104 protein-coding genes (1 of these 104 running past the window's edge) are annotated in these 115,343 nt (G+C 35.6%); 65 read left to right on the top strand and 39 right to left on the bottom strand.

Features of this window, described 5'->3' with window-relative positions; translation table 11 throughout:
* Together MHI34_RS00520 and MHI34_RS00515 are read right to left on the bottom strand one after the other, a co-directional pair.
* A protein-coding gene (locus MHI34_RS00520; protein WP_036127272.1) for a YitT family protein crosses the window boundary here: on the bottom strand, nucleotides 1–319 show its beginning. It extends 542 nt beyond the left edge of the window; 319 of the gene's 861 nt are visible here — the first part of the coding sequence; it begins with the start codon at nucleotides 317–319; its stop codon lies beyond the left edge, outside the window.
* Between the two features lie 32 nt (nucleotides 320–351).
* The gene (locus MHI34_RS00515; protein ID WP_036127271.1) at nucleotides 352–891 is read right to left on the bottom strand and encodes a helix-turn-helix domain-containing protein; all 540 of its coding nucleotides are present in this window, start codon (nucleotides 889–891) and stop codon (nucleotides 352–354) included.
* Between the two features lie 268 nt (nucleotides 892–1,159).
* Here MHI34_RS00515 and MHI34_RS00510 point away from each other — a divergent pair, with 268 nt between their 5' ends.
* On the top strand, nucleotides 1,160–1,528 hold the full coding sequence (locus tag MHI34_RS00510) for a hypothetical protein (RefSeq protein WP_342504025.1): 369 nt from the start codon (nucleotides 1,160–1,162) through the stop codon (nucleotides 1,526–1,528).
* A 142-nt stretch (nucleotides 1,529–1,670) separates the two neighbouring features.
* On the opposite strand, the gene MHI34_RS00505 is transcribed toward MHI34_RS00510, so the two are convergent.
* The gene (locus MHI34_RS00505; RefSeq protein WP_089932118.1) at nucleotides 1,671–3,065 is read right to left on the bottom strand and encodes a hypothetical protein; all 1,395 of its coding nucleotides are present in this window, start codon (nucleotides 3,063–3,065) and stop codon (nucleotides 1,671–1,673) included.
* 505 nt (nucleotides 3,066–3,570) lie between these two features.
* Between MHI34_RS00505 and MHI34_RS00500 the strand changes: the two genes are divergently transcribed.
* Both MHI34_RS00500 and MHI34_RS00495 read left to right on the top strand, forming a co-directional pair.
* Nucleotides 3,571–4,209: a GntR family transcriptional regulator gene (locus MHI34_RS00500; RefSeq protein ID WP_036127231.1), complete on the top strand. Its 639-nt coding sequence runs from the start codon at nucleotides 3,571–3,573 to the stop codon at nucleotides 4,207–4,209.
* A 19-nt stretch (nucleotides 4,210–4,228) separates the two neighbouring features.
* Nucleotides 4,229–5,278 carry a 2,3-butanediol dehydrogenase gene (locus MHI34_RS00495; protein WP_058843317.1) on the top strand — a complete coding sequence of 350 codons (1,050 nt, stop codon included), beginning with the start codon at nucleotides 4,229–4,231 and terminating at the stop codon, nucleotides 5,276–5,278.
* A 250-nt stretch (nucleotides 5,279–5,528) separates the two neighbouring features.
* Here MHI34_RS00495 and yiaA read toward each other — a convergent pair whose 3' ends face one another.
* Nucleotides 5,529–5,999 (bottom strand): inner membrane protein YiaA, encoded by a 471-nt coding sequence (gene yiaA, locus MHI34_RS00490; RefSeq protein ID WP_036127227.1) that lies wholly within the window; start codon nucleotides 5,997–5,999, stop codon nucleotides 5,529–5,531.
* A 584-nt stretch (nucleotides 6,000–6,583) separates the two neighbouring features.
* Complete coding sequence (locus tag MHI34_RS00485) at nucleotides 6,584–8,002, bottom strand: PLP-dependent aminotransferase family protein (RefSeq protein WP_101966357.1); 1,419 nt, start codon at nucleotides 8,000–8,002, stop codon at nucleotides 6,584–6,586.
* Between the two features lie 113 nt (nucleotides 8,003–8,115).
* Between MHI34_RS00485 and MHI34_RS00480 the strand changes: the two genes are divergently transcribed.
* From MHI34_RS00480 to MHI34_RS00460, 5 genes are all read left to right on the top strand, one after another.
* On the top strand, nucleotides 8,116–9,039 hold the full coding sequence (locus MHI34_RS00480) for an EamA family transporter (RefSeq protein ID WP_089932122.1): 924 nt from the start codon (nucleotides 8,116–8,118) through the stop codon (nucleotides 9,037–9,039).
* 76 nt (nucleotides 9,040–9,115) lie between these two features.
* Nucleotides 9,116–9,775 carry an MBL fold metallo-hydrolase gene (locus MHI34_RS00475; RefSeq protein ID WP_271912655.1) on the top strand — a complete coding sequence of 220 codons (660 nt, stop codon included), beginning with the start codon at nucleotides 9,116–9,118 and terminating at the stop codon, nucleotides 9,773–9,775.
* Nucleotides 9,776–9,936: 161 nt separating this feature from the next.
* Complete coding sequence (locus MHI34_RS00470; protein WP_058843320.1) at nucleotides 9,937–10,146, top strand: hypothetical protein; 210 nt, start codon at nucleotides 9,937–9,939, stop codon at nucleotides 10,144–10,146.
* Nucleotides 10,147–10,579: 433 nt separating this feature from the next.
* Entirely contained in the window at nucleotides 10,580–11,515 is a 936-nt protein-coding gene (locus tag MHI34_RS00465) for a DMT family transporter (protein WP_271912657.1), read from the top strand.
* A gap of 292 nt (nucleotides 11,516–11,807) precedes the next feature.
* Complete coding sequence (locus tag MHI34_RS00460) at nucleotides 11,808–12,749, top strand: alpha/beta hydrolase (RefSeq protein WP_330493504.1); 942 nt, start codon at nucleotides 11,808–11,810, stop codon at nucleotides 12,747–12,749.
* 414 nt (nucleotides 12,750–13,163) lie between these two features.
* On the opposite strand, the gene MHI34_RS00455 is transcribed toward MHI34_RS00460, so the two are convergent.
* Complete coding sequence (locus tag MHI34_RS00455; RefSeq protein WP_089932129.1) at nucleotides 13,164–13,784, bottom strand: flavin reductase family protein; 621 nt, start codon at nucleotides 13,782–13,784, stop codon at nucleotides 13,164–13,166.
* 250 nt (nucleotides 13,785–14,034) lie between these two features.
* Here MHI34_RS00455 and MHI34_RS00450 point away from each other — a divergent pair, with 250 nt between their 5' ends.
* The 6 genes from MHI34_RS00450 to MHI34_RS00425 all read left to right on the top strand — a co-directional run bounded on the left by MHI34_RS00450 (nucleotide 14,035) and on the right by MHI34_RS00425 (nucleotide 20,878).
* Nucleotides 14,035–14,649 (top strand): TetR/AcrR family transcriptional regulator, encoded by a 615-nt coding sequence (locus tag MHI34_RS00450; RefSeq protein WP_257982862.1) that lies wholly within the window; start codon nucleotides 14,035–14,037, stop codon nucleotides 14,647–14,649.
* Nucleotides 14,650–14,664: 15 nt separating this feature from the next.
* A complete protein-coding gene (locus tag MHI34_RS00445; RefSeq protein ID WP_058843325.1) occupies nucleotides 14,665–15,354 on the top strand; it encodes an ABC transporter ATP-binding protein in 690 nt (229 codons plus the stop codon).
* Nucleotides 15,347–17,077 (top strand): ABC transporter permease, encoded by a 1,731-nt coding sequence (locus MHI34_RS00440; RefSeq protein ID WP_342504024.1) that lies wholly within the window; start codon nucleotides 15,347–15,349, stop codon nucleotides 17,075–17,077. The genes MHI34_RS00445 and MHI34_RS00440 overlap by 8 nt, the downstream gene beginning before the upstream one ends.
* A gap of 504 nt (nucleotides 17,078–17,581) precedes the next feature.
* Nucleotides 17,582–19,180: a sensor histidine kinase gene (locus MHI34_RS00435; RefSeq protein WP_036124914.1), complete on the top strand. Its 1,599-nt coding sequence runs from the start codon at nucleotides 17,582–17,584 to the stop codon at nucleotides 19,178–19,180.
* A 13-nt stretch (nucleotides 19,181–19,193) separates the two neighbouring features.
* Nucleotides 19,194–19,868: a response regulator gene (locus MHI34_RS00430; RefSeq protein WP_058843327.1), complete on the top strand. Its 675-nt coding sequence runs from the start codon at nucleotides 19,194–19,196 to the stop codon at nucleotides 19,866–19,868.
* Nucleotides 19,869–19,903: 35 nt separating this feature from the next.
* The gene (locus MHI34_RS00425; protein ID WP_036124911.1) at nucleotides 19,904–20,878 is read left to right on the top strand and encodes a tripartite tricarboxylate transporter substrate-binding protein; all 975 of its coding nucleotides are present in this window, start codon (nucleotides 19,904–19,906) and stop codon (nucleotides 20,876–20,878) included.
* Between the two features lie 48 nt (nucleotides 20,879–20,926).
* On the opposite strand, the gene MHI34_RS00420 is transcribed toward MHI34_RS00425, so the two are convergent.
* The 7 genes from MHI34_RS00420 to MHI34_RS00390 all read right to left on the bottom strand — a co-directional run bounded on the left by MHI34_RS00420 (nucleotide 20,927) and on the right by MHI34_RS00390 (nucleotide 28,802).
* On the bottom strand, nucleotides 20,927–21,715 hold the full coding sequence (locus MHI34_RS00420) for an ABC transporter ATP-binding protein (RefSeq protein ID WP_036124909.1): 789 nt from the start codon (nucleotides 21,713–21,715) through the stop codon (nucleotides 20,927–20,929).
* Between the two features lie 15 nt (nucleotides 21,716–21,730).
* Complete coding sequence (locus MHI34_RS00415) at nucleotides 21,731–22,744, bottom strand: iron ABC transporter permease (protein WP_058843329.1); 1,014 nt, start codon at nucleotides 22,742–22,744, stop codon at nucleotides 21,731–21,733.
* Complete coding sequence (locus MHI34_RS00410; protein ID WP_058843330.1) at nucleotides 22,741–23,745, bottom strand: iron ABC transporter permease; 1,005 nt, start codon at nucleotides 23,743–23,745, stop codon at nucleotides 22,741–22,743. Before MHI34_RS00410 ends, MHI34_RS00415 begins: the two co-directional genes overlap by 4 nt.
* A gap of 87 nt (nucleotides 23,746–23,832) precedes the next feature.
* A complete protein-coding gene (locus MHI34_RS00405) occupies nucleotides 23,833–24,810 on the bottom strand; it encodes a Fe(3+) dicitrate ABC transporter substrate-binding protein (RefSeq protein ID WP_058843331.1) in 978 nt (325 codons plus the stop codon).
* Nucleotides 24,811–25,187: 377 nt separating this feature from the next.
* Nucleotides 25,188–26,315, bottom strand: coding sequence for a Ger(x)C family spore germination protein (locus tag MHI34_RS00400; protein ID WP_089932132.1), 1,128 nt, complete (start codon nucleotides 26,313–26,315; stop codon nucleotides 25,188–25,190).
* Nucleotides 26,316–26,344: 29 nt separating this feature from the next.
* Complete coding sequence (locus MHI34_RS00395) at nucleotides 26,345–27,745, bottom strand: spore germination protein (protein ID WP_089932134.1); 1,401 nt, start codon at nucleotides 27,743–27,745, stop codon at nucleotides 26,345–26,347.
* A complete protein-coding gene (locus MHI34_RS00390; RefSeq protein WP_058843334.1) occupies nucleotides 27,738–28,802 on the bottom strand; it encodes a GerAB/ArcD/ProY family transporter in 1,065 nt (354 codons plus the stop codon). Before MHI34_RS00390 ends, MHI34_RS00395 begins: the two co-directional genes overlap by 8 nt.
* A gap of 376 nt (nucleotides 28,803–29,178) precedes the next feature.
* Here MHI34_RS00390 and MHI34_RS00385 point away from each other — a divergent pair, with 376 nt between their 5' ends.
* The 17 genes from MHI34_RS00385 (at nucleotide 29,179) to MHI34_RS00305 (ending at nucleotide 53,488) form a co-directional block, all read left to right on the top strand.
* Entirely contained in the window at nucleotides 29,179–29,868 is a 690-nt protein-coding gene (locus MHI34_RS00385) for a response regulator transcription factor (protein WP_157492958.1), read from the top strand.
* A 438-nt stretch (nucleotides 29,869–30,306) separates the two neighbouring features.
* Complete coding sequence (locus MHI34_RS00380; protein WP_058843336.1) at nucleotides 30,307–31,800, top strand: helix-turn-helix domain-containing protein; 1,494 nt, start codon at nucleotides 30,307–30,309, stop codon at nucleotides 31,798–31,800.
* A gap of 422 nt (nucleotides 31,801–32,222) precedes the next feature.
* Nucleotides 32,223–33,935, top strand: a complete 1,713-nt coding sequence (locus tag MHI34_RS00375) for a methyl-accepting chemotaxis protein (RefSeq protein ID WP_080717152.1) — start codon at nucleotides 32,223–32,225, stop codon at nucleotides 33,933–33,935.
* A 577-nt stretch (nucleotides 33,936–34,512) separates the two neighbouring features.
* Entirely contained in the window at nucleotides 34,513–35,307 is a 795-nt protein-coding gene (locus tag MHI34_RS00370) for a nicotianamine synthase family protein (protein ID WP_231744971.1), read from the top strand.
* A 23-nt stretch (nucleotides 35,308–35,330) separates the two neighbouring features.
* Nucleotides 35,331–36,662, top strand: coding sequence for an opine metallophore biosynthesis dehydrogenase (locus MHI34_RS00365; RefSeq protein WP_036127187.1), 1,332 nt, complete (start codon nucleotides 35,331–35,333; stop codon nucleotides 36,660–36,662).
* Between the two features lie 423 nt (nucleotides 36,663–37,085).
* Nucleotides 37,086–37,913, top strand: coding sequence for an AraC family transcriptional regulator (locus tag MHI34_RS00360; protein ID WP_342504023.1), 828 nt, complete (start codon nucleotides 37,086–37,088; stop codon nucleotides 37,911–37,913).
* A gap of 83 nt (nucleotides 37,914–37,996) precedes the next feature.
* Nucleotides 37,997–38,980 carry an iron-siderophore ABC transporter substrate-binding protein gene (locus MHI34_RS00355; protein ID WP_036127182.1) on the top strand — a complete coding sequence of 328 codons (984 nt, stop codon included), beginning with the start codon at nucleotides 37,997–37,999 and terminating at the stop codon, nucleotides 38,978–38,980.
* A gap of 67 nt (nucleotides 38,981–39,047) precedes the next feature.
* The gene (locus tag MHI34_RS00350; RefSeq protein WP_036127180.1) at nucleotides 39,048–39,386 is read left to right on the top strand and encodes a cupin domain-containing protein; all 339 of its coding nucleotides are present in this window, start codon (nucleotides 39,048–39,050) and stop codon (nucleotides 39,384–39,386) included.
* 478 nt (nucleotides 39,387–39,864) lie between these two features.
* Nucleotides 39,865–40,371 carry a tail fiber protein gene (locus tag MHI34_RS00345; RefSeq protein WP_036127178.1) on the top strand — a complete coding sequence of 169 codons (507 nt, stop codon included), beginning with the start codon at nucleotides 39,865–39,867 and terminating at the stop codon, nucleotides 40,369–40,371.
* Between the two features lie 17 nt (nucleotides 40,372–40,388).
* Nucleotides 40,389–40,889 carry a tail fiber protein gene (locus MHI34_RS00340; protein ID WP_058843341.1) on the top strand — a complete coding sequence of 167 codons (501 nt, stop codon included), beginning with the start codon at nucleotides 40,389–40,391 and terminating at the stop codon, nucleotides 40,887–40,889.
* A gap of 21 nt (nucleotides 40,890–40,910) precedes the next feature.
* Nucleotides 40,911–41,435: a tail fiber protein gene (locus MHI34_RS00335; protein ID WP_036127114.1), complete on the top strand. Its 525-nt coding sequence runs from the start codon at nucleotides 40,911–40,913 to the stop codon at nucleotides 41,433–41,435.
* 51 nt (nucleotides 41,436–41,486) lie between these two features.
* A complete protein-coding gene (locus tag MHI34_RS00330) occupies nucleotides 41,487–46,067 on the top strand; it encodes an S-layer homology domain-containing protein (protein ID WP_342504022.1) in 4,581 nt (1,526 codons plus the stop codon).
* Nucleotides 46,068–46,538: 471 nt separating this feature from the next.
* Nucleotides 46,539–47,231 carry a heme uptake protein IsdC gene (gene isdC, locus MHI34_RS00325; protein WP_080717150.1) on the top strand — a complete coding sequence of 231 codons (693 nt, stop codon included), beginning with the start codon at nucleotides 46,539–46,541 and terminating at the stop codon, nucleotides 47,229–47,231.
* 72 nt (nucleotides 47,232–47,303) lie between these two features.
* Nucleotides 47,304–48,227, top strand: a complete 924-nt coding sequence (gene isdE / locus MHI34_RS00320) for a heme ABC transporter substrate-binding protein IsdE (RefSeq protein ID WP_089932145.1) — start codon at nucleotides 47,304–47,306, stop codon at nucleotides 48,225–48,227.
* Nucleotides 48,228–48,248: 21 nt separating this feature from the next.
* Nucleotides 48,249–49,217, top strand: a complete 969-nt coding sequence (locus MHI34_RS00315; RefSeq protein ID WP_036127110.1) for an iron ABC transporter permease — start codon at nucleotides 48,249–48,251, stop codon at nucleotides 49,215–49,217.
* Between the two features lie 15 nt (nucleotides 49,218–49,232).
* Entirely contained in the window at nucleotides 49,233–50,003 is a 771-nt protein-coding gene (locus MHI34_RS00310) for an ABC transporter ATP-binding protein (protein WP_058843346.1), read from the top strand.
* A 380-nt stretch (nucleotides 50,004–50,383) separates the two neighbouring features.
* The gene (locus tag MHI34_RS00305; RefSeq protein ID WP_342504021.1) at nucleotides 50,384–53,488 is read left to right on the top strand and encodes an NEAT domain-containing protein; all 3,105 of its coding nucleotides are present in this window, start codon (nucleotides 50,384–50,386) and stop codon (nucleotides 53,486–53,488) included.
* Nucleotides 53,489–54,070: 582 nt separating this feature from the next.
* Here the strand turns inward: MHI34_RS00305 and MHI34_RS00300 are convergent.
* Nucleotides 54,071–54,397, bottom strand: a complete 327-nt coding sequence (locus MHI34_RS00300; RefSeq protein ID WP_036127104.1) for an antibiotic biosynthesis monooxygenase — start codon at nucleotides 54,395–54,397, stop codon at nucleotides 54,071–54,073.
* A 221-nt stretch (nucleotides 54,398–54,618) separates the two neighbouring features.
* Between MHI34_RS00300 and MHI34_RS00295 the strand changes: the two genes are divergently transcribed.
* The 5 genes from MHI34_RS00295 (at nucleotide 54,619) to MHI34_RS00275 (ending at nucleotide 61,913) form a co-directional block, all read left to right on the top strand.
* A complete protein-coding gene (locus MHI34_RS00295; RefSeq protein WP_342504020.1) occupies nucleotides 54,619–55,590 on the top strand; it encodes an ABC transporter substrate-binding protein in 972 nt (323 codons plus the stop codon).
* Nucleotides 55,591–55,611: 21 nt separating this feature from the next.
* Nucleotides 55,612–56,640, top strand: coding sequence for an iron ABC transporter permease (locus MHI34_RS00290; protein ID WP_036127100.1), 1,029 nt, complete (start codon nucleotides 55,612–55,614; stop codon nucleotides 56,638–56,640).
* 4 nt (nucleotides 56,641–56,644) lie between these two features.
* The gene (locus MHI34_RS00285; RefSeq protein ID WP_271913550.1) at nucleotides 56,645–57,415 is read left to right on the top strand and encodes an ABC transporter ATP-binding protein; all 771 of its coding nucleotides are present in this window, start codon (nucleotides 56,645–56,647) and stop codon (nucleotides 57,413–57,415) included.
* A gap of 118 nt (nucleotides 57,416–57,533) precedes the next feature.
* Nucleotides 57,534–58,442, top strand: a complete 909-nt coding sequence (locus tag MHI34_RS00280; protein ID WP_342504019.1) for a ferrochelatase — start codon at nucleotides 57,534–57,536, stop codon at nucleotides 58,440–58,442.
* Between the two features lie 984 nt (nucleotides 58,443–59,426).
* Nucleotides 59,427–61,913 (top strand): S-layer homology domain-containing protein, encoded by a 2,487-nt coding sequence (locus MHI34_RS00275; protein WP_342504018.1) that lies wholly within the window; start codon nucleotides 59,427–59,429, stop codon nucleotides 61,911–61,913.
* A 75-nt stretch (nucleotides 61,914–61,988) separates the two neighbouring features.
* Here MHI34_RS00275 and MHI34_RS00270 read toward each other — a convergent pair whose 3' ends face one another.
* Complete coding sequence (locus MHI34_RS00270) at nucleotides 61,989–63,116, bottom strand: acyltransferase (RefSeq protein WP_271912686.1); 1,128 nt, start codon at nucleotides 63,114–63,116, stop codon at nucleotides 61,989–61,991.
* 309 nt (nucleotides 63,117–63,425) lie between these two features.
* Nucleotides 63,426–64,418, bottom strand: a complete 993-nt coding sequence (locus MHI34_RS00265; protein WP_340810186.1) for an acryloyl-CoA reductase — start codon at nucleotides 64,416–64,418, stop codon at nucleotides 63,426–63,428.
* A 332-nt stretch (nucleotides 64,419–64,750) separates the two neighbouring features.
* On the opposite strand from MHI34_RS00265, the gene MHI34_RS00260 reads away from it, so the two are divergent.
* The 11 genes from MHI34_RS00260 to MHI34_RS00210 all read left to right on the top strand — a co-directional run bounded on the left by MHI34_RS00260 (nucleotide 64,751) and on the right by MHI34_RS00210 (nucleotide 76,498).
* Entirely contained in the window at nucleotides 64,751–65,338 is a 588-nt protein-coding gene (locus MHI34_RS00260) for a TetR/AcrR family transcriptional regulator (RefSeq protein WP_036127086.1), read from the top strand.
* A 374-nt stretch (nucleotides 65,339–65,712) separates the two neighbouring features.
* Nucleotides 65,713–66,618 carry an arginase gene (gene rocF, locus MHI34_RS00255; protein WP_089932148.1) on the top strand — a complete coding sequence of 302 codons (906 nt, stop codon included), beginning with the start codon at nucleotides 65,713–65,715 and terminating at the stop codon, nucleotides 66,616–66,618.
* Nucleotides 66,619–66,897: 279 nt separating this feature from the next.
* Nucleotides 66,898–68,325: an amino acid permease gene (locus tag MHI34_RS00250; RefSeq protein ID WP_271912692.1), complete on the top strand. Its 1,428-nt coding sequence runs from the start codon at nucleotides 66,898–66,900 to the stop codon at nucleotides 68,323–68,325.
* 200 nt (nucleotides 68,326–68,525) lie between these two features.
* On the top strand, nucleotides 68,526–69,299 hold the full coding sequence (locus MHI34_RS00245) for a DUF817 domain-containing protein (RefSeq protein WP_058843355.1): 774 nt from the start codon (nucleotides 68,526–68,528) through the stop codon (nucleotides 69,297–69,299).
* Nucleotides 69,300–69,429: 130 nt separating this feature from the next.
* Nucleotides 69,430–70,008 (top strand): pyridoxamine 5'-phosphate oxidase family protein, encoded by a 579-nt coding sequence (locus MHI34_RS00240; protein ID WP_089932150.1) that lies wholly within the window; start codon nucleotides 69,430–69,432, stop codon nucleotides 70,006–70,008.
* Nucleotides 70,009–70,200: 192 nt separating this feature from the next.
* Entirely contained in the window at nucleotides 70,201–70,893 is a 693-nt protein-coding gene (vanR, locus tag MHI34_RS00235) for a VanR-ABDEGLN family response regulator transcription factor (RefSeq protein WP_197412989.1), read from the top strand.
* A 22-nt stretch (nucleotides 70,894–70,915) separates the two neighbouring features.
* Nucleotides 70,916–72,010: a HAMP domain-containing sensor histidine kinase gene (locus MHI34_RS00230; protein WP_170829796.1), complete on the top strand. Its 1,095-nt coding sequence runs from the start codon at nucleotides 70,916–70,918 to the stop codon at nucleotides 72,008–72,010.
* Nucleotides 72,011–72,098: 88 nt separating this feature from the next.
* Nucleotides 72,099–73,016 (top strand): serine hydrolase, encoded by a 918-nt coding sequence (locus tag MHI34_RS00225; protein WP_058843359.1) that lies wholly within the window; start codon nucleotides 72,099–72,101, stop codon nucleotides 73,014–73,016.
* Between the two features lie 89 nt (nucleotides 73,017–73,105).
* Complete coding sequence (locus MHI34_RS00220; RefSeq protein ID WP_036127069.1) at nucleotides 73,106–73,501, top strand: VOC family protein; 396 nt, start codon at nucleotides 73,106–73,108, stop codon at nucleotides 73,499–73,501.
* Between the two features lie 365 nt (nucleotides 73,502–73,866).
* Nucleotides 73,867–75,000, top strand: coding sequence for a CamS family sex pheromone protein (locus MHI34_RS00215; protein WP_101966346.1), 1,134 nt, complete (start codon nucleotides 73,867–73,869; stop codon nucleotides 74,998–75,000).
* Nucleotides 75,001–75,241: 241 nt separating this feature from the next.
* Nucleotides 75,242–76,498, top strand: a complete 1,257-nt coding sequence (locus tag MHI34_RS00210; protein WP_231744974.1) for an NtaA/DmoA family FMN-dependent monooxygenase — start codon at nucleotides 75,242–75,244, stop codon at nucleotides 76,496–76,498.
* Nucleotides 76,499–76,925: 427 nt separating this feature from the next.
* Here MHI34_RS00210 and MHI34_RS00205 read toward each other — a convergent pair whose 3' ends face one another.
* The 3 genes from MHI34_RS00205 to MHI34_RS00195 form a co-directional block, all read right to left on the bottom strand.
* Nucleotides 76,926–77,852 (bottom strand): TIGR03943 family protein, encoded by a 927-nt coding sequence (locus tag MHI34_RS00205; protein WP_036127048.1) that lies wholly within the window; start codon nucleotides 77,850–77,852, stop codon nucleotides 76,926–76,928.
* An 11-nt stretch (nucleotides 77,853–77,863) separates the two neighbouring features.
* A complete protein-coding gene (locus MHI34_RS00200) occupies nucleotides 77,864–78,862 on the bottom strand; it encodes a permease (RefSeq protein WP_082673685.1) in 999 nt (332 codons plus the stop codon).
* A gap of 120 nt (nucleotides 78,863–78,982) precedes the next feature.
* Entirely contained in the window at nucleotides 78,983–80,182 is a 1,200-nt protein-coding gene (locus tag MHI34_RS00195) for a helix-turn-helix domain-containing protein (protein ID WP_036127045.1), read from the bottom strand.
* Nucleotides 80,183–80,347: 165 nt separating this feature from the next.
* Between MHI34_RS00195 and MHI34_RS00190 the strand changes: the two genes are divergently transcribed.
* Nucleotides 80,348–81,106 (top strand): glucose 1-dehydrogenase, encoded by a 759-nt coding sequence (locus MHI34_RS00190; RefSeq protein WP_342504017.1) that lies wholly within the window; start codon nucleotides 80,348–80,350, stop codon nucleotides 81,104–81,106.
* A 582-nt stretch (nucleotides 81,107–81,688) separates the two neighbouring features.
* On the opposite strand, the gene MHI34_RS00185 is transcribed toward MHI34_RS00190, so the two are convergent.
* The 8 genes from MHI34_RS00185 to MHI34_RS00150 form a co-directional block, all read right to left on the bottom strand.
* Nucleotides 81,689–83,350 carry a methyl-accepting chemotaxis protein gene (locus MHI34_RS00185; protein ID WP_036117349.1) on the bottom strand — a complete coding sequence of 554 codons (1,662 nt, stop codon included), beginning with the start codon at nucleotides 83,348–83,350 and terminating at the stop codon, nucleotides 81,689–81,691.
* Nucleotides 83,347–84,333 carry a BMP family ABC transporter substrate-binding protein gene (locus MHI34_RS00180; protein ID WP_141903991.1) on the bottom strand — a complete coding sequence of 329 codons (987 nt, stop codon included), beginning with the start codon at nucleotides 84,331–84,333 and terminating at the stop codon, nucleotides 83,347–83,349. Before MHI34_RS00180 ends, MHI34_RS00185 begins: the two co-directional genes overlap by 4 nt.
* Nucleotides 84,334–84,730: 397 nt before the next feature.
* On the bottom strand, nucleotides 84,731–85,585 hold the full coding sequence (locus MHI34_RS00175) for an IS3 family transposase (RefSeq protein ID WP_342504471.1): 855 nt from the start codon (nucleotides 85,583–85,585) through the stop codon (nucleotides 84,731–84,733).
* Nucleotides 85,570–86,076, bottom strand: a complete 507-nt coding sequence (locus MHI34_RS00170; RefSeq protein ID WP_342503613.1) for a helix-turn-helix domain-containing protein — start codon at nucleotides 86,074–86,076, stop codon at nucleotides 85,570–85,572. The genes MHI34_RS00175 and MHI34_RS00170 overlap by 16 nt, the downstream gene beginning before the upstream one ends.
* Before the next feature lie 471 nt (nucleotides 86,077–86,547).
* Nucleotides 86,548–87,816, bottom strand: coding sequence for a PTS ascorbate transporter subunit IIC (locus MHI34_RS00165; protein WP_036127027.1), 1,269 nt, complete (start codon nucleotides 87,814–87,816; stop codon nucleotides 86,548–86,550).
* A 33-nt stretch (nucleotides 87,817–87,849) separates the two neighbouring features.
* Nucleotides 87,850–88,113 carry a PTS sugar transporter subunit IIB gene (locus tag MHI34_RS00160; protein ID WP_342504016.1) on the bottom strand — a complete coding sequence of 88 codons (264 nt, stop codon included), beginning with the start codon at nucleotides 88,111–88,113 and terminating at the stop codon, nucleotides 87,850–87,852.
* The gene (locus tag MHI34_RS00155; protein WP_342504015.1) at nucleotides 88,110–88,568 is read right to left on the bottom strand and encodes a PTS sugar transporter subunit IIA; all 459 of its coding nucleotides are present in this window, start codon (nucleotides 88,566–88,568) and stop codon (nucleotides 88,110–88,112) included. Before MHI34_RS00155 ends, MHI34_RS00160 begins: the two co-directional genes overlap by 4 nt.
* A 490-nt stretch (nucleotides 88,569–89,058) precedes the next feature.
* A complete protein-coding gene (locus MHI34_RS00150; protein ID WP_231745049.1) occupies nucleotides 89,059–89,256 on the bottom strand; it encodes a hypothetical protein in 198 nt (65 codons plus the stop codon).
* Nucleotides 89,257–89,384: 128 nt separating this feature from the next.
* On the opposite strand from MHI34_RS00150, the gene MHI34_RS00145 reads away from it, so the two are divergent.
* The 6 genes from MHI34_RS00145 (at nucleotide 89,385) to MHI34_RS00120 (ending at nucleotide 94,432) form a co-directional block, all read left to right on the top strand.
* The gene (locus MHI34_RS00145; protein WP_342504014.1) at nucleotides 89,385–90,581 is read left to right on the top strand and encodes a hypothetical protein; all 1,197 of its coding nucleotides are present in this window, start codon (nucleotides 89,385–89,387) and stop codon (nucleotides 90,579–90,581) included.
* Between the two features lie 255 nt (nucleotides 90,582–90,836).
* Entirely contained in the window at nucleotides 90,837–90,974 is a 138-nt protein-coding gene (locus MHI34_RS00140; protein ID WP_271912702.1) for a hypothetical protein, read from the top strand.
* A gap of 191 nt (nucleotides 90,975–91,165) precedes the next feature.
* A complete protein-coding gene (locus MHI34_RS00135) occupies nucleotides 91,166–92,464 on the top strand; it encodes a M48 family metallopeptidase (protein WP_058844270.1) in 1,299 nt (432 codons plus the stop codon).
* An 87-nt stretch (nucleotides 92,465–92,551) separates the two neighbouring features.
* Nucleotides 92,552–93,367 carry a YitT family protein gene (locus MHI34_RS00130; protein ID WP_036127018.1) on the top strand — a complete coding sequence of 272 codons (816 nt, stop codon included), beginning with the start codon at nucleotides 92,552–92,554 and terminating at the stop codon, nucleotides 93,365–93,367.
* Between the two features lie 86 nt (nucleotides 93,368–93,453).
* Nucleotides 93,454–93,828, top strand: coding sequence for an MmcQ/YjbR family DNA-binding protein (locus MHI34_RS00125; protein WP_036127016.1), 375 nt, complete (start codon nucleotides 93,454–93,456; stop codon nucleotides 93,826–93,828).
* A 58-nt stretch (nucleotides 93,829–93,886) separates the two neighbouring features.
* Nucleotides 93,887–94,432, top strand: coding sequence for a hypothetical protein (locus tag MHI34_RS00120; protein WP_058844271.1), 546 nt, complete (start codon nucleotides 93,887–93,889; stop codon nucleotides 94,430–94,432).
* A gap of 65 nt (nucleotides 94,433–94,497) precedes the next feature.
* On the opposite strand, the gene MHI34_RS00115 is transcribed toward MHI34_RS00120, so the two are convergent.
* The 6 genes from MHI34_RS00115 to MHI34_RS00090 all read right to left on the bottom strand — a co-directional run bounded on the left by MHI34_RS00115 (nucleotide 94,498) and on the right by MHI34_RS00090 (nucleotide 98,406).
* Nucleotides 94,498–94,842: a GIY-YIG nuclease family protein gene (locus tag MHI34_RS00115; RefSeq protein ID WP_036127012.1), complete on the bottom strand. Its 345-nt coding sequence runs from the start codon at nucleotides 94,840–94,842 to the stop codon at nucleotides 94,498–94,500.
* A gap of 17 nt (nucleotides 94,843–94,859) precedes the next feature.
* The gene (locus MHI34_RS00110; RefSeq protein WP_036127011.1) at nucleotides 94,860–95,615 is read right to left on the bottom strand and encodes a DUF2087 domain-containing protein; all 756 of its coding nucleotides are present in this window, start codon (nucleotides 95,613–95,615) and stop codon (nucleotides 94,860–94,862) included.
* Between the two features lie 134 nt (nucleotides 95,616–95,749).
* Nucleotides 95,750–96,625: an ABC transporter permease gene (locus MHI34_RS00105; RefSeq protein WP_089933308.1), complete on the bottom strand. Its 876-nt coding sequence runs from the start codon at nucleotides 96,623–96,625 to the stop codon at nucleotides 95,750–95,752.
* Nucleotides 96,625–97,545, bottom strand: coding sequence for an ABC transporter ATP-binding protein (locus tag MHI34_RS00100; protein ID WP_089933307.1), 921 nt, complete (start codon nucleotides 97,543–97,545; stop codon nucleotides 96,625–96,627). Before MHI34_RS00100 ends, MHI34_RS00105 begins: the two co-directional genes overlap by 1 nt.
* Before the next feature lie 5 nt (nucleotides 97,546–97,550).
* Nucleotides 97,551–97,955: a DUF3021 domain-containing protein gene (locus tag MHI34_RS00095; protein ID WP_089933304.1), complete on the bottom strand. Its 405-nt coding sequence runs from the start codon at nucleotides 97,953–97,955 to the stop codon at nucleotides 97,551–97,553.
* Nucleotide 97,956: 1 nt separating this feature from the next.
* On the bottom strand, nucleotides 97,957–98,406 hold the full coding sequence (locus MHI34_RS00090; protein ID WP_036127005.1) for a LytTR family DNA-binding domain-containing protein: 450 nt from the start codon (nucleotides 98,404–98,406) through the stop codon (nucleotides 97,957–97,959).
* A 200-nt stretch (nucleotides 98,407–98,606) separates the two neighbouring features.
* On the opposite strand from MHI34_RS00090, the gene MHI34_RS00085 reads away from it, so the two are divergent.
* Nucleotides 98,607–99,635: an AbrB family transcriptional regulator gene (locus MHI34_RS00085; RefSeq protein ID WP_058844275.1), complete on the top strand. Its 1,029-nt coding sequence runs from the start codon at nucleotides 98,607–98,609 to the stop codon at nucleotides 99,633–99,635.
* A 40-nt stretch (nucleotides 99,636–99,675) separates the two neighbouring features.
* Here the strand turns inward: MHI34_RS00085 and MHI34_RS00080 are convergent, their stop codons facing one another.
* The gene (locus MHI34_RS00080) at nucleotides 99,676–100,602 is read right to left on the bottom strand and encodes a methyl-accepting chemotaxis protein (RefSeq protein ID WP_342504013.1); all 927 of its coding nucleotides are present in this window, start codon (nucleotides 100,600–100,602) and stop codon (nucleotides 99,676–99,678) included.
* Nucleotides 100,599–101,369, bottom strand: a complete 771-nt coding sequence (locus MHI34_RS00075) for a cache domain-containing protein (protein WP_342504012.1) — start codon at nucleotides 101,367–101,369, stop codon at nucleotides 100,599–100,601. The genes MHI34_RS00080 and MHI34_RS00075 overlap by 4 nt, the downstream gene beginning before the upstream one ends.
* Nucleotides 101,370–101,599: 230 nt before the next feature.
* Here MHI34_RS00075 and MHI34_RS00070 point away from each other — a divergent pair, with 230 nt between their 5' ends.
* From MHI34_RS00070 to MHI34_RS00060, 3 genes are all read left to right on the top strand, one after another.
* Entirely contained in the window at nucleotides 101,600–101,740 is a 141-nt protein-coding gene (locus MHI34_RS00070) for an RAxF-45 family protein (protein ID WP_342504011.1), read from the top strand.
* A gap of 104 nt (nucleotides 101,741–101,844) precedes the next feature.
* Nucleotides 101,845–103,644 (top strand): ABC-F type ribosomal protection protein, encoded by a 1,800-nt coding sequence (abc-f, locus tag MHI34_RS00065; RefSeq protein WP_342504010.1) that lies wholly within the window; start codon nucleotides 101,845–101,847, stop codon nucleotides 103,642–103,644.
* A complete protein-coding gene (locus MHI34_RS00060; RefSeq protein WP_342504009.1) occupies nucleotides 103,637–104,428 on the top strand; it encodes a GNAT family N-acetyltransferase in 792 nt (263 codons plus the stop codon). The genes abc-f and MHI34_RS00060 overlap by 8 nt, the downstream gene beginning before the upstream one ends.
* 61 nt (nucleotides 104,429–104,489) lie before the next feature.
* On the opposite strand, the gene MHI34_RS00055 is transcribed toward MHI34_RS00060, so the two are convergent.
* Complete coding sequence (locus MHI34_RS00055; RefSeq protein ID WP_342504008.1) at nucleotides 104,490–106,052, bottom strand: bifunctional UDP-sugar hydrolase/5'-nucleotidase; 1,563 nt, start codon at nucleotides 106,050–106,052, stop codon at nucleotides 104,490–104,492.
* Nucleotides 106,053–106,234: 182 nt separating this feature from the next.
* On the opposite strand from MHI34_RS00055, the gene MHI34_RS00050 reads away from it, so the two are divergent.
* The 5 genes from MHI34_RS00050 (at nucleotide 106,235) to MHI34_RS00030 (ending at nucleotide 110,714) form a co-directional block, all read left to right on the top strand.
* On the top strand, nucleotides 106,235–107,308 hold the full coding sequence (locus MHI34_RS00050) for a PhnD/SsuA/transferrin family substrate-binding protein (RefSeq protein ID WP_342504007.1): 1,074 nt from the start codon (nucleotides 106,235–106,237) through the stop codon (nucleotides 107,306–107,308).
* Nucleotides 107,309–107,414: 106 nt separating this feature from the next.
* A complete protein-coding gene (phnC, locus tag MHI34_RS00045; protein ID WP_340810308.1) occupies nucleotides 107,415–108,218 on the top strand; it encodes a phosphonate ABC transporter ATP-binding protein in 804 nt (267 codons plus the stop codon).
* Nucleotides 108,175–108,990: a phosphonate ABC transporter, permease protein PhnE gene (phnE, locus tag MHI34_RS00040; RefSeq protein WP_342504006.1), complete on the top strand. Its 816-nt coding sequence runs from the start codon at nucleotides 108,175–108,177 to the stop codon at nucleotides 108,988–108,990. Before phnC ends, phnE (MHI34_RS00040) begins: the two co-directional genes overlap by 44 nt.
* Before the next feature lie 10 nt (nucleotides 108,991–109,000).
* Nucleotides 109,001–109,807 carry a phosphonate ABC transporter, permease protein PhnE gene (gene phnE, locus MHI34_RS00035; protein ID WP_089933285.1) on the top strand — a complete coding sequence of 269 codons (807 nt, stop codon included), beginning with the start codon at nucleotides 109,001–109,003 and terminating at the stop codon, nucleotides 109,805–109,807.
* A 172-nt stretch (nucleotides 109,808–109,979) separates the two neighbouring features.
* Nucleotides 109,980–110,714, top strand: a complete 735-nt coding sequence (locus tag MHI34_RS00030; RefSeq protein WP_036126981.1) for a hypothetical protein — start codon at nucleotides 109,980–109,982, stop codon at nucleotides 110,712–110,714.
* A gap of 161 nt (nucleotides 110,715–110,875) precedes the next feature.
* On the opposite strand, the gene MHI34_RS00025 is transcribed toward MHI34_RS00030, so the two are convergent.
* Entirely contained in the window at nucleotides 110,876–111,247 is a 372-nt protein-coding gene (locus MHI34_RS00025) for a hypothetical protein (protein ID WP_036126979.1), read from the bottom strand.
* A gap of 109 nt (nucleotides 111,248–111,356) precedes the next feature.
* On the bottom strand, nucleotides 111,357–111,584 hold the full coding sequence (locus MHI34_RS00020; RefSeq protein ID WP_058844283.1) for a hypothetical protein: 228 nt from the start codon (nucleotides 111,582–111,584) through the stop codon (nucleotides 111,357–111,359).
* Nucleotides 111,585–111,795: 211 nt separating this feature from the next.
* Here MHI34_RS00020 and MHI34_RS00015 point away from each other — a divergent pair, with 211 nt between their 5' ends.
* Together MHI34_RS00015 and MHI34_RS00010 are read left to right on the top strand one after the other, a co-directional pair.
* Complete coding sequence (locus tag MHI34_RS00015) at nucleotides 111,796–112,326, top strand: hypothetical protein (RefSeq protein ID WP_082673732.1); 531 nt, start codon at nucleotides 111,796–111,798, stop codon at nucleotides 112,324–112,326.
* Between the two features lie 15 nt (nucleotides 112,327–112,341).
* Entirely contained in the window at nucleotides 112,342–113,895 is a 1,554-nt protein-coding gene (locus MHI34_RS00010) for a flotillin family protein (protein WP_058844285.1), read from the top strand.
* A gap of 501 nt (nucleotides 113,896–114,396) precedes the next feature.
* Here the strand turns inward: MHI34_RS00010 and MHI34_RS00005 are convergent.
* Nucleotides 114,397–115,278, bottom strand: coding sequence for a tyrosine-type recombinase/integrase (locus MHI34_RS00005; RefSeq protein WP_342504005.1), 882 nt, complete (start codon nucleotides 115,276–115,278; stop codon nucleotides 114,397–114,399).
* Nucleotides 115,279–115,343 lie beyond the last annotated feature (65 nt).

The raw sequence follows: 115,343 nt of genomic DNA, 5'->3' as shown, positions 1-115,343 counted from the left end.
TTGGGCCTAAAATGGTTTTAACATCATGTAAAAGCACCGTAGAAATGGATAATGCTGCGATACCAGCACTACTCATTAATGCAAAGGTTTTTCCAACTTGCTTATAACCGATATAAATGAACGGAATATTTAAGACAAAGAGCAGTATGCCTAACGGGATTCCGAAGAGGTGAGCCCCCATAATACTTAGACCCGTTACACCGCCGTCAATGACAGCATTTGGAATTAATACAGCTTCTAGTCCATAAGCGGCAATCACTGCTCCAATAATAATCATAATTAATTTTCGTATATTTTCTAGTGACTTTCCTTTTTTCATAAATCTTCTCCATTTCTTTACGTCAATAGTACTTAAGGTTTTGGAATAATATTTATCGCAATTGTTTTAGTCTCAGAACCTTTATTTGAGTCGGCCATATTATAGTATTTAGTGAGTAAATTGTTAAGATCATGTTCGAAGCTTACAAATTGATCAGTAGTTAAGGTTAAATCATGTAAAGAAAAAGTAGCTAAGTCGCTTTCACTTTCTTTTTCTTCAAGTGAGGATAAATAATGTTGATATTTAGACAGTAATGTTAATTGATAATAGGACATATACGTTAATTTTTGCTTCTTCGTTAGTTTTCGCCAATCCTCCTCGCTAAATTTTGCCGCATGTTCATTTAAGGCATAAAATTTTTCTGTAACTGAACGGATTTTTCGCTCTCTAACAATTTTGATGATGTTTTCGTCCATAAGGATTTGAATGTGGCGATATAAAGTAGCTTGTGGCACATCCTTAATGATTGTAATCATCTCTAAAGTACTTAAGCCTTCCTTTTTCATATGCAACAGAGCTTGTAAAATCTTCATTCTCACAGGATGTATTAAGACATCTGCTTTGCTGTGCATCAATTCTCCTCCTTCTAAAAATGAGATGGCTTTAAGGAAAGAAAGTAATATTATCAAAATGAGAACGTTATCAAATATAATATATTTTTTTTAAGATGTACAGTCATATGGCAAGTGAATTTGCCTCTTTTATAGAAGGAACAGGAAATAATTCATTGTATCACTCTTTACTAAGATGGTAGATTAAAAACATAGCAACTATCGTCCCCATCATTAATATCTTCAAAGTCATAGCCTAAATAAATACTTGTAAAAAGGGTGCAAAAGGATGAAGTATAAAGTTTTAACTATTTTACTTTGTGTGATGTTTGTATCTGGTTGTATGCCTAAAGTTTTGACTTTTGTAGGAGAAAATGAAAACTGGGAAGTGCAGTTTGAGGTAACTTCCGACAAAATGAAAAGTGATCAGTGTGGTGCAACGAGTGGCACTATTCGATATATTGGTGATCAACCTCTGCCTAAAGAAGTGAACTATACACTTAAACATGGTATAGAAACTTCTGGTTCAGATTCATTGGATAAAAACGGCGTAATTCTAATGGGGGAAGGCTGTTCCAATGCACTACAAGATACAGAGGTAGAGATAACGATCAAATGGGATGGCCAATCAGAAATGATTCCTTTAACAGTAAAATAAACACTATAAACTGTATTTCTGAATGAACTTTTAGAAAAATGTCAAAAAGAGAGAAATCGATGGTGTTCGATTTCTCTCTTTCTTTTCGCCTAGTTACGTCTCCTCTCATTAGGAGAATTCATTTCGAAGTAGTTTTATTTAATTAAATCAAAAACACCGCAACTATCGTCGTCGCAACAAGCCCAATGACCACAGGGATTAAGTTTCGTCTTGCTAGCTCAAATGGGCTCACATTACAAATGGCAGCGGCTGGAATTAATGCCCAAGGAATCAATGTTCCGCCACCAACCCAAATAGCTGTGATTTGTCCTAAAGCAGTTAATGTTGCGGTTCCTTCACCAATAGCATTGCCGAACAGACTTCCGACAGAGCCAGCTAGGGAAATTCCGGAAAAGCCTGAGCCATCTAACCCTGTAATAGCGCCAACCACTGCTAAAGTGACCACGGCAATTTCCTTTGTTAAAGGTACTACCGCAGCAAGACCAACACCAAGATCATTGACAATTCCATGTGAGGTAGCGGGTAAATGGTCACCGAGGATTTGTGTAAAGCCAGCATCTCCAAGATAGAAAAAGGCGGCAATAGGGATGACAGGTCCGAACACTTTAAAGCCGAATTGGAATCCTTGAATCAAATAGCTTGTCGTCTTTTCGAGCCCCTCAGCTTTGTGAGTAACAACACTAAGCAAAAGTAAGATGAAAACAGAGGTTCCTCCGATTAAAGCTGTTGCATCGCCACCTTGCAATTTAAAGACAGCCATTGCAATGACATCTAAGACGAAAGCAATGGGAATGAGTACAGCAAAAAATCGTCTTTGCCCGACAGACAGTAAATTTTCCACAATTTCATGTCTATCTTCACCAGCTTCACCGACAGTATTCAAAAGTAAGGTTCCTCGTTTCATATCTCGTCGTAAGAAAAAATAAGCAACAATTGTCGTTACAATCCCCATTGTAATGACGAGTGGAATACTAGCTGAAACGACATCACCAACAGGAATTCCAGCAGCATCAGCCGTTAGTTTTGGAGCCCCTTGTATGACAAAATCACTTGATAACGCAATACCGTGCCCAAATAAGTTCATCGCCATGGCAACGCCAAGTGCTGGGAGGCCAGCCCGAATCGCAACAGGTAAGAGCACCGCCCCTAACAGTGCGACTGCAGGGGATGGCCAGAAAAACCATGAGATAAACATCATTAATAGACCAATCGTCCAATAGGCGAGTGCTGGTGTTTTAATAATCTTCGTGAAAGGTGCAACCATAACCTCATTAATACCAGAAGTCATCATCACTCGACTCATGGCAACAATAATCGAAATAATAAGAATCGTTGATAGCAGCTCTGTAATAGCATAAATAAAGCTGTTAAACACACCACTTATGGACGAAGTGAAATCGCCAGTCGCAACAATCGCTAGCATAAAGATGCCTACTACACAAATGAGGGTGGTATCGCGACGTTTAACCATAAATCCGATGATGAGTACAATAAAAACAACATAAATCCAATGGAGAGCTGTGAATTCAATCCCCATACGTTTCCCCCTCAATATTCTGATTCTATAGAATATGAAGAGAAAAAAAGATGGTGATGATTTTGAAAAATTTTGACCTAGGTGAAATGTTATGTGAATTGATAATAGAAATAATTAACTAATAATGATGGAAAATTAAGTTATTAATGAAGTGCTCAAATTGTAAGGAGAACTTTAAGCAATCTAAACTATAGGATTTTCGAGTGTCGTTATCTGCATCTTTGCCAACTATCTCAATGAAATGCCTCTTATTATAAACAAGTAATCAACTTAACAACCACTTTCTTAGCAAATTAAAGGGCCTCTTAAAAGATGCTTGATGTTATACAATAGTGGCCGAAAACTACACCTCAAACAAGATAATTGAAAGAAATGGATTTTTATATTAAAATACTTTTATAGATTATCGATAATCTATAATCCATAATATATAACACCTATAGCGAATCACCCTATACACTAAACTATGTTAAAATAAAGGATATAAATTTAATGGAGTGGTTTGATGGGGTTTGATGAAAGTTCAATTTCAAAAAAAACAATTTCTGAACAAATAGCTGAACGATTATTATTTCGCATATTTTCTGGTTATTATGAACAAGGTCAGCGCTTAATCGAAGCGGAAATTGCAAAAGAGTTACAAGTAAGTCATGCACCTGTCCGTGAGGCTCTTTATCTTTTACAAAAAGATGGTGTAGTCGAAAAAGTACAACATAAAGGTGTAAGAGTTAAGACTATATCGGATCAGGAATTGAAGGATTATTTGGAAGCGCTTTATTACCTATTGGATTCTGCACTTACAAAGTGTGAACCTAAATGGAATGCCGATTTGCAAAATGAACTATTACTTCGTTTTGAAGCGATGAAACAAAGAAAGTCTGCTGAAAATATTTATGAATATGTTGTTTCGTTTGCGCACTTGTTACAATTGTTTTTTGATGTTACAGGAAATATTGCGATGCTACGATTCTTTAAAGAAACCATATTTGTTACAAATGTAGCTGCACAAACAAAATGGAAAATGGATCTAGTTGAATCCTACCATCTGTCCATCAACACGTTTATCAGGTGTATAGAAGTGTCGGATTTTAATCATGCACGAGTGGCTATTAAAGATGTTATTTTATGGTACCAATTTAAATAATTTTATGGGGGTAACATAAATGAAAGCTGCAGTTTGGCATAATGTGAAAGATATTAGAGTCGAAGAGGTTGAATTACGAGCTTTAAGAGAAGAAGAAGTGAAAGTAAAAGTAGCATGGGCTGGTATTTGTGGAAGTGATTTGCATGAATACGAAGAAGGTCCAGTTTTTGTACCAGTTGATGTAAAAGCTGAATTAACAGGTGAAGTTGCCCCGCTTACAATGGGTCATGAATTTGCTGGGATTATCGAAGAAGTTGGCTCTAAGGTTACAGACTTTAAGGCAGGAGACCGAGTTGTCATCAATCCTACATTAACTTATAGAAACAAACATGAAGATGTCGATCGATATGATGGATTTAACTTCATCGGACTACATGGAAACGGTGGATTTGCGGAATATGTCAATGTCCCTGTAACAAATGTACACCGTTTAGCAGATAACTTAACATTAAAAGATGGTGCACTAGTAGAACCAATGGCTGTTGCTGTACAAGCTGTCAAAGATGCTGGGGTTACATTAGGAGATTCTGTAGCCGTATTTGGGGCTGGACCAATTGGATTGTTAACAGTAATCGCTGCAAAAGCATCTGGTGCAAGTAAAGTTATCGTATTAGATTTATCCGATGATCGATTAGAAAAGGCAAAAGAATTAGGTGCAACCCATGCCATTAACTCTGGTAAAGAAAATCCTGTACAAGCCGTTCGATCGATTGTAGCAGGTGGGGTTGATGTATCCTTTGAAGTTGCGGGAGTAGCTCCTACCTTTAAACAAGCAATTGATGTTACAAAACCACGCGGTAACATGATGATCGTTTCGATTTTTGCAAGACCAATCGAATGGAATCCAATGCAGCTTACAAACACAGGTGTTAATGTACTGTCATCAATTGTTTATACACCGTCAATTTTCCAAAGAACAATTGATGCAATGAGCTCTGGTCAATTAAATCCACAGGGTATCATCACAAGTCAAATTGAATTAGATGACATTGTTGACAAAGGATTCAAAACGTTAACAAACGACAAATCACAATCTAAAATTTTAGTCGCGATAAGTGGAGAAAATTAATAACATGGATAGATTAAAATAAATCTATCCTAACAAAGGGAGTATGGCTTATTATAGTCATGCTCTTTTCTTATAGCCTGTTTGATGATTCAAAACTGTTTTTCAAAGGATTTGCTGAACTTCATTGAGGGGAAGAGGGGCGTTGCAGCTTAAGAAAGCGTTTATACTCGATATTTTTGAAATATAATAAGAGAAGAAAAATGACAAAAAGAATCGAGAATGAATTTCACGATTCTTTTTGTCATATAGTTTAATTTCTTTCTCTTGCCCTCTGTGTGTCTCTAATATTTTTTTGAACTGTTATGGAGGCAAATAAACTAAGGACAAATGACATACCATAGAATCCTTTTTCGCTTAAAACAATACTTCCAGCATTATATAAACCAATACCCATTAATAAAATAGATACAATAAGTGCAATCCAACTAATACCATAATAAATAGTAGTAACTGGTATTCCCTCATCTTTATCTCTTACTGATTTTTGTAAAGATACTGCTGAATAGAGCCCGAATACTAAAACAGCTAAGTAATATCCTTTTTCGTTTAGTTGCATCGTTGCGTTAAATAGGCCTATAAGATAAGCAGTAACACCTACGAACAGTGCTGCCCAGGAAGCACCCTTGAAAGCAGCAGTCGGTTCTCCCTCTTTCCTTTCTACTTTTATTTTCGGATCAGGCTGTTTTCCCTTATCTAATGATGTCTCATTTTGATTAGACAATATCTTTCTCCTCCTTCTATCTCTGTATCAAAACATTCTTATTCTACAGGGATGTGATGAGAACAGAAATTTCTCTAAAACTGGCTTTTCAGTAATAAAGCAACCCCCTTTGAAGGAAGCGGCTTTATACTTGACCGTTATTTTGCTGCACTATAGATAGTCAATGTGGCTTCATCGAATTTAAAGGGACGATTATTGTTTCTTGGTAAATTTGCGCTTTACCCCGAGACAATTTTTTCTGTCCTTTGTTGCAATTCCTTTTTAGGGGCAGGAATCTGTTGTACCGATAAGAACTAGGTGTATAACTTTTTTTCATTTTATTCAAATAGACAGCAGAATATGTTAGGTAGATGTGGCTGCCTATTGTTGCTTTGCCCACTGTTATTGACGAACAATGAACGAAATAATTTAAATGGTTGATAATAGCTAAGGCATAAATAAAGCTGTGTAAAACCTGACTTATGGTTGAAATTAAATTGGTCAGTTGCAACAATTGTATTTAAATGCTAATAAAAGGCTTTTAAAGAAAATTTAAAAGCCTAGGCCCATTTGAAAGTGAGTAGCTGGTTTCAAAAAAGTACCCCTCACGTAGAAAGAGATTGTGCCACTGCAACCAACCTTTTTACTCCTTCCCTTAGTTGTTTTTCATTTGCATAAGAATAGCTTAAACGTACCCAGGATGATAGTTGTTTTAATGGATCACAAATTTGACCCGGTACAAAGGATATAGATTGTTCAATACTTTTAGATAGTAATAATTCAGTTGGAACATTATCTGGGAGCTGCACCCATAAATTCAGACCACCTTTTGGGCTAGTCCATCGCCAACCTGTTACAGCTAGCTCTTCTTCCATGATTTCCTTTCGAATCTGTAGGGCGATCCTAATTTTCTCCAAATGCTGTTGCAATCTTAGGGATGAAAAGTAATGGAGAAAAATTTTTTGATTGAGAAGTGGTGAGCCATTATCAGCCAATGATTTTTCTATTAGGAGTGAGTTCATTAATGATGATTGACAAATCACAGTCGCAATTCTCAAGCCAGGAGAGATATATTTGCAAAAGCTTCGGATATAAATGACTGTTCCAGCACTATCGTACGTGTAAATGGGTGGTGGTGGGGCTTGATCAAAATAGATGTCGTGATAGGCATCGTCTTCAATTAATAGAAATCGATATTGTTCAGCTAGTTCTACTAATTTTTTGCGCTGCTCGACAGAAACAGTATAACCAGTCGGGTTATGGAATGTGGGGTTGAGATAAAATAGGCGCGGCTTGTATTGTTTAATATAGTATTCAACCTGTTCTAAATCGTAGCCCTCTGGATGGATATCAACCGTTACAATCTGTGCTCCTTGTGCTCTAAAAATATCAATCGCAGCACTGTAGCTTGGACGTTCAAATAAAACGACGTCTCTTGGTTTAATAAAAGCTTGAGCGATTAAGTGAATCGCTTGCTGTGAGCCAGAAGTGATTAACAGATTATCTGCACTCAAATGAGTTTTATACTGGTTGATAAAATAGTGAGTGAGTGTTTCACGCAGCTCTAGATCACCTTGTACAGTTGAGTAGGTGGCAAGTACTTTAGGATAAAGATCAAACACTTCCTTCACATAATCTGAAAAATAATGATTAGGCAAAAGATTTGGATCAATCAACGCCTGAGAAAAATGATAGGAAACAGAGGGTTGATGGATTTCGGATAAATGATTTTTTTTTACGTATGCAGAAACAATGGGATTGTCCTGATCTAGATATTCAAGATTTTTCGTTACAGTTGATTGGACATAATAGCCTGCTTTATCTTTTACATAAACTTTGTCATGCTGTTTTAGTAATTGATAAGCTTTTAATACCGTTAATCGATGAACATTCATTTCAGATGCTAATTGTCGGACGGAGGGAATCTTGTCATGTTCTTTCCATTCTTTACGTTCTATACGGTGCAGTACATAATCGTAAACTTTGTTAAAAAGATAATCTTCATTTTGATTTGCTTTGCCCATATTGATTCCTCCTTTTCAAAACGATTGTACCACGAACCTATCTAATCTGTTCTATCCCTTTTAATCTGTTCTATTGTCTTTCTTTTATGATAGAAAAAGAGGAGGAGGTTTATATGGTACTTATTAATTATTTTTTCATGTGTTTGATTTTTGGAACGACTTTTTTAGCGATTAAAATTGGTGTTGATGCAGGAATGCCTCCGTTTTTATCAGCTGGCCTCCGTTTTTTTATTGCCGGTTTACTGCTATTTAGTTTTATGGTTTGGAGAGAAAGAACGACAATACGGGTGTTATTTCGTAAAGAGATGTTTTTTACAGGAGTGGGCTTAACCTTTGGGACGTTTGCCACATTATATTGGGCAGAACAGTATGTGACATCAGGGATTGCAGCTGTCTTATCTGCTACAGGTCCAATGATGATCATTATTATACAGACATTCCTATTGAAGCAAAAAGGAAATCGAAAATCATTTATTGGTTGTGTTGTCGGAGTCATTGGTGTTACGTTCTTGATCTTACCTAGCCTTTCAATTGAGATTAGTCCCTTCTGGATGGTTGGTTGTTTTGCCATAATACTAGGGGAAGTTTTTTATGCATCTGGAACCATTTATACGAAACATGTCATCCGAAAATTTGAAACGACATCTCCAATTGCTTTAAATGCAGCGCAAATGATGCATGGTGGGATTTTATTAATCGTTTTGTCACTTTTTACTGAGAACATTCAGCTTCATTATCTTTTAAGCCCAGCTTCAATTGGCTCTCTTCTTTATTTAATTATTTTTGGTTCAATGATCGGCCATAGCATTTATTATTGGCTTGTTTCCCGAACGAATCCTGTTTTTCCTTCTACATGGCTGTATATCTCACCAGTCATTGCCGTTACATTAGGTGTGACCCTCTATCATGAATATATTTCTTGGCTAACAGGCATAGGTACTCTGACGATTATTGCTGGAACGGTTCTAGTCAATTTCGAAACATTGAGGGAGTTGCTTTGGCGCAATAGGACTATGCTTCAGGATGTGAAAAATTAATATAGCTTGAATAAGAGAGGTAAGAAATTCTATTATTCTACATTGATTAAATCAAATTTAAAAGGAGAATGAAGCTATGAAAATTTCTAAGGGAGTAGAGATTCTGGATCTTGAATTTAATGGGAACATCATTCATCCAACACTTTTATGGGATCAGGAAATGGCTGTTTTAATAGACACTGGGTTCCCAGGTCAAATGGAAGATTTGCGCGTAGCAATGGATAAGGTAGGCGTGTCGTTCGATAACCTAAAGGTTGTGATTTTGACACATCAGGATATAGATCATATAGGCAGCCTCCCGGAAATAGTGCGAAATTGTGGAAGTAATATAAAAGTCTATGCGCACGAACTAGATAAGCCTTATATCCAGGGGGATTTACCACTTTTGAAAGACGCGCACATAGCGAATCCACCCAAGGGGAAAGTGGATGTGGCCTTGAAAGACGGTCAAGAACTACCGTATTGTGGCGGAATTCGAGTGATCCATACTCCAGGGCACACGCCTGGCCATATCAGCTTATATTTAAAGCAAAATAAAACACTTGTTGCTGGAGATTCGATGTATAGTGTAAACGGTACACTGGGAGGAATTCATGTTCCAACTACTTTGGATATAAAGGTCGCTCGTCAATCTTTGAAGAAATATTTAGACTTAGACATTGAATCTGTAGTTTGTTACCATGGAGGATTATGTAACGTAAATATTAAAGAGCAGATTCAAAAATTTTACAAATAATGATCTCTTTTTTTTGAGGAACTATTGCTAAGTGTAAATGGAAGTCTGTTTTATTGTTAGCCAGCTCATGTTATAATGAAGAGCTTAAGATGATTAAGACCTTTTTATAACGGATGCCAAGAAAAGCCTCCGCAAAATGAAAAATATGGAGGTGTAAGAGAATGAATAAGCGTTGGACGATTAGTGAAATTCAAAAGTTTGTTGAGAATAATTCGGAAAGTAAGTTGCTAACGACTGAATATCATGGTTTTTCTCAAAAGTTATTATTTAAATGTGCATGTGGAAGTAACTTTGAAAAAACATTTACGAAATTTAAAAATAAACATCAACGAAAATGTGATGTATGCCAACCGCCAAAAGAGTCACGCTAAATGTATTGCCAATTTTTACTAAAGAGAAATAGACTTTTTCTATGTGACTGATAGAAGAAAATGTTGATTAAAATCACTTTACTCTTATAGGTAAGGTGATTTTTTTGCCTAGGATTACTACTGAAAAAGATGGTAAAGTAACATACTTAAGCAAATACAGAATAAAACATCACCAATTTAACCTTCTGTATTAATGAAATATCATGGATAGAAGCCAAACCCTTGATACATCTGGGTTTGGCTTTTTTAATATTTCCAAAATTTTTCTTTTTTCACTGAAAAACTCGGTTTGTAAACCATTATTGCCGAAAAAAAGATTGTAAAATAACAATCAGTGATTTATATTGGAGATTATGATTTTTTTTCAAAATCTCAAAATCATAATCGAAATTTAATTTATATACAAGTTTTAAGAGGGAAGTGAATTAGCAAAATGTATCTTTATCCCCTATTAGTCATTATTGCAGCTAGTAGTTTTGGAATCGTTTCAACTATCATAAAACTGGCAATGCGTAGTGGCTTTTCGGTATCCGAGGCAGTGACAAGTCAATTTTTTGTTGGCTTCTGTATAGCAGTATGTATCTGCTTAGTTACAAACAGGTCAAAATTTAGCTTTAAAGGTGTTAAAATCCTTTTATTTGCAGGTATCTTAACTGGGTTAACAAATATTTTATATGGTCATTCTTTGAACTTTTTGCCAGCTTCCTTGGCAGTAGTACTACTGTTTCAATTTACATGGATCGGTATGTTGATCTCTTGTATTACAAAACGGCAATTTCCAAGCAGAATTGAATTAATCTCTTTAATTATATTGGTAGCTGGAACCATACCAGCTGCTGGAATAATTGATGTTGATTTATCCCAAATACCTTTGCAGGGATGGTTATGGGGATTAGCAGCTGCTCTTTGTTACTCTTTATTTTTATATGTGAACGGTAAGGCAACTGCAAGTATGACAACCTCTAACCGTTTAGTATTGGTTTCTTTTTTTGCTTTTATGATTACGGCGGCTTTTCAGTCTCCAGAAATTATTTGGAATGGTACTTTGTTTAATGAGGGGCTTTGGATTTATGGATTGGCATTAGGGTTATTTGGCATGATTATCCCCGTTTTCTTATTCACTATTGCAGTTCCTAAAGTTGGATTAGGTATGTCCTCTATATTGAGTGCTGTTGAATTGCCAATCGCCGTGATGGTATCTGTTATCCTATTAAGCGAAACGGTTACCATTTTGCAAATAGCAGGTATCGTCACGATCGTTGTCGGTATAAGCTTACCAACATTGCTAGATAAAGATGGATTGTTAAGTAGCGTCAAAACTAAGTACAAAAAATCCAGCAAAGAAGTAGCGAAAGGGTCTTCGATTTGAAGATCCTTTTTTCATGACAATCAAGCAATGTGATAACAATTCGGTTTTCTGATACGAATTTAACGTCCTCCTTAGTAGATTCAATTACACCTTTTATGCAACGCTGTAAATTTTTTTGTTCATACTCCGTTCATATTGTTGTCATAAGCAGTACACCTTCGTTGTATAAGCTATCCTTAACGGTTTATGAAAGTAGCCGGAATCCACTTAGAGATAACGAAAGGGAGGTGTGGCACGAGAGCAATGGAGAAAACGGTGATCGCTTACCGTTCTATACTATCGTGCAAACATAATGAAAAAAATGATCCTCATTTTAAGTAAATTAATAGCAGTTTTTGCTGTAGCCATCATACTTTTTTTAGCGATTGTTTTCCTAGTGAATATTGTCTGCTCTAAAATAGAGCAAGGAAAAATAGAAACTTATGGGCAGTCTGTAGCAGTGGACGGGAAAACGATGAATGTCTTCATTCAAGGAGAAGGCGAAGAAACCGTTGTGCTTTTACCTGGTTATGGAACAGCGGCACCAGCACTTGATTTTAAATTTCTAGTAGATGAATTATCTCCATTTTACAAAGTGGTTGTCATCGAGCCTTTTGGTTATGGGTTAAGTGATCTAACTGAAAAAGAACGTAGCACAGAGAATATTGTTAGTGAAATACATGAAGCTTTACAGCGTCTTCATATTGAACGTTATATTTTGATGGGTCACTCCATTTCAGGCCTTTACGGATTGGATTATGTGAACAAATATCCAGAAGAGGTGAGTGCATTTGTCGGGCTTGATAGCAGTGTTCCAACGATAAGCGAGAAAAAGATTGATTCTTCTATAATAAGAACTATAAAACTACTTAAAAAATCGGGTTTAGCGAGATTGCAAGTAAAGCTAGGGGATGACCCATACGCCGTACTACCATATGATGATAAAACAAAAGAACAATTGAGAATTCTTAAACACAAAAACATGTACAACCCAAGCCAGTTAAATGAAGCTGAAATGATGTATGAAAATTTTAAAGCAGCTGAAAATAGATCCTTCCCAAAAAATCTCCCTGTGATTTTCTTTATACAAGAAAATCATCCAGTAACTGACAGATGGATACCAGAGCATAAAAAACAAATAGAAGATTCTATAAATGGGAAAGTGATGACATTTGAAGGGGATCATTATTTATATCGTACCAAAGCAAAAGAAATCGTTGAAGGCTTCAGAGAATTTATGAAGGAAGTACAGTGAAGGTACTGAGAAAGATCCTTTATTTTATCTTATATTGATGGTCAGTAAGCACCTATCTCGATTGGGGAAATAAGGATGAGCCAACTAAGTGCCTCCGACCAAGTGTAATATATTTGTTGTAGTTAATTATTTTGTGCGTATGAACAGCCAGTATCTATTTTGAAGCCAATTAAATAAAGTTCTTGAAACGAATAACCAGGCGCTCATATGAGTACCTGGCCTTTTTTATGCAGTATTAGAAGTGTTCAAAAAGGTTCTGAAAGGTGTAACGATAACGCTGAAACCATCATCAGGAGGCTCATGGCAAAAATCATGGGGAACAGCTCTGTAATGACATAAATAGCGCTAACCAACTACTTACTTAATAGAGTATGGGTTTACTTTTATACTGTATCTAGTACAACTTGATTATGTTTAGATCTCTGAACGGAAGTTGTTACCTAGCTTGCTTCCCAGACCAAAATAATGCCGAAAATTATAAATAAGTGGGCTCCATTTATTTGGATCAATATGATTTTCTTCAATAATAATTTCCTCATGAGCATGTACATGTATCGTTTGTGTCTCAACAATTGCAAAAGTAGGAGAATAATCTGGGATACGAATATGTTTTACCTTTGCCTCGATTTGAATGGGACACTCCATAATCCGAGTAGGAATGACCGTTGTAGAATTAATAGGTGTGAATCCACAAATATCAAATTTCTCTTTTCTATATGTAAAACCAATTTGTTTCTTAAAATCTGGAACTGTTTTTTTTCCTGTGTAAGGAGCTAACTGCTCCACATTTTCCCATAGAGAGGGGTCAGGAATATTAATGACACATTCAGGATGTCGTTCTAAATTTTCTATTGCTTTTCCACCAAGGCCAATACCTAAGACAATACAGTCTCCTAATGCCCAAGAAGATGACAAAGGGCTAATATTCACTGTTCCATCCTCATTTAATGTACTCAGTAAAATTACAGGAAATCCATAATATAAAATTTTAGGATTTATCATTTTTGTATTTGGTATTTGCTTTATTATTGTCATTTTAAGTTCCTCCTACTAAATATTTTCGCTGTCATAACTCATTGTAAAATATAAAGATTTCGATAAGCATCGAAGTGTTGATTACAAAATAATTACTTCAACAAAAGAATATGGAGGAAAGGTAAAGTTTAAAGTTCTTCATTTCGTCTCCTTGATATTTCTACATTTTTTATGCCAATTTCCTTGACTTCATAAGAAAAATATGGAAATATATAAATAAACCGTTGGTCGGTTTATTTATAGGAGGTTTATGATGGCAAGGACAAATAAAAACTATGAACATAAAAAAAACGACATTTTAATTCGAATTTGGGAGGTTCTTCTGCAATATGGTTATGAAAAAATGACACTTCCGATAATCATAAAGGAATTGGGCATATCAAGAGGAGCCTTTTATCATTATTTTCAGTCAAAAGAAGAATGTGTAGATGAAGCTGTTAAATTGTTTGTTGAAAATGCGGTAGTGGAAATAAAGACGATGGATAATAAGACATTATCCGCAGATGTAAGACTTAAAATGGCAGTTCAAAATAGTATTTCTCTTTTTCATCAAAATAAAGAGCAAGATCGAATGATGAATCAACCTGAAAATGCTGTATTCCATCAAAAACTGATGATAGGTCTAACTAAATATCTTGCTCCGTATTTTGCAGAAATCATTGAACAGGGAGTGGAGGAAAAAATTTTTTACACAAATTATCCCTTAGAAATAGCTGAAATGTTATTGACACTATCAAATTTTTATTTAGATAAAGATTTATTTCATTGGGATCCAGAAACCATTCCATATAAAATAACAGCCTATGAAGAATTGATCAATAAAGGTTTAGGAACAACTGATAATATTGGCTTTTTTACTAACTAAAAAGGAGATTGGTAAATGGAAGCTGTTTTAAAATTACAAAATATAAGCAAAAAATTTAATGATTTTGATACAGTTTTACAAGAAATTAACCTTTCATTTTTTGCCCATACGTTTAATGTGATACTCGGACAAAGTGGTTGTGGGAAATCAACACTCATCAATATCATGTCAGGACTAATGAAGCCAACAAGAGGAAATGTTTATTATAAAGATTTAGATATTTCTCATGCGGAACAAAAAGAGATGATTCAATTCAGACGCTATAATTTCAGTAATATTTTCCAAGACTATTTACTATTGTCGGAATTAACGGTACGGGAGAATATTGAATTAGGGAAAACAGGGAATGCTCAAGATTTAGAATTCCGTGAACTTATAGCAAGGCTAGGGATCGAAACATTAGCAGATCGATTTCCCAATGAATTATCTGGTGGTCAGCAACAACGAGTTTCTATCGCACGTGCAATGATTAAAAATCCTGAAATTTTGTTTTGTGATGAAGCAACAGGAGCATTGGATGAGCATAACAGCAAACAAGTTGTGGACTATTTAAAGGAATTAAATAAAACCTATGGTACACTCATTATTTTTTCTACACATAACCTCAAAATTTCCACAGTGGCAGACCGTATTATTGTCATGAAGGACGGTCTTATTGAGGACGATTATTTAAATACTTCTCCACGGAGATTCTATAATGAGTAGGGTGTTTAAACAAATTTTCAAGAGTTTACTATGTGAAAAAGCGACTATGTCTGTGTTATTTTTTCTGAGCTGTTTAGGCTCATTTATGTACTTTTTTGTTCAAGTATCTATAGATGGGAATCTAAAACATTTGGCTTACAATAAAGCAAATGGGATATTAATTAATAGCTCGCAAAAAGAGCTATTGATTGCATTGCATTCTAATCAAATTTTAGCAGCTACTTTTTTAATCATTTTTTCTGTAATTGCAGCCTTTGCATTTTATATGTTTTTTTTAAAATATTACCGTAATCATCTGAAAGAAATTGGTTGCTATAAGGCTTTCGGATGTTCAAATAAACAAATAATCGCAGTTATGTTTTTCATTAATAGTAGTCTTTCTTTTATTGCCTTTATAGTAGGCTTCATATTGGGATGGATTTGCTCAGATGTATTATTACAATTATATCGTTCATCTTTTGATATTGAATCACTTCAAAAGGGAATTTTCCCTTCAAATTTAGCAATAGGTTTCCTATTTATTGTTGTATTATCGGGAATCATGGCAATAGTGCCGTACTATAAGTTTTTAAAATTTGATATTTCCTCATTATTACGTAATTTCCCTGAAGAAAACCAAAATAAATGGATTGTTTTCATTAGCAATAAACTATCCAATGCAGTTCCAATCAAATATCGGCGCTCATTTCGCATAGCTTTACGTAAGCCATTTGCAGTGTCTTTACTATTCCTGTCAGTAGGCTGTTTTACAGTTTTATGGATTATGAGCATGTCACTTCATTTCAGCAGTCAATATATTTATGAAACCCAGACACTTGGTAGGTCCTATAAATATGATATTCAGTTTGAAAATTATCAGCCGTATCATCCACTAGAAGAAGATAGTACTTTCTATTTAAGAAGTAATGTGAAGATTTCATGGAAAGGAAATGAAATTAATCAACAAGCAATAGGATTTCATAAAAAACCAAATTTGTTTCAATTTTATACATTAGATCACAAGGAGCTTTTCTTACCTAAAGAAAAAGAGGTGTATATAAATGAAGCTTTATCTGAACTCTATGGAATACGACAAAATGATTATATTGAAGTAAATATTAAACATAAAATCTATAAACTAAAAGTTGCTGCTATTGTGGGAAATGCAGAGAATAAGACTATTTATCTTTCAGAACCGCAATTAGCAAGTATGTTATCCATAAAAGAGTCAAGCTATAACGGAATACTTTCAAACACTGTTCCTAAACAGTATGAGAATAAATCAATAATAACAGAAAAGGAACGTTTAGCTTATTTACAAAAAAATAATGTTTCAAATAAAATAAGTGCAGTGATAAATCAACTATTAGGATGTATGATTGGCTGTTTGCTTCTTTATCTTGTCATACTGCTAAATTTTCAAGATTGCACAAGAAATATTCTTATTTTAAATATGTTAGGGTATTCTGCAAAGTCCATTAACAAAATGTTAATCAGTATTTATAAACCTCTTTTAAATGTGGCATTTATCATTATGGTTTCATTAAGTGTTATAGTTTGTCAGTTCATACAAAAAAGCCTCTCGATAAAAACGGGTGATTATATACCGTTTCAAACGAATTTGTTTATAATTGGCGGTATATGGTTGTTGCTAAATCTACTTTATCATCTTATCCACTGTAGATTTAATAATAAAATTGAAAAAATTCAAAATGCAGAACAGACTAAAAAATACATCCTTTAACACCAACATAAGTAAAATGATGTGACTATTAAGGAGATAGCAAACGAAGATGTTTTGAATGTAAAGAAATGCACTTCAAGGAACAGTGCATGGTAGTTGAAGATGCTGTTTGTTTTATCTTTCGTACGAGGGAAACTAAGGAATACAACATTAATTTTATGAGCAGGGTAAATCATATTACTATATGAATAACTTCTTCTACTGGTAGAAATCTAAAGAGAATTCAATCCCCATTTAATTATGAACGGTGGGGATTATTTAATGCTTATACAGTAAGCGATTTCGAAAGAATGGATGACAGAAATGAGCGAACTAACTGTATCATCTTTGTTTAAATGTGAGCATTCACCATATCCTAAGGGGTGCTTGAAAAGATGTATAAAATAGTGGTTGTAAAGTACAATAAGATGGGATATTCATAAGCTAAATTTCATTATGAGAGTTATCTACTATTTTCTTCATTCAATATAATTCTGTCTCTCTAATTTAGAAGGGTTAAATACGATGTTTAAAAATAAAAGGATTACATTAAAAACGAAAATACTAGGGTTAATTAGTTCCCTTATACTTCTCATTATTACGCTGCTTGCAAGTGTCTTTGCTTATTTACAAGCAGTAGATACTAGAAATCAAGTAGAACAATTAGCATTACAAGCGGCAAAATCGATTTCACTTATGCCTGAATTAAGAGATGCAATTGAACAAGAGGACTTAGAAACTCAATTTCGTCCTATCGCTGAGCAAGTGATAGATCAGGTAAACGCAGCAAATATTATCATTGAAAATCGTGATAAGATCATTTATTCTCATGTAGAAAATGATATTGAGGAAAGTGGTTTAGATGATACCAATGATCTAGCACTGCTATTTGGAGGCTCAAATATTTTTGAAGTTGAGCGAAGCAGTGGCTCCGTTATTATTGGGAAAGTGCCAATAATGGCCGACTATGGTGATTTCCAGCGCATAATTGGAGTCGTTTCGGTAGAGTTTTTGGAAACAGACATTTATCGAAATATTATTAGTAGAATTAAGACCATTGTCATTGCCTCTATTGTGATACTAATGCTCGGTATCATAGGTGGTATTTTTCTAACAAAAAGTATTAGAAAGGATACCTTAGGTTTAGAACCACACGAGATTTCATCGCTATACCTAGAAAGAAGTGCAATTCTTTTGTCTATTAAAGAAGGAATTCTTGCGATTGATCAAAATGGATTGTTAACATTAATCAATCATTCGGCTAAGAAAATGATGAATCTTAATGAAGAAAGATTAATTGGTCAGCATATCAATGACGTTCTAAAGAATTCAAAAATTGAAGAGGTTTTGCAAACAGGAAAAATGATGCACAATGTTGAGATTCTCTTGAATGATATCGTTTTTATCTTTAACGTTATTCCTATTATAAAAAACAATCAAATTATGGGGGCTGTATCTAGTTTCCGTGATAAGACTGAATTAAAGAATTTAATCAATACTATATCAGAGGTTAGGGCTTATTCAGAAGGCTTACGAGCGCAAACCCACGAATACACCAATAAATTATATTTAATATCTGGTTTGCTCCAATTAGAACGATATAAGGATGCTTTTGATTTTATTCAAAAGGAGTCAATCACCTATCAACATAGAAATCAAATATTATTTAATCAAATTCATGATGCTAATGTGCAAGCAATTTTGTTAGGGAAACTAGGGAAAGCTTCTGAAAAGAAAATAACATTAGAAATTGATCCTGATAGTCATGTCGATCCTTTGCCAAGCAATATTGAGGTAACAGATATTATTACAATTATCGGAAATCTCATTGATAATGCCTTTGATGCGGTCGCTAATCAACAAAGTAAGAAGGTATTGTTTTCAATTACTGGCTTTGGTAATGACATCATAATAGAAGTAACAGACAACGGAAAAGGGCTGTCTGAGGAACAAATAGATACCATATTCACTTTGGGCTATTCTTCTAAAGGGGAGAATAGGGGGTATGGCTTATTCAATGTTAAACGAATTGTGGAGTCATTAAGGGGCACAATTGAAGTGCATAATGATAAGAGTGGAGGAGCCATTTTTACAGTATACCTGCCAAAAAGGGCTTTCATATGAGGAGAGAAGTAAAGTGATAAAAGTTGTGATTGCAGAGGATGACTTTCGAATTGCACAAATACAAGAGGGATTTTTGAAGAGAGTATCTGATGTAAGCTTGGTTGGGAAGGCGTTAAATGCTAAAGAAACATTGAACCTGCTTGAGCAAGAAGAAGTTGATTTACTTCTATTAGATATTTATATGCCCGATGAGCTTGGAACTGATTTACTTCAGAAAATAAGGGGAGACTATCCAAATGTAGATATTATTATGGTTACGGCAGCAACTGAAAAAGCTATGCTAGAAAAGGCTATGCGTTTTGGCGTTTTCCACTATCTTTTAAAGCCGGTAACAATGGAAAAGTTTATTGAAATCATCGAGGAATATAAAAGGAAAAAAGAGCTCTTTAATAGTAGGGATGAAATCGATCAGTCAATTATTGATAGTTTCTTTGGCACTTCTGTCCAAACTGTGATGAATCAAAAGGACCTTCCTTCAGGGGTGGATCGTTTAACCTTGCAAAAAGTCAAAGAAATAATGTTTGAGCTTAAAGGTGGCGTTTCAATTGAGGAAATGGGGGAAAAGATGGGGGCATCTAGAACAACGGCAAGAAGATACCTAGAGTATTTGGTTTCAATCAACGTCTGTACAGCTAAACATGATTATGGAATTGTCGGAAGACCTGAAAGGAAGTATTACCTAATATGACAAAACACTGTAAATTTATGATAAAGGTCTAACGAATGAAGAAGAAACAACTCATGTTATTCCTACTGTTCATGATAATTCTCTTTACTTGCTCTACAAATGAATTTAAAATCGAGGAACCAATCACAAAAGAGGTAACGATTATTGCACCTAGCTCAATTGGTGGGGGATGGGATGTAACAGCTAGGGCTATGCAAGATATATTGATAAGTGAAAATTTGATGAATCAGAATATTTCTGTTATTAATAAAGTCGGTGTTGGCGGGGAATTAGGCTGGAAATATACAAAGGATCAAACAGATTCAGTAATAGCCATTAATTCAAGTCTACTTATCACTAATTATTTATTGGGTCAAAGTAAATTAACGTATAAAGACTTTACACCAATTGCCACCTTAGCGACTGAATGGGAAGTTACCATTGTTTCAAAAGGTTCGAAAATATCCAGTGCTAAACAGTTAATGGACGATCTCAAGAAAGATCCGCATGCTTATAAAATCGGTGTTTCCCCAAGGCTTGGAAATGATGATCAACTTTCCTTTGTATTAGCTAGTCAACAGGTTGGGCTGAAAACGGAACAGCTCGACTTTTATGTTTATGAAAATAGTGAACAAGTGGTGGAGGCATTATTAAAAAAACAAATCGATGTTGCCACGATGTCTTTATCAGAGGCGAAAAAATATGCTGAATCAAATCAAATAAAATTACTAGTGATTTCTTCTGAAAAAAGATTAAAGGAGTTACCAGAGGTTCCGACATGGGCTGAGCAAGGAATTGATTTAGTTTTTGAACATTGGCGTGGAGTGATGGGGCCTCCGAACATGTCAAATGCTGAAATTGAATTTTGGGATGCAACAATCGAAAAAATGGTGAAGACTGAGAAATGGAAGAAAACGCTTCAAATGTATATGTGGAATGATTTTTATAAAAATAGAAGAGAAACGATTATTTTTCTAGAAAATCAAAGTAGGATGTATGAACAATTAATGGGTATTCATATGGATTCGTAAATAAAGGGGCCGCTACATCTTAAAAGTAGCGGTCCCTTGTACTTAGTACTAGCTTAATGATAAGCCGATAGGAATACACAGTGGTGTTTGATCAACAGGATTTTCAATAATACAGCAATCAAGTCCAAATGCTTCTCTAATCATGCTTTTGGTAAATACTTTTTCAGGCGGCCCCTCTTGAAAAATTTTTCCTTTAACAATGCTAATAAGGTGGTCAGCATATTGTGCTGCCTGATTTAAATCATGTAAAACCATAACAATTGTTCGACCATGAGTTACGTTTAAATTGCGTAACAATTCTAGTATTTCAATTTGATGAGCCAAATCTAAATAGGTTGTTGGTTCATCTAATAATAAAAGATCTGTGTCTTGTGCTAAAGCCATTGAAATCCAAGCCCTTTGCCTTTGCCCTCCAGATAGCTCATCCAATGTACGATCTACAAAATCGGTCATTTTGGTGGCCATTAACGCACGGTTTACAATCGCATCATCTTCCAGCGTTTGTCTAGACAATAAACCTTTATGTGGATGTCTACCATAATAACAAAGATCTTTAACAGTTATATCTTCCGGAGCTTCTGGACCTTGAGGTAAAATAGCCAATTTCTTTGCAATTTCTTTAGAAGATTGCTGATGAATGGCTTTTCCATCTAAATAGACTATTCCTTCTTGAGGTGTTAATAATCTAGCTAAGGAGCGCAAAATAGTTGATTTGCCGCAACCATTCGACCCAATAATAACACTAATCTTACCTTCAGGAATGACTAAATTTATATCATCAAGGATTTGAGTTGATCCATAGGACAGTGAAAGATGCTCGGCTGATAATGTTGTCATAAATGTTCACCTTTCTTATGCTTTTTTTCGTTCAGCACGTAATAAATATAAAAAATATGGTGCACCAATCACTGCTGTAATGATACCAGCAGGTATTTCTATTGGAGGAAATAGACCTCTACCTAGGCTATCAGCGACTAAGAGAAGGATAGCACCGAAGAGCGCAGAAGCAGGAAGTAAAACGTTAAATTTAGATCCTACAATTCTTCTGGCAATATGAGGAGCGATTAAACCAATAAATCCGATAGAACCTACTGTGGCAACACATACGCCAATTAAAATAACGGAAACGCTTAGTAAAATATATCGCAAAAATTTTGAGCGTTCTCCAAGACCTGTAGCTATATCATCACCAAGGCTCAAAATATCTAATTTAGCAGTTAATCCAAATAGTATTGGGATAAGAATGAGGCATGGCAGCAAAAGATACACTTGGTCCCATCCTCTTGCCCAAAGACTTCCAGTCAACCATAAAAGAGTCATGCTTACATCATCTGGAAACTTAATCATTAAATATTCTATCCCTGCTTGACATATTGCTCCTAAAGCTATTCCCACTAAAGCCAACGTATTTGGCTGAGCACCTTTTTTATAAACAAACAGCATTAGAATGGCAGCAATGATAGCTGCTCCAATAAAAGCTGAAAGGGGAAGAAAAATAATAGGTGACGTTGGGAATAGAACAATGATGATAACGGCTGCTAAACCAGCCCCTTTCGTAACGCCGATTACATCTGGAGAGGCTAATGGATTACGGAGAATTCCTTGCAAAATTGCTCCAGCTGTTGCTAGTCCAGCTCCTACGATGATAGCGATTATAATACGGGGAATACGATAATTGTTTAGTATAAATCTTTGACTTTGTGTTCCTTCCCCAATTAAATTGTGAATGATTTCTGATGGTGTAATGTAAATAGCTCCTAAACCTAGACTTACTATTGATAAAATGAAGATGATGATTAAAAGCACAGGGAGAATAAGCTTAGGATGAAAATATTGTTTTTGCCTAAACTGTTGTCTATTATTCATTGTTTAATATGCCTTCCTTTCCTTGCTAAATAAAGGAAGAATGGTGCCCCAATGATTGCTGTAACTATTCCAACTGGCGATTCAAAAGGGTAAGCGATAAATCGAGCGAGAATATCTGCGTAAACTAAAAGTATAGCCCCAAAAAGTGCAGAGAATGGAATGATTCTTTGATAATCTCCTCCTAGCACTCTCCTAACAATATGAGGAACAATTAATCCTACAAAGCCTATTGGACCTGCGACAGCTACAGAAGAGCCAGCCAAAATAATGACCAGTATGCCAGCTAGAATACGGATGCGATTTACTTGTTGTCCGAGACCTTGGGCAGTGCTTTCTCCTAGGACAAGTATAGAAATAGATCGAGAAAGTAATAAGGCAATGAATAGCCCAGAAATAGACCATGGAAGAATGATCATAATATGTGTCCATGATTTTCCATTAATTGACCCCACTAGCCAATACAGAACATCCTTTGCCTGCTCACTAAAAATAATGATTCCTTGAGTTAAAGAGGACAAAAGAAAATGTACGGCCATTCCGGCTAACGCCAGTTTTACATGAGTCATTCCCCCTCCGGAAGCAAAGGAATAGACTGTTATTCCTCCTATTGCTGCCCCGATAAAAGCAGAGAAAACAAGCGATGGGGAAGAGAGAGAAGGAAAGAGGGCGAAAGCAGTGACAATAAACAATGAAGCACCTGCATTCACACCAAATACTTGTGGGGAAGCTAATGAATTTCGAGTAATCGCCTGCATAAGAGCACCTGCTACGGCTAAATTAGCACCAACTAATGCTCCGATGATAGCTCGGGGCAATCGAAGGGTCTGAATAATTAATTGATCTTTTGATGGATTGGTTTCGAAGAAGGACTTCAAAACCATTAATAGATCGACATCTGCTACCCCTACAGAGACACTAATGATAATTCCTAAAATTAATAAAACGATTGCAGTTATTGCTGTACTATATATTTTTACTTTACCTTTAACTATAGATTCCATTAACTACAACACACTTTCTTACAAAAGATAAGACTTACTAGAAAGAGAAGTAAGTAGAATAGCTTACTTACTCCTCTTTTATTTATTTTATTTTTCATTCAGCTTTGTTAATGTGTCTTTAGCAATTGCTTCTGCTGAAATAATGCCTCGGAATCTTGTCCATAAATCTCTATCAACACTATAAATCTGTTCATTTTTTACTGCTTTTAAGTCTTTCCAAAGTGGATTTTCCTTCCATTCATCAGTAAGCAGTTTGCCTTCATTATTAGCTAAAAGTAGTACATCTGGATTGATTTCTACAAGTTGTTCCAGACTCATTTCAACATAAGGTTGTTCGTTCTGAATGGCCACCTTCAGACCTAATTGTTCAAGCAATTCTCCATCATAAGAAGAAGTAGTATGTGCTTGAAATGATGTATCTCGTACAACCGCAGGTAAAACAGTTAGATTCGAATCATGGCTTAGCTTTGAATTAATTTCGTTTATAATTTGTTTATGTTCATTTAATCTCTTTTCAGCAGCTTCCTTTTGATCTAATGTTTCTGCAATTGTTTTAAAAGAGTCCAAATTATCCTGGTATGTCGATTCACGACTTTTTAAGACAATTGTAGGAGCTATTTGCTGCAAGTCTTTGTAAATAGCACTGTGTCGCTCAGCATCTGCAATGATTAAATCTGGCTGTAAAGAGCTAATAACCTCTAAGTTAGGCTGTTCACGAGTCCCTACAGATGTATAATCTATGTCACGACCAACAAGCTTGGCAATCATATCCTTTTTATTATCATCCGCAATTCCTATAGGCTTGATTCCTAAAGTATTTAAAGAATCAACAAAAGATAGCTCTAGAGTAACTATCTTTTGAGGAGTGTTAGTAATAATAGTTTCTCCCATCTCGTGTTTAATTGTTCTACTATTAGATTCTTTTGCTTCCGTAGAAGTTTGTTCCTTTTTCTCTGTTTCTGTATTTTTTTGAGTAGCATTGCATCCAGTTAAAACCATCATGACTGTTAATAGGAGCAATAGCGTTATACCACTCAATTTCCCTAACTTAGTAAATCCTTGCATTAGTCTAATCATTCCTCTCTGGTAATATAAATGAAAATGATAATCATTAACAGGGATTATAATAGAATGTTCAATGCGGAGGGTCAATATAAAGAAAGTTATGTGACATAAAATTAATAGGAGTAAAAAGTTCATTTTGAACATTTTGTTCATAGCGGGTGACTAAGTTGAATATTCGCTTCGATAACATCGGGAAAGTGAGGGGAATAAACAGATATTTTATTTTCACCACCTACATACTTCCTTTAAATTCATACGAATAGATACGATTTTTTTGACATACAAAAATCCCCTTTAAGTTTCAACGTATTGTAGTTTTTTTACGTTCTAATGAAAGGGGATAATATCATGTCCTCAACAGGGTGAAGGTGATCTTTTTATTTTTTAGCTCCTTCATCCTTTATGAAAACATTTATATTAAATTTTTTAATTGAATTTTCAGTAATGGAGTTTAATTCATCTACAGTCCATGATTGGGGCTTGAAACGATAAGCTTTTTCTGAGAAATTGAAGACATCAGTGTTTATTTCCAGCCCTTTATTAAATGTACTTTGAAACTGTGATAAAATAATATTTTTAATATCATTTTCAATTGTTTCTTTTCCAATATTTTTTGGATTTTCTCTGATAGAAGCTTTTATTTCTAAATTAAGTATATATTTAGGAATCGAATTATCCACAATTTCTATATGATAATCTATATTATCAATAAACATCGAAACAGACTTATCCTTTATTGATAATTTCATGTTTTTAAAATCCTTATTAAACCAATCTAACCCTGATAGTTCTTCTTCCTTTATCCAGCCATTGAATTTTTGATGTGAAAGAAAATAGGCACCACTTATTTTTAATATATCTTTAGATGTATTATCCTCCATCCAATAATCTTCACTAATCTGTATGGAAGGAACCATTATTGATCCAACTGGTTCATAATATCTTTTAATCATGTCTTGTACAGTACTGGTGGAGATGAACGAATTAAAGAATAATTGTTCATTTGGATCATAAGGAAATGTTAAGATAGGTGGTTTATAAAAGAGACCATGTACATTCATTATCTCTTTAATATCATCATCTTCAAATCCATAGGCTAAAGTATTGTAACGTAAATAGTAATCCCTACTAAAAAAATCAAAAAATTCATCTAAATGTCCATCCAATATATTTTTGGAAATAAAGAAAGTTTGTATATGTCCATAATACAAAGGGTTAACCGAATTCTTTTCTATATCATCGATTGCTCCCTGTATTGTTTCACCTTCTCCATGTCCAACAACAATTGGAGCAGGCTCAGATGAAATGCCAGGATCTGAGCCCGCAACATTCGTAAATCCGAAAGCTTGAAAATATAAATGATACACATCATTAGAATAATCTATACCAAGAGCGGTAATATAAACTTCACTTTGTATTTCCTTCGTGCCTAAACAACCGCCTAGCATAAATAATAAAGGAAAAATGAATGTTATTTTGAATATGCAAGTATAGTAATGGGCCAATTATAATCTCCCTTCTGCTGAAAAAGCAGTCAGTCTTTTATTTTAATTCTAAATGGCATTTTTAAAAAACCTTTAATAAGATTGGGTATACTTACTTTGTAAAATGTAGAAAGGTAAGGATGCCCGAAACTTTCTAATGATGAGATATATGTTAAGAAAAATAAGACGCTTAAAACAAAGCCATACATTCCAAAAAAGGAGGCAATTACTAATGTAGCAACTCTTATTAAAAATACATTTCCTAGTATATTTTGATTAATTAATGTATAGCTAGATATAACAGTAAGTGCTCCAATTACTAATGTTGATGGTGATGTAAATCCTGCTCTTATGGCAGCATCACCAACTATTAAGCCTCCTAAAACTGCAACAGTTTGACCTACAGCTTTAGGTAAACGTATGCCCGCTTCTCGAAAGAGGTCAAAAAAAACGAGCATAATAAGAATTTCGAACGAAGAAGAGACGGGTAGTCCAATTTTAGATGCAGATATTGAAACTAGTAAGGGAAAGGGTAACTGGTTAAGTTGATGGACAGTTAATGCAATCCAAAACCCAGGTAAAAATATACTTGTTAATAAAGAGGTAATCCTTAAAATTCGTGAAAAACTCACAAATAAAAAATTAGTTTGATCATCTTCCGGGGCTTTCAAAATAAGTAGTAAATTTGCGGGTCCAATTAAACAGCTTGGACTTCCATCTACCAATATGACAAAACGGCCCTTATTGAGAGAACTTACTACAAAATCGGGTCTTCCTGAATAATCAAGGAGAGGGAAGAGGGTCAACTTATCATAAAGTAATTCTTCAATATGATAACTACTTGCAATATTATCTACTTTTATTTTATTTAGTTTGTTTTGTACATTCTTTAAAGTGGTCTGATCAATATTGTTCTCAATGTAGAGCAATAAAACTTTTGTTTTACTTATATCACCAATTGTAAACTGGTCACTTGATAAATTTTTACTTTTTAATCTCATTCTTATTAAAGAAAAATTGGTATCTATATTTTCAATAAACCCGTCTCTGGGTCCTCTTAATGAGACTTCCATATTTGATTCTTCAATGGATCGTTCAGGTAGTTTAGCTAAATTGGTTGAATATAAGCTGTTTGATGGAACATGAAAAAAATATAAAAAACCTGAGAAAATTTTGCTATTTATTTCATCTGTCTTCGTTCTGAACTCTTTTCTCTCCTGTACTTCTAAATAGCGATTTATAATTTCGACATCGTGTAAATGGCCTTGTTCAGCCAAAAATCTAATATTTGGTAATAATGAATTCAAAAAAAGTACACTATCAATTAAACTATGGCAATAGATAAATATAACTTCATGTTTTTCGTTATTAAACATATAGAATTTACTACTTACCGTTATATCTGATTGGTGACTTAATTCTTTATAAAAAAAATCCCTATTTTCAGTCAAGATTATGAACTCCCTTTTGCTTTTTTTCTAATACGTAGAAAACAGTCATAAATAAGAATAAAAATACAAAAATAGAAAGGAGATAAGTGCTTTTTATAAATGACAAAAAATCAGAAACAGACCAAGGAATTAATAATCCTATTGTTAAACATAGATAACAAATGAATAATATTAATTTTCGGTTTTTAAAAAAGGAAGATACAATATACATAAATAAGCATATGCGAATAAAAGCCACTGATAATATTTGGAGAACAGATAAAGAATCCAATCTTGTAAAGTACTTACCAAATGATAAAACCCTCCATTGCTCGTTTAGAGGAAAGAGCATTTTCTGGGTTATATAAATGCCGAATTCAGATATAGCAGTCGCAATGGAAATAAAAACCAAAATGACAAATACAATAGAAAAAACGAGTATTCCTTTTCTTTTCATTCTCTCTTTTACATAACCATTTAAAACAATTAAAATAAAACCCATTTCTAAAATACCAATACATATGTATAATATTCCCCATAAAATGGACGGAGTATTACTTGTATATACTGGTAACAATAGTTCATATTCATTGTTCATTGAGTTCCCTAAGTTGAGGAGTACAAACAAAAAAATGTAGAGTGAACAAATAATTATGGACTGGATAGCTATGGTTTTGATCCCTTTTAAGGAACCATAAAAGCATAATAATATAAATAAAATAACTGTTATAAAATATGGATAATCAGAGTTAAAACTTTCATCTGCCCAAATAATTGTAAACTTGAGTGAGACGAAAGTGGATGAAATAAAATAAACTATATATGAAGTAATGATGAATAAATAGAGTGGTCTGCTAGTCTGGACAGATGTTAATTCAAGAAATGAAGTATTATTTGTTGTAATTCTAGAAATAAACAAGGCAAAAAAGAATATTGGGATTACACTAGCTAATGCACTTATCCATGCTTCACGTTCGACCACTGTGAAAATTGTGGGAATTAAAACGAAATGTGCTAAAAAACTAACTGATAAGAATAACAAACAATATACATGTATTGGTTGTAAAACTTTGTTCATTTTATCTTAAACCCCCTCCTAACAATACTCCCCATGTTTGTTGTCATCTAATCTAAATAGACTTCTTTTTATTATTAACACACATGAACCCCGTTATAGCTCTAGCTCAAAATTTCACTCTCTTCATGGAAGTTAAAATGAGGCATTGCATAAATAATTAATCTAACAATGATGCTACTAATTATCAAAGCAAGTTAAAAAACTATCAAAAGTAGATTTTGATTTATTTTATATAACTGCTAAGATTTAACTAAATTAAAGCCTTTTTTAACAGTGCGAAACTGAGAAAAGGTTTATAAATTATAAAAAAATTACATAGATTATAAAATTTAATGAATATTTTTATGATTTAAATGAAAAGGGGGACTTTTTCAATTTGCTTAAGAAGAATATGATCATTTTAGAAAACAATCTTTATTTGAAAATGGGTTTAGTGAAAATACTGGAAAGTGATTACAATATTTATTCAGACATTGACTTATCAAAAAATCTTTATGATTTAATGAAACATTACAAGCCAGATATTATTGTCATTAATGATCTAAGTAAAAATAACCTAAAACATGTAAAACGGATTCGATCCGAATATCCTAATACATATGTTGTTATTCTTACTTCAATTATTTTAGAGGACGAGATTCATGAGGCTTTGTTAGCTGGCGTCTCAGGTTATGTTTTATATAATATAAAATCAAAAGAATTAAGAAAGGCAATAGATTTAATTTCCGAAGGTGAATACTACTTTAATAGTTCGACAATGACCATTTTTATAAAAAGTTATTTAAAACTTTTTGATTCGAAGGAAATCATATCTCATCTTTTTACAAAGCGTGAATATGTCATTTTGCTCATGCTTGCAGAAGGTAAAAATATACAAGAGATTAGTCAAACACTCAATATCTCGGAAAAATCGATTAATATAAATATTAATAAAATTTATAATAAATTATCAGTGAAGACTCGTATTCAAGCAATAGATAAAGCAGTTAAAAACAGGTGGATTCCTTATAATTTAGCTATATCTAATTTATATGTAAATTATAATAAAAAACGTACATTACTATAATGAAAGAAATCCGAATATTATTTATATTCGGATAATTTTGTTTTATTGGGGAATACTCCCTTTTAAGCAGCTAGCTCATTTTCTTTTAACTGATTTGTATCTACATAAAGCCTTTGACACCAAAATCGTTAATTGCCATAACGAAATTTCTTATATTACAAATACTTCTTTTTTCTTATATCTAATTATCAAATTATGCTTCATTTGAAACAAATGTTGATTTTGAAGACATGTGAATAGATGTTATGGTATTTGTTAATTAGAGATAAAGAGGTACCTAACATAGGTATTTTTGATTATTTCGAATGAATTTAATAGGGATTCTTTGCTCGATAGGTTTTAAAAAAAGTGCAATAAACCATAATGTAGTTACCAGTTCTATATATGCGTATTTTCGGCGTATTGATAGACAAATTAGTAAGAAATAGAGGTGAGAGTATGTACAATTTTTTAGATCGTTTCACTTTACAAAAGGTGCAATTATTAGATCATATCCATAATGAAAAACGTTTCTTTTCTAGTCAGGAGTTGGCTAAAAAAATGGATTTATCTGAAAGAACCATCTTAAAAATAGTAACAGAACTCTCAGGTGATTTACAAAAATTTGATGAAGCTACTTTTTTAAAAGAAATTAAACATAAGCAATTTAAATTAGATTGTAAAGATTATTTTTCAATTAAAGCAATAGAAAGATATTACTTACAAAATTCTTTAGCATATAAAATCTTTAATGATATTTTCTACAATAAATTAGTCGATTTTAATATGTTTATTATAGAGAATTTTACAAGTCAAGCTTCTATATATCGCCAAATTAATAAGATTAAACCTTTATTAAAAGAATTTCAATTAAAATATACATCTCAGGATTTTATTACACTTGAAGGATCTGAAAAACAATTTCGCTATTTCTATTATTTATTCTATTGGAATTCATGTTGGGGAGAAATTTGGCCTTTCACAGGAATATCTAGAGAAGAAATATTAGAAGTAATTAAGGGGTATAATCGAGAACTTCCAATATCTGTTTTATATTTGCTGGCGATTTGCTTAATACGAGCTAAAATGGGTTTTGTCATAGAAGAAGACGCAGCATATACAAGATACACAGAACATCATTATCAATATGAAAAGTTTTCACAAACATTTAGTTCTTTATTTAAAAAATTCACAGCCCTTAATGATGAAGCAATAGAAAAAGAGATAAAGTTTTCATTTTCATTTCTAGAATCTCAACATCGTTATGAGAAAAATGAAAGTACAATAAGTTTAATGATGAATTTTGCTCAATACCATAATCAAGAATTATTTGTGCAAGCTACTTTGTATTGGATGGAGAAATTCAGGGAGTTTTTTTCTATTACTTTAGATATAGAGGAATATGGCGTATTGTTTGTAAACTTACTTAACCTTCATTATTATACGTTGAATTTTTCTGGTCCTGCATTTCTATTTAAAGAGGATCTTTATAAAAAGAGATTTGATAGTCATGCCACTATACAAATTGAAATTATGAATCAATTTTATGATTATCTCTTAGAGAATGAAGCATTTTATAAGATTTTTGAACGTAGGGAGCTTTTAATTGGTAGATATCATCGATTACTAAAACAATCAATCGACGTACTTAAAAGAAGCACAATAAAGGTAAAAATATACTCTGTGATAAATGATGTTCCTTATTTATTTGATAAGGTCAAACGCGTTTTTTCGCATGTTGATTATTGCACAAAAGATGAAGAAGCCGAATTGATAATCACTGATCGCCTATACTTAAATATTGCTAAAGATAAAGAAGATATTTTTGTGTGGAATTCTATACCTGAAAGGGAGGATTTTTTCAGACTAGGTAAAAGACTTCAAAAAATTTATTTTACTAAAGAACAACAGCCAGACCAACTACTTTTAAAAACATTATTAAGTCAAGTATAGAGTGGGGGAATTTAATTGATCTTGAGAAAAGGATACTGGGATAAAAATTATTGGATTATTTGGAATATTGAATTTAAAAATGATAGAAGGAGAATATAAAACTAAGTTATACATGATGAAAAATATTATTGATATAAATTTATTATCATTGATTTTAAAATACATACTTTTTTGTTGGGTTTGATGTTTTCTTGAAAATTACTGAAGGAAAGGATACTAGACTCATAGATGATAAAAAGTTAGACAGAGCAGACTATACATCAGAGGTTAGAATGCTACCGTGCTATATAAAATAGTTTGGATAATAGAGACACGAACCAATGATAAAGTAAGACAAACTTATTACCTATTGTTATTAAATGAATAACCAGTAAAACAAACAAATTTTCGTTTACTACATTTTCAAATCAGAGGGGATAATTATGATGTTACGCAATCTTTCCACAATGAAAAAATTATTAATCTTAATGTTAATATCCATATCTACAGTTGGTATTATTCAAGTGGTTGGGTATAACACGATGAAATCTTTAAAAAATAATATAGAGGATATATTTAAGGACCGCTTAGAACCAGGGATTATATTGACTGATTACAGGCTAAATAATCGTATTATTTTAACAGATATGTATAGATCCTTCCTTTATACTGATGAAAAAACGATAGAATTAATCAATAATGAGGTGAACAAAGCTTTTGAAGATAATGAAATGAATCTTCAATTACTTAATGACACCAACTTGAAGTCAGATGAAGCAGAAATTATAAGTGAACTGGTGGAACAATATCCAATTTTTAAAGAGACTATGGAGCAAGTATTCCAACTGAGTCTTGCTAATAAGAATGAGGAAGCGTTAAACCTCTATTATTCTATAGGTGAGCCTGAGTATAATAGTATTTTATCAAAAGGTTTAAAGTTAACAGAACTGAATAGAGATTATGCAAGCTCTTTATATAAAGATAGTGTAGACCAAGTAGATAAAAATACTAGAAATACAATGATCATTTCAGTGGTATTAAGCATACTGTATGTTGTAATTGGGTTTATTGGTGTTCGAAAATATATAACTGCTCCAATAGAAAAAATAAAAACTGCTGTTCAACGAGCAGAAGCGGGAGAATTAAATTTTAGTGTAGATTATAATTCTAAGGATGAATTTGGGATATTATCTACCTCACTTAATCGTATGATTGCTCAATTACGAGATTTAATTGGTCAGGTAAAGCAATCGTCTGAACATATGGTAGCGTTTTCTACAGAACTCACGGCAAGTACAGAACAAACAAATTCAGCTAGCGAGCATATTGCGACTGTTACGTTAGATATTGCAAGCGGATCAGAGCATCAAGTTAGAACGATAATAGAAACAGAAGATATTGTTACACAAATGGTACAAGATGTCCAAACAATTGAAAGTAATTCAACTAGCGTATCAGAGGCAGCTATCCACGCAGAACAAATATCAGTGGATGGGAATGAAATCATTAAAAACGCTGTTCAACAAATGGACAAAATCCAAACTTCTATCGATAATCTAAATAATGTGATCTTTGGTTTAGGTGATCGCTCTTCAGAGATTGGACAAATCGTAGAAGTTATAACAAGTATTGCTGAACAGACTAACTTACTAGCATTAAATGCAGCGATTGAAGCGGCAAGAGCAGGGGAAAATGGTAAAGGTTTTGCTGTTGTTTCAGAAGAAGTTCGAAAATTAGCTGAAGAATCCTCTTTATCCGCACAGAGAATTTCTGTGTTAATTGATGGAATTCAAACGGAAACGAATAGAGCAGTAGAATCAATGCAGTTCACAACAAATGAAGTGGTTATAGGTATGAATAGTGTGAACACCGCAGGAGAAGCCTTCAAAAAAATTCAACATGCTACCAAACAAGTATCTGTTCAAGTTCAGGGGATTTCTACTTCGGTAGAACATATGGCTATAGAAATGAATAATATGACTGATTCGATGAAGCAAATCAATGGAATCGCCCAAAGTTCTGCAGAAGGAACACAAAATATTTCTGCAGCTACAGAGGAACAGCTAGCCTCAATGGAAGAAATTACAGCATCTACTTTTACACTTTCTAAAATGGCAGAAGAATTACAAAATAAAACAAATATGTTCAAAGTATGACGTGTATGATTTATTTGAAATTCTTAGGCAAAGATAAAATGGTTTGATAAACAGACATTATGAACTATAAGCCAATAAATTAGTATTAAATGTTACTATAGTATTTCACACGAAATGTATTTACATTTAACTATTTAACGCTCGACCAGGAACTCATATAACAAGTGAGTTTCTGGTCTTTTTTATGTGGAATCATAAGAATTAGACAGATTCCTCATCAATGATATAAATCCATATGTTTAAGATTTTATATGCATATGAAGATGCAAGCGTACCTCTTACAAAAAATATAACAGCTTTAGCACAAGTGTCTTCTAATATATACGGTTATGATTTTGCATTTGATCGACTATCAATCCATTAGTTGCTACAAGGATTTAAGATGGGGTAAACCTTTCATTGCTATTACTATTTACAACTTCGCGGCTTTCTATATTTGGGGGATACAATGAATCCCTCAATTTTTTACTAATTATTGAGGACGTTAAATTATTTACATAACCAAGGAAGTGTTGAAATAGTATTAAAAGTGTATGCATATATTGAACTTTAATCCTCAAATATAGGAGTGGGGCAAGTGAAGGATATAGAGTTGTTTTTAAAGAAATTACATTACTTTGATAATAAATTTAAGTTATTTATTTATCAAAACAAGGATCATCTACTAGTTGATTATTTAGAGTTGTGTGCGTTAATTGATGAGTATTCTTCTTTTATTATAAATCATGACAATGAAACACAATGGAATAATTTAGGGCGGTCAATTGAAATAGTATCATTAGTTCAAAATCTACGAAAGAACTCTTCTGTTTGTGTCCAAATCATGGAAAAATACCGGGCTTTATTATTAAGTCATGAAGAAAAGGAGATGACGGATTACTTTCGTAATATAGGAGACTGTATTGGCAAGGAATTCGGAGGTTTTCAAGTTACTAGTCAATCGAAGGTGCTTTTAATAGGATCTGGGTCTTTTCCTATAACATTATTAATGGTTGCGGAACAAACAGGAGCAGACGTTTTTGGAATTGATATTGATGATGAGGCGATTCAGTTGGGGAAACATGTAGTAAATAAATTAGGAAGTCATTTATCCATTCAAATTGACAAGAAGACAGTAGAAGAGCTCGCAGTTATGGAACAGATTAGTCATATTATATTTAGTTCAACTGTAAGCAGGAAATATGACATATTAGACCAATTATATGATGTAACAAATAAAGATGTGCTGATTGCTATGCGTTATGGAAATGGGTTAAAGTCTCTTTTTAATTATCCAATGCAGAAGGTAAACAAAAATAAATGGCATACAATAGAAGAAATTATCCACCCTCAACATGTCTTTGATGTTGTTTTATATCAAAAGGTACAATGATTTTAATAGGTGAGGAGAAGACTATGTCTTATTTTAATAAAGTATTACTGTTAGGAACAGGGCCTACAGTAATTCAATTAGCTGTGAATTTCAAAAATTATTGTAATAGTAAAGTAGCTATTGCAGGTCGAGAATCTTTACGCTCCAACATTTTCTTTGACACGATCGTTCAGCAACAACTTGCACTCAAAGTATTTATTCAAAATACACAACATCAGGCTGTTGCGGGAAAATGTACGATTGATGCGTTTTTTAAGGGTTATCATAAAATATCTGGAAATTGGGATACCGTAGTTCTTTGTGTTACTACAGACTCTTATCTTTCAGTATTAGCACAAATTGATACGAAAGTGTTGAAGCAGGCTAGCTGCTATATATTAATGTCACCTACATTTGGTTCTAGTCATTTAATAGCAAATTTCCTAAAGAATCTAACTCCTCAGGCAGAGATCATTAGTTTTTCAACATATTATGGGGATACTAGATGGATAGATGGAATACCATCAAATGAAGTATTGACAACAGGAGTGAAGAAAACAGTTTATGTAGGTTCAACTTACTCAAAATCACATAGACTAGATAAATTATCTGAATTATTTCATCATTTAGGGATTCATTTAAAAAAATTAGCTTCTCCCCTTGAGGCAGAAACAAGAAATATTTCTTTATACGTACATCCTCCCTTATTTATGAATGATTTTTCATTAAAGGCAATATTTGATGAGGATAGTATAACAAAGTATGTGTATAAGCTTTATCCTGAGGGTCCTATTACTTATACAATAATTCGGCATCTATTAAATTATTGGAAAGAAATGATGGAAATTGTGAAACACTTCGATATTCAACCTCTCAATCTATTAAAATTTATGGTAGACGATAATTATCCATTGCAGCCAGCAAGTATAGACGGACAAGAAATAGAGAATTTTAATAAACTCGAATCTATACATCAAGAATATCTGCTCTATATTCGTTATGCATCCTTATTAATTGATCCATTTTCTATACCAAATAAAGAAGGAAGATACTTTGATTTTTCTGCCGTTCCTTTTAGAGGTATTTATAAAAATCTTGATGGAGAATGGGATATTCCTAGAATGCCAAAAGAGGACTATTTCCGTATGAAAATCATTCAAGGGATTGCGCATGCCCTGAAATTGAAAAGCCCGACGCTTGATTATTTTGTACAAACCTATGAAGAAAAACTACAACAAGTTGTGGCTTCATCTAAGCATAAAATCTTTTCTGATGCCTTTCAAATAAAATCTTTTTCACAAGAAATAGAGATGATTTGTAAGGAGTTAATTTTGAGTAAGAAAACAAAAGAAGGAGAAGAAGAATATATAAAATGATAAAAAGCTATTAAGTTTACAATAAGGTTTAACAAAAAAGCCACTATAGCGGTGTGCGAAAACTAAGGGCAATTAGCGGACCTTTCAAAATTCTTTAGACATGGCTCAGTTTCCGAGTTTTTCATGCGTAGTGCAAGCCACCAATTAGTAGATGGGTGGTTCTATTTCAAATTGACAATGATAATCATTATCGATAAGGTGGGGATAGACGAAAGTCATCATGCCCACCTTTTCGCATTTCAGGGGCTAAACATGATCAGTAATTTGGCTGAGATGACTCAACCCGCCGATTGATTATGGAATCCTTAAAATCAGTTCTCGATGCCACTGAAACTTACTTTGAGCAGTAGCTTGTTGAGGGGTCCATGCTATTTGTTGTCAAAAGCCATTACTAGTAAACAATTTTGAAACGAGGTATGCAATTTGAAAATCGATGTGAATCAGTTAGCAGAACATTTAGCACATATTCCTTTCCAAGTAGAAGGAATATATCGATATACGAGTTATTTAGGTGTGCCGTACGCTGAATATACAGATTCCTTTCCTGGATTTATTTTTCCACTTACAGGGAAAATACAATTTCAATTTAATGGCACGCCTTATATCTTTTCACCAGGAAAAGTTGTGCATGGTGGTGCAAAAATGAAACTAGATCAAAAAAATTTTGATAATGCGAACTGGGAATATATTCTTGTTTTATACCGAATATGTAACTCAGAACTACAAGAGTCCAGTTTTTCTCATCAGCATTTTGAATTATCGACTGGACAATCTCCTCGTCTTATTGAATTACTTATGCGTCTTTGGCATGTGTATAATCAGCGCGGAGGTATTTCAATGTTTCAGACCGAAATGCTGTTTCGCGATGTACTGAATGAAGCCTTATTATGTGTTGCTAATAGGCAAAATAGCTGTGAATCACATACTTTATTCGAACGGGTATCTTCTTATATTCATGAATACTATCATCAAAGCCTTACAATCCCCTTGCTTGCAGAACAATATAACGTGAATCGAAATCGACTTTCTTATGTATTTAGAAAACATGCAGGTATGGGACCAGCAGAATATTTATTAAAATATCGTATCAACATGGCGCAAAAAATGCTTTTTACAAGTGATGCGCCTGTACAATATATTGCGCAAACTGTTGGAATTGCTGATCCCTTTTATTTTAGTAGAGTGTTTAAGAAACAATTTGGTCTTTCTCCTACTGAATATCGAGAGAAGTTCATCAATAATCCATGCTAATTTCAACAAGCATCCATTCAAATCCGAAAATTCCTTTACTATACTAATAGCGTATCAAAGATAATTTGTTGGAGGAATTTCGGATGCACAAGATCAAAGGACTATTATTCTCAACGCTATTATTAGCAGGCATACTAGCAGGTTGCAATGAAACATCAGTTGAAAAGAAAGGCGTAGCTACAGAAGACACTTCTACCTCTGCGGTTAATGCAGATGCAACTCATTGGCCAAGAACCATTAAGGATGCTTTGGGTAAAGAAATTGTTATCGAGAAAAAACCAGAAAAAATAGTTTCCCTATGGTATTTTTATCCTGAAATACTAGTTGCATTAGGTGAGCCGCCTACAGCTTCTACTGACAAAGAGTATCTATCTTCTTTATCTTATTTAAATGGAAAGCTAGATTCAACTGAAGAATTAGGAGATAAATTGTCTCCTAGTATTGAAAAAATTTTATCGACTGAGCCTGATTATATTTTAGCAACGGAACATCATGAAAAATTATATGAGTCACTAGAAAAAGTTGCGCCAGTCATTACGCTGAAATCTAAGGACATCTATGATGACTGGCAATATGGCCTTCGTACAGTAGCCGAGATTATTGGAAAGGAAGACGAAGCGGAAAAAGTAATTGATAAAATGATGCAAGAAATTACAATTGGTCGTGAAGCATTAAAGTCGATTCAAGGAGAGTCAGTAGCACTTGTGTTGTCTTGGGATGGAAAAACTTTTAATGTTCTAGGTGAAGAAAATCCTGTATATATTCTTGCGTTTGATAAAGAAAAGGGATTGGGGCTTACACCAGATATCACATTTAAAGGAAAAAATAATCAGTTTACTGCATTCGAAGGAATTTCAACAATTCAAGCAGACCATATTTTCCTTATAGGTGACATTACAAAAAAGGAAACATTAATGAGTGAATTACAACAAAGTAATGTATGGAATAATATGAACGCCGTAAAAAAAGGGAATATTCATTTAATGGATACTTCCGCTATTACTGGTGGTCCATTAGCTATTGAATACGCTTTGCAAAATATAACAAATGCCCTGCAAAAACAATAAAACGAAGAATTTAATTCGAGAAACAAACAGTGTTAAGAAGGTCAATAGATGATAAGGAGAGATGGTTATGCCCTACCAAGTTATAAATATAAAAGAAAATTTGTCTCAAATAAATGAGCTCTGGTCTCCGAAAGTTGTAGGTGAAATAAACGACTTTCAATTCAAACTAATTAAGATTGATGGAGATTTTATATGGCACGAGCATCAAGGTGCAGATAAGGTATTTATTGTGCTAGAAGGAGAAATGTTCATTGCTTTTCGTGATGGCCAGGTAAAAATTTCTAAGGGAGAGATGTTTATTGTTCCGGGAGGAGCAGAGCAAAAGCCTTTCGCTGAAAAGGAATGCCATATTATGTTGGTTGAGCCTAAAGTTGCTGTAAACACTGGCGGTATTGAGTCTAAATAAACGGCATCAAATGCTACAGAAGATCTAATGTTTGTCATTAGTCCGAATTCAATATTTGAGAAAAGGGTTCACGGCTAACTGAATGGGCAGTAAATGGATTAAATTGCTGTATCGCAAATCGTAGAATTAACCTCTAGATAAATAAGTAGGACAAGAGGCAACATACAATGAAGGAGACCGTTCGTGTTAATTAAACGGTCTCCTTTTGTTTTTCTTATATTTATACTTCACTTCATTACATGTGGTCTATCTTCTGGATTCTGATTACCTACCTTTGCTACAGCATATGCAATAGTAAAATGAGATTGTTTATTTGATTTCTTTCTATTGATTTTAATGAGTAGCTAAAATTGAAAAGATTGAAATTCATTCTAGGTAAAATATATTATTTTCATTTAATGCCATTTTTTTAACCTGATTTTAACCTTTCTACATTAATTTAGTGTAAGAGATACATCATTAAAGGAAGGTGTTTTAAATGGATCCATATGTTGGAGAAATTCGAATGTTTGCAGGTAATTATGCTCCAGATGGCTGGGCATTGTGCAATGGGCAACTCATATCCATTGCAGAAAATGAAGTACTTTATTCCTTAATTGGTACAACTTATGGCGGGAATGGACAAACGACATTCGCGTTACCAAATTTTCAAAGTAGAGTAGTTGTCCATCAAGGACAGAATCAAGCAACTGGTACGAACTATGTGATAGGTCAAATAGGAGGGGTGGAAACTGTCACTTTAAACACTTCACAGCTTCCAGCTCATACGCATCAAGTAAATGCTTTCTCACTTGAAGGTACAACACTGAGTCCTGAAAAAGCTGTTTGGGCAAAAAATATACAATATTCAACACAACCAGCAAATAGCACAATGAATGCAACAGTCGTTTCAAGTGTTGGAGGAAATACTCCTCATGACAATGTAATGCCGTTTCTGACAATTAGTTTTATTATCGCTCTTTACGGTATATACCCATCATTTTGATTAGGAGGAATGAAAAGATGAGTGAGCCATATGTAGGTGAAATCAGATTATTTAGCTTTGGAAGGGTCCCAAGAGGATGGGCATTATGCGATGGTCGAGTTTTGCCAATTAATACAAACCAAGCCCTATATTCCATATTAGGAACAACTTATGGTGGCGATGGCAGAACGACATTTGCATTGCCTGATTTAAGGGGGAGAGTTCCCGTTCATGTAGGTAACGGTGTCTCACTAGGACAAAAGGCGGGAGAAGAGACACATGTATTAACTATAAACGAAATGCCAGCTCATACACATGCAGTCAACGGTAGCTCGGACAGTGCTACGGTGAAAGCGGCTGCGGGTAATGTATGGGGGGCATCCACTAATAATATCTATTCTGATAATCAACTGAATACTTATATGAACACACAAGCATTATCAACATCAGGAAGTTCACTGCCCCATCAAAATATGCAGCCTTACAGTGTGGCAAATTATTGTATGGCTCTAGTTGGAATTTATCCATCAAGAAATTAAGAAAAAAGGAGATGCAGGAAAATGTCAGAAGCCTATATTGGAGAAATCAGAATATTTGGCGGTAATTTCGCACCAAAAGATTGGGCTTTATGTAATGGTCAGCTCTTATCAATTACTTCCAATACAGCATTATTTGCCATTTTAGGTGCAAATTATGGAGGAGATGGAAGGACCACCTTTGCTTTACCGAATCTAAATGGTAGGGCAGCGCTTCATCAAGGAACAGGAGCTGGATTAACACCGAGGAGTGTTGGAGCATCAGGGGGTGAAGCTACTGTTACGCTATTAACAACTCAAATGCCTAGTCATCATCATATAGCTGCTTGTAACAATGTTCAAACTTCAAATAATGACCCAACTGGAGCAATATGGACAGAGCAACAGGGAAGAGGCTCTGTCCCTGTCTATGCGACACAAGTAAATACACAAATGAGTTTATTGGCAATAGATGTAGTGGGTGGGAATCAACCACATAATAATATGCAACCATATCTTGGGTTGAACTTTATCATTTGCTTAGCTGGAGAATGGCCTCCAAGGAGTTAAGAATGAATGAAATGAAGGATGTGAAACAATTATAAAGGAGTAGTGTAGAGAATGGGGAAAAAGATAATAGCCATAACCTTGTGTTTTATGTTAGTAGTTTATAGTCAATTGACAGTCATATTGTTTGTTGCCCCTTTAAAAGCAGAGGCGGCTAATTGTGGAACGTCTAATTATCCAACTTGTGTTCAAGATTTAACACAAGCAAATTGGCTAAGTGATACAACGAACGGATTTGAAGTGTCTGGCATTGCAGGGAATGATGGTATTCATTTATTCACGTATAGTAATGATGCACAATTTCCAGCTGGCTATTATTTTAATGCAGATGAATATTCAACACCAAAATCGATTAGAATCTCTGCAGGTGAAAGTTTTTCAGGTGGTGTCTTTGATTTAAAAACGTTAAAGATTAATACTATCAATTCACATGCCGAAAATGATGCCTTGTCTCTGACGATTCAAGGGTATGATGAAGCAGGAAATCCAAAAGGGAATCCAGTTGTTTTTAAGACAATTGCAAGGCATGACCCTATTTATGATATACCTATTAATATTGAGGGTATTAACTCTTTTATCATTACTGCAAGTGTGCAATTTATCAATACTGTACAGGCGGGGTTGTGGGATTTAACGTTTACGGAATTTACGATAGATATACCAAATAATAATCCTCCCAATAACCCACCGACATCTAGTAATGGAATCGTAAATGTAAACGAGGGGCAAATGTATACATTTGATAGTACTTCCTTCATTTTTAATGATGCAGATGCTGGAGATACTTTGAAACAGATTCAAATCTCTACAATTCCTAATAGCGGACAACTCTTTCTCGATAACAATAATAATCAGCAATTTGAGGCAGGGGAAGCTATTGCAAATGGTGAGACAATAAGTAAAGCTGACTTAGATGTAGGTAAATTCAAATATATGACGGAAAATGGCTCTTCTGCATCTTTTACATTTAAGGTAAGTGACGGTATTGACTATAGCACTGTCTATACAATGAATCTAGTCGTCAATGCACGTCCTTCCGTGACCATTCCAACAACTATATCTAGCCCAACAAATAGCAATCCAATTTCTATAACGATTGTTTTCAGTGAGCCAGTGGCTGGTTTAGCGGCTGGAGATATAACTGTTACAAATGGAACTATTCTATCTATCACAGGAAGTGGTGCCACATATACTGCCCAAATATCACCAAGTGTGGATGGAGCAGTGAAAATTAAAATTCCTGAAAATGTAGTTGCTAATAGCAGTGGCGCATTGAATAAAGCATCTGCGGAATATCAAATAATCTATGATAGTACACCACCTACGAATATTGAACTCAGTAATACTACTATAGAAGAAAAGAAGCCCATTGGTACAACTGTTGGAAGAATGACGGCAACAGACTCAGGAAGTGCACAAACTTTTACGTATTCACTGCAATCTGGGGATATAAGCTTCTTTACAATTGATGGAAATGTATTAAAGACAAATGCCCCGTTTGCCTATGATACGAAAAATAGTTATAAGATTACGATAAGAGTAACAGATGCTGCTGGTAATACGTTTGATAAGGAATTTACAATTCAGATTACTAAAAATCATGCCCCAACAGGCACTATTATGATTAATGGTGGAGCAGGCTATACAAATACTACTAATGTTACTTTAACAATGACTGCAAGTGATTTAGAAGGAGAAGCGATAGAAATGCGCTTGTCAAATGATGGTACTACTTGGTCCGGTTGGGAGCCGCGTTTATCTTCAAGAAATTGGACATTGTCACCTGGTGAAGGTAGTAAAACCGTTTATATGCAACTAAGGGATACTGCTGGCAATATATCGAATACATTATCAAATACAATTGTGTTTGATACGACCCCTCCTACCATAACAGGAGTGACAAATAACGGTGTTTATAATACAGACGTAACAATTAGTTTCAGTGAAGGAACAGCGACATTAAATGGTGCTCTCTTTACAAGTGGAAGCATTGTAAGTACATCTGGAAATTATACTTTGGTAGCAACAGATAACGCAGGTAATACAACAACAGTTTCATTTGTGATTGATAAAACGATGCCACAAGCTGTAGAGGTGACGATTAAGTCGAATAATCATGATCCGACAAAGGCCAAGATAGGGGATACTATTACATTAACAATTAAGACAGATAAAAATATTCAAGCACCTACAGTTAAGATTGCAGGAAAAGCCGCAACTGTCAATGGAGCTGCAACAAACTGGCAAGCAACATATATGGTAACAAATGGAGATATGGAGGGGACAACACCCTTTACCATAAATTTCAAAGATTTACTAGGCACTCCAGCAACAGAGGTCACTGATGTAACTGATGGAAGCTATGTCATAGTTGATAGTAGGAAGCCAACTGTTCAGCAGGTGACAATGGCATCTAATAATGCCAATCCATTAGTCGCGAAGGTAGATGATATTATCACAATAGATTTTGTGACAAGTGAGGATATTCAATCACCCAATGTAACGATTCTCGGACAAACAGCCATCATAACCGATAAAGGTGATGGAGATGCTAAAACTTGGCAAGCAAGCTATACACTGAAATCTGGGGACACAGAGGGACCAATTAGCTTTGCAATTGATTATCGGGATTTAATGGGGCATGAAGGCATACAAGTAACGGAGGTTTCTTCAGGATCAATTGTGATATTTGATAAAAAATCTCCAGAAGTAACAGCTTATTTCCCAATACATCAAGCAATGGATGTACAGTTTACAGAAAATCTCGTATTAACATTTAATGAAAAGGTTTTACCTGTAACGAATAGAAATATTGTCATTCGTAATAGTTCAGACAATCAAGTTGTTGAAACAATTGAAGTTACGCAAGCAAAAGTCTCTATTATTAATGAATCCGTGACAATTAATCCTACATTAGAATTAACCCAAAATACAGCTTACAGTATTCAAATTGATGCAGGTGCCTTTACTGATTTAGCGGGTAATGTGTATGAAGGTATTACTGATAATACTACCTGGAATTTTACAACGGGCGCACTGCCAACATATACAGTTACGTATGACGGTAACGGAGCTGAAGGAGGTAAAGTGCCAATTGATTCGAAGCAGTATGTTGCTCACGAATTAATTAAAGTTATAGGCAATACAGGTAATTTAATGAAAGTCGGCTATACATTTATAGGATGGAATACAAGGTCTGATGGAAAAGGTGTTACTTACAAAGAGGGGCAAACCATTCAAATGGGGAAAGTGAATTTGATGTTGTATGCTGTATGGACAAAAAACATTGTACCGGGAGATGGAGGATCGTCCACTCCAAGTCCAGCACCTGAACCAGGTCTGCCAAGTAATCAAGTAAAGGTGAATGTTGTAGATCCGAATAAGCCAAACGAGGTTCTTCTTCAAACAGTGTTAACACGTCTATATATCAACGGTGAGATACAAGATACGGTAGCGTTTTCAATTGCCAATGCACAAGAGTTTCTTCGGAAATTAGTGAAGCTGGAAGAAAAACAATCTCGAATTGTCATACCAAATATGGAACCATCTGCAAGTGAAACAAAGGTGATACTTGCTAAAGAGGCAGCTAAACTATTAGTAGAAGGAAAATCTAGCTTTGGGATAGATATGAGGAATGTTAAAATCGAAATTCCATATAATTCAATGTCAGATTTCAACGAGGATATTTATTTCCGAATTGTACCGATTAAGAGTACAATCTCACAGGAAGATATTGAAGAGCGTGAAAGGGCATTGGGATTAACAAAAGGCACGAAAGTGAAAGTTATCAGCCAACCATTAACAATTGAAACGAACTTGCAAAATCGTCAAGTGTCATTGCTACTACCACTGCCAAAGAACCTGACATCCGTGCAAGAAAGAAATATAAGGGTTTATGTAGAACATAGTAATGGTACATCGGAATTATTGTCTGGAAGATTGGTAGAATTCAATAAAGGGCAGACAGGTATCATTTTTGATGTACAGCATTTCTCTACTTTTTCTTTAGTACATTTAGAACAAAAAGAGCTAGAGAGAACATCCGTCCCTTACATCCAAGGCTATGAAGATGGTACTTTCCGTCCGAATGAAAGTGTTACACGTTCACAAATGGCCGCAATGTTGGCAAGAAGTTTGAGTAATAATAATGTACCGGAAGTAACTGGAACTTTTTATAGAGATACAGCTCATTCATGGGCTAAACATGATATTGAGTATATCCGTACACAAGGAATCATGGAGGGACGACAAGATCATTCTTTTGGCCCCAATGATGAAATAACAAGAGCTCAAATGGCAGTTATTGCTATGCGTTGGCTTAATAAGCAATGCTCAGAGGAGACGACTGCTACTCCTTATTGCAATCTAAAGATAGGTGATAAGAAATACCATGATGTAGCTTCTACGCATTGGGCTGCCCAGGCAATAGAGGCTATTAGTGAAATGGAGATCATGGTAGGTTCTGGAAATGGACAATTTAGCCCAGATGAAAAGCTAACACGTGCCCAAGCAGTAAAGGTATTAAATCGAATTTTTAATCGTCCAATACCAACTTTAGATTCAGAACCAATCTTCAAGGATATACCAAAAGAACATTGGGCCTTCTTTGAAATTCAAGCAGCTACAATGAAATAAAAACATAATGAACTTTTTAACGGATTTGGAATTGCATAACTTCCAAATCCGTTTCTTTATTATTGATTTTTTATAACTGATAAAAGACTCCATATTCGATTCATCTAATTCTAGTAACACTGCACGAATTAAAAGCACATTCCTTAATCGAGCTACAGCAGGAGATGACCCGAAAAAACAAGAGATAATCAATTTTAAAATATGTCAATGGAAGTTTTATTTTGAGACACCACTTTTTTCATAAAAATAGAGATTTTTTTTTTATCAATCTGTTTTCATTGCTTCATAGACTTTTTGATTCTTACTTAACTTTTAAAATTGTTTAGGAAAAATAATCTATTTTGTATTAGTATTGACAAATTAATGTATACATAATATCATTCAATTAGTGATAATGATTATCATTATCATAATTAATATGTCGAACACGCAGAATAATAAAAAGGGATATTTTCTAATATCCCTTTTTATATGCATAGTGTTGATAATGATTATCAATTGAAAGGGGGTTTTACTATCAAAAGGTTAATTTCAGTAATGTTAGTCGCATTTTTAACAATTTTCGTTACACCTAATTTAAATGCTTCTGCTGCGCTTGCAGATGGGAAATATACAATCAATTACCAAGTGAATAAACCAGATTCTTCATCTGCTTCGATGGCAAATGATTACTTTTTGAAGCCTGCAACAATTATTGTTCAGAATGGTACTTCGGTTGTACAAATGAAGATGAAAAAAAGTGCGTGGATAACGAAATTTGAATCAAGTACAGGCGGTAATAAAGTCGTCAGCGAAAATAAGGCAGAGGATACACGTATCGTCCAATTTGCATTACCTGCTTATACATCGAAAACTGCTGTTACGATGAAGGTGGACATTGATGACTTAAATTATCATCATGAATATACAGTAGATTTTGTATGGGATGCGGCATCATTGAAAAACGAAGATGGTAGTGCAGTAGCAGCTACAACAGTACAAAATAACTCTAACACGACTAAAAAAACAGATAATACTGGTAAAACAGATATTTCGTCAGTTAAAGAAAAAGAAGTAAATCCACAAACAAGTGATGCTTTTCCAATAGGTATACTTTTATTGTTCTGTGTCAGTGGATTTATCCTATTTAATTTTAAAAAACGCATGAAGGAAGAAATCCATTGAAATATTTCGGAAGCACCCTCATCTACTTCACTCAGGTAGGAGTAGGGTGCTTTTTAAAAGGAGTGAATGGACATGATAAAAGAAACAAAAGTAAATAGTAGAAAGTTACATATGGTGGTGCTATGTATTATTTTTGTCGTTCTTTCAGCATGTACTAATTCAATTAAGGAAAATGAAAATAAGGTAAAAGAAAAAAAGGATGAAAATAAGACAACTGTTCAAGATGAAAATCGAATTATTCCAACGACAGTTGCAGTTGCTCATATTTTAGATGCACTAAATTTAGATGCCGTCGCTATTCCTACGACGGTATATGATTTACCTAAACGATATGAGGGTTTACCCGAGGTTGGTAGTCCGATGTCACCTGATATGGAAATTGTAAAATCCTTGAATCCAACAGAGGTTTTCTCAGTGACTACGTTGGAGGCAGATTTGAAAAAGACATTTGATGAAGTTGGTATTAATGCTTCATATGTGAATTTACAGAGTATTGATAGTATGAAAGCTGCTATTTTAGAAATTGGAGAAAAATATAAACGGACAGAAGAGGCCACGAAGCTAGTGACGGAGCTAGAAGGAAAGATTACAGCCATTTCGATGAAGGCAGAATTAAATGAATCACCAAAGGTGCTGATTTTATTAGGCATTCCAGGTAGCTATTTGGTGGCAACAGAAAATTCATATATTGGAGACTTAGTGAGATTGGCTGGAGGTCAAAATGTGATGAGCGGGCAAGAACCGGAATATTTACCGTCTAATACGGAATTTTTACAACAAAGCAATCCAGATATTATTATTCGTCTGGCACATGGTCTGCCTGAACAAGTTGTGGAAATGTTTAATGAGGAATTTACTACGAATGATATTTGGAAGCATTTTGACGCAGTAAAAAATGGACGTGTTTATGATTTAGATGAACCGTTATTTGGCACAACAGCAACGCTTGCAGTACCTCAAGCGCTAGAAGAATTAATTAACATTATGTATCCATAATGAGAAATGTAGAGGACTGAGATGAATAAAAAAATAAGTAGTTTTTTAGTTGTAAGTCTATTACTTTTAGTCGTTATTATATATTCAGCCATTACTGGCTCTATTAAAATGGATACGATGGAGTTTATTAGGGCTCTTTTTGGGGAAGAAAACTCAAATTACACAGTCATTAAAGATTTACGATTTCCACGGATTATTGTTGCTTTATTTGCAGGAGCATCATTATCCATTTCCGGCGTATTATTGCAGGCAGTTATGCGTAATCCATTAGCCGATGCAGGTGTAATTGGCATCTCAGCAGGAGCATCATTTGTACAATTATTAATCATTACATTATTTCCAATGATGTTTTTCTTTACGCCATTATTAGCTTTTTTTGGAGGAGCCTTTGCTTGCTTTTTAGTATTTATGTTGTCCTGGAAATCAGGATTAAATCCTTTGAAAATAATTTTAGTGGGTATTGCGATTAATGCGATGTTTACGGGTCTAACAGAAGCCTTTGTTACGCTATGTAGCTATATGAATGTGATGGTTGGCGGTGTAGGTGGCTCTAATTTATCGATGCGAACTTGGAGTGATGTACGTTTAATTTCATTTTACGGTTTGATTGGTTTACTAGCTGCTCTTCTAATAGCCTCTTGGTGCAATTTATTGGCTTTACAAGATAAAACGGCCAAGAGTCTAGGCTTTAATGTAACACGTGCACGACTATTTATTGCAGCGATAGCGGTATTACTAGCGGCTATTTCAACTGCTACAGCTGGTGTTATTGCATTTGTCGGTTTATTAGTACCGCATATTTCAAGAAGGTTAGTAGGATCAGATCATAAATGGTTAATACCATTCTCGGCATTAGCTGGTGCCCTGCTAATTTTAACTGCCGATACATTAGGTAGAATATTAGTTGCGCCACTGGAAATACCAGCATCCACAATCATGGCGATAATCGGTGGACCATTTTTAATCTTCTTAATTCGAAAAGATAAATAAAGAGAGGTGAGTGTATTGAATGTTTCTCAAATTAAACTATCTTATGATCAGAAGCAAAATCATTTAGATGGGGTTACGACAACTATTGAAAAGGGAAAAATCACGACGATTATTGGCCCGAATGGTTGTGGAAAAACAACATTATTAAGTGTTATTTCACGTAATAATATGCCGCAACAAGGATCAGTAACGTTAGAACAGAAGGATATAATGACATACAAGGCCAAGGAATTTGCGAAAAAACTAGCCATTGTTTATCAGCAAAATTCAGTGCCGCAAGATATCACGATTGAAAAACTAGTTGCTTATGGACGGGTACCCCATCAACAATTAATGAAAAGAAATGTTGAAGAAGATGAGGCGGCAGTCAATTGGGCACTGTCAGCAACAAATTTAACACAGAAACGTACATGTAAATTGGATGCATTATCGGGTGGTGAACGTCAACGTGTTTGGATTGCCATGGCACTTGCTCAAAAATCATCCATTCTTTGTTTAGATGAGCCAACAACATATTTAGATATTTTTTATCAAATAGAATTAATGGAGTTAGTGAAGAAATTGAACAAAGAACATGCTCTAACAATTGTGATGGTGTTGCATGATATTAATCAAGCAATAAAATATAGCGATCATATTATTTTGATGAAAGACGGTAAAATATTATGCGAAGGTGCACCTATAGAAACCGTAACAGCAGAACGGATGAAAGAAGTGTATGGTGTAGAAGTGATTATTCAAACGCATGAAAGTGTTGGTACATATATGATTCCATTAAGCATTTAGGAAAATTATATGAGACAGATTAGCAGCTTCTTAGAGTTAATGAAGGTAAATTTTTAATCCTTTTAAATTTACAGTAAATATTTCAATGACAGTATGTTATTTAGCATTATTTACACAAAATAAAATAACAAAACATATTTTAACTTTCTTGACAATAATAGTTTGTGAGTTATAATTGGTGAGAATGAGAATCATAATCAATTAAAAAGGTAGATTTACTCACTAACATCCATGTAATTAATAGATGTTTTTCTTTTAATTTTAATTGAGAATGGGAATCATTTGGGTTTGTGGTAGTACTAGTTAAATTGTTTATACAAAAGGAGGTAATAACGCTTAGGATAGGTTGAAATAATTAAAAAACTCAGGAGGTTAGAGTATTGAAGAAATTTTTACAATATGTAGCAATGATAGTGTTGATGTTAGGTGCAGTATTACCGAGCTTGGGAATGGAAGTAAAGGCGGAAGAGAATACCGGATCTAGCTGCGTAGCTGACTATTCGGCAAATATCAAAATGCTCAACGAACAGCAAACAGCAGATTCAATGATGAATAGCTATGTTCAAAAGGAAGCTACTGTTCAACAAAAAGATGGTCAATTTACAGTAGACATTACTGTGCCACAAGCATATACAGCGTGGTACCAGGATTTTAAAGTAGAATCTGGCGGAGAATTAAAAAAAGCTATTGAAAAAACAACAGACACTAATGGTAACGATATTTACACATTCGTAGTCGATCAATATGAGCAAACAATAAAGGCATGGGTTGATGTTTATATTCCAATGCTATCGTATGATCATGACTATATAGTGTATTTAAAAATTGCTGATGTTACGGAAGTTAATCGTGTATGTGATGAAGCAACAGAACAACCAGAAGATAACAAAGATGAAATTATTACAAAAAACGTTCCTTTTACATTTTTAACAAATAATAAAACATATGATACGTATTTTAAAAGTTATATTAATTATGCTGATTTAGCGACAATTGGTGAAGAAAAATATGCCTATATTAAACTAACAGGTCACACATATGCATTTACGACACTAAAAGTAGGCAGTGAAAACGGAGAAGACGTAAAAATCGTAAGCTCTGAAGGAGAAGGCAATTCATTAGTACGTGTTATAAAGGTAAAATTAGATGCTGATTTAAAGGCTACAGTGATTATGTCAGGTGACAAGTATCCAGCAACACCGTTTACGTTTGATTTTGCACCGGTAAAAGAACAAATTGTATATTTACCTGAGCATTTCAACTCGAACAATCAAGTAATTGAGTTTGGACTGACACCTGTTAGCTCTGGTGCACCTGCTCATACAATAATCGCATCCCTTTTAGGACAAGCATATGCTACAAAAACAGCAGACAATAAAATTGCTGTAACAATTAATTTAGTTGTAAATGGTACAACGAAGGGCTTTTCTGTAAAACAAGGAAATAAAATGATTGCAGAATGGACAGCAGGGGACACGAAAAATGTCATTAAATTTACAGTAGATTCATTAGAAAATTTAGCATTCACGTCAACAACTGAGCGAAATGGGAATGCATCCACAATGAGTACGACAGTTGAAAAAGTACTATTAACGGGTGAGATTGCTAAGCAAGAGGAGAATAGTTCGGAAGGAAATACCAACGGCAGTGAATCAGGTTCTGGGGAGAACAATAATAATTCAAATACCGGTGGCAATAACAATTCTAACACTGAAAACAATGAACAATCAACTAATGGGCTGTATACAGTGAACTTTACGTTCTTAAATGAATCAGGTACGGGTAGCTCTATTATGAACACATATGTTGATAATCAAGCATATGTAGTGAAAAATGGCTCTTCTTATCAAGTTCAATTAACACTAAAAAATAGTTCATGGATTACTGGATTTACAGTGAATGGTGCAACACCTAGTACAATTAGCGATACAAATGATGTACGAGTAGTGCAATTTACAGTATCGAATTTAGCTACTCTTCAAAATGCGTGGGTAAAAGTCGATATTGCGGATCTTAACTATCATCATGACTATAATATTCTATTAAAATTTGAAGAAGCGTCACTTTCAAAGATTAATGATAGTACAACATTCCCAAGTACAGGTGGTTCAACTAATAGTGGTTCAACAAATGGTAGTTCAACTAATAGCGGAACAAATACAAGTACTACAGGGAACTTTAGTCAAGAGGGAGTAGTTAAATTTGAATTTGCAAACAATACAAAAGAGATAGCTGTCTTCCTACAAAAAGCAAAAACAGTATTTGAAAATAACAAATATAAAGTTATGCTTTCATTAAATATTGAAAATAACTTACAAAATTTTATTGTCAAACAAAACGGTAAAGAAATTGCAAAATGGTCGAATAAAGTAGCTTCATTAGTACCGATTGCAACTGCAAAAACAACAACACTTTCATTTGAAATTGCTACACTAGATAATCTTGTTTTTGAAGCAATAACGGCGGATAAGACGATTTCCACAAATGTATCAGCAACGACAACAAAGACAAATGAAAAGAATACTCGTCAGTCCATTACGTATAAAATGGTGGCTGATCCAAACGGTAATATGGCTGATTTTATTACAAACTATTTAGCACCATACTTCACGAAAGCTGAATTAGTAACACTTGACGGTAAACGTTATATTGAAATGACACTAATTGGTAAAGCTTATGGTTTTGAAACACTTGCTTATATTGATGAAAATGGTAAGCAACAAAAAATCGAAGTGATAAGTTCTACAGGCGAAAAAATGGATCAAGTACGTGTTGTACGTTTACCATTAATTCAAGATCGCAATGGCGTAACGAAAATATTTGTAGATTCAGGTAGTTTAGGTTATGGGGCGTACACATTATTCTTTACGTTTGATGTGCCAGCTTTAGAGGAAGAAACAACAAACTCTAATAATACAGAGAAAACGGATAATATTAAAAATCCTTTTACAGATATCGATAATGTATTCAGCAAAGATGAAATTTTAGCTTTATACGCTGCTGGAATTTCAACAGGTACAACAGCTACAACATTTAGTCCAAATAAAAATATAACTCGTGCACAATTTGCAGTAATGGTCGCTCGAGCTTTAAATATTCAATCTGCTAAAGCAACCGCGTTTAAAGATGTTAAAGGTCAGTGGTTTGAAAATGAAGTACAAGCACTTGCAGAGGTAGGTATTGTAACAGGTGTAAATGCCACAACATTTAACCCAACAGCAAATATTACACGTCAGCAAGCAGCGGCAATGATTTTACGCATGCTTGAATATAAAGGCTATAAAGTAACGGTTGATAAAAATGCCTTATCCTACAAAGATGCTAATCAAGTAGTTGACTACTCAAAGCAAGCCGTATCGGAATTACAGGCACTAGACATTATGACAGGGTCTAATGGCTATTTAAATCCAGAAAGTAATTTAACACGTGCTCAAATGGCGAAGGTTTTAAAACGATCACTAGAATTAGTCAATTTAATTGATTAATAATTAAAGCAAGATACTATTACTATCCCATAAACTCCTCTAACAGTTGGATGAGGTGACTATATCATGTGCTTCTATGAGGTTTTCAGCTTGAGCTATTGCCGAAGGGGGTCGCCTCATCCAATAAAAAAATGCAATTCAAGTAGAAATTGAATTGCATTTTTTAAACATTTATACATCCGATTTTTTTTGTTTGCCTAAAACAAGCGTTTACTTTTCTAGGCTAATCTTATAGTGAAGACATGCGAATGTTAAGGGAAGCGTTCTAAACATAAAATTTGGCCAATATTAACTGCAAAAGTAGAAATACGGTGATTTATTTTGAAAATAGTTCATAAAAACTGTTGTCTTAGAAGAGGGATCCACAATAAATTATTGTGGAGGTTTTATAAAATAATTTAAAAAACGTTCTTAAACGATGCGAGTTTGAAATGCCAGGCTGTAAACTCGATGAAAAACGTCTAAGAACGTATAGTTATTATTCTTGTATTTTTACTGATATGTGTAATGTTAATCTTACAGATGGAAGAGGGAGCTGGCACATCTTTATCCTTTTAAGAAATCCTTGTACAGAAATTGCTGCTACTTTACTAAAGTTGCAGCAATTTCTGAAATAACAACCCGGTTACCCATTATTGGGGAAGACTCATTGTTTTCTTTGTTACCAATCTCTTCACGACGGTGTAAATTTTTAAAGTCATCTGATTCGCGCCATGCTTTGAATTGCTCGACTGTATCCCAGAACATCATAACGTTCATTTCATCGTGATCTTCTGGTTCAGAGCAAACGTTCACTTCAACTTTATTAAACCCTTCCCAGTTCAATAAATTTTTATCAGATATAAATAATGGTGCCATTTTATGAGCAAAACCTTTTTTTACTAAAAAACGGTTAGTTACTGTAATCATCTATTATATTGACCCCTTTATGACGTTTTTAATTGATATTGATTTTCATTATCAATTAAAACATACATTAATTGGCTATGCAATAAAAAATTTTAAAAAATAACATTAAAAACGTTTGTTGACAATTATTTTTATTTCAAATAGAATCATAAACAACTATATGAGAATGATTATCAATTTCAATTTGGTTTTTTTAAAAAAAGAAAGGGTTGGTAGTTACCATGAAGAAGTTTAAATTTCTATTAGTAGGTGCGTTAGCATTAGTATTAACAGCATGTGGAGAGGAAAGTAAACCAGCAGATGTGGGTGCTTCAACAGATAAAATAGAAATGGAACAACAAGTTGAAACAGGGGGGGCGGTAACATTAATAGATGACCTTGGAAATAAGCATGAATTTGAAGCAATACCGAGTTCAGTTGCTACATTAAATCCAGGAATGATGAATATTTTGCTTGCATTAGGTGCAAACGTTACTGGTCGACCAACGATTACATCCGATATGAAGGCAGAAGTAAAAGCTATTCAAGAGATAGGTAACCCACATGAACCATCATTTGAGCAAATTGCTGCATTGAATGCGGAAATACTTATTGTGCCACTTAGCTTCCAGCAGTTCGCTAAAACGGTAGAAGCTACAGGTACGAAAATTGTGTACTCAAATATGAATTCAGTAGATGATATAAAAAAGACGATTACAAAATATGGAGCATTATTTAATAACACAGCAAAAGCGGAGAAGTTAGTTGGACAAATTGATGAGGAAATTGCAAAAGGCTCAACAAAATCAACGTTAGATGCTCTCATTGTTTACGGTGCACCAGGTACATATTTAGCCGCGCTTGATAATTCACTATACGGAGATATTTTAAATAAGGCAGGTGGTAAAAATATAGCAGCTGATTTACCAGCGACAGATAAGTTTCCAACATACGCAACATTAAGTGTTGAGAAAATTGTTGAACGTAACCCAAAAATAATTATGCTAATTACGCACGCCAATCCAGCAACAGTAAAAGATGGTTTTGAAAAACAATTGAAAGAAAATGCAGCGTGGAAAAACTTAGATGCAGTAAAGAATAAACAGATTATTATTTTACCAGCAGAATTGTTTGATAATCCTGGTACACAAGTTGTAGAAGCTATTGACTATATGCGCGGACTTTTAAAGACAGCTGAAGAAGCAGTTAAATAATTTTATTGTGGGGAAATAACGATGATAGCAGAAGCGGAAAAATATGCACACCCACTTGCTAAAAAACGAAAAATAGCGCTAATTGTGTTACCTATACTATTAATCATTGTGAGTATTGGCAGCCTTATGATAGGACAAGTTTCGTTTTCAGTAAGTGAAGTGTTTAATGGAATTTTTAGTTCAGAAGATACTATGGCACGACGAATTGTTTGGGAAATCCGAATGCCCCGTATACTAACGGGTATGATTATTGGTGTTTGCTTGGCTATTGCGGGTTCTATTTTACAAGGAGTCATGCAAAATCCATTAGCCGATCCAGGAGTTATTGGAATTACTTCTGGCGCTGGAATGATGGCTGTAGCGGTTATGGTTGTATTTCCTGGCTATATTATTTACTTACCTATAGCAGCTTTTTTAGGTGCTTTTGTAGCGGCAATGATTGTGTATTCATTATCGGTGAAAAAAGGTGGCACATCCCCAATGCGAATTATTTTAGTTGGGGTAGCCATCAATGCACTTTGTGGTGCAGGAACAAATGCACTAATGATTCTTTATAGCGATCGTGTACAATCTGTATTGCCGTGGTTGTCAGGCGGTTTAACGGGTGTTGGTTGGATGCAATTAGAGATGATTGTCTACTATGTCCTTGTAGCTATTATATTATCAATTTATGCGATTAAACATATTCGTATAATGCGTCTAGGCGATGAAATGGCAAGTCTTTTAGGACACAATGTTGAACGCAGTCGATTCTTTTTAATTGTATTAAGTACGTTACTAGCAGGAATTGCAGTAAGTGTTGCTGGTTTAATTGGTTTTGTAGGTTTGGTAGTACCACATATTTTACGATTAATTATCGGTGGAGATCATAAGTATTTAATACCTACTTCAGCATTGGCTGGTGGCTTACTTGTTGTTTTCGCAGATACAATTGCGAGAACTGTATTTGATCCTATTGAATTTCCTGTTGGCATTTTACTAGCATTTATCGGAGGGCCATATTTCCTGTATTTAATTCATAGAAAGGGGAATTCCATTGCTACGAACTGAGCATATCAATTACCAACATGAGTTCACCAACTTCCAGTTAGATGATATTTCCTTGACAATCAATGAAGGAGAAGTTGTTAGTTTAATAGGACCAAATGGCTCGGGAAAATCAACTTTATTACGTGTAATTTCACGTCTTTTAAAGCCGAATAGTGGGGCAGTATATTTAGATGAGCGGAATATTCATGAAATGAAGTCTAAAGAAGTGGCTAAAACATTAACGATGCTCCCACAAATGAATAATCATCAATTAGATTTAACGGTGCGTGAGTTAGTTGAATTTGGGCGTCATCCGCATAGTGGAGGGAAAACGTCGCTGTCAAAAGAGGATATAAAAATTGTCGATTGGGCAATTGATGTAACTGGATTGAATCACATGCAAAATCGGGTACTACCTTCGATGTCTGGAGGAGAACGCCAACGTGCTTGGATTGCAATGACTGTAGCACAGCATCCCAAAGTTTTGCTATTAGATGAACCAACAACATATCTAGATATTGCTCATCAATTAGAAGTGATGGAGCTTGTAAAAGAGTTAAATCATAAATACAATATGACCGTTATCATGGTGTTGCATGATATTAACCAAGCCGCACAAAATAGCCAACGTCTAATTGTATTAAAAAATGGGAAAATTCATTATGATGATTCACCCCATTGTGTAATATGTAAAGAAATGTTTCAATCCATTTTTGAAATTGATGCTGAAATTTATATGCAGCATGGAAATCCTGTCTTTACCCCAGTAAAATTGTGTTCAAGTTCTTGTAAATGAACGTATTTTTTCTATGGTCACAAGATGCTTCTGTTAGAAATAGTAATTTGAAATTTATGAAGCATCTGTAGCACATATAAAATTAACTTATTCCATTGAAGTAAAGGAGTTTATAAAAATGATTGGTATAATTTATTACGCTTATGGCGCACCAAAATCTTTAGACGATGTTACACCTTATTTTTCACATATTATGAATGGTAAAACGCCACCACCTCATGTGATTGAAAATATTACAGCGCAATTTAAAAAATTAGGTGGTGTTGATCCGTTAGCAGCCAATACGAGCCGTATTGCTAAAGGGCTGGAACATGCTTTACAGCAACGCTTAGCCCAGCCTGTAAAAGTATATAATGCTTACAAACATACAGAACCTTACATTCCAGATGTTGTTAACACGATGCTTGAAGATGGTATCTCAACTTTTATTACGCTACCTGTAAATCCGATTATGTCTTCAGGTGCTGCTGCGTTTCATGATGAAGTAAGTGCATTGCTAGCTTCTCATGATGTTACTATTATAAGTGGTCAAAATTGGCATTTAAATACAGAATTACTTGCTGTTTATAAAGATCGTGTTCATCGTGCCTATGAATGGATTTCCACTGAAAAACGAACGCACACTCATGTTTTATATACCGTGCATAGTCAGCCAATTAATCCTGAACGTAATGAACTGTATGTACGCCAATTCTCCGAATTAGCAGAGGCCATCTCAAAAGCTGCTCAAATTGATAACTGGCATATTACCTATCGAAGTGGTCATGGCAAAGGTGACTGGCTTGCTCCAGATGTAAAGGAAAAGATTAAAACATTACATGCAGAAGGTGCTCAAGGTTTTGTCACATGTGAACTCCTTTCACTTTCTGCGGATATTGAATCCTATTTTGAAATCGGAAGTGAATGTCAAAAAATTTGTGAAGAACTTCAAGTTGATTTTGCCCAAGCGGAATTTCCAGGTGACAGCTACGATACCATTCAAGCATTAGCTACCATTGTTGAATCATTTATTCCAGCGGCACAATAATAAAGGCTCAATTATTTACAACACCGAAGCGCTCCCACGGATGTAGTGGTTTAGCCAAGGCGACAACATACCTTAGTTTAATGGAGTTTCTTGTATTATAACGCCAAATTTTATGACTATGATGTAACTGACGAACAACTAAAAGACGCTTTAAATCCACCGTCTGAAGCAGCAAAATATTAGTGAAGATGAAGTTACTCACTGGAGCAAAATTGCTGGTCGTCAAACTGCTTTAAAGGATGAACATTGTGTAATAGTCGTTCGCCCTGTCATTATAAATAAGAAGATATAGCCATCTGATACCGATATTGAATTGGTGTCAGATGGCTTTATTGTTTTAAAATTAGAAAAGCAGCGGATACAGTTTAAGCACACTTCTATTACTGTTCCTTGCTCCGTTTTTAAATAATATTGCTAAAAAATGCGAGATAGTTAGTTGATGATAGAAAATAGCTTTTAAATATTTTTGTGAATAAAGTTTAGGGGACTGGGGCTAATATTCATTTAATCGATTTAGACAAAATAATTTTAGCAATCAACTAATTATTAACCTAGAATTTAACACTGATAGAGCTTTAATTTTGTTCAGCTATTATATTAAGAAAGTAATAAAACAAATGTAAATGAAAAAGAACTGATTACATATAATCCCTTTAAGTAGGTGAACTTTATGCCTATTCTATCTATTTTTCTATATTATAGAAATTTTCTATGAAAAGATTACCTATATAACCAATCTAGTAGTAAAATTACCTTATTTTTAGCGTTTATTTATTGGTAATCTAGTTATATTATTGTCTTGTAAAGCAAATTACAGTTTGATTGGGATATTTAATCTTGGTAAATTTAGAAGTTTGCTTTCCCTATAATTGGTTGTAATTATTATTTGCGAGAACAATTTATACATATTTTAACAATTGAATAGCGCGATAATATTGTTCTCACAGAATAATATAATTTATTAGAATTCTGGAGGAATATACTATGAAGAAACAAAACAAAGGTCGTAAATTTTTCGCAACTACTGCAACAGCAGCACTTGTAGCATCAGCAATCGTACCAGTAGCATCGGCTGCCGAATTTAATGATGCAGATAGCATTTCATCTTGGGCAAAAGAAGCTGTACAATTTTTAACTGACAAAGGCTACATCCAAGGTGATGAAAAAGGGAACTTCAACCCAGCTGGTACGCTTACTCGTGCAGAAGCTGCTGAAATTTTATCAAAAGCTTTAGATTTAAAAGCTACAGGAACAGAAGATTTTTCAGATGTTGATGAAAATGACTGGTTTTATAATGCAGTACTTGCAACTTCACCAGAATTATTTGATGGTATGGGTAATGGCAGATTTGAACCTAAAGCTCAATTAACAAGAGAACAAGCTGCGAAAGTTATCGTACAAGGCTACCAATTAACAGGTAAAGCAGACCTTAGCCAATTCGCAGATGCTTCGAAAGCTTCTAAATGGGCTGTATCTTACTTAGAAACGGCTGTTGACAACGGCGTAATCAATGGTAAAGGTTCATTATTAGCACCACAAGATAAAATCAGCCGTGAAGAATTCGCTACTATGGTAAAACGTACAATTGATGCAACTGTGAAAGAGGTAACACCAGCTGTAGCATCTGTAAAAGGGTTAAATGCAAAAGAGCTTGAAGTAAAATTCAACACAGCTGTTGATGCAAAAGATGCGGCAATCACAACGAAGTATGCTATTGAAGGCGTAGCTATCACAAGTGCAGTAGTGGCTGAAGACGGCATGTCTGTTACTTTAACGACTGATAAGGAGTTAAAATTAACTAACGGAAAAGTGACTGTAAAACCAGTCAGAACAAAAGCAGATGCTAAAGTTTTAACTGAAGAATTTAACAATTTATTAACTTTTGCAGATACAACACCTGTTAGTGTGAATACTGTAGAAGCAAAAGGTACTACAGCAGTGATCACTTTCGATGAGCTTGTACAAAATGAAGGAACAGTAAGCTTAAATGGTACTGAACTGTCAAAAGATAGCTATACTTTATCTGGTAAAAAATTAACAATTACTGGATTGACAGCTGAGCAAACTTATAAAGTAGATATTGTTGGTGCCACTGATTTCGCGAATAATATCGCGAATCCTATCGCTGTGAACTTCACAGTTGCTAAAGCAGATGTAGATAATTCAAAACCAACTGTTTCAACAGCTGTAAACGGTACAGAAATTACGTTTGATTTCTCAGAAGAATTAATGAAACAAAAATTTGTTGTAGATGCGGATGCTTCAGTTGAAGGGTATGCGAAAGTAACTGTAGGATCAACTGTTTTCTACTTAAAAGATGCTGATTTGAAAGATGTAGCTGATAAAACTGTATTCACGATTGATGCGAAAGCAGTGTTAGGTTCATCAACATTTATTAATACAAATATTAAAGTAGAAGGACAAAAAGATGTAGCTGGAAATGCTGGAGACGCATTTGAGTTCAATGCTATTCTAACTAAAGATACAACGCCTGCTACACTTGTCTCTGCTTCTACAAAAATGTTAGTAGCTGATGATGTGAAGGTAACTACAGATGTAGATGCTTTATACCTTACTTTTAGTGAGCCTGTCAAAGTAGATGGTATTTTAACAATTAAAACTCAGAACGGTATTGCTTACACTGCTGGAAAAGAAATAGCGGTAAAAGACGTTAAAGGTACTGGTTACGATGTAGATGGTAATGGCAAAATTGAGGGTGCAGAGAAAAACACAGTTAAAGTTGACATTGATTTAGATAGCAATTCAACATACACATTTGAATTATCTGCTGGAGCAGTGAAAGATTTATCTAAAAACGTGACTGCAGAGACGATTACATTTAATGTTACAACTGGAACGTTCGAAGCTACACCTGAAACGCCTACAGATTCATTAGTATTTGGAGCTACACCAGTTGTTGTAACAAATAACAATGTATTCACTGTTGAATATGCTACAGATGTGACTGCTACAGCAACAAATGCTGCTAACTACACACTTGGCGGAAAAGAGCTACCTGCTGGAACTCAACTTCAATTTGTAGATGGTACTAAAAAAGTACGATTCACTTTACCTGAAGGTTCTATTACTGCTAATGGTAATTATGTACTTGAAGCTAAAAATGTAGTTGATACAAAAGGAAATACACTTAAAAATGGGAAAGCTACAACTCAAGTAACACTGAAAGAAAATATTGTCCCTGTAGCTTCTCAAGTAACAGTAGTAGATAATAAAACATTTATCGTAGACTTCTCTGAAAGTATTGTAAATGAAGCTACACCAACAGGTTTAACAGTGAAAATTGCTGGCTCTACTGTGAAAATTACTGCTGCTGTTGTAGAAAACGGTAAACTTAAAGTGACAACTAAAGATCAATATGTTTTAACAGATAGCATTGTAGTAGAATTCAAATCAACTAACTTAGCTGATGTGAATAACAATAAAGTAAAAGACGGTTCTATTTCAAAATAATTCAACCTGTCAATTATAAGAAGCCCTGTAGAGATATCTCTACAGGGTTTTTAGTTTTATGATAATCTATGAATTTTATTTATAAGGGAACTTTTGCGGAATAGGCCCAAAAGCAATCCAATGGTATTTGAAAAATCTGCCCATTAACAGCACAATCATCCATGTAATAAATAGAGCAAAGATAAAGCCGCCAGCACTCCATAGGTGATAGAGGACACTATTGCCGCCAGTACTAATTTGTCTGTAAAGGAAAAGGAAAAATGGATGCAATAGATAGACGCCAAATGATACTACTCCTAAGTTTATGAAACCGTTGACCCATGCATGGTTCCATTTATTATAGATCCAATAAGAAAGCTGTAATAAGACGATACAGGCTGTTAAAGATTGGAGCTGAAAAACTAGTTCAAATATGGTGCTGTTCACTAAATAGGTTTGTGACGAAAAAACATAGTAATATAAATAAACATTATAGATAGTAGATAATAGCCCTACACACCATATAAAAAGGAGGGGGATAGGAAAATTTCCTTTTTTTAATTGAAGCCATCCTTTATATTTTTCAAAATAAATACCTAAAAATGCACCAGCTAAAAAATAGCAAATATAAGAGAAAGAAATACTCCCTCTATAGGGATACTGCCAAAACTCTGCATTTAATAGAATAAAGGCCCATTGAAGAACGAAGCCAATCCAAATTAGATGAGGAGATAGGGCTGGCTTTTTCTTTAAAACATATAAGAATAAAGGGAATATAAGATAGAACTGTACAATGATAAAAATATAATATAAATGAGTGTACGCTTTTCCTATTAATAGTTTTTTGAGAAATTCAACACTAAATAAAGCATGCCATGTGGATACTAAATCATGTGTCACATAAAATTGCATGGCTGTATAATAAAAAATAGAAAAAAAGAGATAAGGGATGAGAATTTGTGTCACTCTTTTTTTATAGAAACGAATGATAAGCTCTTTCGTTAGTTCTTTTTGTATATAGTTGTAAAATAAAACGAATCCGCTTAAGAAAATAAAAACAGGAACAGCGAATTTGGGAAAAATATTGAGAAATACATATAGTGGATAAAATTTTGATTCATTAGATAATGCTGTAACGGGTGTACTAGTAGAATGGATGAGGAGTACAGCAAGAATGGCTAATGCACGTGTAATATTTAATTCATTGATATGTGCTCGCTTCATATGATCATCTCCAAAAGTTGATTATAGTTTTCAGTTCCCAAAATGCTGCCTACATACTCTATGGGTATGCTTGTTAATGTTAAATTAGACAAACATTATCGTCTGAATTTGTTTAAAGTGAGCAAGTGGGTCGTTCATGAATTACTATAAATGGCCATTATGTCAGGGAGATGTCAGCCAAAAAAAAGCTACCACGCTTTATATGCGTAGTAGCCTTTGTATCATTGATGATGACTATCAATATTTTCTGGGAAATAAAAAGGGGAATGAGATAGTATATCAAACCTTTTTAAATTTAAATCGAATAGCTTATAAAGTAACAAGAATTCTTCCTCTTGCTTGGCCTCTCAGTAAAAGAGGTAAAACATTTGGAAGTTGCTGTAGTGTGACCTCTTGCTGAATGAAATTGCCAAGGTTTGCTGGTTTAAAATCTGTCGCAAGGCGCTGCCAGATGTTTAAGCGAATATCCATTGGACAATAAACAGAATCAATTCCAAGTAAATTTACCCCTCTTAAAATGAAGGGGAAGACACTTGTAGGAAGCTGTGTGCCTGCAGTTAAACCACTAATCGCAACAGCACCTCCGTATTGAATTTGACTTAATAAAGAGGCGAGTGGCTCTCCGCCAACAGAATCAACAGCAGCCGCCCATTTTTGTTTACCTAATGCTCTAATCTTCCCATCATAAACTTCTTCCCGAGTAACGATTGAAGTAGCCCCAAGATTATTTAAAAAGTCCTGTTCAGCTTTTTTTCCTGTGCTTGCTTCTACTTGATAACCAAGTGTTGAAAGAATAGAGACCGCAAAACTACCGACACCACCTGTTGCGCCAGTAACAAGAATTTTTCCTTTTTCAGGGTTAATGCCATTGTCCTCTAATTTTTTGATAGACAATGCAGCCGTAAATCCTGCAGTACCAATTACCATTGCTTCCTTGAGCGAAAGCCCTTTTGGAAGTGGCACAATCCATTTAGCAGGGATACGAGCATATTCACTAAAACCACCAAAATGGGAGACCCCTATTTCATAGCTAGTCGCAATGACCTCATCACCTTCGTTAAAGCGAGGGTCTTCAGAGGAAACAACGACTCCAGCTAAATCAATACCAGGAACAAAAGGATAGGAAGTAACGATTTTACCATCAGGAATAGAAGCAAGACTATCTTTATAATTAATGCTTGAATAATGAATCTTAATTAATACCTCACCTTGTGGTAGGTCTGCTAATGTCAATTCGTTTACTTTAACTGTAAATTCTTCCTCTTGATTGACAACTAATGCTTTAAAACTTCCTATTGTCATAGTAAACATCCCCTTATCATTTAATTCCAATAAACAGTAACAAAATTATTCTGACCGGTCAATATAAAATTGGAGTTTACCTATTCTTCCTGTATAATAGCTTTAACTTGATTCAGTATATGTTTTTGTATTGTTATGTACAGAAATCCCTCTCATTTATAATGGGAGATAGCCGTTGAATCCTCATAAAGCCGCCAGCGGATGTCACAGTTTTTTGAAATGAGCTTTCGAGCAAAATCAAAAAAATCTGGATGCATTGTTTCTTCGCGTACAAGCGAAGCGTCAGCGGCAATTACACTGAGGCGTAATTGATTAAATCACCGGAGGCATCTATGAAAAAGAAAGAGGAAGAACGTAAAAAACAAATTATGAAAGCAGCCTTTAATGCTGTTTCAAAGTTAGGTTATGATAAAGTTACACTACAAGACATAGCCGATCATGCCAATGTTTCAAAAGGGGTAGTTCACTACTACTTTACAAGTAAACAAAATATATTATTGGCATTACTGGAATCCACTACGAGCAAAATCTATAGTGTTGAAATACAAGAAATAGGCAAATATCAAACAGCTATAGAAAAGCTTCAAGCCTACTTAAACGCTGTTTTTGTGTCACCCCAAGATAATAAAAAGTTTTACAGAGTCTATTTAGATTTTTTAGCCAAGGCAAACGGCAATGAGGATTATAAAAGAATCAACTTAAAATTTTATGAGAATTGCTGGGGAATTGGTCAAGAAATTATTGAATTAGGAAAAAGGGAAGGTGTGTTTAGCCCAAACATTGATTCCTTAGCCTCTGCAAAAATGATGAGAGCAATGATTGATGGTTCGTTAATACAATGGTTAACTTGTGATTTAGAAGAACAGCATAAATTTTATAAAGAAACCTGTTTGAATAGTATTGTGAAATTATTAAAATAGGGGTAATAAAGCCTAATTACTATTGTAGTAAGGCTTTTTTTATGTAGAAAAAAAGGGGTTAATTTGAATAAATTAGAAATTATTTATCAATATATTATCTTTTTTGCTAAAATTACCGTCTTAATTTTCAAAAAAAACAATGGAAATAGAATATTTTTAATATTCATTTTGGTAGTTTATGTAAAATAATCGCTTAAAATAGGAAAAAATTGTTTTAATATTCACTGAAATAGCGTTTATGCAATCGTTTATACAAGTAAATATCTATGTTTTCAATAATTTAAACTGTATAAAAATTAAAAATAATGTCGAGTTGAGTCAGTATATCATTTTCTTTATACTGTGAAAGTAATTATCGGAGAGGAGAAATGATCATGAATAAAGAAGTGACAATTATTGGGGTACCCATGGATTTAGGCCAAACTAGAAGAGGGGTAGACATGGGACCAAGTGCTATTAGATATGCAGGGGTAGCGGAACGACTTGAGGGCCTTGGTTATTCCATACATGACGAAGGGGATTTAACTATTGACATCGAACAGGAAGATAAAGAAATAGAAGGAAAGACAAACTTAAAAAATTTAAAAACGGTCACAGAAAGTAATGAAAAACTAGGTCAGAAAGTAGATCATGAAATTTCCTTAAAACGTTTTCCTTTAGTTTTAGGTGGAGATCATAGTATTGCGATTGGCACATTAGCAGGTGTCTCAAAGAATTATGAGAATTTAGGTGTCATTTGGTATGATGCACACGGTGATCTAAACACAGGTGAGACATCTCCTTCAGGAAATATTCACGGTATGTCTTTAGCTGTAAGTTTAGGTCTTGGCCATCCTGCACTAACGAATATCGGAGGCTATGCGCCAAAAGTTAAGCCTGAAAATGTTGTGATTATTGGTGCTCGTGATTTAGATCCAGGTGAAAAAAAGCTTATTAAAGAAATTGGTATTAAAGTGTATACGATGCATGAAATCGATCGTTTAGGGATGACAACTGTAATGTCACAAACAATTGATTATTTAAAGGAGCGTACAGACGGTGTTCATTTATCTTTGGATTTAGATGGACTTGATCCAAACGATGCGCCAGGTGTAGGAACCCCAGTTGCAGGTGGTATTAGTTACCGTGAGAGCCATTTAGCGATGGAAATGCTGTCAGAAGCAAATATCATTACTTCTGCAGAGTTTGTTGAGACAAACCCAGTATTAGATCAATATAATAAAACGGCAATTGCTGCTGTAGCTTTAATCAGCTCTCTATTCGGTGATACATTACTGTAAACAAAGGATAGTGACATCATTTCTCTCGTAAAGGAAGAACTTTTCTTAGACTATAAGGTCGCCACAACCAAATATAAGAAAGTAGCTCTCCCTAAATAAAGTTTACTATAGAAAAAGCAAATGCTCTAGCACATCAATAGCCTTTATTTTGTCAGAAAATTGACAGTTTATAAAATATATTAACTTGAACATCTATCAATTATTTAAATTTCAAATAGTTATCTGTCGTGCACGAAAAAAAGAAAGTGCTTACAAGATAATTAGTGTAAGGAGTTTTTTATGGCAGCAGAACAATATGAATTGAAAAGAAGTATGAAAGCTAGACACTTATTTATGATTTCCCTCGGAGGATGTATTGGAACTGGTTTTTTTCTTGGCTCAGGGTACACCATTAATCAAGCGGGACCAACCGGTGCCATTCTAGCTTATTTAGTAGGCGGAGCAGTAATGTATTTAACAATGCTATGCTTGGGTGAATTATCTGTTGCTATGCCAGTATCTGGTTCATTCCAAACATATACGACGAAGTTTATCGGTCCTGCCACTGGTTTTGCTGTTGGCTGGCTGTACTGGCTAGGCTGGGCAGTAACTGTTGCACTCGAATTTTTAGGTGCTGGACAACTTATGCAAAGGTGGTTTCCTGATTCTCCAGTATGGATGTGGTGCCTAATATTTGCTGCACTGCTCTTTGTCTTGAATGGTTTATCTGCAAAAGCCTTTGGCGAAGCAGAATTTGTCTTCTCAAGCATTAAAATTTTGGCCATCCTGATGTTCCTTGCGGTTGGGGGAGCAGCTATGTTTGGGCTGATCGATATGAAAAATGGAACAGATGCCCCATTTCTTACTCATTTTTATGAGGGTGGTCTTTTTCCAAATGGTTTAACAGCACTGCTCATTACCATGATTACCGTGAATTTTTCATTTCAAGGTACAGAATTAATCGGTATTGCTGCTGGAGAGAGTGAAAATCCCGAAAAAACAATCCCTAAATCTATTAAACAAACCGTGTGGCGTACGCTGTTCTTCTTTGTGTTATCTGTCTTTGTATTGGCAGCTATGATTCCTATGGATAAAGCGGGTGTTGTTGAAAGTCCATTTGTTGTTGTATTAGATAGTATAGGGATTCCGTATGCAGCAGATATTATGAATTTTGTTATTCTAACAGCTTTATTATCGGTCGCTAACTCGGGTTTATATGCTGCAACACGTATGCTGTTTTCTCTTTCCGTTGAAAAGATGGCAAGTCCATTGTTAGGGAAGGTGAATAGAAGAGGAATTCCAATGAATGCATTATTGATTACCCTTGCTGTTGCTGGTTTGTCATTATTGTCAAGCGTATTTGCCGCTAATACCGTATTTGTGTGGCTTTTATCCCTAGCAGGTTTAGGTGCACAAATTGGGTGGATTGCAATTACTGCTTCTCAAATTGCATTTAGACGCTCCTATTTACGCCAAGGAGGAAAAGTGGAGGATTTAAAATTCAAAGCACCATTCTATCCGGTTATTCCTATTTTAGGATTATTGGCAAACTGCATCGTTATGGCAAGCTTGGCTTTTGATCCCGCTCAACGATTAGCCCTTTACTGTGGTGGAGCTTTCTTCATTGGCTGTTATATTGTTTATTATTTAAAAGTGAAAAAAGTTACAAATTTAGTAATAAACCAACAAGAAGTCCAGTTAAAATTAGATCAAAAAATGTATCTTTAAGTAATAAGAGTAGCTGTATTATGTGGCTACTCTTTTCTTTATTAATAAAGAACAACAAAGACGAAATTACCAAAGAATAGTTCCAAAATAAAACGAAAAAATTTATCGTTTTTCGATAAAAAAATATTGAAATAGGATAATTTATCGTTTATTCTTCATACAAGAATAAATTTAGTTTTGAGCTAATCTGAGGTGGATTCATGTTAAAAAATTTTGTTAAAGATTTAGGAATCTTTACGTATCAACAATCGTTATCCTGTATTTTTCCTGTTGTAATATTTATTACACTTGCATTTTCTAGAGCTGTTCCAATACCAGGTGTAGCAAGATACGATTTCATTCTAGTCATCTGTCTATTGACGCAATACTTGATGTATAGATTTGGATTAGAAACAAAGGATGAAATAAAAGTCATCTGTCTGTTTCATATTATTGGACTTGTGCTAGAACTGTATAAAGTAAATTTTAATTCTTGGTCTTATCCTGAAGAGGCGTGGTCAAAAGTGGGAGGTGTGCCATTATATAGTGGATTTATGTATGCTAGTGTGGCGAGTTATATTTGCCAAGCCTGGCGTAGATTCGATTTGAAAATCGTGAGTTGGCCAAAAAGTTATGTAGCCATTCCACTAGGAGCCATGATTTACTTCAATTTCTTCACCCATCATTTTATTTATGATTTTAGATGGCTGTTAATGGCATTACTTTTTGTGGTGTTTTATCGAACAATGGTCAAATTTAAGGTGCGAAATAAAATCTATCAAATGCCCATCGTTGCGTCTTTCTTTTTAATTGGCTTTTTCATTTGGATTGCTGAAAATATCGCTACTTTCTTTGGGGCATGGTCATATCCTAATCAAGAGGTAGCATGGTCGATTGTGCATTTTGGCAAAATAAGCTCTTGGTTTTTACTTGTAGTCATTAGCATTCTGATTGTTGCACAGCTTAAATTATTTTATCGAGATGCAGGTGAATAAAGATAGTGCATAACTAACTTTCATTTCAATATTTGAAAGTTGTACCCATCCCTTTTCATAAAACTGTCCCTTTTTTAGAGGGCAATCCTGCTGTAGACTCCTCTTTAGTAGAGGATAGGGGGATAAAAAGATGAAAACAGACATTCGAATGCTGCAAAGAGCTTGTACAGATGAAAAACAAATTCAACCATTTTTAAAAGACGCACAAACCGCTTTTCTTGGTTTAGTGGATCAACATACACCATATGTTCTGCCACTAAATTATGTCTTCAAAGATGGGAGTTTTTATTTCCACGGTGCCAATGAAGGCAGGAAAATAGACATCCTAACAGCCAACCCAAATGCATGTATTTCTATATGCGAGAATTATGGAACAATGGTAGATCCCAATCCTGCTAACACGGATACAGCTTATATGAGTGTCATCGCAAATGGTTTGGTGGAAATTGTCACAGATTTAGATGAGGCTACTGTGGCAATGCAGGCAATGCTTGATAAATATGTCCCAGGTTATTATCACGCCCCTTTGTCGAAAACACATATCGAAAAGTATCAATCATCACTCGGGAGTAAGACGCTTGTTCTGAAAGTAAGGCCAACCAATTTAACCGTAAAAGAGCATAAATTAAATGAACAAATGCACTATTATTCAGGCAGAGTGGTAACACAGGATTTGAATCGGAAATCTACTACTGTGGCGACCAATTGAACAAATTAAATATCGAATAACGATAAGGCTTGGGATTCAATATGGAAAGTAGAGTTGGAAAGAGGTTTTTTCCATCTCTACTTTTTTATTGCGCTTTAAATAACCTATTCTTATTAATAGATATAGCTATTCGTAAGTGCTATAATGCCTGTGAAAAATCATTGGAAATTGTGTAAGTAGAAGGAGAGGACAATTCATTTGAATATTTTAGTTGTTGACGATGAAAAAGAAATTGCAGATTTAATTGAGTTATATTTAAAAAATGAAAACTACCATGTATTTAAGTACTATACAGCTCAAGAGGCTCTGGCGTGTATTATGCGGGAAAATGTGGATTTAGCTGTTCTCGATATTATGATGCCAGAGATAGATGGCTTTACCATTTTACAAAAAATCCGAGAAACATTTAATTTTCCAGTGATTATGCTTACGGCAAAGGAAGAAGAGATTGATAAAATAAATGGATTTTCTTTAGGAGCAGATGATTATATAACAAAGCCATTTCGTCCATTGGAATTGGTTGCTCGTGTCAAGGCACAAATAAGAAGATTTACATTGTACAACCAAGGTTCGAAGCAAACAGAAGATATCATTGATTTCGCTGGTTTGATGATCAATCAGAACACACGGCAGGTCTTTTTAAATGAAAGACAGGTATCCCTAACCCCTACGGAATTCGCAATTCTATGGTATTTGTGTACAAATCGAGGGAAGGTCATTAGTTCAGAGCAATTATTTCAAGAAATTTGGGGGGACAAGTATTTTAACAGCAATAATACCGTAATGGTTCATATACGACATTTAAGGGAAAAAATGAAAGATTCTGCGGAAAACCCAAAATTTATTAAAACTGTTTGGGGAGTGGGGTATACCATTGAAAAATGAGTTTGGCGGATTGAAGAGGAAGATGATTTTACAAATCGTTTTTATTCTTATTATAGCAATCATAATAGGTTTTATAATCAACTTTGCATTCATTGATGGTGTTTTACAAGCTCCCTTTGCAGATGCTTTTATAGCCTTTTGCGAAAATGTCTTGCAGCTCGATTACTTTGCTGCACAAAATGCCTACAATGTGTTATTTCAACAAAATAAACCTCTTTGGCTTACTATAGGATTTATCCTATTATTGTTGATCATTTTTTATATTGCCCTCTCTCGTTTTACTCGTTATTTTCATCAAATTAGTAACAGTATCACTATGCTTGCAGATGAGTCAGAGAAGGAAATTCATCTTCCGACAGAGCTCGATTTTTTAGAGAAGAAATTAAATGATGTGAAATATAAATTAGAAAAGCGTGCAAGGGATGCACAAGAAGCAGAACAACGTAAAAATGATCTGGTTGTTTATTTAGCCCATGATATTAAAACACCCTTAACATCTATCATTGGTTACTTAAGCCTTTTAGATGAGGCAAGGGATATGCCTGTTGAGCAAAAAGAAAAATATGTAACGATTACATTAGAGAAATCCTATAGACTAGAACAATTAATCAATGAGTTTTTTGAAATCACAAGATTTAATTTACAATCCATCGTTTTAGAGAAAGACCTTATTCCTCTTAACTATATGTTAATGCAAGTAGCCGATGAGTTTTACCCATTGTTAGCACCAAAGGGTCAAAAAGCCATCGTCAATATAGATGGAGAGATGACTATCTATGCAGACAGAAATAAATTAGCAAGGGTATTTAATAATATTTTAAAAAATGCAATTGCCTATAGTGAACCCAATAGTACAATCGAAATTAGTGCACAAAATGAAAACAATCAAACGTTTATTTCATTTAAGAATACAGGGAAGACCATACCGCCTGAAAAATTAAAGATGATATTCGAAAAGTTTTACCGTTTAGATAGTGCAAGGTCTACACAAACGGGTGGTGCTGGACTTGGTTTAGCCATTTCAAATGAAATTGTGCAAGCCCATGGAGGGACGATTACAGCTACTTCTCATCACAATCAAACCGTGTTCATAGTTATGATTCCAGCCAATTCTTAAGAAACCTTAAGAATTCACTAATAGTTAATTAAAAATAAGCTCCTTTTTTTATGGTTCAATAAAAGCATAAAGAGAAGGAGTTGTTTTTATGTTCACAAGAAAAGGTATTGTAAGTATATTGTTCCTGTTCATGATCGTATTTGTTTATTTGATATTGAAAGAAACACCTGTAACATTACGTCAGGAGATGGTTGATTCACCAAAAGTAATATCAACGATGAGTAGCGATATGCTCAATATCGATTTATATAGTTCTAATGCCATTTTAGTGAATTTAGATGAAAATCAAGTACTATTAGATAAAAATAGTGAGGAAGTCATTTATCCTGCATCTTTGACGAAAATGATGACTGTTTTAGTCGCGATTGAGCAAATTCCAAGCTTACAAGATGAAATCGTTTTACCTAAAAACATCTTTAATGATTTATACGAGGAAAATGCTTCAGTGGCAGGTTTTCTTCCGAATGAGAGGTTGACGATAGAGGATTTATTGTATGGTTCCATGCTGCCATCAGGTGCAGAGGCATCCATTGGTTTAGCTGAATATGCTGCTGGTTCAGAACGGAAATTTGTAAAGCTTATGAATGATAAGGCGCAGCAACTGGGAATGAAAAATACTCATTTTATGAATACAACAGGACTGCATCATCCAGATCATTATACAACTGTGAAAGATATGTCACTACTCTTACAATATGCCTTAACAAATGATGAGTTTCGAAATGTTTATACAGCAGAAAGATATTCTATTAAGTCAACGAACCTTCATCCGGAGGGTATTACATTTACTAATCGAATGTTTCAGCATATGACATCAAGTGTATTGCCAGGAGGGAAAATCCTAGGTGGCAAGACGGGTTATACAGAGGATGCAGGATTATGTTTAGCAAGTTTAGCAACTGTTAATGGACAAGAATATGTGTTAGTGACAGTAGGAGCTGAAGGAGGTCCTCGGACGGAGCAATATAACATTACGGATGCATTTTCTGTGTATAGTCAATTGTAAAACTGGTGACTATTTTCTATATGTTTTAATTTTCAATCTTTTTGAAAATGCTATATAGTGAATATATTCATCTTGAAGGAGAGGGTACTATGGGAAGATTAGTTCATTTTGAAATCCATGTAAATGATATGGAGCGGGCAAAGCATTTTTACGGGAAAGTATTTGGCTGGTCATTTCAAGACTGGAGTGACTATGCAGGCATGCCGTACTTTGGAGCAGTGACAGGTGAGGAAGATGAACTTGGTATTAATGGTGCGTTAATGCAACGACAAGGCCCACCACCAGAAGTCAATCAAGCGTTGAATGGCTTTGCTTGTACCATGGGTGTCGAAAGTTACGATGGAACAGAAGCCAAAATTCTTGAAAATGGTGGCAAAGTAGCTATCTCGAAACATGCTTTACCTGGGATGGCATGGCAAGGCTATTATATCGATACAGAAGGCAATATTTTTGGCATTCACCAACCTGATAAAAATGCAAAGTAGCATTCGCTCCATAGTCGAGGGGTAATGCTCAAAAGTGGGGAAGCCGCTTCAGTTGGAGGCTGCGCTGGGAAAGTGAGGAAGTTGCTTAGAAAAGATTGGTCTCGGCTCATTGGAAGAGCGACCTCCTTATAAACATGAAGAAACCACTCCAAAGCTAGAAGACTGCACCTGATCAAAAATAAACTTTTCTCACAACCATCTACAATAGTAAAGACCTATGTTCATTTTTTCTTGAACATAGGTTTTTTTTGATCTCACTATAGAATGGTGATATTTGTAAATATATGATGTTTTGTTTTGTAAAATTTGGTATGGTTAAATTATGGAAATATTAAATATCTACATATGATCAAGGAGTATTTGTGATGAAAAAGAGAAAGTGTTTATTTAGTTTAATCGCATCCATAGGGTTATTAGCATCTTGTAGTAGTGGTGAGGTTGAGCCTGATACGACGAATGAAAAAATGTATATTTCATCTATTCAAAAAAAGGAAGCCTATGAAATTCAACAGCCTGCAAAAAGTAATATTGCGCGAGGCTTAATGGTTAACAATATGAATAATGCGTTAAATATAAATGAAATAGAGAGGGGACTCATGGATTTATCTGTGAATCATTTTGCAACTGAAAAGCATTATTTGCAGGAAGGTCAATATTTGGATGAGCAAATGATTAAGCAATGGTTAGCTAGAAAAACAGAGGAAGGTATTGGCTTGAATCCAGCCATTGAAACTAGAACTGGTGATGTTTTAGAGGATGAGAAAAAGTATCCGCTAATTCTCTCTCATGTAGTAGAACATAATTTTATTCATAAGGAAAGTAACAAGCTAGAGGGAATGTCGATTGCGATATCGTTAAATGAATTTTATGATATACGTGTATCGGATGACAAAGGGTTAATTTACACAGGACAAGTGAAAGTAGATCAAAATGATGATGATAGCAATGATGTGAAAAATTACGGCAAAAAAATAGCTGGCAAGATCATTCAGGATATAAGAAACAATAAAAAGATACCGGAGGTCCCTATTTATTTAACTTTATATCAGGAATCCAATATAAATGATATTATTCCTGGCTTATTTTTAGCTGAAACCTTTATTGCAAAAGGAGAAAATACTATAGCAAAGTGGTCTGAGATTGATAAAAAGTATTACTCATTTCCATCAGAGGCATTATATAGCTTAGATCAAAATATGTATAATAAATTATTAATTTTTAAAGAAGATATTCAAGCAGGGTTTAAGCATTTAAACCCTAAAATTATAGGGAGACTTCGCTATGAAGAGGGCAAATTAACAGATATTAAAATGGAAGTACACGCGCCGCTAATCAATGATACGGAATTAGTAGGCTTGTTACAGCTGATTAGTACAAATTTAAATACGATTTTATTTGAGTACATCCCTATTACCGTTCGGATCATTGATCAGAAGAAGGATGTGGGAATTGTTCTATGGGAACCGACAGAAAAACAAATTTTCGCAAATCCTATCTAACTATCATGTAAAAAGTCGTCGCAACTCAAATGAGAGACTCATGATTTTCCATGGGGCATAGTAAACGAAAAGTAATAAATAGCAATCAAAATAACAGGTCCTTATTCATTAGGTACCTGTCTTTTTTTGTATGTAAAGGATTTGGTTGCAATATTTAAAAAGTAAGCCTATTATGAAAATGATAATCATTTTCAATTAAAGAGAGGAGAATATAACAATGAGAAGACATCTTATTATTGGCATGCATATAGCTGTACATGGTAATCATGGTAAGAAGGGTGCGTTACTTGATGAACATATTGCATTTGCACAGCGTGCTGAGGAAGCTAAATTAGATTTTTTATTTAAGGCTGATTATTTAGTAGCACATCCAGAATTAATGGCTAAAACAAAAGGAACGGTTGGCTTAGATCCTAGCTTTTTAATGGCAACGGTGGCACGAGAAACTAAGCAGATTGGTTTAGTGACTACCATCTCGACATCCTTTATACCACCATATTTGATTGCACGTCAATTGCAATCGTTGAATTGGATTAGTGAGGGACGAGTAGGCTGGAATATCGTCACTTCCATTGATGGGGCCAATAATTTCAGTAATGAACCTATGGCTTCATCAGAGGAGAGGTATGCTAAAGCCTCAGAATGTATAGAGGTCGTGAAACAGCTATGGCATAGTCATCCCTATGAAGTATTGGAAACAAATGGTGATTTAGAGAAAATAAATGAGCTTGTCAAGCCGATTGAGCATGAGGGTGAGTTTTTCCATATTAATGGCCCTTTAAATCTACCTATGCATCCAGCAGGTGATATACCATTCTTCCAAGCAGGTGCATCGGATGTAGGTCGTCAATTTGCGGCTACTGTTTCCAATGCGATTTTTGCAGCGACACCTGCTATGGAGGTGGGTGTTGAAATGCGTAATGACTTGCGTAAACGCGCGGTTGAGGTTGGTCGTTCAGCCGATGATATTCGGTTATTACCAGGGCTCTATTTCTTTATAGGCGATACATATGAGGAAGCACTCGAAATGTACCGTCAAGCACATGCACATTTAACACTTGAGCGTCGCTATAGTGCTCTAGAATCAGTGATAGGCATGGATATTCGTCATTTGGCACTGCAAGATCAGATAACGGCTGATATGCTGCCGCCAAAAGATCAAAAAGTACGTAGTAAAACACATGCCGATTTGGTGCGTCGTTATATTATCGACAATGAACCAACTGTTGAGGTATTGCTTGCACGTCCAGAAGTAATTGGCTCAGCTCACCTTGTGGCAATCGGCACGCCACAGGACATTGTCAATCAAATCATTACTTTTTATGAGGAGGGTGCATTGGATGGCTTTATTGCTGTACCAGGTGGACCTCCGAAATCTTTAGATTTATTCTTTAGTGATGTGATCCCTATGCTAGTAGAGCGGGGGCTATTCCGTGCTGAATATGAAGGGAGCACATTACGTTCCCATTTAGGTCTAGATGTACTATTACCCAATTAATAGATGAAAAAGGTGATGTCAACGGCAGAAACAGTCATTTTGAAAGGCGAGGGGTTGATTTCTGTTCCGCCAGCGTCCTTTCCAGGGGCGTCCGATAAGCCGCTGCTCCAATCCACCATGTGGTAAAAGGATAGACTCTTATTTTCGATGTGGAGAAGTGATGAGTGACAACACCAGTAGTGAATACCTTCACTTTATTTGAAAAACTTTGCTAACAAGAAATATTTTTATAGAGTGGAAGGCTACTTGACTCCCGTGGGATAGCAAGACAGGCGAGCCTCTAAACGGAGCGGCTCGGCGCTCGCCCACAGGAAAGCAAGTAGCCTGCAACGGAAATCCTTTTTCACCTTTCACAAAAATTCTATGGATCGTTTTGTTTTTCAACACTATGAAAGGGCAAAGATATAAACTTTGCCCTTTCATGTTGCTAGAAACTCATTCGAATATTTATGGGGTAAAGATATGGTGATTCAGGCTGTTCAATTGTTACCCAATCATCAATATGAATAACGGGTAGGCTTGCACCCTCATAAGTTGTTTGACCGATTGTACCGATTACCTCAATCCATGTATCCTCTTTGATAGTTGGAACCTCAGGAAATTCTGTCAAAAAGCCTACGATACTTGCATCAGCAACACAATGGGTAATAAGGAATCTGGAAACCACTAGTTGCTTTTCTGTAAAGCTATCTTCTTTCAAAACAAAGCCTTTTAACTGGATTTGCTTCCCTAAATAGTTTGCTAGATGTTGATGCATGTCCTCGTAATAAATCGTATAATCCTCATCTGTCATTTTCAGCATAGTTTGTTGAGATAGCTGTTGCTTTAATTGTTCATATTGCTTTTTTGTCATTTCCTGCTTTTCCTCCATTAGTTTAGGGTCAGGATCATGCTCGTCATAGATATTTTCATCAATCGTTTCATTTGAAGTGAGGTAATCCTCAATTTTGGATGGTTGACTTTGCTGAGTGAGAAAGAAGGCCCCACCCTTTTTATCAGCGATTGCAGCATCTAAAATTTTGGCAGGCACGAAGAAGCCCGTCAAAATCGGTGTCATAATAATAAGATAGGCTAGCCATTTTTTGCGTGTAAAGACTGAATGACCATGGTCATGATGTGAACAGCAAGCATGTCCACTGTCGTCACAATGATGGGTCGTCTGAGTAAATGATATGACTCTTGTTAGCTGAACAAGAAACAGTATAAAAAATAAAATGGCAGCTGTTTGGCTAAGACTTTCATATTTGGGGTTAATGAATTTTGTTAGTTCCCCGGTCCAATGCAAGCTCGCAATCATAGCTGAGAAAGCAAGTAGAATAAGGGCTCTTAGCGCTTGCTGAACGTGAAATTTCATGGTTTTCCCCCTTAGAGATACGGTGAAAGAATCCATATACTAATATAGACAATGATAGCCACTAAGGCGGCTAACCAGAAGACAAATTTGAAGCGAAATACGCTCATTAACATAATGGTATTTTTCAAGTCAATCATAGGACCAAAAACAAGAAATGCAAGAATGGATGGGGTTGAGAAAGTAGCACTAAAGGATGCCCCAATAAAGGCATCTGCCTCCGAGCAAAGTGAAAGAATAAAGGCTAAGCCCATCATGACCAAAATAGAGGAGGATACGCCATCTCCAATTTCTACGAGTGTTTTGGTAGATACATAGGTTTGGACAAATGCAGCTAAAAATGCCCCAATAATTAAGTATTTGCCCATATCAAAAAATTCATCAATGGCATGTTTGAACATATTGAATAGTTTTGTGACAAAAGATGTTGGTTGGTTAGCTGTTGCCAATGAATGAGGTTGTAAGGAGCTTTTAAATTGTGAACCTTTAAAAAACAAGCTAATGAGTAATGCTACGACAATAGCGATAACAAAACCTAGCAGCATTCGTAAGCTGGCTATTTTTAAATCATTTCCAAATGCCATATAGGTAGAGAGAATAACGATTGGATTAATGAGTGGGCCAGTTAACATAAAGCCTATAGCTGCATGAATCGGTACACCTTTGGCAATCAATCTTCTCACAATAGGCACGATTCCACATTCACAGGCTGGAAATAATGCACCTACAAGACAGCTCATGACAACGGCCATTACCGCATTTTGAGGAATCCACCTTTGAATATGTTCCTCTGTGATAAAAATCTGAATAAAGCCCGCAATGATGATACCAATTAACACAAACGGTAATGCCTCAATTAAAATACTTAAAAAAATAGTATGCAGACTGAGTAAAGAGGAACTTAAATCACTTAATGCTGAGATATTGAATAACAGGAATGGTAGCAAGCTTACTAATAGCATGAAGATGAACCAAAAATTCAATACATATCTTGAAAGATGGAGACGTTCCACATGTACCTCCTTAAAGTGTAATGATTACGTTTTAAAATATGCAAGTGGTACTGCAAGTATGACTTTTACTATGTAAAAAGAAAGTAAAAGCTGGTCACGAACATTCTTTTACTTTCTTTATTATTGATGGACATCCTTATTTCTATATTGCTTAGGGGTGATACCTGTAAATTTCTTGAAAACTTTAATAAAATAGCTTTGATCTGTGAAATTAAGTAATGAACCAATGTCTAAAATGGGGTAGCTTGTATAGGTTAATAGCTTTTTTGCCTCTTCAATCCTTTGTTGCTGAATATATTCACTAAAGGAAATCCCTACTTCCTTTTTAAACAAGGAAGAAAGATAATTGGGGCTTAAGTGGCAAATTGCTGAAAGTTGATTGAGTGTTATTTCACTATATAGTTGATTTTCGATCGAATGGATGCAGGTTGTAATGGGTGCTGAATATTTGTTTTGCTTAGCTTGTGACACACGACGTGTAAAATCATAAATAGCTTCCTCCATTAACGAAAGAATGTCGATTAAGCTGCTTTGATCCTCAAGTTTTTGAATGTAAAAATCACTTAATGTAAAGGCTGTTTCTTCATTTAATCCACCTTCAATAGCAGCACGACAAATTAGTGCAATTCCTGTAATCATCAAATATTGTACACTTCTTAAATGATTGTGCTTTGAAAGCACTCCAAGTTGTGCTTGTCCGACAATGGAATAGTTCAAGACTTCGTTTAATTTCTCCATCCGCCCATTTTTCACATTGTCTAACAATATTTTTTCATAGTAAAGATTTGTATGCACACTATCTTTTCTTCTTGCATAGGAAAGTTCAAGCGCAGTATGTCCCTCATGACGAATAAGGGGCTTTAACGCGTGGTTGTGGTGAATCACAGCTGTTTTAGATATTTTTTTTTGGTAGATTGAATAATAAACAAATAAACTGATGGCTAAGCATTGCTGATAATGGAGAGTAGGAAACAAATCAGGCTCATGATAAATAGTTGATTTTATAGTGTCTTCTATTACTGGTGAAAGGGACGGCCCAACTACAAGCGCCCCTAAATATTGATTGTCTACTGTTAAGTTAATATAAAAATAATTGCATTCAGCTATAGAGAAAAAAATAGGATAGCTATTTGAAGCCGTATGATATGGGTATGTTTTTAGCTGTTCCTTTAGAGAAATATAGGATGGATTACTGGTATATTCTGCTGATGAATATTCAAAAACTACTTCTCCCGCTACATTAATATAAGAGACAGGGAGATGATGTATTTCAGAAATTAGTTGACTTATATATTGAAGATCGATAGTGGATATTTTCACATTTCTGCACCCCCGTTCGTAATAATACTATCAAAATGAAAGCAGTTTCAATTTTTATTGTATAGACAATGAGAAAGTACTATTTTGTGTAAAATAATACAATAAAAAAGAGAGAAGTAGCAATAAAATAGACAATGACTTCAAAATGTTAGGGAGGAATAGAAGATGGATCTTTTGAATAAAATTGCAGTTGTAACAGGTTCTGGAAGCGGTATTGGAAGAGCCAGCAGTTTGAAGCTTGCTAGCAATGGTGCAAAAGTGGTAGTCGTTGATTTCAACAAAGCAACAGGGGAAGAGACATTAAGCTTGATTAAAAAGCAAGGTGGAGAAGGTATCTTCGTTCAGGCAGATGTTTCGAGAAACGAAGATGTTCAAAAATATGTAAATGTTGCTGTTGATACTTATGGACGCATTGATATATTTTTCAATAATGCAGGAGTTATTCAAAAAATTTCTCCATTAACAGAGATTGAGGATGTAGAGTATGAACGCATTATGGCTATCAATGTGAAAGGTGTATTCCTTGGCTTAAAATATGTTTTAAAGGTAATGGAAGAACAAGGTAGCGGCTCTATTATTAATACGGCTTCAACAGCTGGAATTCGTAGTGAGCATAGTATGGCTGTTTACTCTGCAAGTAAGCATGCAGTTGTAGGTTTAACAAAAGCAGCTTCTTTAGAGTATGTAAAAAAGGGGATTCGAATCAACGGAATTTGTCCAGGAGGCGTAGAGACAGCATTAACAAACAGTGTAACAACTATGTTTGAAACAGGTGGCTATATTCCAGAAGAAATTCCAAATATGAGAATGGGACGCTATGCAAAACCAGAGGAACTGGCTGAAATGGTTGTTTTCCTAGCATCAGACAAAGCAAGCTATATGACAGGCTCAATCGTGGTAGTTGATGGCGGCTTAACTTTATAATAAAAAGAGGAAATCCAGTGAACATTATTCACTGGATTTCATGTTGTTGAAAAAAGGTAATGTCAACGGCATAATAAGCAATTTTGTAAGGCGAGGGGTTGATTTCCGTTCCACCAGCGTCCTTTCCAGGGGGCGTCCGATGAGCCACTTCACTTACTGCGTTCGTTCCAGGGTCTCCTCTGTGACGCTGGATCCACTCCAATCAACCATTCTGCAAAAGTGTCTTTTCCTGAACAAAATAGCCCATTATTTATATTATAAGAGAGGATAGCCTCTTATTTTCAATGTGGAGAAGTGATGTGTGACAACACCCCTCCATAAAGAGTAGTAAAGACCTTTGCTAAAAAAGGCAATATTTTTGTAGATTGGAGTGGAAGGCTACTTGACTCCTGTAGGATAGCGAGACAGGCGTGCCCCTGCACGGTAGCAGAGGAAGCGGCTCGGCGCTCGCCCACAGGAAAGCAAGTAGCCTACAACAGAAATCCTTTTTTACCTTTCATATAAATTCTATGGGTGGTTTTGTTTTTCAACACTAAGAAATCCAGTGAACATTCATTCACTGGATTTTGTTTGGCAAAGATATTATAAGGTGAATTTTTTCAGCTCATGCATCAATGTATCTGTCATACCTTGCAGATCGTCAATTTTAGCGCTAATTTTTTGGAAGGCAAGTAACTGATCCTGTGTCGAAGCTGAAATTTCTTCTGTACCTGCTGCTGTTTCTTCTGTAATGGCTGAAATATTTTCTATCGTACTATTCACTTGCTGGCTCATTTCATTCGTTTGAACCATTTCCTTTGTAAGGCTTTGTAAATCATGATGAATGTCTGCGATATGTGTCGCAATGACAGCAAATGATTGTTCCGTTTCTACCATTGAATGGGACTGTTCATTTGAAAGCTGATATCCTCGCTCAGCCGTAGTAAGAATATGTGAGATGCCATCCTGTATATGTGTGACCATAGAAGTGATTAAATTCGTTGCATTCTCCGTTTCAGAAGAAAGCTTTTTCACTTCCTCTGCGACAATGGCAAACCCCTTACCGGCTTCTCCAGCACGGGCAGCCTCAATGGCAGCGTTTAAAGCTAATAGATTTGTTTGACTAGCAATAGTGTGGACAGCATTGGCCGCTCCTTCAATTTCTGAAGTGAATTGCGAAAATTGCGTAACAGCCTCTTTAATATCAAGTGATGTCGTCGAAATATCTTTTGCAATGGTTGATTGTTTTTCTAATGAATACTGACCATTTTGAACAGCCTCTAATGCCTGTTTACCATTGTTAGCGGATTGCTCACTTGTTTGCATAACCCCCTTAAATTGGTCGGTCATATTATTCATAAGGATGGCCACAGATTGAATATCTTCTGACATCGTATAGCTACCTTTTGCTAATTCGTCAGTAGATGTGGCAATTTGATTACTGCTTTCATGAATATTTCTCATATGGCTTGTCACATCTTGTGTGAATACGTTAACATCCTTACCGATATGATCGATGGATTGTACAGTACTTTTCAAATTATTCATCATCTGTGAAAAGCTTTCCGATAGTTGATCAATCTCGTATCGACTGTTTGGTTGATAGGAGAGTGTAGAGGTATCTATAGTTAAATCTCCTGTAGCTGCCCCCTGTGCACACTCTACAATCTGATTAATCGGTTTGGTAATTCTTTTTGCTGCCACATAGGAATAAATAATCGTTGCCAAAATTAATAGCACACTGCCGATGATTGTAGTGGTTGTAATAAAACCAATTTTTTGCTTTGTCACTTGTATCATCTCTTGATACCATTCGTTCGTTTCTTTTTTGAGCAAATGCATATCGTTTAAAATACCTTTAATTCGGATAGATTGCTTTTTTATTTCAGAGCGGTTGTTTTCTTGAAAGCCGCTTTCTGTAGCTTTTTCTAGGTCATCAAATTTATCAGAAATTTTGTCGATAATCTGTTGATGGTCAGGTATTCTTGTGAGAGCAGCCAATGCTTCTAAATTGCTTTTTGTTTCTTGTAAAATAGCAAGTGCTTCATTTTTATTCGCTTCACTATCTAAATAGGTATAATTATTTAATGATTGGCTGGCCACAACCAAACTTTGCTCCAGCTCTTTCACTGCAAGCAAAAGTTTCGTGTCATCCTGTGCGGTTGTTTGGATATTAAATGTTTGAATGATAATAAAGCCAATCATAGCCATAGCCAGTACGATTGGGATGAGTGTATTCATAAATAATTTTTTACGTAATGTCACTGGCCATTCCCCTTTTCTGCAGTAACTTTTATCTTGCCCGAGATAATGGCTTCTTGTGCCTTTTCAATGGCAGCCTGTTGCTCTGATGTTAGTTGAATGACACGAATATCAGCTAGTCCCACACCTTGATCTGCTAGCCCTAATGCAAACGATTTTTGGGTAATTTTTCCGTCCTCTACTAATGTTTTAGCAAGTTGATAGACAGCAAGATCCACATTTTTTAGCATGGATGTGACAACCGTCTTTTCGGCAACAAAAAATTGATCGATATCAACACCCGCTGCATAAATCCCCATTTCCTCGGCCTTTTTAATGGCGCCGAAACCAGTAAAGCCAGCTGCATGATAAATAAAATCAACGTTATTTTTTATATATTGATCTGCTATTGCTGCACCAGCCTGCGTGTCATCAAAGGTACCCGCATATTCGCTCATAATGTCAATAGTTGGTTGTACATAACGAGCTCCTTCGATAAAGCCATTTTCAAAGTGATGAATAACAGGGGCATCTGCACCACCAATAAAGCCAATTTTCCCTGTCTTGCTTGTCATAGCAGCAACCATACCAACTAAAAAACTGCCTTCTTGTTCTTTAAAGGTAATCGAAATAATGTTGTCAACATCAGATTGCCCATCAATCAATATGAATTGTTGGTCGGGATATTGTTTCGCAGTTTTCTCTAGTGCTTCCTGTACAGAGAAACCAAGACCAATGATGATATCATATTTTTCTGCTACAAGCTCGTTCAGCTTGTCCTCATAATTACCATCAGGAGCCTCTTTGTAATCAAACAAAATGCCAAGCTCATCTCGAGCCTTTTCGAGCCCTTTAAAAGCTGAATCATTAAATGATTCATCGCCTAGTCCCGCGTCTGATAGTAAAACGCCTATCTTATATCCTTCAGTTGATGTCTCTGTCTGTGCGGATGAACAGCCTGTTAGCAATAGACCCATCAAAAGAAAAGTAATCATCAATTTCTTCAAAATGTTTGTACCTCCTGTTGTTTATAGCCTATATATCGGCAAAATGTGAATTTTTTTAGTCTGATGTCAGACTACATTGAAAATAAATTTTTATGTAGAGCATAAGAATAAATAGTCATTTCTATATACATAATAAGTTAATATTATAAACCTAGATGACTAATTAAGTAATATATTTATGAAGGTTTCTACAGCAAGCTCTGTATGCCTAATCAATAATAAAGCCTAACGCAGATAGCGTTAGGCTTTCATGTTGTTGAAAAAAGGTAATGTCAACGGCATAATAAGCAATTTTGCAAGGCGAGGGGTTGATTTCCGTTCCGCCAGCGTCCTTTCCAGGGGGCGTCCGATGAGCCGCTTCACTCACTGCGTGAACTGACCCCAAAAATTTGAACTTTTAAGAAACTCTTCGAAACTCAACTGGACTTTTTCCGTTGAGTTTTATTTTTATCCGTTCATGATTGTAGTAGTGGATATAGTCTACTAACGCTTTTTTGAATGCTTCGTAGTTCTTAAACGTTGTTGCGTATAGAAATTCTGATTTCATAATGCCAAAAAAGCTTTCTATCACGGCATTATCTAAACAATTCCCTTTCCGTGACATACTTTGCTTGATTTCATAAGTGGCCAATAACGCTTTAAAACGTGGTATTTGATATAACCATCCTTGATCAGAATGGATGATTAAGCCACTCTTTTCTGATAGCTGTGTATACGTAAACGCCATTTTCAAAGACTGTTGGACTAACTCAAAATTAGGTGATTTTGATACCTCATATCCAACGATTTCTCGATTGAATAAATCTAATATAGCCGATACATAGATTTTTTGACCGTTTATTTTAAACTCCGTTACATCGGTTACCCATTTCTGATTGGGTGCAGTGGCTTCAAAATCACGTTGGATGACATTCTCTGCGACATAGCCGACTGTCCCTTTATACGAACGGTATTTTTTAGGGCGTACCGTCCCTTTTAAGCCCAATTCTTGCATCAATCGTTGGACCGTTTTATGGTTGATGAAAAACCCTTCATTTCGGAGGGCTAAACAAATACGACGATAGCCATAACGCCCCTTATGGTAATGAAAAAGCGTCTGAATTCGTTCTTTGATCGCCTGATATTTATCTGGTTTTACCCATTTTTGGAGATGATAATAATACGTACTTTTCTTAAGTTTCGCGACTTTTAATAGAGCTTGAAGAGGAAAATCCAACCTTAGCTCATAGACAGCTCTTACTTTTTCTTGGATTTGAAGGCATCCTTTTCTTGAACTAAGGCTTTCAACTTTTTTAAATAGGCATTTTCCATCCGTAAATACTCAATTTCCGCTTTTAACTCTTCCGTTGTTTTTTCATTTAAATCGGACGAAGCTGGTTGTTTTTTTGGCATTGATTGGCGCTCCTTTTCTACTTGATAGAGCACCTCACCAGCTGTTGACATCCACTGTACTTTCCATCTTCGAATGGTTTCACGAGAAGGAATGTTAAACTTCGCTGCGGTCTGTAAAAGCGAATCGCCTGTCTCTATCAGGTGTTGAATTACTTTTATTTTAAAAGAATCTTCATAATTCGTGAACCCTTGAGGACGAATAATTCCTTCGATGCCATGATATCGATATAATTCAATCCATAATCGAATGTACTGTCGATCCCTCTGTAATCGATTGGCAATCTGATACGTACTTTCTTTTTCTTCAAAGTAAGCTAGAACTGCGGCTAATTTTTGTTCATCAGAAATCACTACCTGCACCCCCTATAGTAGATTTTTAAGTCCAATATTTTGGGTGCAGTTCACTAAATCCCCTAGGAGTGACGCTGGTTCCACTCCAATCAACCATTCTGCAAAAGTGTCTTTTCCTGAACAAAATAGCCCATTATTTATATTATAAGAGAGGATAGCCTCTTACTTTCAATGTGGAGAAGTGATGTGTGACAACACCCCACCATAAAAGAGTAGTGAATACCTTCACTTTTTTGCTAAAAAGTGAACATTTTTATTTTATGGATTGGAGTGGAAGGCTACTTGACTCCCGTGGGAATAGCGAGATAGGCGAGCCCCTGCACGGAGGAAGCGGCTCGGCGCTCGCCCACAGGAAAGCAAGTAGCCTGCAACGGAAATCCTTTTTCACCTTTCACATAAATTCTATGGATGGTTTTGTTTTTCAACACTATGAAAGCCTAACGCAGATAGCGTTAGGCTTTACTATATGTTCTAAACAGCTCCGAATAATTTTAATAGATTAATAATAATAATGCCGATAACACCGAAATCTGAATCGCCAAAGGTTGTGCCTTCATAGCCGATGTCGCCCATAAAGATTAGGAGTATGGCTGGAATAAAGCTAATTAATAGACCGTTAGCAAAGGCCCCAGACATGGCACCGATTCTGCCGCCTGTAGCATTGCCAAAGACGCCAGCTGCAGCTCCCGTGAAGAAATGGGGAACGAGGCCAGGAACAATCACTTTTAAACCAATGAAGGGGAGGATAAACATAGAGACAAGTCCTGCTAAAAAACTAAAGATGAAACCAATGATGACAGCGTTTGGTGCAAAGGGGAAAATAGTTGGGCAATCTAGTGCTGGTTTTGTGTTTGGGACAAGCTTATCAGCAATGCCTTTAAAGGCTGGAATAATTTCAGCAATTAACATACGGACACCCGCCAAAATAATATAGACACCTGCAGCGAATGTGATCGCTTGCATAATAGCGAAAATAATAAAATTAGAGCCAGCTGATAATTGTGCCTCAATATAGGAGGGGCCTGCGAAAAGGGCAACAATGACAAAGAATACGCTCATTGTTAAAGAAATAGCGACAGAGGTATCTCGTAAAAAGCCTAATGATTTTGGAACCTGTATGTCCTCAGTTGATTTCGTTTTATTACCAAAGAGCTTACCAATCTTTGCAGAAACATAGTAGCCAACACTGCCGAAGTGACCTACAGCAAAATCATCACTACCTGTTATTTGCCGAACAGTGGGTTGTAAAATGGCAGGGAACACTACCATACAAAGACCAAGAATGATAGACCCTACGATAATAAGAGGTGTACCACTCATTCCACCAACTGACAATGAAGCCGCGATTAAACAAGCCATAAATAATGTATGATGCCCAGTTAAAAAGATATACTTTAATGGCGTAAATCGCGCAAATAATAGATTCATTATCATACCAAATACCATTATCAATGCTGTAGCTGTACCAAAATTAGTCTGAGCAGCTGCCACGATGGCCTCGTTGTTGGGAATGACTCCCTGTACTTGAAAGGCATGATCAAACATTTTACTAAAATGGTCTAACGAGCCAATCAAGACAGTGGCACCAGCACCAAGAATGACAAAGCCCATAATTGTTTTGAATGTACCTGAAAGAACAGTGGAGCTAGATTTTTTTTGAATGAGTAAACCAATAAAAGCGAATAGGCCGACTAGTATAGCTGGTGTTCCTAAAATGTCATGCATGATAACATCCAACATATCAACACCTCATCCTATCCAAATTTTCCGTACTTAAAGCAAAGGTTCTAGCTTTTCTTTTATTTCCACAATACTCATCATATTGACGATGCTCACAATGGTTCCATTGCCTTTCGCTAATTCATTCACAATGTCTGCTGCCCCTAAATAAATATCTGCTTTCTCCGCCTTTGCAGATGCTAAATCTGTATGGGTTACCTCAGCATTTTTATCCAATGCCTCTAATGCTTTTTTTACATTCCATTCTAAAATCAAGCTACTACCTAAACCATTTCCACACACGACTAAAATTTTCATTCTGGTGACTCCTTTGTCGTATATTGTTTGATTTTTTCACAAATCATGTCTGCATGCTGACAGGCAATCAGGCCTTCAATCTGGTCAGGGTCTTGTAATACTGCTGCCAAATCAGCTAACGCCTGTAGATGTGACGTATTGTCGATGGCAGCTAACACAATTAGTAAGTAAACAGGCTGATTAGGGTTAAAAAAAACAGGCTGTTGTAACCGGAGCAAACTCATGGCAAGCTCATAAACACCATCAGATGGCCGTGCATGGGGAATGGCCACTTTTGGTGTAATGACGATGTAGGAGCCATATTGCTCAATAGATTGAATCATGGCTTCGACATAGCGTTGCTCAATTTTATTTTGCTGTACTAATGGTCTTGCAGCTAAATGAATCGCTTCTTGCCACGAATGGACAAAGTTTGCAAGCTGTATACAATCCTTTGTCAGAAGCCTAGTTAGCAAGGACAACCCTCCTTTCTTAAAAATATCCTCCCATTTCATGTTATTACGACTACCTGTGGAATTATGTCATAACAGGGGACATTTTTAATTGCTTTGCTACATCGTAAACCGAAGTTTTGACAAATTCATCAAGGGTATGATCTAGATAGAAAAGTCACGTTTTTTCCAAAGGTCAGCATTTTTTATGATGCTCACAGAATCCAGCTCAATCGTATAAGTAGAAGGCTGGAAAGGGTCCATCCACTTCTCAATGAAGTGATTAGTGGAGCTAGAAGAGGTATGCAATAAAAGCTTATTTTTAAGAATATCTTCTTTGGTGCTGTCCTATTAAGTCGCTAGTTTGTGTGAAGGGCTAAATGCCAAAACAAGTGCATCTTCCCCAATTGTTTCGTAATGCAGGAAGGGATTTTCCTGTTGGGTCTCTATGATAAGCCCGAAATCTAATTCTTGAAGTGCTCTTTTTTTTCAATTTCAGGTGCTGTTTTTATGTCTAATGAAATGCGGATATCTGGTAAGCTGTTGAAACTTGATGAATTAAATTTGGCATAAAAATATGAGCAGGTAAGCCACTTGCCCCAAAACGTAATGTCCCGATATGCCCTGCTAAAAGATTTTCTATAAAACGATTCATATCCTTTTGAAGTTGAACGATTTGACGAGTGTAGTGATATACGCCTTCTCCTGCCAACGAAAGGTGTTTTGATTTTATTTGTCCCTTCAGTATGAAGACAGCTATATCGAGAAGAGATCTATTTTTATGTTACTATTTTTGAATAGTGAAGAGTGATTTTATGGTAATTAAGAGGAGGATATAATATGGTGCAAACAGTTATTTTAGAAGGATTTGAAAATCGTCAACTTATTACGACACAATCAAAAGTAGAGCCATATAATATGTATATTATGAGTAGAGATATAAGTGAAAGTTGGAGCTATTTAACTGGTTATTATGAAGGTATTGTTCGCTATAATTATCAACTTAATCAAGTTGATCAATTGCTAATTCCGAATGGATTTCAGTTATCAAGTAATTCTTTTTATAATGAATATTTTTATTGCAGCAGATTGATGTGGGAAGGAAAAACTGCAAATTTAATATTAAACCAAATTGATTGCAAAAACCTAATTTTAAAAGATTCAATAACATTAAAAATAGAGGATAATAGTTCCAATCCTGAGCATTCTTCTTTATCTGAAACAGAGCTGTATGGCTTGGGAGAAAGATATTTAGTTGTATGTGTACCACAGATAGAATCGCAAAAATTTACTAGGCACTCAAATTGTATTCTCGTAGATTTTTTAGAAAATAAGTATTACTCAATACCTGAAAAAATAGGACAGGATGATACCTTTTTAAATGTTAATAACATAAAAGTAATTGATAAAAAAAATAAAAAATTCGTTTATTTTACAACTGGCTCATTATCCTACAGTAATAAAAAAAATGCATGGAATCATAGGGAAAAGGAAAATTCAAATTTTACTGAGAGCATTGTAATCATTGACTATAACTTATTTATAGAACAAATAAAAAATGATTTGCCAATTTCAGAGACTTGTATAGTAGGTCAATGTGATAATAGTGAAAGCTTTGTATTGGAAAATAATAAAAACGAATGTGTTTATTGGTATAAACATAATCTTAGAGATGAAACATATATTTTGAAAATATTTAATCCATTCAGTGAAAATTATCTAGAAAGAATTATTGATGGGAAGTATGATGTCATCTATTTCTTTAATGATGATTTATATGGAGTAAAAGAAAGCGAACATACACAAGTATTATATGATGCCAGTAATAATAAGGAGTTATATACAGTAGAAAATTCAAGTTATTTCTATTATGGAAACAAAGAATGGATTGTTTTCTTTGAAAATCCAACTAATAGTTTTAATATGAAATGGATTGTTTATGATTTAATTCATAACAAAGAAGTTGCTTCAATGGAAAGCCCTCATCCAACAGTAGATTATATTAAAGAAAATAATACGATTATATTTATAAAATAATTGCCTCTCCTCTTTTTGCTTGGGGTATGGTAGCAGGGAGTACGAAGGGAGCCTATCATACTTTTGTCTCTTACGATACGGTTGATGCGAGTGCTGCCCAAAAATTGATTCTCGAAAATTCGGCAAAGAAATTGTAAATTGGCATTCAGAAGCATGGTATAAAAATACGTTAGCTCAGGCAGTAGAATATGGATTTGCTAATGCCATAACTTATAAAGAAGCTTTCTAGAGCAAGAAGCGTACAAAGGAGACATTATGGTGGAGCTTTCTACAAAAGCAGATAATGCCAACCAAGTGGCTGTTATCGAAAAGCAATGGTATGAGCAGCTATTATCTGCAGGCTACTTAAGTATAGATCAGCGTGGAAAAACCGCATTTGTCATGAATAAATAAGTAAGAACATAATAAATTCGCAGCATTTTGAAACAATGAGAAAGATTTTGTATGCTCATTGATAGAATTGAGGCGAATTTTTCCTTTGTGAACAGAGATATTAAAAAAGTAGGTCTATGTTGTTCTAACTTTGATATTTTGGCTTACACTTACTATAGGACGAACTTTGGATGATATGAGGGGGAATTAACATAGCGAAGAAAATGGGCATTGTTACGCTGCTATTATTCGGTGTTTACGTGCTTTGTATGTACTGGTATATATTCCATAGCGGCGGAGGAAAAATACCTAGCGCCTTACAAGGAACGGTGGCAGATCCAGTAATGTTTATGTCTGGTAAGGAGCTTTTTTTAAGTGGTGAATATTCAAAAATACGGAATTTTTTATTCTTTGTAGCGACTCCTTTGGAATGGCTTATTTACTTTTTGATTTTATTATTGGGCATCTCCCGTTATTTTGAAAAAGTGACGACCTCCCAAACGAAGTGGAAGCTATTGCAAAGTGCAGGCTACCTATTCCTGCTATCCCTATTGCTCTATATTGTTTTATTCCCGCTTGATTATTATCGCTATTACCTCAGCAAAAGCTATGGCATCAGTACGCAAGCATTTGCGTCTTGGATGAAAGATGGTGTTATTGATTTTTGGGTGAACTTTGGGATGAGCTTCATCATTGTGACGGTTATTTATTGGCTCATTAAAAAGAGCGAGAAACGGTGGTGGCTTTACGCTTGGCTATTAACCATCCCCTTTACAATCTTTGTGATGTTCATCCAGCCAGTTGTCATTGATCCTTTGTACAATGATTTTTATCCGTTAAAAAATAAAGAGCTGGAAACGAAGATACTCTCAATTGCTGAGCAGGCGAATATACCAGCAGAGCATGTTTATGAGGTCAATATGGCACAAAAGACCAACTCCTTAAATGCTTATGTGACAGGGATTGGTAGCAATTCGAGAATTGTACTGTGGGATACCACATTAAATAGACTGACGGACAATGAAATTTTATTTATCATGGCACATGAGATGGGCCATTATGTAGAAAAGCATATTTATTTTGGCATTGCAGGTTATTTATTGCTTACGTTGGTGGGGTTATGGTTTACAGCGAAGGTTATGCGACGTTTGGTTGGACGCTATGGACAGGTACTGAAAATCAATAAAGTTGGCAGCATTAGCTCATATCCATTATTTTTGCTCATTACCTCTATATTGTTATTTGCCTCTAATCCAGTGTCGAACTTCATCTCAAGATATCAGGAGACAAGAGCAGATCAGTATGCAATTAACCTCATGAATGATCGTGAAGCGGCCGTAACAGCTTTTCAAAAACTAACGATTTCAGGATTAAGTGAGGTCAACCCTCCGCTTCTTGTTAAATGGTTCCGCTATACACATCCGCCGATGCTAGAGCGTATTTATAAGGTGGCCGATACAGGTGATCACAAACAGACTGCCCCTTTAAAGGAAGAACAGAAGAAAAAGTAGGAATATAGGTTTTTCATCAGCAGAAATTGGGTAATCTATGAGAAAGATATATCAAAATTTGGTCGTTGATTGATAGGGGATATCATTATGCGTAATGTGATTATAATTACTCTTTCTTCCATTTTAGTGGCCTTTGCCTATAATTATTTATTAATTCCCCATGAAATCTTGAGTGGTGGATTGAGTGGTATCGCCATCATGCTTGGCATTATTACCCCTTGGAATACAGGGGTATTAAATTTACTGCTTAATTTGCCTTTACTGATTTTAGGTGTGATGAAGCTTGGTAAGCGATTTATCAGCTATACGATTCTTTCTGTAGCCGTTTTGTCCGTGAGTTTATATGTTATTCCAATTCACAAGGCAACACAAGATCCTATCCTTGCATCCCTATTTGGAGGAGTTATTGTAGGCTTTGCGATGGGTATGATTTTTCGTGCAGCAGGCTCCTCTGGGGGCTTTGATATTATTGCCATGCTACTAAGTCGTAAACGAGATTTTCCACTCGGTACATTAATTGCTGCTATGAATGGTGTTGTAGTGGCAGCTTCTGGCTTTGTCTTTAGCTGGGACGCGGCATTATTAACGCTTGTTTCCATTTATGCAACAGGAAAAGTGGTAGATACGATTCATACAAGCCATATTAAATTAACGTTGATGATTATTACGAGTAAAGGGGAAGAAGTCAAGCAGCAGCTGTTGCAAAAACTTCATCGTGGTGTAACGATTATCGATGCGAAGGGAGCCTACTCTGGTGAAGGACGAAAAGTGTTAATCACTGTCATTACGCGTTATCAACTCGCGGATGTAAAAAGTACGATTAAGGAAACCGATCCAAAGTCGTTTGTGAATATCCTACAGACAACAGAGGTTATGGGCATGTTTGATCGAAGTACGAACTAAATAAGGCTAGTCCCTACACACGTTTTAGGTTATACTAACCATAATCGAACGTGTGTTTTATTTTGTGTCGAAAGGGGAAGAAATAGATGGAAAAAGAAATGATTCATGCTCATTGTCTACAACTACAGGGAACGATTTATGACTATAAGGAGGAATGGCAAGCAGACCGCTATCATATTGGTGGGAAAATGTATGCCATGATTGGGGGAAATGCTACAGGTAAGCCTGTATTAACGTTAAAATGCGAACCTGCACGAGCAGAGGAATTACGAGAATCCTTTGTCAGTATTATACCTGGCTACTATATGAATAAAACGCATTGGAACTCCATTTATATGGATGCTGAAGATGTCCCGATGGATTTGGTAGAGAATCTTATTAAGCATTCGTATGAGCTTGTTTTCAGTAAATTAACGAAAAAAGTACAGCAAGAAATTCAGTTGTTAGAAGTGACAAAATAAACAAAGAAAGTTAAACTGTCTCAATCCAACTGAAAATGCTATAGGGTGGAGAAAATAGATGAGAAAATTCTTGTTATTAGCAATAGTCACTTTGAGCGCTTTATTATTGTTAGGAGGCTATCGTTTAACTGCATTAAGCGCTGCAAAAGCCAATTTTTTTATGACACCTGAGTATAAGATTGTTGAAAAGATTCAAGAAGGACACGATATTTTTTATTTGTTTAAGCGTGATAAAAAAGAAATCTATCAAACTGTTTTGGTACAAAAAAACGTATTTCTATATAAAAGGGTTTATGCTACAGGTATCTCCTCCACGAATGATTCCTTAGAGACAATAGGAGGCATGAGCTATCGTTTGAATCATGAAGGAACTTTGTTTGTTGTATTATCTCATGATGAAAATGTTTCCTATATAACAATTAACTCAAAGCAAGGAATTATCAAAAAATCCATTGAACATAGTAAACTAGTTTCGTTTTATATACCTTATGCGCAGCAAATTGATTTATTAGAAGCTGTTGCTTATGATAAGAACGATCGCCCAATCTATTATTATGGCTATGATGATGCTGATAATTTAAGATGGAATCGTGTGGATGAATAAAAAATAGCTGAGGGAACTGTTAAATTTTCATTTGCTTGATCCCACAGCTATCTATTGGATAAATCCTAAGAATTATACCCACGCTCACCATAAGGATTTAGCGTGTCGAGCCATTTTTGCTCTAGCTTTTCAAGCTCTTTTTTGGCATCAAAATAACCCTCTTCCTTCTTCTTTAAATACTCAACGATTTTCACCTCGAAAGCATCTTGACCAAATGAATTGTAGTCCGCTTGAAGCTCCTTATTCGTATGTGTATTCGTTTTGAGCATAAACTGAAAACCATTTAAACGTTTTAAATTATTAAAGCTCCCCACAAACACTTTCCCAGTTTCTGTATTAGTCATCGTAAAAACGCCCGCTTCAATTTTCATGTCCTTATACATCTCTTTTAACTCTTTTTTATGATCCATTTCAAAAACCTGCCTTCTTATTTTTTAACCCAGTAAGCGCTACCGTCAGCTTTGCGGTCCAGAAAACCGTATTCAATTAAGTAGCGACGTATATGAACGTAGTCTTCATACATCGGTTTGATGATTTCATTTAATTCTTTTTCTGTATATTGTTTTTCTTTGTCAAAAAGCATTGTAATGGCACGAAGTACTATAATTTTTTGTTTTTCACGCTTAGGAAAACGAACTAGCTCCTTGCCAACACCATGTGGAAATAATTTCGCCAATAATTGCTGTTCTTCTGAGAGAGTGACATTATAGCGATCGTCAACCATTGTAGCTGTTTTATGAATAGACACAAATGGTTCCTCCTTTCGATCTTGTTCCTTCAATAATTCCATCATTACCAACAATGTTTTGGCTTGGCGTTCCTTTTCCTTTAAAGCAAAACGATGATGGCGAATGGTCGTGGCACTACCAATCTCTAATTCCTCTTTTATTTCCTGATCTGATCTACCTTCATAAAATAAGCGTAAAATATGGCTTTGATGTTCTGTTAAGCCTGTCATTTTTTTATTGAGACCGTTTAAATAATGAAAAACAGATTGATGTGTCATTGTCATATGCTGCTGCATCATTTTTTCGGCTTCATACAATAAGCCTTCATAAGGATAAATGATTCCTTTCTCTACTTTTTCACCGCACAGAAGGCAGGTGAAATGTGTTCCCTCATTGGTATAACCCTTTTTGAGGTCATCGATAGGAGCTTGCCAAAATAGTTCATTTACATCCATAGGGGAATCCTCCATAAATACAAACAATATTTATTTTTGTTTATTAATTTATATTTAAAATAACAAATTGTTTGTTTAAATGCAATAAAAAACACATCGTTTCCTAAACGATGTGTAAATCTGTTAGCTAAAATTTATTTATATTTTCTTTTAAATAACATCATAGATGCTAGCGCAAGTATGACGATTGTACAAACGATAATGATGAGGCTAGTCGAAGTGCTGAGTATTTTTCCATGAAGCTCATAGACAATGCCATAATTGATTTTATAGTCTTCCACATAGGAAGCAGGCACACCTTCGAAAACATCGCCAATAGAGCTATCCATAAATGCATTGCGTAACAGTAATGTTGTATGACTAATGGGGAAATACATGATTAAATTTTGAGCAAAGCCTGGTAGAGCACCAAGAGGTACATAGACACCACATAAAAAGCCGAGTACTGTCCCGACGATTGTGCCGAGTGTTGAAAAAGCATTTTGCGTGGACACAAATAATGACAGAAAGAAATTAAAGACACTCGCTAGCAGGACAGATAAAAACAAAATGCCGAGTACATGAACAAAATCCCCAAGGCTTAGGAGCTTACCACCTGTTGCTACAAGAAAGATTTCACAGCCGATGAGTGCGATAAAGGAAAAAATACTACCGATGATAAACGCATTGATGACATAGCTTAGCTGAATCGTTGAACGGGAAAGGGGAGCTGTTAAAAAATCTGCTTGTGCTTTTGACTCCTGATCCTTAACGGCAATGCCATATGCACCGAGTGTAGTAGAAACAGCAATCATGGACAGTAATCCTGCTACAAGCCATTCATTGACCATCGTCATTAATTCTGGTGTTGCTTCTGTTAGTCGTTCAATGGCATCTACCTGCATTTTTTGGAGAAAGACAGCGTACAGCACAATGACAATAATGACTGACAGTAGGGAGAAGAATACCTGCGTTTTATCTCTTCTAAATACTTTATTATTCCGCTGAACTAGACTAATTAATGCTTCCACTACGCGATCTCCTCCTCTGCCATAATATGAAGAAAGACATCATCCATCGATCCTTTAATGACCTCAAAGGAAGCAATGAGTTTCTCTGCTTGTTTTAATAGGGTCAGCGCATGTAGAGTAGAGGATAAACGAATAGTATATATCCCTTGTTTCTCTGTATAAGAGAGCGCATTTTCCTCTAGCCACCTTACACCTTTCAATGGATTGTGAAAAACGAGAGCCATTGAATCATAGGCATATTTTGTTTTCAGCGCATCGGGTGTACCCTGCGCGACAATTGTCCCTTGCTTTAAGACAAGGACTTGATGGGCTACTGCTGCTTCCTCCATATAATGAGTTGTTAAAAAAACGGTCATATTAGTTTTCTGTTGAAGCTGCTTGATAGCCTGCCAAACGAATTGTCGTGTTTGTGGATCTAAACCCGTTGTAGGCTCATCTAGAAATAAAATACTAGGGCGATGAATAAGTGCACGAGCGATATCTGCTCGTCTTTTTTGTCCACCAGATAATGTTCCGTATTTTTGCTTTTCAATATCATCTAAATGCAAATAGGTGGAGACAAATTGATAATTTTCTGTGAGCTGTGTTTTTGATAAACCATATGTTTGACCACGATGCAGGATATTTTCGCGCACAGTTAATCGTTCATCTAATATACTTTGCTGGAAAACGACACCGATGGATTTGCGAATATCCCCATTATCATTGCTTGCGTCAAGAGTGAAACCATTGATGGTTACTTGACCGCTTGATTTTTTTAATAATGTACAAAGTATTTCAATGGTAGTAGATTTACCAGCACCATTTGCCCCTAAAAAAGCAAATAGAGTGCCTTGTTCAACTGTAAAAGAAATGCCTTTGACAGCTTGCTGTTCGCCATAGTGTTTACATAAATTCTCAACTTCTATTGCAATGGTCATCTTTGTTAATCCTTTCTTTTTTGAATTTCTCGATTCATTTTTTCAATATCCCTTATTTGAAAAACATATATAATACACCAAACAATGGAATAAATGATGGCTTCCGATAGCAACACATATTTCACACCTGAATGCTCAAACCAATTCCCGAAGTAGCCTGCCGTTAATACACATGCTGTGACAACTATTAAATGTAAAAGTAGCTGAATCGTAAAAGGTATTGGCTCGATATCAAAAATGGCGGAAAATAGTCCAATCGCAATACCAAGAAGGGTAGCAATGATAATCTCCTCCAGTAATTCTGCTCCTGACATAACCGCATTGTTTGAAAGGACGCTTAATGTGACTAAGATGTAAGAAGAGCTAAGGGAAATGAGTAGTCCAATAATCATCATGCGTAAATACTTCATGCTATAGATCCCTCCCAATACCTAAATGTCGCTTTAATTCTTTTAAGTATTTTCGACTGACATGAATGGCTACTTCATTTTCGAGTAATAGTTGTGTAGTGCCGATTTTGCCCATTTGAATAGAGGCGATTTTATGGATATTGACAAGTGTAGATTTGCTCACGCGTACAAAATCTTTGGCTAGCTGTGCCTCTAGCTCATATAATTTTCGCTTTGACTCAAACTCTTGCTCATCCGTTTGCAAAAATACTTTGGCACCCTCCGCGTAAATGGAATAAATATCAGAAATTTTTAATAGATGAATTTCTTGTTGGAAATACCCGTCTAGCATCGTCGTTTGGGATGCTTGAAGCTGCTTCATCAATCTTTCAATTTGCTCATTATATTCCTTGGCATGAATATGAACCTCTGTTTCTTCAAGTTCATGATTGATGGTTAAATGAATTTTCATAGGAGGCCTCCTTTTAAAACACTGAATCAGGTATGACTAATGTAGCATAGAAAATTTTAACAAGGATAAAATCTTCGATAAGAGGTTTTATTTTCTAGATAACGGGTTCTTTTTAAGCGATACAGTTCACAAGTCGGCCCGGTAGAAAAAAAGATACTTAAACGTCATAATAGGCTTATCGAGTTGAAGGGGTTGCTACCATGTTTGTTTTTGATAAGCATATGTTCATCACATTATGCATTGGTTTAATAGGTGCTGTGATTTTTCAATTTTTACATATACCGATGCCTTGGTTGCTAGGTGCGATTACAGCGGTGCTCATCGTGCAACTGTCAACCAACGTACAATTGAAATGGCATCATTCTTTTCGTAATATTGGTTTAATCGTAGCGGGGTATTCCATTGGCTATGCTTTTACACCAGAGGCTGTTCAGGATATTAAGCTTTTTTTAGGGAGCATGGTCATTTTAAATATATTATTTATTTTGCTATTTTTCGCTGTTAGTTTTCTTGTAGCAAAGCGCACCGATTTGGATTTTGCGACTGCCTTGACGTGCTGTGTCCCTGGTGGCATGTCACAGGTTGTGGCATTTGCTGAAGAACAAGAGGAGATGGATATGGTAGTTATTACGTTCTTTCAAATCCTTCGTGTCCTTTTAATCGTCGGCTTTGTTCCTTTAATGGTAGCAGGCGCTGGTAGTAGCAGTTCTATGATCGATGGAATGTATACATGGAATCTTGTTGGTATACTTGTGGTATGTGGTGTAGCAGGTTGGCTAGCTCAAAAGTTAAAAATTCCAACAGGCTATATGCTTGGACCAGTGTTTTTACTAATGGGTATTAATATGGCAGGGGTAGAGGTACCCAAGCTACCATTATCATTACTGCATATTGCTCAACTCATGCTAGGAATTTATATCGGCTTATTGTTGAAAAAAGAGGATCTTCATTTATCGAAGAAGCATATTTTTTATGCATTTGTCTCAGCAGGTATTTTTATCGGAGCAGCTTATGGTCTAACATTTGTGATGACAGTGTTGTACAGTCTCGACTTTAGGACAGGCTTTTTAAGCATTGTACCTGGGGGACTTGATCAAATGGGAATTATCGCCGCTTCTGTACATGCAAACGTGGCAATCGTGACGGCTTTTCAGCTATTCCGTGTACTAGTGGTCTCGATCTTCCTTGTGCCCGTGGTAAAAATGTTTGTGAAAAAAGTAAAAACATGAGGGGATAGTAGTACACTAAACCCTCATGTTTTTCTTTTATTTAATATTTAAATTGATGAATCAAATCCTGTAATGTTTCAGCGTTTCTCGTTAGCTGTGACGCAGCATCATTAATATCATCCATTGATAATAGATTGGTTTCCGCAATCTGAGTAACGACTTTTGATTGCTCACGAGCATCTATGGCAATTTCGGCCATAATTTGTGTGGAAGCATTGGCTTGTTCAATTCTTGCATATAACTCCTCTGCAATTCCTGAAACCTCTTGAATCTTATTCGTTACAAGCGACACTTTGGTTGTAATTTCTTCAAAGGCTTTACTTGTCGTGTGAACCACCTCGGCACTTGTTGTGGCTTCTTGCTTACTTTGCTGCATGTGAACGCGGGCTTCCTTAGAAAGCTGTTGCATAGTATGGATTGTGTCTGTAATTTCTGCTGCAGAAGTTTTGGATTGTTCCGCAAGTTTACGAACCTCTTCTGCAACGACAGCAAAGCCTTTGCCATGTTCACCAGCGCGTGCTGCTTCAATGGATGCATTGAGTGCTAGTAAATTCGTTTGCTCAGCAATCGCATGAATGACTTCTACAATTTCATCAATTTTATTAGCATGTGTGTCAAGGGCTGCAATGGAATTAGCACTTTCTTGAACAGCCTCTGACATCCTGCGCATTTGAAGCTGCATATCTTGTGCCGCTTCTTCTCCATGTTTAGCTGTATCCCAAGCATCGGATGCATAGGAGGATACTTCACCATTTGTTTCCGTAACGAGCTGAATCCCTCCAGCAATATCTTGCATTGCTTCAGCATTCTCATGAGCACTATGTTTTTGTGTACTCGCACCACTCGCTAATTCTTGCATATTAGCTGTTAATTTTTCTGTCGTTGCCGTAGTTGATCCCGCAGTGGCAGACAATTCCAAAGAGGATGCGGATACCTGATTGGCCGTTTCATCTACTTGTTGCATCATGCTTCGAAGGTGGTAAGCATGGCATTAAAGGATTTTGCGACTTGGCCAATTTCATCTTGCGAGTTCACCACAATTTGCTGAGTTAAATCGCCTTTCCCAGCTGAAATTGTTTCTAGCTGGTGATTTAATTGTTTCAAAGGTTTGACAATACCTCGTACGAAGAGCATGCCCGCAAGCACAGCAATGATAGCAGAAATCACAGCTATAATGCCCGTTTTTAGCAACATTTTTTGAGCTACTACATCAATGTCAGAAGAAGGTACGCCAGCGAAAATCATGCCAATAATTTCTCCATTTTTAGTTTTTATGGGTTTATATTTTGTAAAGTAGGGTTTACCCACAACTTCAGCTGTACCAGAATATATTTTCCCTTTTGTTAAAACTGTATCCGCTACTTTTGGATCGACAGTTGTGCCAATAGCACGTTGACCGTCAATGACAATATTTGTGTTAATACGTGTTTCTCCAGAAAAAATCGTAATCGCAGCCTGTGATAATTCTCCTAATGTATCAATAAGAGCTGTTTCTTTTGCGATGTTGACGTTTCCTTTGTACAGTTCCCCATTTTCTATTTGCCAATCACCTGGGTGTGTTTGATCAAGATTATGTATACTTACATCTAAAATTTGATTGAGCCTTGTTTGGTACTCATTTTCTAAAGTTTTTTTCATTTCGCTTGTATTCATGAGACCGATGGCAATTAGCACAAACCCAATGATAACTACAATTAATAAGCTCATTTTACTTTGCATTCCTAGCTTTTTCATTAAATGTCCCTCCACATTTTTAGCTACATCATAAAACATGCATGAAAAACCATTACCAATAACCTAAATATTGAAATTAATTGGTAAATAATTTCTATTTTATATTAGTATATAACTAGAATGTCTATTTGTATATTTATAAAATTTAATGATTAGTGAATTTTTTCCTTTCCAAATAATCTGACTAATGTTATGATACCTATAACTATTATGAACGGAGGTGAAAAGGAATGAATAAAAGCGCTACGAAAACATGTGTAAAAGTGGATACAGCTATGTATTTTGCACGTGTGATTACTTTCGATTTTGCGAACAACGGGATAGGTCTGTCCATTTTTAAGCAAAATCAAATAACAAACGTAGCGAATTAACCATTCTTTTTCACACATTTATATGAGAAGAAGACTGCTTGTTAAGGAGCAGTCTTTTTTGTGTTCTAAAGATGTTTTCGCACGTTTCATTGGAGGAAAAAACGATGCAAATGAAAGCTGAACAACTACAAAAAATTATGGGTGGCAATATAGTATTCGAAAATTTACAGCTAGAGGTAAATAGTGGCGAGCATGTGGCGATTGTCGGTGTGAACGGCAGTGGTAAAACGACTCTCCTACAGCTACTTGCAGGTGTAGAAATACCTGAAAAGGGGCGAATTATTAAAAGTAAGGAAGCAACGATTGGCTATTTACATCAAATTCCCCACTATCCACAACATGCTGTGAAAGAAGTGCTGGAGGAGGCATTTTCGGATATTTATGCAATGAAAGCAAGAATGACAGCACTTGAGCAAGAAATGCAGTCAACGGTAACGGATAAAATATTATTGCAATACGGGCGAGTGCAGGAGCAGTTTATGTTGCTGGGGGGCTATGAAGTAGACACCCAGTTAGCCATGATCGCAAATGGACTAGGTATTACGGATATGCTAGAACAACCGTTTCACAGTTTAAGTGGCGGAGAAAAAACAAAGGTAATGCTTGGGCAAATTTTATTGAAAAAGCCTTCTATTTTGTTATTAGATGAACCAACGAACCATCTTGATATGCAGGCAATTGAGTGGCTTGAAAACTATGTACGAAACTTTGAGGGCATTGTCATTGTCGTCTCTCATGACCGGCATTTTATGAATCAAGTAGCGCAAAAGATTATCGAAATTGAGGATGGAGAGGCTTTTACGTATAACGGCGATTATGATGCTTTTATAGCACAAAAAGAAGCAAAGGTTGAACAACAGTTTGCAAATTATGAAGAGCAACAAAAGAAAATTAAAAAAATGCAAGAAACGATTAAACGTTTAAAGCAGTGGGCGAATGAAGCGAACCCGCCAAATGCGTCTATGCATAGACGTGCTAAGAGTATGGAAAAAGCACTGGCACGTATCGAGCGAGTAAAGAAGCCAATCACCAAAAAGAAAATGAATTTAGCGCTAACAATGGCTGAGCGTAGTGGCAAAGAGGTAGTGCTATTAGAAGGGGTTCATCATGGATATGATAAACCTTTATTGAAGGACAGCAACCTCGCTGTTTATTTTGGGGAAAGGTTGGCGATTGTTGGGAACAACGGTAGTGGAAAGTCAACGTTATTAAAAATGATGCTAGGGGAAATCGTTCCAAAGCGTGGAATCTGTTATGTTGGTAGCAATGTGAAATTTGGCTATCTCTCACAGCAATTTGAACATCAAAATCCTTCTATCCGATTAATTGATGCCTTTCGTGAAAATGTTGCAGTGTCAGAGGCTGAAGCCCGGCATATTCTCGCACGATTTTTATTCTATGGCTATGATGTCTTTAAAAAAGTGAAGGACTTAAGTGGTGGAGAAAAAATGCGTCTACGTTTGGCACAACTAATGCATGAGGATATTAATGTACTAATCCTAGATGAACCGACCAACCATTTAGATATTGAAGCAAGAGAAGTTTTGGAAGAGACACTAGAATCCTTTGAAGGCACAATCATCGGTGTGTCCCATGACCGCTATTTCTTACAGAAAATTTTCGCGAAAACAGCATGGATAGATAATCAAACAATTCAGGTTTTTGAGGGAGATTATGAGTGGGCTAAACAAAAAAGACAGGAATTCACAAAGAAAACGATTGAAAAACAACCAGCAAATAAAACACAGCCACCTAAAAAAGAACTACTGATTGAACAACAAATTGAAAAATTAGAGATAAAACTACAACAACCATCGCTTGCTAAAGAACAACGGCAGAAGCTTGAAATACAATTAGAACATTTATATGAAAGATGGTTAGAGGGGGGCGCAGAGCATGTTTAATTTAGAACGCATTATGCAGCTTGATATAGAGTATGTGAAGAGTTTCAGTGAAGTGGAGGTTTCTAAGGAGGGGCCCTTATTTTACAATCAGGCTATCCCAACCTATTATGATGCAAATCATGCACAGATTTGGAGAAAGATTGAACAGCCAGATGCGTTTTTACAAGCTATCAAAGCGTTTTATCAATCAAAATCTCTGATTCCACGAATTTATTTATATAATCTTGAAGAAAACCATTTATGTATAGAGGCATTAGAGAAGCATGGCTTTCAATATGAGCATTTTGTCAACGAAATTCAGTACTGGAACGGTGAATATGCGATACTTCCACCTAATCCTGCCATTCAAATTGAGCGTGTAACGGATGCAAATATGGAGGAAGCATTAGCAGTAGAAATGAGCATTGCTGCATTTGGAGAGCCTTCATTAATAAAAAAGGCATTTGAGCAAACCTATCATTCGTCACATTTTACGTATTATCTATTAAGGCTAGATGGGGTGGCGTGCTGCTCGGCAAATATTTTTGTGTCAGGAAATCAAGGAAGGATCGAAAGTGTTGCAACAACTGAAAACTATCGTGGTCGAGGTTTAATCGGTTATATGCTGCAACATATCCAACAGCAGTCAGTGAAACAGGCATTAGAGGATCTTTGGATATTACCGATTAGTGAACAGGTTGCCAACGTCTATGACAAGGCAAATTTTAAATCGGTGGGCTCCATTGCATCAATTCATGCGTTTACTGAGGGGAAGAGCATTCAAGACATTCGCCAACAGGCTTAAATAGATACACATAAAGATTGCCAAATTCCTGTAGTGCTTACAAGGAATTTGGCATTTTTATTTAGAACTGTACTTGCCAATTTTGATTACAAGTTACTTTGATGAAGGGATGCTTTAAAATATAATCAGCCATTATTTCGGTCATATCAATTTGTATTTCTTTTACAATGGGGCAATTTCTTAAAAAGTCAAAATTCCCTGCTCCTGTAGCACGATAGCTGCTCATTACAACATCAAATTCCGCATCCATTTGGATAGCCTTGCCATTGTACAAAAGTTTCGTCACACGTTCACCAATCGGTTTGGATATGTCAAAGATGTATTCAATACCCTCCCACATATCGTAATTATAGGGCTGTGCCTTAGGATAAAGAAATGGCTCTGCCACTTTTAATTGTCCTGCCTCGACCGTAAAATAACTAGCAGATTGTTCAAGGGCCAGCAAGATGTCCTGTCCGGTTAATCGAAGTACCTTTAATGTATTGGCATAGATGTAGTTTGTAACAATATCACGCATGGTGACAGCTTGCTTTAAGCCACCTCGTTCATCATGGAAAAGAGCCGTACAAGAAATAGAAGTTCCGGATGTCGCCATTTGAATGCGATTGATAAACTCTATATAAGGATGCTCTTGAATGCGTGCTAGAAACGGATCTTCGATTTGTAAATCTCCTTGGATCACACCAATCGTTTCATCTAACCAGGCTTCGGTTTTTTCAAATATAGGAGAGATAAGCTGACAAACAGCTGCATTAGGTATTGTATTTTCAGCGCTATAAATAAGAGATGGTGTATGAGAAATCGTTTGGATCGTATGCTGGTCATCCATCTCGATTTCGAGTTGAATGCTACCGAGACAAACTCCTTTAGTACCAGGTTGAACAACGGATTTTCCCATAATAGTTGTGCAAATCTCACGATGTTGATGACCAGAAATAATAATGTCGACTTCATCAATTTCTGCGCACATGCGGTACCCTTGATTTTCACCATCCTCTGCTTCAAGCAATTCTCCCGTTTCAAGATTTCGCTCAAATCCCCCGTGATAGCAAAGAATGAGAATATCAATTTGTTCATTAGCACGAATCCATTTTGCCCAGTAGCTAGCACTCGAAAAGGCATCCTCAAAGTGAAGGCCTTGGATATGGAGCGGTTCTTCCCATTTTGTTACAAAATGCGTGGTCACACCTAAAATAGCCAATCGAACACCATCTACTTCTTTTAGTATATAAGGCTTCGTAAATGGCTTGCCACCCTCTGTCACGATATTTGCTCCTAGCCATGGAAAATTGGATTGGCTCCTAATAGATTGTAACGTCTCTTGACCATAATTAAATTCGTGATTGCCGAATACCATGGCATCATATTGAAGCTCATTGGCAACTTGAATCAATGGATTCGGTTCTTGTGCTTGGAATTTCTGGTGATAAAAAGTCATCGGACTTCCCTGAATAAAGTCACCATTATCAATTAAGAGGGTAGGCATTTCAAGCCGTTTTTCCTCAATGATGGTTGCTAGCTTTGCTAAGCCAATTGCTTCATTATGATTGTTTCGGAAAGTAGTTGGCATAATATAGCCGTGAATATCGCTAGTTGCAAGTATTTGTATGGTTTTTATCGTCATAAGTGATCCTCCGATTAGTAGTATATCCACAGTATATAAAGTAATAGCCAGGAAAGTAGCGTATTTACAATATCAAAATACTATTTTACGAATTAGATACATAGATTTACTCTCTTTTAACACTAGGAAAATATTTACTGTATATACTGAGGAAGCATTTCAAAAATGGGGAGGATAACACTTTGAAGAAATTATTACTTTTGACGTTAATGTGCATGCTTTCTGTGTTCTTAATGGCATGTGGAAATGAAGTTACTAGTACATCAAGTGCTGATAAAACTGTAGAGACGTCTACTGGGGCAAGTGGCAATGAATCAGTAGACAAATTAACGATTGGCTTTGTGCCTTCACGTAATCCAGATGAAATTATTACGGCAACAGAACCTTTAAAGGGGTTGCTGAAGGACGAGCTTGCAAAATTAGGCTTTGATGTAGGTGAGATCGATATTACAGTAGGAACAAATTTTGAAGCAGTGGGTGAAGCCTTATCTGCAGGTACGACCGATATTGGCTTAATTCCTGGGGGAACTTATGTGCTCTATGATGATGGCGCAGAAGTCATTTTAACAGCTACACGTGCAGGCTTAAATAATGACTCTGATCATCCAATTGATTGGAATAAAAACAAGCCAACTGCTCCGACAACAACACAGACCACTTCTTATAGAGCCATTTTGGTGGCAGGGCCATCTGAAAAAGGGAAAGCATTAGCAGCGAAAGTCAATAACGGTGAAAAATTAACGTTTGAAGATTTAAATGATGCTACTTGGAACGTCATGTCCTCTTCTTCACCAGCGGGCTATATTTATCCAACATTATGGTTACATGAGAATTTTGATAAAACAATTCCTGACTTAACGAAGGTTGTTCAGGCGGATTCTTATGGGAGTGCCTTTGCCCGTTTAGCAGCAGGTCAAACGGATGTTTTGGTCACATATGCAGATGCACGTCGCGATTATGAAGAAAGCTGGCAAGGCGAATTTGCCCGCTCTGCTTCCATTTGGGAGGAGACAGATTTGATTGGTGTTATGCCCGCTATTTATAATGACACGATTAGTGTGAGTAAAAACTCAAAGGTTATGACAGCAGAGTTGAAAGAGGCAGTTCAACAGGCATTCATAAATATTGGCAACACTGACAAAGGGAAAGAAGTGATTGCTATCTATAGCCATGAAGGCTATCAGGCTGCAAAGGACAGTGACTATGACAATGAGCGTAAAGCACAGAAATTAGTGCAAAATCTAGGTTCGAACTAAAGTCAGTCTTGAAGGTGAAGAATCTGTGGCTTGCGGTTATCCCGCAGAAAGCAGATTCTTCTTTCATTCATTCGGTGAGATTCTTTTTTAGAAATGGAGCGGTACAATGATTGAGTTTAAGGAAGTAGAAAAACGTTATCCAAATGGTTATCTTGCCTTACAGCAAATTAATCTTCAAATTGAGCAAGGTGAATTTGTGGCTATCATCGGTTTATCGGGTGCAGGAAAATCAACACTGTTGCGCTGTATTAATAAAATGCATGATATTACGGGGGGAACATTGCATGTTAATGATGTGAATGTGCATCGACTCAAGGGCAAGGGTATTCGCCATCTACGCCGTAATATTGGCATGATTTTTCAATCCTTTAACCTTGTTACTCGTGTATCAGTTTTGCAAAATGTGTTGGTTTCCTTTGTACCGACTATGCCTGTCTGGCGAAAAATTTTAGGCATTTTTACGAAAGAGGAAAAGCGTAAAGCATTAATGGCACTTGATCAGGTTGGTATTTTAGATAAGGCCTATGTACGTGTCGATCAGTTATCGGGTGGACAGCAACAGCGTGTTGCCTTAGCTCGTACGCTTGCTCAAAATCCTCAAATCATTTTAGCTGACGAGCCTGTTGCATCGTTAGACCCTGTAACAGCAAAGCAAGTTATGGAGGATTTTAAACGGATTAACCAAGAGCTAAGCATGACCATTTTGATTAACATTCATCATGTTGATTTGGCATTAGCTTACGCAACACGTGTTATTGGTGTACGTGGTGGTGAAATTGTCTTTGATGGACAAGCCGATGAAATCAACGAGGAAACGCTTGCGTTCATCTATCACAATACGAATCAGGAAAGAGGCGTAACGAACCATGCGATGGAAGCTGCTATCACCGAAAAAAATAGTATTGCCTAATGGCAAAGAAGTGCTGGAAAAACGGTCATTCAAGCCAATCGTGTGGCTTATTCTATTCGTATTAACTGTGCTTGCCATTCGTATTACAGGCTTTAGCTTAGAAATTTTAGTGAACCGAATTCAACAATTTTTTGTCATCCTACAACAGATGATTCCACCGAATTGGGCCTACTTATCAAAGCTATGGCAGCCGCTCTTCGATACGATTAAAATGTCGTTATTTGGCTCTATAGCGGGGGCTATATGTGCCTTACCAATAGCCATCCTTTCAGCGACCAATATAACCAAGCATAGAGGAATTGCGCTGGTAAGTAAGTTTATTTTAAGCCTACTTCGAACTTTACCGACACTGATTATTGCACTTATTGCGACATTTATTTTTGGGCTTGGAACGATGGCTGGCACAGTAGCCATTTTCCTATTTACCATTGCATATGTTGGAAAGCTATTATATGAGCAAATAGAAAACGCTAATATGGAAGCCTACGAGGCCATGCAGTCGATGGGGCTAACGACCATTCAATCCTTTCATTTTGCCATCCTGCCACAAATCCTTCCTAACTACTTGTCGACATCATTGTTTTGCTTTGAAGGGAATGTTCGTTATGCGTCTATTTTAGGGTACGTCGGTGCAGGGGGAATCGGCCTGCTGCTCAATGAAAGTTTAGGCTGGAGAAGCTACGAGAATGTGGGCATGATTCTTTTAATGCTTGTTGGTACTATTTTTATCATTGAAACAACGAGTGAATATTTCCGTAAAAAATTAATGTAGAGGTGATGTTATGAATGCAATCGAAAAACAATTACAGTTACAACCAAATCGACGCATGACATACATCATGATAATTGTGATCGTTTGTCTTTTATTTATTTGGTCTATAACAACGATTCATTTTGAGAATATATCAGTGAATGGGATAAAAATCGTTAAAAATATATTTGTAGGATTGCTGAATCCCGATTGGTCATTATTAGTCAATACGACAACAGCAGGTGTACCTTATTTATTAATCGAAACGATGGCCATAGCATTTCTTGGGACCATTGTCGGCGCATTGCTAGCCATCCCTTTAGCCTTTTTGTCGGCTTCTAACATTGTGCCAAAGCCTATTGCTTTTGTTGTCCGTTTACTGTTAATAATCATTCGTACGATTCCTGCCATTGTCTATGGTCTTATGTTCATCAGAGTGACAGGCCCTGGTCCATTTGCTGGTGTACTGACGATGTCATTAACTTCTATCGGAATGCTGTCAAAGCTCTATGTTGATGTTATTGAGGACTTAGATAAAAGTATTCTAGAGTCAATGGAGGCAATTGGTTGTACGTTGCTGGAAAAAATACGTTACGGTATTTGGCCACAGCTAACAGCATTATTTTTATCCATTGTGATCTATCGTTTTGATATGAATTTACGAGATGCAACCGTACTCGGCTTAGTTGGAGCAGGTGGAATCGGTGCGCCATTAATTTTTGCGATGAACGCATATAAATGGTCTGAGGTAGGGTCCATTTTATTGGGACTTGTCCTGCTTATTTTACTCGTGGAGTATGTTTCGAATCGCATACGTACGAAGCTTGTCAAAGGGTAAGTATGAATTGATGAAAACTAGTAAAATCCTGAATAGTATCGACTATTCAGGGTTTTTCATTTATTGTTAAAAAGAAGGATTTTCAATTATTAAAAGTTTTTTACTTGAAAAAATGTCGTATTCGATTTATTGTCTTTAGAGATACTTGTTTAATGGACTTGGAGGATATAAAATGCACGGAATTTATATACGCTATAATGTCTCAGAAGAAACCCAAGCAGCACAATGGCCCAAAAAAATGGATGCATTTGCGTATGTTCAACGAGGAAAACCACAACAAGACAATGTTAGCTTGCTGTCAAAAGAAGAGCTGAAAAACCATGCCATTCGCTATATTAAAAGCTTAAAAGACAATGCAAGTGTACATTTAGTAGAGCAACGCAACGGCGAAATTGAACATTTTGATCGACGTTATATGGAATCATTAAAGTTAAAAGAAAGCATCGATTCACAACTTATTAATCTAGAAGAAATTCGTTTATTATTACAATTAATGAATGTCTTGAATTTATCGCATGCATTTGGGGAAAATGCTGGAAAGCTATTGCGTCAAATTACCCCTTATGCAAAAGATGTGGAGCATCCAACATTCCAAACAACACGTGTTGAGCGCCATTTCTATTCGGAATTAATTGAACAAATTGAAATGGTCTATGCCCGAATTATGCGTCAACACAACCCATCAACGACTGAAATGCAGCAATCAGAAAAGCTCTGGACAACAGTCTGTGAGCAAGCAATAGAAAAGGTAGAAGCCCGCATTGAACGTTTATCTTCTATCAAATTAAAGCATGAGAAAAATTTACTAGAGTTTAATCACTTAAAACAGCAAAATATCGAGGCGAAGGAACGCTTAGATCTAGCTGTGAATGAACTGGATGAAATTTTAAATGTCCTAGAATCATAAGAAAGCATGTCTACCGATTGGAGTGCCAGTCGATAGACATGCTTTTTATGTTGTAGACGGATAGAAACGCCAAAGTGACGGATAGAACCTTTGATATGAAGGATAGAAATGAGAAAATGATGGATTAAGCCATAGAAGTGACGGATAGCACCACTCTTGCTTTACTTTTCCTCATTTTGATCGCGTTTGGTTTGGCGTGAAATACGCAGTAAATCAAGTACAAGCAATACGACAATGATATAGAAAAGAGGGCTAGTAAACGATAAACCGATTTGCGACTGGCCACCAAGCAATGTTAAAACAATCCATAAACCAACTGTATACAGCGTCAAACCAATATAGGCTTTTTTGGACAATTTTTTATATCTACCTTTATCGATAGCTAGCTGTATGATAACTAACACGACTAATAGAAGAAGAATGATTTTTTTAGTTAAGACTGCTGCAATCGTTGTGTCAGGGAAAAAATCATTCACGAATAATAATGTGAAAAATACTAGAATTAAAAAATTTAAGATCGTTGAAAGTTTCATGCCATATCTCCTTAGTTGCCAAAATTCTTTTCTATTGTAACATGGTTCAGTTAGAGAGAAATGAAATTATGATATATTGAAGCGAAAATTATGTATGGGGTAGGAAATATTAATTTTTATTGAAAGAATCATGATATCTTTTTAGCATTGTCGCAAATTGCTCACGTGTTAAGAAATTTTGAGGATGAGTGCCATCTGTAATACCTTTATTTCTTAACCACTCCCACGCAGCATTATGCATGTTTGAGGCTTTTCGAGCAGGGACAATAGCTTGCTTTGTTTTTAAAGCCTCCTCAAGCTCTTTTATTTTACTGAGTAATTCTGTATATTGTGACATTGTTAGTTCTCCTTTATTAGCTAAGATAGTATTTTGGACAACTTTAAGAGCTCTTAAAAAATTGTCCATGCAGGCGATTCTTACTTTTACTGCCCTGAATTTAAAGAAACTGGTGACTTGCTCCATTTTTGTTTGAAAAATGCGAAAAATTTCGAAACTTTTCCAGGGGTTTATCCGTATAGTAGGTAATATGATGAAAGGGGTGAGCAACTTGACGCTATTTGGCTATTCACTCGAACAAATCTTTTTGGTTGTTTTGATTTTTGCTGGTCTTGCCACAATACTCGTTATGTTTTTTGGTGATGCTGTCGAAGGTATTGGTGAAGGACTGCCCATTTTTAATCCGAGTGTCATTCTATCTTTCATTACGTTGATGTCAGCAGCAGGATTTATTTTAGAAAAACTAGCCTGGTTCTCTAGCGTTTGGAACATTATTGCTGCATGTATCATAGGCGTTATTTTAAGTACTTTGTTTTATTTATTCGTCCTTGTTCCGCTGCGATCAGCTGATGTTTCATTGGCTTATACGGAGGAATCACTAGGGGGGCAATTGGGAAAAGTCATTGTACCAATTCCTGTAAATGGTTTTGGTGAGGTTGTTATCGAAACGACAAGTGGTATGATTTCGAAACGGGCAACAGGCTATGATAATGAAGCCATTGACTATGATGAGACCGTGCTTGTTGTAGATGTGAAGGATGGTACACTTTTTGTCAGAACGTATGAGAAAAAATTTGTATAAAGGAGAGATCTATCTATGTCAACCGATATTTTAATTGTTTTAGGAATTGTAGCGTTTGTATTAATCGCCCTAGTCGGCTTATATGTGACAAAGTATCGTACGGCGGGTCCTGATGAAGCACTGATTGTGACAGGTAGCTATCTCGGCTCAAAAAATGTACATAAAGATGAGTCGGGGAATCGCATTAAAATAATTCGTGGGGGCGGTACATTTGTATTCCCTATTTTCCAGCAAGCACAGCCATTAAGTTTACTATCTAGTAAACTAGAGGTAACAACGCCTGAAGTTTATACAGAACAAGGTGTACCTGTTATGGCTGATGGTACAGCCATTATTAAAATTGGCGGCTCCATTTCTGAAATTGCAACAGCAGCAGAGCAGTTTTTAGGAAAGCAAAAAACGGAGCGTGAAGCGGAAGCACGCGAGGTTTTAGAAGGCCATTTACGTTCAATTTTAGGCTCCATGACGGTGGAGGAGATTTACAAAAACCGTGATAAATTCTCACAGGAAGTTCAACGTGTTGCTTCTCAGGATTTAGCTAAGATGGGTCTTGTGATCGTATCCTTCACGATCAAAGATGTACGAGATAAAAATGGCTATTTAGATTCACTTGGTAAACCAAGAATTGCACAGGTAAAACGAGATGCAGATATTGCGACGGCAGATGCAGAGAAAGAAACGCGTATCAAACGTGCAGAAGCCTCTAAGGAAGCACAAAAGGCAGAGCTAGAACGTGCGACAGAAATTGCGGAAGCGGAAAAGGAAAATCAATTAAAGGTAGCTGAGTTCCGTCGTGAGCAGGATATTGCAAAAGCCCGTGCTGACCAAGCCTATGAGCTTGAAACAGCTCGTGCTAAGCAGGAAGTGACGGAGCAAGAAATGCAAATTCGCATTATTGAGCGTCAAAAGCAAATTGAATTAGAAGAAAAAGAGATTTTACGTCGTGAGAAGCAATATGACTCTGAAGTGAAGAAAAAGGCTGATGCGGATCGTTATGCAGTGGAACAAAATGCCGCTGCCGAAAAAATGCGAGAGCTTGCGCAGGCTGATGCGGAAAAATATCGGATTGAATCGTTAGCGAAAGCAGAGGCGGAGAAAATTCGTTTGGATGGTCTTGCTAAAGCAGATGCCGAAAGAGCGCAAGGTGAGACAGAAGCAGATATTATTCGACTACGAGGTCTTGCAGAAGCTGAGGCTAAACGTAAAATTGCCGAAGCCTTTGAATACTATGGTCAAGCAGCTGTGCTGGATATGGTAGTGCGTATGATGCCAGAATATGCAAAAGAGCTTGCGAGTCCTCTTGGTAATATCGATAAAATTACAGTGGTCGATACTGGTGGTGGCGAAGGCAGTGGAGCAAATAAGGTTACGTCTTATGCAACTAATTTAATGTCTACACTACAAGAAACATTAAAAGAAACTTCTGGTATCGATGTGAAGGAACTGATCGAAAGCTATGCTGGTAAGCACACTTTGCGTCCAGAATTAGAGCAAATTGCCCTAGGTTTGGAAAAAAAGCAAGCACCTGTTGAAGCAGTAGAAACAAAAGAAACTGTAGAACAATCCTAATAAAAATATATTTACCCAAAGAAAAATGGCATTTCCAATTGTGATAGGTTCCCTATTAGGTAGACAGATTAAAAAATAAAATCTGTTTATCTAATGGGGATTTTTTTATGACAAAATATTCTTTCACTGAAGAAACAGTTAGCCATTATATCATTCTAGCAGGAGGAGCATTACACATTAAATGAAGTAGCAAAAAATTTAGATGTACACCAAGATACAAAAAAGATTGGCAAAATAATGATCTTTATTTTGAAGAAGGGGTCTGAGCAATTAAACCAATAGAAACCTACTCTAAAGAAATAACATTGAGACAAATATTTCGTTTTACAACAATGAATGCTACCAAGAAAATTTAATAGAATTTAAGGATCAACACTCATAAAGAATTTTTTATTTTCACTGTCTACTTGACTGGGAGCACCACACCCACATTTTTATGCAAAAAAGCCCAATCCTTTCAAATTGCGCTAATTACGTTTCATATTTAGTTTTACATAGTTGTCACATTATTTTTTTCTGAGGAAACCCGTAATTTTTTTGCCAGTTCGGGATGATTTTCAGCTTTGCCAACTGCTTTTGTTTCGTTTCGGCACTGGTTTTCAAATAACGTCTTGTGGTGTCAATGCTTTTATGTCCTAAAATATCCGCTAAATCCGACAGTGGATTGCCACAGTCTAAAAAGCTTCGGGCGAAGTAGTGCCGCAGATTGTGGGGGAAAACCATTGCTGGATCAACTCCGCATTTCTCTGCTACTTCTTTCATTGCACGTGCAATATAGGAACGGCTTATAGGGCTGCCTTTACTGCCCGTAAAAACAATACCGCTTTTCACATTTTTTTCCTTGCAATATAAGGATAAATGACCTTGTAAATCCTTATGTATGACAATCGTGCGTACAGTTCCTTTATTGTTAATAAGAACCTTACCGCTCTTGATAGCCTCAACGGTGATAAACTGCAGTTCCCCTATGCGTATTCCTGTGTAGGCAAGCGTTAGCATAATCATCGCAGTTTTCGTCTTTTTATTCGTGAAGGCGCTTTCAATCAACTTGTCAAATTCCTTTTGGGTAAGCTCATGTTGAGCGGTGGTCTGTTCTTGAATTCTCAGAGCCTTCAGGGTGAAATCATCCATCTCCATAAATTTTAAAAATTTATTGACCGCCGCAATGCTGCGGTTGACGCTTGAAGGTTTCAGCCTTATTTCCATTGATTTTTTATACTCTATTAAATATTCCTTTTGCAGTTTCCCATCTTTTCCCTCTAAAAAATCAATCAATTTCAAAATATCTTTTTGATAGCTTCTGATACTATTTTTTGCGTATTCATTGTATGTTAAATGTTTAATGAATTTAGGCAAACCACCCTTTAGCTTGTTTAATAACATAAAAATAATATACTCCTTTTTGACTTTGACAAGAGTATATCAGCAAGTATTACAATTTACAACAT

The organism is Lysinibacillus sp. FSL L8-0126, from assembly GCF_038630385.1.
Taxonomy (GTDB): Bacteria; Bacillota; Bacilli; order Bacillales_A; family Planococcaceae; genus Lysinibacillus; species Lysinibacillus fusiformis_D.
Note: the sequence above shows the minus strand (reverse complement) of the source record. Positions and strands in the feature narration are given on the sequence as shown.

Coding starts and splice junctions, on each gene's coding strand:
- MHI34_RS00515 (WP_036127271.1), bottom strand. CDS start 891: ATGCACAGCAAAGCAGATGTCTTAATACATCCTGTGAGAATGAAGATT.
- MHI34_RS00510 (WP_342504025.1), top strand. CDS start 1,160: ATGAAGTATAAAGTTTTAACTATTTTACTTTGTGTGATGTTTGTATCT.
- MHI34_RS00505 (WP_089932118.1), bottom strand. CDS start 3,065: ATGGGGATTGAATTCACAGCTCTCCATTGGATTTATGTTGTTTTTATT.
- MHI34_RS00500 (WP_036127231.1), top strand. CDS start 3,571: ATGGGGTTTGATGAAAGTTCAATTTCAAAAAAAACAATTTCTGAACAA.
- MHI34_RS00495 (WP_058843317.1), top strand. CDS start 4,229: ATGAAAGCTGCAGTTTGGCATAATGTGAAAGATATTAGAGTCGAAGAG.
- MHI34_RS00485 (WP_101966357.1), bottom strand. CDS start 8,002: ATGGGCAAAGCAAATCAAAATGAAGATTATCTTTTTAACAAAGTTTAC.
- MHI34_RS00480 (WP_089932122.1), top strand. CDS start 8,116: ATGGTACTTATTAATTATTTTTTCATGTGTTTGATTTTTGGAACGACT.
- MHI34_RS00475 (WP_271912655.1), top strand. CDS start 9,116: ATGAAAATTTCTAAGGGAGTAGAGATTCTGGATCTTGAATTTAATGGG.
- MHI34_RS00470 (WP_058843320.1), top strand. CDS start 9,937: ATGAATAAGCGTTGGACGATTAGTGAAATTCAAAAGTTTGTTGAGAAT.
- MHI34_RS00465 (WP_271912657.1), top strand. CDS start 10,580: ATGTATCTTTATCCCCTATTAGTCATTATTGCAGCTAGTAGTTTTGGA.
- MHI34_RS00460 (WP_330493504.1), top strand. CDS start 11,808: ATGAAAAAAATGATCCTCATTTTAAGTAAATTAATAGCAGTTTTTGCT.
- MHI34_RS00455 (WP_089932129.1), bottom strand. CDS start 13,784: ATGACAATAATAAAGCAAATACCAAATACAAAAATGATAAATCCTAAA.
- MHI34_RS00450 (WP_257982862.1), top strand. CDS start 14,035: ATGATGGCAAGGACAAATAAAAACTATGAACATAAAAAAAACGACATT.
- MHI34_RS00445 (WP_058843325.1), top strand. CDS start 14,665: ATGGAAGCTGTTTTAAAATTACAAAATATAAGCAAAAAATTTAATGAT.
- MHI34_RS00440 (WP_342504024.1), top strand. CDS start 15,347: ATGAGTAGGGTGTTTAAACAAATTTTCAAGAGTTTACTATGTGAAAAA.
- MHI34_RS00435 (WP_036124914.1), top strand. CDS start 17,582: ATGTTTAAAAATAAAAGGATTACATTAAAAACGAAAATACTAGGGTTA.
- MHI34_RS00425 (WP_036124911.1), top strand. CDS start 19,904: ATGAAGAAGAAACAACTCATGTTATTCCTACTGTTCATGATAATTCTC.
- MHI34_RS00420 (WP_036124909.1), bottom strand. CDS start 21,715: ATGACAACATTATCAGCCGAGCATCTTTCACTGTCCTATGGATCAACT.
- MHI34_RS00415 (WP_058843329.1), bottom strand. CDS start 22,744: ATGAATAATAGACAACAGTTTAGGCAAAAACAATATTTTCATCCTAAG.
- MHI34_RS00410 (WP_058843330.1), bottom strand. CDS start 23,745: ATGGAATCTATAGTTAAAGGTAAAGTAAAAATATATAGTACAGCAATA.
- MHI34_RS00405 (WP_058843331.1), bottom strand. CDS start 24,810: ATGCAAGGATTTACTAAGTTAGGGAAATTGAGTGGTATAACGCTATTG.
- MHI34_RS00390 (WP_058843334.1), bottom strand. CDS start 28,802: ATGAACAAAGTTTTACAACCAATACATGTATATTGTTTGTTATTCTTA.
- MHI34_RS00380 (WP_058843336.1), top strand. CDS start 30,307: ATGTACAATTTTTTAGATCGTTTCACTTTACAAAAGGTGCAATTATTA.
- MHI34_RS00375 (WP_080717152.1), top strand. CDS start 32,223: ATGATGTTACGCAATCTTTCCACAATGAAAAAATTATTAATCTTAATG.
- MHI34_RS00365 (WP_036127187.1), top strand. CDS start 35,331: ATGTCTTATTTTAATAAAGTATTACTGTTAGGAACAGGGCCTACAGTA.
- MHI34_RS00355 (WP_036127182.1), top strand. CDS start 37,997: ATGCACAAGATCAAAGGACTATTATTCTCAACGCTATTATTAGCAGGC.
- MHI34_RS00350 (WP_036127180.1), top strand. CDS start 39,048: ATGCCCTACCAAGTTATAAATATAAAAGAAAATTTGTCTCAAATAAAT.
- MHI34_RS00345 (WP_036127178.1), top strand. CDS start 39,865: ATGGATCCATATGTTGGAGAAATTCGAATGTTTGCAGGTAATTATGCT.
- MHI34_RS00340 (WP_058843341.1), top strand. CDS start 40,389: ATGAGTGAGCCATATGTAGGTGAAATCAGATTATTTAGCTTTGGAAGG.
- MHI34_RS00335 (WP_036127114.1), top strand. CDS start 40,911: ATGTCAGAAGCCTATATTGGAGAAATCAGAATATTTGGCGGTAATTTC.
- MHI34_RS00330 (WP_342504022.1), top strand. CDS start 41,487: ATGGGGAAAAAGATAATAGCCATAACCTTGTGTTTTATGTTAGTAGTT.
- isdC (WP_080717150.1), top strand. CDS start 46,539: ATGCATAGTGTTGATAATGATTATCAATTGAAAGGGGGTTTTACTATC.
- isdE (WP_089932145.1), top strand. CDS start 47,304: ATGATAAAAGAAACAAAAGTAAATAGTAGAAAGTTACATATGGTGGTG.
- MHI34_RS00315 (WP_036127110.1), top strand. CDS start 48,249: ATGAATAAAAAAATAAGTAGTTTTTTAGTTGTAAGTCTATTACTTTTA.
- MHI34_RS00300 (WP_036127104.1), bottom strand. CDS start 54,397: ATGATTACAGTAACTAACCGTTTTTTAGTAAAAAAAGGTTTTGCTCAT.
- MHI34_RS00295 (WP_342504020.1), top strand. CDS start 54,619: ATGAAGAAGTTTAAATTTCTATTAGTAGGTGCGTTAGCATTAGTATTA.
- MHI34_RS00290 (WP_036127100.1), top strand. CDS start 55,612: ATGATAGCAGAAGCGGAAAAATATGCACACCCACTTGCTAAAAAACGA.
- MHI34_RS00280 (WP_342504019.1), top strand. CDS start 57,534: ATGATTGGTATAATTTATTACGCTTATGGCGCACCAAAATCTTTAGAC.
- MHI34_RS00275 (WP_342504018.1), top strand. CDS start 59,427: ATGAAGAAACAAAACAAAGGTCGTAAATTTTTCGCAACTACTGCAACA.
- MHI34_RS00270 (WP_271912686.1), bottom strand. CDS start 63,116: ATGAAGCGAGCACATATCAATGAATTAAATATTACACGTGCATTAGCC.
- MHI34_RS00265 (WP_340810186.1), bottom strand. CDS start 64,418: ATGACAATAGGAAGTTTTAAAGCATTAGTTGTCAATCAAGAGGAAGAA.
- MHI34_RS00260 (WP_036127086.1), top strand. CDS start 64,751: ATGAAAAAGAAAGAGGAAGAACGTAAAAAACAAATTATGAAAGCAGCC.
- rocF (WP_089932148.1), top strand. CDS start 65,713: ATGAATAAAGAAGTGACAATTATTGGGGTACCCATGGATTTAGGCCAA.
- MHI34_RS00250 (WP_271912692.1), top strand. CDS start 66,898: ATGGCAGCAGAACAATATGAATTGAAAAGAAGTATGAAAGCTAGACAC.
- MHI34_RS00245 (WP_058843355.1), top strand. CDS start 68,526: ATGTTAAAAAATTTTGTTAAAGATTTAGGAATCTTTACGTATCAACAA.
- MHI34_RS00240 (WP_089932150.1), top strand. CDS start 69,430: ATGAAAACAGACATTCGAATGCTGCAAAGAGCTTGTACAGATGAAAAA.
- MHI34_RS00230 (WP_170829796.1), top strand. CDS start 70,916: ATGATTTTACAAATCGTTTTTATTCTTATTATAGCAATCATAATAGGT.
- MHI34_RS00225 (WP_058843359.1), top strand. CDS start 72,099: ATGTTCACAAGAAAAGGTATTGTAAGTATATTGTTCCTGTTCATGATC.
- MHI34_RS00220 (WP_036127069.1), top strand. CDS start 73,106: ATGGGAAGATTAGTTCATTTTGAAATCCATGTAAATGATATGGAGCGG.
- MHI34_RS00215 (WP_101966346.1), top strand. CDS start 73,867: ATGAAAAAGAGAAAGTGTTTATTTAGTTTAATCGCATCCATAGGGTTA.
- MHI34_RS00210 (WP_231744974.1), top strand. CDS start 75,242: ATGCATATAGCTGTACATGGTAATCATGGTAAGAAGGGTGCGTTACTT.
- MHI34_RS00205 (WP_036127048.1), bottom strand. CDS start 77,852: ATGAAATTTCACGTTCAGCAAGCGCTAAGAGCCCTTATTCTACTTGCT.
- MHI34_RS00190 (WP_342504017.1), top strand. CDS start 80,348: ATGGATCTTTTGAATAAAATTGCAGTTGTAACAGGTTCTGGAAGCGGT.
- MHI34_RS00165 (WP_036127027.1), bottom strand. CDS start 87,816: ATGTTGGATGTTATCATGCATGACATTTTAGGAACACCAGCTATACTA.
- MHI34_RS00160 (WP_342504016.1), bottom strand. CDS start 88,113: ATGAAAATTTTAGTCGTGTGTGGAAATGGTTTAGGTAGTAGCTTGATT.
- MHI34_RS00145 (WP_342504014.1), top strand. CDS start 89,385: ATGGTGCAAACAGTTATTTTAGAAGGATTTGAAAATCGTCAACTTATT.
- MHI34_RS00140 (WP_271912702.1), top strand. CDS start 90,837: ATGGTGGAGCTTTCTACAAAAGCAGATAATGCCAACCAAGTGGCTGTT.
- MHI34_RS00130 (WP_036127018.1), top strand. CDS start 92,552: ATGCGTAATGTGATTATAATTACTCTTTCTTCCATTTTAGTGGCCTTT.
- MHI34_RS00125 (WP_036127016.1), top strand. CDS start 93,454: ATGGAAAAAGAAATGATTCATGCTCATTGTCTACAACTACAGGGAACG.
- MHI34_RS00120 (WP_058844271.1), top strand. CDS start 93,887: ATGAGAAAATTCTTGTTATTAGCAATAGTCACTTTGAGCGCTTTATTA.
- MHI34_RS00115 (WP_036127012.1), bottom strand. CDS start 94,842: ATGGATCATAAAAAAGAGTTAAAAGAGATGTATAAGGACATGAAAATT.
- MHI34_RS00110 (WP_036127011.1), bottom strand. CDS start 95,615: ATGGATGTAAATGAACTATTTTGGCAAGCTCCTATCGATGACCTCAAA.
- MHI34_RS00100 (WP_089933307.1), bottom strand. CDS start 97,545: ATGACCATTGCAATAGAAGTTGAGAATTTATGTAAACACTATGGCGAA.
- MHI34_RS00095 (WP_089933304.1), bottom strand. CDS start 97,955: ATGAAGTATTTACGCATGATGATTATTGGACTACTCATTTCCCTTAGC.
- MHI34_RS00090 (WP_036127005.1), bottom strand. CDS start 98,406: ATGAAAATTCATTTAACCATCAATCATGAACTTGAAGAAACAGAGGTT.
- MHI34_RS00085 (WP_058844275.1), top strand. CDS start 98,607: ATGTTTGTTTTTGATAAGCATATGTTCATCACATTATGCATTGGTTTA.
- MHI34_RS00080 (WP_342504013.1), bottom strand. CDS start 100,602: ATGATGCAACAAGTAGATGAAACGGCCAATCAGGTATCCGCATCCTCT.
- MHI34_RS00075 (WP_342504012.1), bottom strand. CDS start 101,369: ATGAAAAAGCTAGGAATGCAAAGTAAAATGAGCTTATTAATTGTAGTT.
- MHI34_RS00070 (WP_342504011.1), top strand. CDS start 101,600: ATGAATAAAAGCGCTACGAAAACATGTGTAAAAGTGGATACAGCTATG.
- abc-f (WP_342504010.1), top strand. CDS start 101,845: ATGCAAATGAAAGCTGAACAACTACAAAAAATTATGGGTGGCAATATA.
- MHI34_RS00060 (WP_342504009.1), top strand. CDS start 103,637: ATGTTTAATTTAGAACGCATTATGCAGCTTGATATAGAGTATGTGAAG.
- MHI34_RS00055 (WP_342504008.1), bottom strand. CDS start 106,052: ATGACGATAAAAACCATACAAATACTTGCAACTAGCGATATTCACGGC.
- phnC (WP_340810308.1), top strand. CDS start 107,415: ATGATTGAGTTTAAGGAAGTAGAAAAACGTTATCCAAATGGTTATCTT.
- phnE (WP_342504006.1), top strand. CDS start 108,175: ATGCGATGGAAGCTGCTATCACCGAAAAAAATAGTATTGCCTAATGGC.
- phnE (WP_089933285.1), top strand. CDS start 109,001: ATGAATGCAATCGAAAAACAATTACAGTTACAACCAAATCGACGCATG.
- MHI34_RS00030 (WP_036126981.1), top strand. CDS start 109,980: ATGCACGGAATTTATATACGCTATAATGTCTCAGAAGAAACCCAAGCA.
- MHI34_RS00025 (WP_036126979.1), bottom strand. CDS start 111,247: ATGAAACTTTCAACGATCTTAAATTTTTTAATTCTAGTATTTTTCACA.
- MHI34_RS00020 (WP_058844283.1), bottom strand. CDS start 111,584: ATGTCACAATATACAGAATTACTCAGTAAAATAAAAGAGCTTGAGGAG.
- MHI34_RS00010 (WP_058844285.1), top strand. CDS start 112,342: ATGTCAACCGATATTTTAATTGTTTTAGGAATTGTAGCGTTTGTATTA.
- MHI34_RS00005 (WP_342504005.1), bottom strand. CDS start 115,278: ATGTTATTAAACAAGCTAAAGGGTGGTTTGCCTAAATTCATTAAACAT.